114 protein-coding genes (2 of these 114 cut by a window edge) are annotated in these 115,343 nt (G+C 39.2%); 42 read left to right on the forward strand and 72 right to left on the reverse strand.

From position 1 onward, the window contains the following. Together AOB46_RS11720 and AOB46_RS11725 are read left to right on the forward strand one after the other, a co-directional pair. Nucleotides 1–969, forward strand: the 3' portion of a protein-coding gene (locus AOB46_RS11720) for a S9 family peptidase (protein WP_062699827.1). The gene continues 1,203 nt to the left of window position 1, outside the view; 969 of the gene's 2,172 nt are visible here — the last part of the coding sequence; its start codon lies off the left edge, out of view; its stop codon occupies nucleotides 967–969. Between the two features lie 119 nt (nucleotides 970–1,088). Continuing rightward, nucleotides 1,089–1,694: a DNA-3-methyladenine glycosylase gene (locus AOB46_RS11725; protein WP_062699829.1), complete on the forward strand. Its 606-nt coding sequence runs from the start codon at nucleotides 1,089–1,091 to the stop codon at nucleotides 1,692–1,694. A gap of 178 nt (nucleotides 1,695–1,872) precedes the next feature. Here the strand turns inward: AOB46_RS11725 and AOB46_RS11730 are convergent, their stop codons facing one another. Both AOB46_RS11730 and AOB46_RS11735 read right to left on the reverse strand, forming a co-directional pair. Continuing rightward, nucleotides 1,873–2,385, reverse strand: coding sequence for a TlpA family protein disulfide reductase (locus tag AOB46_RS11730; RefSeq protein ID WP_062699514.1), 513 nt, complete (start codon nucleotides 2,383–2,385; stop codon nucleotides 1,873–1,875). Further along, on the reverse strand, nucleotides 2,378–2,812 hold the full coding sequence (locus AOB46_RS11735; RefSeq protein WP_062699516.1) for a rhodanese-like domain-containing protein: 435 nt from the start codon (nucleotides 2,810–2,812) through the stop codon (nucleotides 2,378–2,380). Before AOB46_RS11735 ends, AOB46_RS11730 begins: the two co-directional genes overlap by 8 nt. 414 nt (nucleotides 2,813–3,226) lie before the next feature. On the opposite strand from AOB46_RS11735, the gene AOB46_RS11740 reads away from it, so the two are divergent. Both AOB46_RS11740 and AOB46_RS11745 read left to right on the forward strand, forming a co-directional pair. Continuing rightward, nucleotides 3,227–4,906: an FAD-binding dehydrogenase gene (locus AOB46_RS11740; protein WP_062699518.1), complete on the forward strand. Its 1,680-nt coding sequence runs from the start codon at nucleotides 3,227–3,229 to the stop codon at nucleotides 4,904–4,906. 9 nt (nucleotides 4,907–4,915) lie between these two features. Continuing rightward, nucleotides 4,916–5,719, forward strand: coding sequence for an SDR family oxidoreductase (locus AOB46_RS11745; RefSeq protein WP_062699520.1), 804 nt, complete (start codon nucleotides 4,916–4,918; stop codon nucleotides 5,717–5,719). 7 nt (nucleotides 5,720–5,726) lie between these two features. Here the strand turns inward: AOB46_RS11745 and AOB46_RS11750 are convergent, their stop codons facing one another. Both AOB46_RS11750 and AOB46_RS11755 read right to left on the reverse strand, forming a co-directional pair. Then, nucleotides 5,727–6,260, reverse strand: a complete 534-nt coding sequence (locus tag AOB46_RS11750; RefSeq protein ID WP_131724361.1) for a hypothetical protein — start codon at nucleotides 6,258–6,260, stop codon at nucleotides 5,727–5,729. 11 nt (nucleotides 6,261–6,271) lie between these two features. Then, a complete protein-coding gene (locus tag AOB46_RS11755) occupies nucleotides 6,272–7,261 on the reverse strand; it encodes an aldo/keto reductase (RefSeq protein WP_062699524.1) in 990 nt (329 codons plus the stop codon). Between the two features lie 213 nt (nucleotides 7,262–7,474). On the opposite strand from AOB46_RS11755, the gene AOB46_RS11760 reads away from it, so the two are divergent. Further along, complete coding sequence (locus AOB46_RS11760) at nucleotides 7,475–8,746, forward strand: NAD(P)/FAD-dependent oxidoreductase (RefSeq protein WP_062699831.1); 1,272 nt, start codon at nucleotides 7,475–7,477, stop codon at nucleotides 8,744–8,746. A gap of 38 nt (nucleotides 8,747–8,784) precedes the next feature. Then, the gene (locus AOB46_RS11765) at nucleotides 8,785–9,786 is read left to right on the forward strand and encodes an SDR family oxidoreductase (protein WP_062699526.1); all 1,002 of its coding nucleotides are present in this window, start codon (nucleotides 8,785–8,787) and stop codon (nucleotides 9,784–9,786) included. Between the two features lie 187 nt (nucleotides 9,787–9,973). Here AOB46_RS11765 and AOB46_RS11770 read toward each other — a convergent pair whose 3' ends face one another. From AOB46_RS11770 to AOB46_RS11790, 5 genes are all read right to left on the reverse strand, one after another. Beyond that, nucleotides 9,974–10,867 carry a hypothetical protein gene (locus AOB46_RS11770; RefSeq protein ID WP_062699528.1) on the reverse strand — a complete coding sequence of 298 codons (894 nt, stop codon included), beginning with the start codon at nucleotides 10,865–10,867 and terminating at the stop codon, nucleotides 9,974–9,976. A 12-nt stretch (nucleotides 10,868–10,879) separates the two neighbouring features. Continuing rightward, complete coding sequence (locus tag AOB46_RS11775; RefSeq protein ID WP_241489199.1) at nucleotides 10,880–11,710, reverse strand: hypothetical protein; 831 nt, start codon at nucleotides 11,708–11,710, stop codon at nucleotides 10,880–10,882. A gap of 11 nt (nucleotides 11,711–11,721) precedes the next feature. Continuing rightward, a complete protein-coding gene (locus AOB46_RS11780) occupies nucleotides 11,722–12,546 on the reverse strand; it encodes a hypothetical protein (protein ID WP_062699532.1) in 825 nt (274 codons plus the stop codon). Between the two features lie 126 nt (nucleotides 12,547–12,672). After that, nucleotides 12,673–12,996 carry a helix-turn-helix domain-containing protein gene (locus AOB46_RS11785; RefSeq protein ID WP_241489200.1) on the reverse strand — a complete coding sequence of 108 codons (324 nt, stop codon included), beginning with the start codon at nucleotides 12,994–12,996 and terminating at the stop codon, nucleotides 12,673–12,675. A gap of 17 nt (nucleotides 12,997–13,013) precedes the next feature. After that, on the reverse strand, nucleotides 13,014–13,448 hold the full coding sequence (locus AOB46_RS11790; protein WP_062699536.1) for a transposase: 435 nt from the start codon (nucleotides 13,446–13,448) through the stop codon (nucleotides 13,014–13,016). Nucleotides 13,449–13,973: 525 nt separating this feature from the next. On the opposite strand from AOB46_RS11790, the gene AOB46_RS11795 reads away from it, so the two are divergent. Together AOB46_RS11795 and AOB46_RS11800 are read left to right on the forward strand one after the other, a co-directional pair. Further along, nucleotides 13,974–15,593, forward strand: a complete 1,620-nt coding sequence (locus AOB46_RS11795) for a helix-turn-helix domain-containing protein (RefSeq protein WP_062699538.1) — start codon at nucleotides 13,974–13,976, stop codon at nucleotides 15,591–15,593. A 140-nt stretch (nucleotides 15,594–15,733) separates the two neighbouring features. Next, nucleotides 15,734–17,581 carry a chloride channel protein gene (locus AOB46_RS11800; protein ID WP_062699540.1) on the forward strand — a complete coding sequence of 616 codons (1,848 nt, stop codon included), beginning with the start codon at nucleotides 15,734–15,736 and terminating at the stop codon, nucleotides 17,579–17,581. Nucleotides 17,582–17,763: 182 nt separating this feature from the next. Here the strand turns inward: AOB46_RS11800 and AOB46_RS11805 are convergent, their stop codons facing one another. Next, nucleotides 17,764–19,572 carry a hypothetical protein gene (locus AOB46_RS11805; protein ID WP_062699542.1) on the reverse strand — a complete coding sequence of 603 codons (1,809 nt, stop codon included), beginning with the start codon at nucleotides 19,570–19,572 and terminating at the stop codon, nucleotides 17,764–17,766. 308 nt (nucleotides 19,573–19,880) lie between these two features. Here AOB46_RS11805 and AOB46_RS11810 point away from each other — a divergent pair, with 308 nt between their 5' ends. Next, a complete protein-coding gene (locus AOB46_RS11810; RefSeq protein WP_062699544.1) occupies nucleotides 19,881–20,405 on the forward strand; it encodes an OmpH family outer membrane protein in 525 nt (174 codons plus the stop codon). 106 nt (nucleotides 20,406–20,511) lie between these two features. Here AOB46_RS11810 and AOB46_RS11815 read toward each other — a convergent pair whose 3' ends face one another. From AOB46_RS11815 to AOB46_RS11830, 4 genes are all read right to left on the reverse strand, one after another. Then, nucleotides 20,512–21,663, reverse strand: a complete 1,152-nt coding sequence (locus tag AOB46_RS11815; protein ID WP_062699545.1) for an efflux RND transporter periplasmic adaptor subunit — start codon at nucleotides 21,661–21,663, stop codon at nucleotides 20,512–20,514. Nucleotides 21,664–21,670: 7 nt separating this feature from the next. Further along, nucleotides 21,671–26,008 carry a CusA/CzcA family heavy metal efflux RND transporter gene (locus AOB46_RS11820; protein WP_062699547.1) on the reverse strand — a complete coding sequence of 1,446 codons (4,338 nt, stop codon included), beginning with the start codon at nucleotides 26,006–26,008 and terminating at the stop codon, nucleotides 21,671–21,673. 257 nt (nucleotides 26,009–26,265) lie between these two features. After that, nucleotides 26,266–26,628: a hypothetical protein gene (locus tag AOB46_RS11825; RefSeq protein WP_062699549.1), complete on the reverse strand. Its 363-nt coding sequence runs from the start codon at nucleotides 26,626–26,628 to the stop codon at nucleotides 26,266–26,268. Nucleotides 26,629–26,895: 267 nt separating this feature from the next. Then, nucleotides 26,896–27,504, reverse strand: coding sequence for a hypothetical protein (locus AOB46_RS11830; protein WP_062699551.1), 609 nt, complete (start codon nucleotides 27,502–27,504; stop codon nucleotides 26,896–26,898). 651 nt (nucleotides 27,505–28,155) lie between these two features. Here AOB46_RS11830 and AOB46_RS11835 point away from each other — a divergent pair. Next, on the forward strand, nucleotides 28,156–28,500 hold the full coding sequence (locus AOB46_RS11835) for a mannan-binding lectin (protein ID WP_062699553.1): 345 nt from the start codon (nucleotides 28,156–28,158) through the stop codon (nucleotides 28,498–28,500). Nucleotides 28,501–28,561: 61 nt separating this feature from the next. Here the strand turns inward: AOB46_RS11835 and AOB46_RS11840 are convergent, their stop codons facing one another. Continuing rightward, nucleotides 28,562–29,344, reverse strand: a complete 783-nt coding sequence (locus AOB46_RS11840) for a helix-turn-helix domain-containing protein (RefSeq protein ID WP_062699555.1) — start codon at nucleotides 29,342–29,344, stop codon at nucleotides 28,562–28,564. Between the two features lie 72 nt (nucleotides 29,345–29,416). Between AOB46_RS11840 and AOB46_RS11845 the strand changes: the two genes are divergently transcribed. Then, nucleotides 29,417–30,619: a CynX/NimT family MFS transporter gene (locus AOB46_RS11845; RefSeq protein ID WP_062699557.1), complete on the forward strand. Its 1,203-nt coding sequence runs from the start codon at nucleotides 29,417–29,419 to the stop codon at nucleotides 30,617–30,619. Between the two features lie 1,234 nt (nucleotides 30,620–31,853). Beyond that, complete coding sequence (locus AOB46_RS23375) at nucleotides 31,854–32,168, forward strand: hypothetical protein (RefSeq protein ID WP_157845057.1); 315 nt, start codon at nucleotides 31,854–31,856, stop codon at nucleotides 32,166–32,168. Nucleotides 32,169–32,455: 287 nt separating this feature from the next. Here the strand turns inward: AOB46_RS23375 and AOB46_RS11860 are convergent, their stop codons facing one another. The 13 genes from AOB46_RS11860 to AOB46_RS11920 form a co-directional block, all read right to left on the reverse strand. Next, the gene (locus AOB46_RS11860) at nucleotides 32,456–33,343 is read right to left on the reverse strand and encodes an XAC2610-related protein (RefSeq protein ID WP_131724362.1); all 888 of its coding nucleotides are present in this window, start codon (nucleotides 33,341–33,343) and stop codon (nucleotides 32,456–32,458) included. A 24-nt stretch (nucleotides 33,344–33,367) separates the two neighbouring features. Beyond that, entirely contained in the window at nucleotides 33,368–34,162 is a 795-nt protein-coding gene (locus tag AOB46_RS11865; protein WP_062699564.1) for a DKNYY domain-containing protein, read from the reverse strand. Between the two features lie 70 nt (nucleotides 34,163–34,232). Continuing rightward, on the reverse strand, nucleotides 34,233–34,568 hold the full coding sequence (locus tag AOB46_RS11870; protein ID WP_062699566.1) for a hypothetical protein: 336 nt from the start codon (nucleotides 34,566–34,568) through the stop codon (nucleotides 34,233–34,235). Further along, nucleotides 34,565–34,909, reverse strand: a complete 345-nt coding sequence (locus tag AOB46_RS11875) for a hypothetical protein (RefSeq protein WP_062699568.1) — start codon at nucleotides 34,907–34,909, stop codon at nucleotides 34,565–34,567. The genes AOB46_RS11870 and AOB46_RS11875 overlap by 4 nt, the downstream gene beginning before the upstream one ends. A gap of 194 nt (nucleotides 34,910–35,103) precedes the next feature. Beyond that, complete coding sequence (locus AOB46_RS11880; protein ID WP_062699570.1) at nucleotides 35,104–35,667, reverse strand: hypothetical protein; 564 nt, start codon at nucleotides 35,665–35,667, stop codon at nucleotides 35,104–35,106. Between the two features lie 273 nt (nucleotides 35,668–35,940). After that, nucleotides 35,941–36,648: a hypothetical protein gene (locus AOB46_RS11885; protein WP_131724363.1), complete on the reverse strand. Its 708-nt coding sequence runs from the start codon at nucleotides 36,646–36,648 to the stop codon at nucleotides 35,941–35,943. A 308-nt stretch (nucleotides 36,649–36,956) separates the two neighbouring features. After that, a complete protein-coding gene (locus AOB46_RS11890) occupies nucleotides 36,957–38,873 on the reverse strand; it encodes a histidine kinase (protein ID WP_062699575.1) in 1,917 nt (638 codons plus the stop codon). After that, nucleotides 38,874–39,614, reverse strand: coding sequence for a LytR/AlgR family response regulator transcription factor (locus tag AOB46_RS11895; RefSeq protein WP_062699577.1), 741 nt, complete (start codon nucleotides 39,612–39,614; stop codon nucleotides 38,874–38,876). Between the two features lie 219 nt (nucleotides 39,615–39,833). Next, entirely contained in the window at nucleotides 39,834–41,117 is a 1,284-nt protein-coding gene (gene bioA / locus AOB46_RS11900; RefSeq protein WP_062699579.1) for an adenosylmethionine--8-amino-7-oxononanoate transaminase, read from the reverse strand. A gap of 193 nt (nucleotides 41,118–41,310) precedes the next feature. Then, nucleotides 41,311–42,303 (reverse strand): biotin synthase BioB, encoded by a 993-nt coding sequence (bioB, locus tag AOB46_RS11905; RefSeq protein WP_062699580.1) that lies wholly within the window; start codon nucleotides 42,301–42,303, stop codon nucleotides 41,311–41,313. Nucleotides 42,304–42,305: 2 nt separating this feature from the next. Beyond that, entirely contained in the window at nucleotides 42,306–42,917 is a 612-nt protein-coding gene (gene bioD, locus AOB46_RS11910) for a dethiobiotin synthase (RefSeq protein ID WP_062699582.1), read from the reverse strand. Between the two features lie 47 nt (nucleotides 42,918–42,964). After that, nucleotides 42,965–44,065, reverse strand: coding sequence for an aminotransferase class I/II-fold pyridoxal phosphate-dependent enzyme (locus AOB46_RS11915; protein WP_062699584.1), 1,101 nt, complete (start codon nucleotides 44,063–44,065; stop codon nucleotides 42,965–42,967). Beyond that, nucleotides 44,058–44,681, reverse strand: a complete 624-nt coding sequence (locus AOB46_RS11920) for a hypothetical protein (protein ID WP_062699586.1) — start codon at nucleotides 44,679–44,681, stop codon at nucleotides 44,058–44,060. The genes AOB46_RS11915 and AOB46_RS11920 overlap by 8 nt, the downstream gene beginning before the upstream one ends. A 65-nt stretch (nucleotides 44,682–44,746) precedes the next feature. Between AOB46_RS11920 and AOB46_RS11925 the strand changes: the two genes are divergently transcribed. Continuing rightward, entirely contained in the window at nucleotides 44,747–46,234 is a 1,488-nt protein-coding gene (locus AOB46_RS11925) for a PLP-dependent aminotransferase family protein (RefSeq protein ID WP_062699588.1), read from the forward strand. 282 nt (nucleotides 46,235–46,516) lie between these two features. On the opposite strand, the gene AOB46_RS11930 is transcribed toward AOB46_RS11925, so the two are convergent. The 4 genes from AOB46_RS11930 to AOB46_RS11945 form a co-directional block, all read right to left on the reverse strand. Further along, nucleotides 46,517–47,041, reverse strand: coding sequence for a GNAT family N-acetyltransferase (locus AOB46_RS11930; RefSeq protein ID WP_062699590.1), 525 nt, complete (start codon nucleotides 47,039–47,041; stop codon nucleotides 46,517–46,519). A 13-nt stretch (nucleotides 47,042–47,054) separates the two neighbouring features. After that, on the reverse strand, nucleotides 47,055–47,633 hold the full coding sequence (locus tag AOB46_RS11935) for a nucleosidase (protein ID WP_062699592.1): 579 nt from the start codon (nucleotides 47,631–47,633) through the stop codon (nucleotides 47,055–47,057). A 14-nt stretch (nucleotides 47,634–47,647) separates the two neighbouring features. Beyond that, nucleotides 47,648–48,346, reverse strand: coding sequence for a DsbA family protein (locus tag AOB46_RS11940; RefSeq protein ID WP_062699594.1), 699 nt, complete (start codon nucleotides 48,344–48,346; stop codon nucleotides 47,648–47,650). Between the two features lie 120 nt (nucleotides 48,347–48,466). Next, the gene (locus tag AOB46_RS11945; protein ID WP_062699832.1) at nucleotides 48,467–49,660 is read right to left on the reverse strand and encodes an MFS transporter; all 1,194 of its coding nucleotides are present in this window, start codon (nucleotides 49,658–49,660) and stop codon (nucleotides 48,467–48,469) included. Nucleotides 49,661–49,959: 299 nt separating this feature from the next. On the opposite strand from AOB46_RS11945, the gene AOB46_RS11950 reads away from it, so the two are divergent. After that, on the forward strand, nucleotides 49,960–50,691 hold the full coding sequence (locus tag AOB46_RS11950; RefSeq protein WP_062699596.1) for an MBL fold metallo-hydrolase: 732 nt from the start codon (nucleotides 49,960–49,962) through the stop codon (nucleotides 50,689–50,691). Nucleotides 50,692–50,704: 13 nt separating this feature from the next. Here AOB46_RS11950 and AOB46_RS11955 read toward each other — a convergent pair whose 3' ends face one another. Continuing rightward, the gene (locus tag AOB46_RS11955; protein ID WP_062699598.1) at nucleotides 50,705–50,998 is read right to left on the reverse strand and encodes a helix-turn-helix transcriptional regulator; all 294 of its coding nucleotides are present in this window, start codon (nucleotides 50,996–50,998) and stop codon (nucleotides 50,705–50,707) included. A gap of 667 nt (nucleotides 50,999–51,665) precedes the next feature. Between AOB46_RS11955 and AOB46_RS11960 the strand changes: the two genes are divergently transcribed. Continuing rightward, nucleotides 51,666–52,259: a Crp/Fnr family transcriptional regulator gene (locus AOB46_RS11960; RefSeq protein WP_062699600.1), complete on the forward strand. Its 594-nt coding sequence runs from the start codon at nucleotides 51,666–51,668 to the stop codon at nucleotides 52,257–52,259. A 51-nt stretch (nucleotides 52,260–52,310) separates the two neighbouring features. Here the strand turns inward: AOB46_RS11960 and AOB46_RS11965 are convergent, their stop codons facing one another. The 4 genes from AOB46_RS11965 to AOB46_RS11980 form a co-directional block, all read right to left on the reverse strand. Beyond that, nucleotides 52,311–54,470 (reverse strand): DEAD/DEAH box helicase, encoded by a 2,160-nt coding sequence (locus AOB46_RS11965; RefSeq protein ID WP_241489201.1) that lies wholly within the window; start codon nucleotides 54,468–54,470, stop codon nucleotides 52,311–52,313. After that, nucleotides 54,467–55,783 (reverse strand): ATP-binding protein, encoded by a 1,317-nt coding sequence (locus tag AOB46_RS11970; protein WP_062699602.1) that lies wholly within the window; start codon nucleotides 55,781–55,783, stop codon nucleotides 54,467–54,469. Before AOB46_RS11970 ends, AOB46_RS11965 begins: the two co-directional genes overlap by 4 nt. Then, nucleotides 55,776–57,230 (reverse strand): tellurite resistance TerB C-terminal domain-containing protein, encoded by a 1,455-nt coding sequence (locus AOB46_RS11975; protein ID WP_062699604.1) that lies wholly within the window; start codon nucleotides 57,228–57,230, stop codon nucleotides 55,776–55,778. Before AOB46_RS11975 ends, AOB46_RS11970 begins: the two co-directional genes overlap by 8 nt. A 245-nt stretch (nucleotides 57,231–57,475) precedes the next feature. Next, nucleotides 57,476–58,108 carry a chloramphenicol acetyltransferase gene (locus AOB46_RS11980; protein WP_062699605.1) on the reverse strand — a complete coding sequence of 211 codons (633 nt, stop codon included), beginning with the start codon at nucleotides 58,106–58,108 and terminating at the stop codon, nucleotides 57,476–57,478. A 339-nt stretch (nucleotides 58,109–58,447) separates the two neighbouring features. On the opposite strand from AOB46_RS11980, the gene AOB46_RS11985 reads away from it, so the two are divergent. Further along, nucleotides 58,448–58,903 (forward strand): PPC domain-containing DNA-binding protein, encoded by a 456-nt coding sequence (locus AOB46_RS11985; protein ID WP_062699836.1) that lies wholly within the window; start codon nucleotides 58,448–58,450, stop codon nucleotides 58,901–58,903. 70 nt (nucleotides 58,904–58,973) lie between these two features. Here AOB46_RS11985 and AOB46_RS11990 read toward each other — a convergent pair whose 3' ends face one another. The 3 genes from AOB46_RS11990 to AOB46_RS12000 form a co-directional block, all read right to left on the reverse strand. Then, a complete protein-coding gene (locus AOB46_RS11990; RefSeq protein WP_062699608.1) occupies nucleotides 58,974–59,795 on the reverse strand; it encodes a helix-turn-helix domain-containing protein in 822 nt (273 codons plus the stop codon). A gap of 269 nt (nucleotides 59,796–60,064) precedes the next feature. Beyond that, entirely contained in the window at nucleotides 60,065–60,460 is a 396-nt protein-coding gene (locus tag AOB46_RS11995) for a GlcG/HbpS family heme-binding protein (RefSeq protein WP_241489202.1), read from the reverse strand. 9 nt (nucleotides 60,461–60,469) lie between these two features. Beyond that, nucleotides 60,470–61,261 (reverse strand): SDR family oxidoreductase, encoded by a 792-nt coding sequence (locus AOB46_RS12000; RefSeq protein WP_062699610.1) that lies wholly within the window; start codon nucleotides 61,259–61,261, stop codon nucleotides 60,470–60,472. A 210-nt stretch (nucleotides 61,262–61,471) separates the two neighbouring features. On the opposite strand from AOB46_RS12000, the gene AOB46_RS12005 reads away from it, so the two are divergent. From AOB46_RS12005 to pdeM, 4 genes are all read left to right on the forward strand, one after another. Next, entirely contained in the window at nucleotides 61,472–62,494 is a 1,023-nt protein-coding gene (locus AOB46_RS12005; RefSeq protein WP_062699838.1) for a ligase-associated DNA damage response exonuclease, read from the forward strand. Continuing rightward, nucleotides 62,491–64,071 (forward strand): ATP-dependent DNA ligase, encoded by a 1,581-nt coding sequence (locus AOB46_RS12010; RefSeq protein WP_062699611.1) that lies wholly within the window; start codon nucleotides 62,491–62,493, stop codon nucleotides 64,069–64,071. The genes AOB46_RS12005 and AOB46_RS12010 overlap by 4 nt, the downstream gene beginning before the upstream one ends. 1 nt (nucleotide 64,072) lies before the next feature. Next, complete coding sequence (locus AOB46_RS12015; protein WP_117590574.1) at nucleotides 64,073–66,526, forward strand: ligase-associated DNA damage response DEXH box helicase; 2,454 nt, start codon at nucleotides 64,073–64,075, stop codon at nucleotides 66,524–66,526. A 109-nt stretch (nucleotides 66,527–66,635) separates the two neighbouring features. Next, nucleotides 66,636–67,280 carry a ligase-associated DNA damage response endonuclease PdeM gene (pdeM, locus tag AOB46_RS12020; protein ID WP_062699612.1) on the forward strand — a complete coding sequence of 215 codons (645 nt, stop codon included), beginning with the start codon at nucleotides 66,636–66,638 and terminating at the stop codon, nucleotides 67,278–67,280. 58 nt (nucleotides 67,281–67,338) lie between these two features. Here pdeM and AOB46_RS12025 read toward each other — a convergent pair whose 3' ends face one another. Further along, complete coding sequence (locus tag AOB46_RS12025) at nucleotides 67,339–68,556, reverse strand: MFS transporter (protein ID WP_062699613.1); 1,218 nt, start codon at nucleotides 68,554–68,556, stop codon at nucleotides 67,339–67,341. A 148-nt stretch (nucleotides 68,557–68,704) separates the two neighbouring features. Between AOB46_RS12025 and AOB46_RS12030 the strand changes: the two genes are divergently transcribed. The 4 genes from AOB46_RS12030 to AOB46_RS12045 all read left to right on the forward strand — a co-directional run bounded on the left by AOB46_RS12030 (nucleotide 68,705) and on the right by AOB46_RS12045 (nucleotide 70,894). Beyond that, nucleotides 68,705–69,295 (forward strand): TetR/AcrR family transcriptional regulator, encoded by a 591-nt coding sequence (locus AOB46_RS12030; protein ID WP_062699614.1) that lies wholly within the window; start codon nucleotides 68,705–68,707, stop codon nucleotides 69,293–69,295. A 69-nt stretch (nucleotides 69,296–69,364) separates the two neighbouring features. Further along, entirely contained in the window at nucleotides 69,365–69,823 is a 459-nt protein-coding gene (locus AOB46_RS12035) for a hypothetical protein (RefSeq protein ID WP_062699615.1), read from the forward strand. A 2-nt stretch (nucleotides 69,824–69,825) separates the two neighbouring features. Then, nucleotides 69,826–70,128, forward strand: a complete 303-nt coding sequence (locus AOB46_RS12040) for a DUF3817 domain-containing protein (RefSeq protein ID WP_062699617.1) — start codon at nucleotides 69,826–69,828, stop codon at nucleotides 70,126–70,128. A 259-nt stretch (nucleotides 70,129–70,387) separates the two neighbouring features. After that, nucleotides 70,388–70,894, forward strand: coding sequence for a pyridoxamine 5'-phosphate oxidase family protein (locus AOB46_RS12045; RefSeq protein WP_062699842.1), 507 nt, complete (start codon nucleotides 70,388–70,390; stop codon nucleotides 70,892–70,894). Nucleotides 70,895–70,984: 90 nt separating this feature from the next. Here the strand turns inward: AOB46_RS12045 and AOB46_RS12050 are convergent, their stop codons facing one another. The 3 genes from AOB46_RS12050 to AOB46_RS12060 all read right to left on the reverse strand — a co-directional run bounded on the left by AOB46_RS12050 (nucleotide 70,985) and on the right by AOB46_RS12060 (nucleotide 72,715). After that, a complete protein-coding gene (locus AOB46_RS12050) occupies nucleotides 70,985–71,218 on the reverse strand; it encodes a thioredoxin (RefSeq protein ID WP_062699618.1) in 234 nt (77 codons plus the stop codon). Nucleotides 71,219–71,227: 9 nt separating this feature from the next. After that, nucleotides 71,228–72,112 (reverse strand): dihydrodipicolinate synthase family protein, encoded by an 885-nt coding sequence (locus AOB46_RS12055; protein ID WP_062699619.1) that lies wholly within the window; start codon nucleotides 72,110–72,112, stop codon nucleotides 71,228–71,230. 147 nt (nucleotides 72,113–72,259) lie between these two features. Continuing rightward, nucleotides 72,260–72,715 carry a cupin domain-containing protein gene (locus AOB46_RS12060; RefSeq protein WP_062699620.1) on the reverse strand — a complete coding sequence of 152 codons (456 nt, stop codon included), beginning with the start codon at nucleotides 72,713–72,715 and terminating at the stop codon, nucleotides 72,260–72,262. Nucleotides 72,716–72,816: 101 nt separating this feature from the next. Between AOB46_RS12060 and AOB46_RS12065 the strand changes: the two genes are divergently transcribed. Beyond that, the gene (locus AOB46_RS12065) at nucleotides 72,817–74,259 is read left to right on the forward strand and encodes a PLP-dependent aminotransferase family protein (RefSeq protein WP_062699621.1); all 1,443 of its coding nucleotides are present in this window, start codon (nucleotides 72,817–72,819) and stop codon (nucleotides 74,257–74,259) included. Nucleotides 74,260–74,631: 372 nt separating this feature from the next. Here AOB46_RS12065 and AOB46_RS12070 read toward each other — a convergent pair whose 3' ends face one another. Then, complete coding sequence (locus AOB46_RS12070) at nucleotides 74,632–75,774, reverse strand: NAD(P)H:quinone oxidoreductase (RefSeq protein WP_062699622.1); 1,143 nt, start codon at nucleotides 75,772–75,774, stop codon at nucleotides 74,632–74,634. A gap of 65 nt (nucleotides 75,775–75,839) precedes the next feature. Between AOB46_RS12070 and AOB46_RS12075 the strand changes: the two genes are divergently transcribed. Then, nucleotides 75,840–76,643 carry an AraC family transcriptional regulator gene (locus AOB46_RS12075; RefSeq protein WP_062699623.1) on the forward strand — a complete coding sequence of 268 codons (804 nt, stop codon included), beginning with the start codon at nucleotides 75,840–75,842 and terminating at the stop codon, nucleotides 76,641–76,643. Between the two features lie 20 nt (nucleotides 76,644–76,663). Here AOB46_RS12075 and AOB46_RS12080 read toward each other — a convergent pair whose 3' ends face one another. The 15 genes from AOB46_RS12080 to AOB46_RS12145 all read right to left on the reverse strand — a co-directional run bounded on the left by AOB46_RS12080 (nucleotide 76,664) and on the right by AOB46_RS12145 (nucleotide 88,868). Further along, on the reverse strand, nucleotides 76,664–77,320 hold the full coding sequence (locus AOB46_RS12080) for a DUF6766 family protein (protein WP_062699624.1): 657 nt from the start codon (nucleotides 77,318–77,320) through the stop codon (nucleotides 76,664–76,666). A gap of 316 nt (nucleotides 77,321–77,636) precedes the next feature. Next, the gene (locus AOB46_RS12085) at nucleotides 77,637–79,166 is read right to left on the reverse strand and encodes an FAD-dependent oxidoreductase (RefSeq protein WP_062699844.1); all 1,530 of its coding nucleotides are present in this window, start codon (nucleotides 79,164–79,166) and stop codon (nucleotides 77,637–77,639) included. 24 nt (nucleotides 79,167–79,190) lie between these two features. Further along, nucleotides 79,191–79,349 carry a hypothetical protein gene (locus AOB46_RS23380; protein ID WP_157845058.1) on the reverse strand — a complete coding sequence of 53 codons (159 nt, stop codon included), beginning with the start codon at nucleotides 79,347–79,349 and terminating at the stop codon, nucleotides 79,191–79,193. A 30-nt stretch (nucleotides 79,350–79,379) separates the two neighbouring features. After that, nucleotides 79,380–80,126, reverse strand: coding sequence for an SDR family oxidoreductase (locus AOB46_RS12090; protein ID WP_241489203.1), 747 nt, complete (start codon nucleotides 80,124–80,126; stop codon nucleotides 79,380–79,382). Between the two features lie 6 nt (nucleotides 80,127–80,132). After that, on the reverse strand, nucleotides 80,133–80,930 hold the full coding sequence (locus AOB46_RS12095; RefSeq protein ID WP_062699627.1) for an SDR family NAD(P)-dependent oxidoreductase: 798 nt from the start codon (nucleotides 80,928–80,930) through the stop codon (nucleotides 80,133–80,135). Between the two features lie 6 nt (nucleotides 80,931–80,936). After that, the gene (locus AOB46_RS12100; RefSeq protein ID WP_062699628.1) at nucleotides 80,937–81,437 is read right to left on the reverse strand and encodes a CinA family protein; all 501 of its coding nucleotides are present in this window, start codon (nucleotides 81,435–81,437) and stop codon (nucleotides 80,937–80,939) included. 43 nt (nucleotides 81,438–81,480) lie between these two features. After that, complete coding sequence (locus AOB46_RS12105; RefSeq protein WP_062699629.1) at nucleotides 81,481–83,619, reverse strand: catalase; 2,139 nt, start codon at nucleotides 83,617–83,619, stop codon at nucleotides 81,481–81,483. Nucleotides 83,620–83,675: 56 nt separating this feature from the next. After that, nucleotides 83,676–84,062: a hypothetical protein gene (locus AOB46_RS12110; RefSeq protein ID WP_062699631.1), complete on the reverse strand. Its 387-nt coding sequence runs from the start codon at nucleotides 84,060–84,062 to the stop codon at nucleotides 83,676–83,678. Between the two features lie 13 nt (nucleotides 84,063–84,075). Then, the gene (locus tag AOB46_RS12115) at nucleotides 84,076–84,378 is read right to left on the reverse strand and encodes a hypothetical protein (RefSeq protein ID WP_062699633.1); all 303 of its coding nucleotides are present in this window, start codon (nucleotides 84,376–84,378) and stop codon (nucleotides 84,076–84,078) included. A 62-nt stretch (nucleotides 84,379–84,440) separates the two neighbouring features. Further along, the gene (locus AOB46_RS12120; RefSeq protein ID WP_082377082.1) at nucleotides 84,441–85,037 is read right to left on the reverse strand and encodes a ferritin-like domain-containing protein; all 597 of its coding nucleotides are present in this window, start codon (nucleotides 85,035–85,037) and stop codon (nucleotides 84,441–84,443) included. Between the two features lie 81 nt (nucleotides 85,038–85,118). After that, nucleotides 85,119–85,883, reverse strand: a complete 765-nt coding sequence (locus AOB46_RS12125; protein ID WP_062699636.1) for a KGG domain-containing protein — start codon at nucleotides 85,881–85,883, stop codon at nucleotides 85,119–85,121. Between the two features lie 215 nt (nucleotides 85,884–86,098). Next, the gene (locus AOB46_RS12130; protein WP_062699639.1) at nucleotides 86,099–86,713 is read right to left on the reverse strand and encodes a Crp/Fnr family transcriptional regulator; all 615 of its coding nucleotides are present in this window, start codon (nucleotides 86,711–86,713) and stop codon (nucleotides 86,099–86,101) included. Between the two features lie 61 nt (nucleotides 86,714–86,774). Beyond that, nucleotides 86,775–87,371 (reverse strand): Crp/Fnr family transcriptional regulator, encoded by a 597-nt coding sequence (locus AOB46_RS12135; RefSeq protein WP_062699642.1) that lies wholly within the window; start codon nucleotides 87,369–87,371, stop codon nucleotides 86,775–86,777. A gap of 310 nt (nucleotides 87,372–87,681) precedes the next feature. Next, nucleotides 87,682–87,900 carry a hypothetical protein gene (locus AOB46_RS12140; RefSeq protein WP_062699645.1) on the reverse strand — a complete coding sequence of 73 codons (219 nt, stop codon included), beginning with the start codon at nucleotides 87,898–87,900 and terminating at the stop codon, nucleotides 87,682–87,684. 86 nt (nucleotides 87,901–87,986) lie between these two features. Next, nucleotides 87,987–88,868, reverse strand: coding sequence for a DMT family transporter (locus AOB46_RS12145; RefSeq protein ID WP_185113866.1), 882 nt, complete (start codon nucleotides 88,866–88,868; stop codon nucleotides 87,987–87,989). Between the two features lie 94 nt (nucleotides 88,869–88,962). Between AOB46_RS12145 and AOB46_RS12150 the strand changes: the two genes are divergently transcribed. After that, nucleotides 88,963–90,375 (forward strand): PLP-dependent aminotransferase family protein, encoded by a 1,413-nt coding sequence (locus tag AOB46_RS12150; RefSeq protein WP_062699647.1) that lies wholly within the window; start codon nucleotides 88,963–88,965, stop codon nucleotides 90,373–90,375. Here AOB46_RS12150 and AOB46_RS12155 read toward each other — a convergent pair whose 3' ends face one another. Genes AOB46_RS12155 through AOB46_RS12170 form a run of 4 tightly spaced genes read right to left on the reverse strand, consistent with a single transcriptional unit; the run spans nucleotide 90,376 to nucleotide 92,334 of the window. Then, nucleotides 90,376–90,969 carry a Crp/Fnr family transcriptional regulator gene (locus tag AOB46_RS12155; protein WP_062699649.1) on the reverse strand — a complete coding sequence of 198 codons (594 nt, stop codon included), beginning with the start codon at nucleotides 90,967–90,969 and terminating at the stop codon, nucleotides 90,376–90,378. Continuing rightward, nucleotides 90,969–91,346, reverse strand: coding sequence for a bacillithiol system redox-active protein YtxJ (gene ytxJ, locus AOB46_RS12160; protein ID WP_062699659.1), 378 nt, complete (start codon nucleotides 91,344–91,346; stop codon nucleotides 90,969–90,971). The genes AOB46_RS12155 and ytxJ overlap by 1 nt, the downstream gene beginning before the upstream one ends. Continuing rightward, on the reverse strand, nucleotides 91,343–91,804 hold the full coding sequence (locus AOB46_RS12165) for a DUF1569 domain-containing protein (RefSeq protein WP_241489204.1): 462 nt from the start codon (nucleotides 91,802–91,804) through the stop codon (nucleotides 91,343–91,345). Before AOB46_RS12165 ends, ytxJ begins: the two co-directional genes overlap by 4 nt. Continuing rightward, nucleotides 91,798–92,334 (reverse strand): YfiT family bacillithiol transferase, encoded by a 537-nt coding sequence (locus AOB46_RS12170; protein WP_062699662.1) that lies wholly within the window; start codon nucleotides 92,332–92,334, stop codon nucleotides 91,798–91,800. Before AOB46_RS12170 ends, AOB46_RS12165 begins: the two co-directional genes overlap by 7 nt. A 97-nt stretch (nucleotides 92,335–92,431) precedes the next feature. Here AOB46_RS12170 and pncA point away from each other — a divergent pair, with 97 nt between their 5' ends. Next, the gene (gene pncA, locus AOB46_RS12175) at nucleotides 92,432–93,037 is read left to right on the forward strand and encodes a bifunctional nicotinamidase/pyrazinamidase (RefSeq protein ID WP_062699664.1); all 606 of its coding nucleotides are present in this window, start codon (nucleotides 92,432–92,434) and stop codon (nucleotides 93,035–93,037) included. A gap of 101 nt (nucleotides 93,038–93,138) precedes the next feature. On the opposite strand, the gene AOB46_RS12180 is transcribed toward pncA, so the two are convergent. After that, the gene (locus AOB46_RS12180; RefSeq protein WP_241489205.1) at nucleotides 93,139–94,320 is read right to left on the reverse strand and encodes a pseudouridine synthase; all 1,182 of its coding nucleotides are present in this window, start codon (nucleotides 94,318–94,320) and stop codon (nucleotides 93,139–93,141) included. A gap of 101 nt (nucleotides 94,321–94,421) precedes the next feature. On the opposite strand from AOB46_RS12180, the gene aroB reads away from it, so the two are divergent. From aroB to AOB46_RS12205, 6 genes are all read left to right on the forward strand, one after another. Next, nucleotides 94,422–95,468 (forward strand): 3-dehydroquinate synthase, encoded by a 1,047-nt coding sequence (gene aroB, locus AOB46_RS12185; protein WP_062699666.1) that lies wholly within the window; start codon nucleotides 94,422–94,424, stop codon nucleotides 95,466–95,468. 280 nt (nucleotides 95,469–95,748) lie between these two features. Beyond that, nucleotides 95,749–96,372, forward strand: coding sequence for a porin family protein (locus tag AOB46_RS12190; RefSeq protein ID WP_062699669.1), 624 nt, complete (start codon nucleotides 95,749–95,751; stop codon nucleotides 96,370–96,372). Nucleotides 96,373–96,744: 372 nt separating this feature from the next. Next, complete coding sequence (locus AOB46_RS12195; RefSeq protein ID WP_062699853.1) at nucleotides 96,745–97,428, forward strand: porin family protein; 684 nt, start codon at nucleotides 96,745–96,747, stop codon at nucleotides 97,426–97,428. Nucleotides 97,429–97,571: 143 nt separating this feature from the next. Then, nucleotides 97,572–98,510, forward strand: a complete 939-nt coding sequence (locus tag AOB46_RS23845; protein ID WP_241489206.1) for a DUF262 domain-containing protein — start codon at nucleotides 97,572–97,574, stop codon at nucleotides 98,508–98,510. Further along, nucleotides 98,446–99,282, forward strand: coding sequence for an HNH endonuclease family protein (locus tag AOB46_RS23850; protein WP_241489207.1), 837 nt, complete (start codon nucleotides 98,446–98,448; stop codon nucleotides 99,280–99,282). Before AOB46_RS23845 ends, AOB46_RS23850 begins: the two co-directional genes overlap by 65 nt. A gap of 347 nt (nucleotides 99,283–99,629) precedes the next feature. Then, nucleotides 99,630–100,331, forward strand: coding sequence for a porin family protein (locus AOB46_RS12205; protein WP_062699671.1), 702 nt, complete (start codon nucleotides 99,630–99,632; stop codon nucleotides 100,329–100,331). A gap of 87 nt (nucleotides 100,332–100,418) precedes the next feature. Here AOB46_RS12205 and purF read toward each other — a convergent pair whose 3' ends face one another. The 5 genes from purF to AOB46_RS12230 all read right to left on the reverse strand — a co-directional run bounded on the left by purF (nucleotide 100,419) and on the right by AOB46_RS12230 (nucleotide 105,687). Further along, complete coding sequence (gene purF, locus AOB46_RS12210; protein WP_062699673.1) at nucleotides 100,419–101,918, reverse strand: amidophosphoribosyltransferase; 1,500 nt, start codon at nucleotides 101,916–101,918, stop codon at nucleotides 100,419–100,421. Between the two features lie 78 nt (nucleotides 101,919–101,996). Then, a complete protein-coding gene (purC, locus tag AOB46_RS12215) occupies nucleotides 101,997–102,716 on the reverse strand; it encodes a phosphoribosylaminoimidazolesuccinocarboxamide synthase (protein WP_062699675.1) in 720 nt (239 codons plus the stop codon). A gap of 29 nt (nucleotides 102,717–102,745) precedes the next feature. Next, complete coding sequence (locus AOB46_RS24050) at nucleotides 102,746–102,952, reverse strand: DUF3307 domain-containing protein (RefSeq protein ID WP_062699677.1); 207 nt, start codon at nucleotides 102,950–102,952, stop codon at nucleotides 102,746–102,748. 2 nt (nucleotides 102,953–102,954) lie between these two features. Next, nucleotides 102,955–103,560: a SatD family protein gene (locus tag AOB46_RS12225; RefSeq protein ID WP_062699679.1), complete on the reverse strand. Its 606-nt coding sequence runs from the start codon at nucleotides 103,558–103,560 to the stop codon at nucleotides 102,955–102,957. 261 nt (nucleotides 103,561–103,821) lie between these two features. Continuing rightward, nucleotides 103,822–105,687, reverse strand: coding sequence for an endonuclease (locus AOB46_RS12230; protein WP_062699681.1), 1,866 nt, complete (start codon nucleotides 105,685–105,687; stop codon nucleotides 103,822–103,824). A 191-nt stretch (nucleotides 105,688–105,878) separates the two neighbouring features. Here AOB46_RS12230 and AOB46_RS12235 point away from each other — a divergent pair, with 191 nt between their 5' ends. The 8 genes from AOB46_RS12235 (at nucleotide 105,879) to AOB46_RS12270 (ending at nucleotide 113,807) form a co-directional block, all read left to right on the forward strand. Continuing rightward, nucleotides 105,879–107,018: an acyl-CoA dehydrogenase family protein gene (locus tag AOB46_RS12235; protein ID WP_062699683.1), complete on the forward strand. Its 1,140-nt coding sequence runs from the start codon at nucleotides 105,879–105,881 to the stop codon at nucleotides 107,016–107,018. 203 nt (nucleotides 107,019–107,221) lie between these two features. Beyond that, a complete protein-coding gene (locus tag AOB46_RS12240; protein WP_062699685.1) occupies nucleotides 107,222–110,152 on the forward strand; it encodes a zinc-dependent metalloprotease in 2,931 nt (976 codons plus the stop codon). A gap of 389 nt (nucleotides 110,153–110,541) precedes the next feature. After that, on the forward strand, nucleotides 110,542–111,246 hold the full coding sequence (locus AOB46_RS12245) for a glycohydrolase toxin TNT-related protein (protein ID WP_062699687.1): 705 nt from the start codon (nucleotides 110,542–110,544) through the stop codon (nucleotides 111,244–111,246). 11 nt (nucleotides 111,247–111,257) lie between these two features. After that, nucleotides 111,258–111,680 (forward strand): hypothetical protein, encoded by a 423-nt coding sequence (locus tag AOB46_RS12250; protein WP_062699690.1) that lies wholly within the window; start codon nucleotides 111,258–111,260, stop codon nucleotides 111,678–111,680. Between the two features lie 285 nt (nucleotides 111,681–111,965). Continuing rightward, nucleotides 111,966–112,433: a nucleoside triphosphate pyrophosphohydrolase family protein gene (locus AOB46_RS12255; protein WP_062699692.1), complete on the forward strand. Its 468-nt coding sequence runs from the start codon at nucleotides 111,966–111,968 to the stop codon at nucleotides 112,431–112,433. A gap of 1 nt (nucleotide 112,434) precedes the next feature. Beyond that, entirely contained in the window at nucleotides 112,435–113,001 is a 567-nt protein-coding gene (locus AOB46_RS12260; RefSeq protein WP_062699694.1) for a TlpA family protein disulfide reductase, read from the forward strand. A gap of 1 nt (nucleotide 113,002) precedes the next feature. Beyond that, nucleotides 113,003–113,608, forward strand: coding sequence for a DUF4230 domain-containing protein (locus tag AOB46_RS12265; protein WP_062699696.1), 606 nt, complete (start codon nucleotides 113,003–113,005; stop codon nucleotides 113,606–113,608). A gap of 13 nt (nucleotides 113,609–113,621) precedes the next feature. After that, entirely contained in the window at nucleotides 113,622–113,807 is a 186-nt protein-coding gene (locus tag AOB46_RS12270) for a hypothetical protein (RefSeq protein WP_062699698.1), read from the forward strand. A gap of 249 nt (nucleotides 113,808–114,056) precedes the next feature. On the opposite strand, the gene leuB is transcribed toward AOB46_RS12270, so the two are convergent. Both leuB and leuD read right to left on the reverse strand, forming a co-directional pair. Beyond that, complete coding sequence (leuB, locus tag AOB46_RS12275) at nucleotides 114,057–115,181, reverse strand: 3-isopropylmalate dehydrogenase (RefSeq protein WP_062699700.1); 1,125 nt, start codon at nucleotides 115,179–115,181, stop codon at nucleotides 114,057–114,059. Then, nucleotides 115,162–115,343, reverse strand: partial view of a 3-isopropylmalate dehydratase small subunit gene (gene leuD, locus AOB46_RS12280; protein ID WP_062699702.1) — the end only. 424 nt of this gene lie beyond the right edge of the window; only the last 182 of its 606 coding nucleotides appear in the window; its start codon lies beyond the right edge, outside the window; its stop codon occupies nucleotides 115,162–115,164. The genes leuB and leuD overlap by 20 nt, the downstream gene beginning before the upstream one ends.

Below are 115,343 nucleotides of genomic sequence, written 5' to 3' on the forward strand. Positions count from 1 at the left end.
AGAATAACCCCGGAAGCCTATTCAGGGTCAAATCAATATACAATATCACCTAACGGGAAAATTGCGATGTTTAATAACACCAGTGTCAATGCCCTTTCAGCAGGAGCTGTCGTATCATTACCGGATCATAAAGAACTTGTTGCTGCTAAAAGATCTGTAAAAGCAGACCCTGCCAGGCCTAAGGCCGAATTCTTCCGGATTACCACACAGGATGGGGTTACTATGGACGGATGGGTGGTAAAGCCTAAAAATTTTGATCCTAATAAAAAATATCCGATCGTTTTTACCGTCTACGGAGAGCCCGGATCACAAACTGTAACCGATAATTTCTATACCGGCTGGAATTATTTATACACCGGAGACATGGCTGAAGACGGCTATTTGTATGTATCTCTTGAAAACCGGGGTACTCCGGCTCCAAAAGGACGTGAATGGAGAAAATCTGTTTATCGTAAAATAGGACAGCTTAATATCCGAGATCAGGCAATGGGAGCTAAAGCTTTATTGGCAAAATGGCCGTATGCAGATCCTTCCAGAGTTGCCGTTTGGGGGTGGAGCGGCGGAGGCTCTTCCACATTGAACCTTTTGGGACAGTATCCCGATATTTATCAGACGGGAATTGCCATTGCTCCGGTAGCCAATCAGCTATTCTATGATAACATCTACCAGGAGCGGTATATGGGGCTTCCACAGGAGAACAGAGAAGATTTTGTTAATGGCTCACCTTTGGCATATGCTAAAAATCTTAAAGGAAACCTTTTACTGATTCATGGGACAGGAGATGATAATGTACATTACCAAAATACCGAAGTTTACATCAATGAACTGGTAAAATACAATAAACAGTTTCAGCTGATGTCTTACCCCAACCGTACGCATTCTATTGATGAGGGAGAAGGAACATCATTGCACCTGGCCACCCTTTTTACAAAATACCTGAAAGAGCATTGTCCTCCTGGAGGAAAATAGCAGATGAAAAATCCCACGTTAATATTGTGGGATTTTTTATGAAAACCTGTTTATTTAATCATGATGGAAAATTGTTTTTTATCTTTAATTTAGATCTGTACGCCCATAAAACCATTCATTTGAAACTACCACTCTCCTATTATACCAATCAGGATGTTATTTTTCTGGCTCAGAACCTTTTGGGAAAAGTTCTTTTTACAGAAATTAATGGTGAAATAACAGCCGGAATTATTGTAGAAACGGAAGCATATTCCGGAATTCAGGATAAAGCTTCCCATGCTTATGGCGGCAGAAGAACAGACCGGACTGAAACACTATACAGCCCCGGCGGGGTTTCCTATGTATACTTATGTTACGGAATTCATCATCTTTTTAATGTAGTAACCTCTGTGGAAAACGATCCCCACGCGGTTCTTATAAGGGCAGTTGAGCCGCTGATTGGTAAAGAAATTATGGAATCCAGACGGAAAATGCCAACCACTAAGGCGGCAATTTCTTCGGGGCCAGGATCAGCAGCTAAGGCTTTAGGCATTGATAAATCCTTTAATAAAAAAGATCTGGACGGAAATGAAATATGGATTGAAGATCAAGGTATTACATATAATCCTGATGAAATCGCAACAGGCCTCCGCATAGGAGTTGCCTATGCCCAGGAAGATGCACTCTTGCCCTGGCGTTTTTTTGTGAAGAATAATAAATATGTAAGCAAGCCCAACAAAGTATGAGCTTGAAAGAGTGGTTTTAACTATTTCTGAATTGCAGATGAAATTCACGACAATAGATAGCTTTAGCCTTAAAAGTTTCCAGAGCATTATTGAATTCTTCTTTTGAAGTTCGTCTGCACAGGAAATAAAAAAGAGCGATAAAATTATCACTCTTTTTACGTTAATACGGTTTTAGATCTTACTTCTGATTTAAATTCTGTTTTAGAAAATTTTCTAATTCTTTTCCATGAAGATTTTTTGCTATAATAGTTCCTTCACCATTAATAATCACGTTGAAGGGAAGCTCATCTACTTCATAGGATTTAGCCACGGGGCTCTTCCAGAACTTAAGATCACTTACCTGTATCCAATTGATATTGAAACGCTGAATTGCTTTTCCCCAACTCTCTTTATTCCTGTCCAGAGAAACCCCTACAATTTCAAATTTTTTATCTTTTACCTGATCAGAGAACTGCTCATACAAAACTTTCAGTTCCGGCTGCTCATCCATACAGGGAGCACACCAGGTAGCCCAGAAATCAATCAGAACAAGCCTGTTTTTCAGTGAGGAAAGTGAAAAAGAACTTCCGTCAGGTCTTGTCAGTGTAATTTCGGGTGCCTTCTTTCCCGTTTCAATAGTGTTCTGTGCAGAAATATATCCTGTACAAATCATTAAAAGCAGAATGCTGAAAAATGTTTTTATTCTAATCATTAGTCGGATAATCTTTATCTAACCAATCCGTTTTGATGTTTTTCGGAAGGTTGAGAAGTTTTGCATTTTTAAAGCCCATTTCCTGTAGAAGTTGAAATGCAGGGCGGATATTAGGACATTTTACGAAAGGACAGCATCCGCAGTAGATCACAACTTCTCTGCCCTTTGGAATTTTTTTTAGATAATTTTTTAATTTTTCAAGATTTTCCGGTTCATGGGTAGGGCCGATGTCTACAGAACCTTTGATAATAGCTTCCGGACCTACTGAAATAATTACCAGATCTTTAGTTTTGTGCTGGGTGATTCTCGAGGCTAATAATGCAGGATCCATCAGCTGGCTTTCATTCCACGGATCCTGTCTCTGCTGTGCCGAAACCTGGCTGAAAACCGAGGATACAAAGCACATCATGATCAACAAATATCTCATACTTTTTATTTTTAACAAAGATAAATGTTTTATTGAGTTTACCGGTAACTAAACATTTTTCTGATTTATTACCTTTTTTGGTAGTAATATGAATAACCTTAGCGGCACAGGGTTCTATGAGATATAAGATAAGCCTGCTAAACTAACCACAAAAGGAACAAAAGCTATTTGCACAGATATTAGATATACTAAAAGTTTTCAAAAGAATAAAAATCAAAGATTTTTAAAGGCTCATGTGAACTTCTATATGCAAAGTATTTAAACTTAAAAGTCACTAATGTGTTTAAAATAAAAACTTTTGTGACTTTTATGATTTAATAAAAAAGTTTAATTAGCTTTAATTATTTATATGTTGAAGCGCAAATATTTTATACATTTAAGTAAAGTATTATGAAACAGTAAATCCCTTTACGAATGGAAACAAGATTTCACCCCGATGCCATTATTATCGGATCCGGATTAGCAGGTCTCACAGCAGCGATGGAAATTGCCAATGCCGGGAAGAAAGTACTTTTAATAGATCAGGAAACTGAACAGAATATCGGCGGGCAGGCATTCTGGTCATTTGGAGGGCTGTTTCTGATCAATTCACCACAACAGCGAAGAATGGGGATCAAAGACTCTTATGAACTGGCTCTCCAGGATTGGAAAGGAACTGCCGGATTCGATCGTCAAGAGGATTACTGGCCCCGCAAATGGGCAGAAGCGTATCTTAAATTCGCTGCCCATGAAAAGTATGAATATATTTCCCGGCTCGGCATCAAACTGATGTTTATGGTGGGTTGGGCAGAACGTGGAGATGGTTCAGCTAATGGCCATGGAAATTCTGTGCCCCGTTTTCATGTCAGCTGGGGAACCGGAACAGGGGTTGTGAAGCCTTTTGTGGAAAAAGCATATGAAGCCCAAAGAAAAGGGCTGTTGCAGATGAAATTCAGGCACAGGGTTACTGAATTGATTATTGACAATGATAAACTAAAGGGGGTAAAAGGAGATATCCTTGAAGATGATGACCAGGTAAGAGGCGCAGAAACCAGCAGAAATGTGGTTTCCCAATTTGAATATTCTGCTCCTCATGTCATCATTGCAACAGGAGGCATTGGCGCCAATCATGAGCTGGTAAGAAAAAACTGGCCGGAAAGACTGGGTACAGCCCCGGAAAATATGGTATGCGGAGTTCCGGCTTATGTAGACGGAAAAATGATTGGTATTGCAGAAAATGCCGGAGCACATATTATCAACCGTGACAGGATGTGGCACTATACGGAAGGCCTCCGGAACTGGGATCCTATATGGCCTAAACACGGAATAAGAATACTGCCCGGACCATCTTCCCTATGGTTTGATGCGAAAGGAAACCGGCTTCCAGCTCCATTTCTTCCCGGATTTGATACGCTGGGAACCTTAAAGTACATACAGGACACAGGATTTTCCTATTCCTGGTTTATCCTGACTCAAAAGATTATTAAAAAAGAATTTGCCCTGTCCGGCTCTGAGCAGAATCCGGATATTACCAATAAAGATTATCCATTGTTTCTGAAAAGAATATTCGGAAAAAAAGCACCAGGACCTGTAGAAGCTTTTAAAGAACACGGAAAAGACTTTATTGTTTCAGACCATCTTGAGGATCTGGTAAAAAAAATGAACGAGCTGTCCGGAGATCATCTTCTGGATTATGAAAAAATAAAATCACAGATAGAAGCCCGGGACCGTGAGCTGGATAATAAATTTTCCAAAGACACTCAGGTTAATTATATACGCAGTACGCGGAATTATTTAGGAGATAAGCTGGGACGTGTGGCAGCGCCGCATAAGATACTTGATCCTAAAAATGGTCCACTGATTGCTGTCCGGCTGAATATACTTACCCGGAAAACACTGGGAGGAATCAAAACCAATCTGAACGCACAGGTTCTGAGGAAAGATGAAAGTGTATTAGAAGGGCTGTACGCTGTGGGTGAGGCTGCCGGATTTGGCGGCGGCGGAATGCATGGCTACCGTGCTTTGGAAGGAACCTTTCTCGGAGGATGTATTTTCTCCGGAATGAAGGCCGGAAAATACATTGCAGAACTTAAAACAGATAGTTCCAATACATAAAATAACGGAATGGGCACTTATTTTAATGATAAAGTAGTCTGGATTACAGGGGCATCTTCTGGGATCGGAGAAGCTTTAACCAGGGAACTGGCGGAGAAAAGCACAGCAAAAATCATTTTGTCATCCCGGCATGAAGCCCGGCTATATGCTGTTGCTGAAAAAGCAGGACTCCCTGCAGAACGTTTTGCAGTAGTGCCTCTGGACCTTGCCGATTACCGGAATATGAATGACAGAGCCACAGAAGCTATAGAAAAAATGGGAAGAATTGATATACTGATAAACAACGCAGGCTTATCACAACGTTCTCTTGCAATGGATACAGATATTGAAGTGGACAAACGGTTAATGGACATTAATTTCCTGGGTACAGCTGCCATCACTAAAGCCGTAGTTCCTTACATGATAAGAAACGGTGGCGGACAGATTGTTGTGGTGTCCAGTCTGATGGGAATTTTCGGGGCTCCGATGAGAAGCGGCTATGCTGCGGCAAAACATGCCCTCCATGGTTTTTTCGATTCTCTAAGAGCTGAACTGTATGAGAAAAAAATTCTGATTACCATTATTTGTCCCGGATTTGTGCAGACCAATATCTCCATGAATGCGGTAACAGGCGACGGGTCTGTGCAGGGAACGATGGATGATGCTACCATGAAAGGAATGGCTTCCGATGTATTTGCTAAAAAAATGCTGACTGCAATCCAACAAAAGAAGAATCAAAAATCTATAGGAGGACGGGAAGTGGCAGGTGCTTATCTGAAAAGGTTCTTCCCTGCCCTGCTGGCAAAAATAGTCAGGAAGGCGAAGGTAGTATAATATCAGATTATTTCAATTTATTTTCCTTATGAAATGTTTCAAGAGTTTTATAAAAATCATTTTCTGACTGATAGACTTTCTCATATAGCTTTTTTTTCTCGCGATAAAGGCCAAGAAGTCTGTTCTGTGCGGAATCTACTTCTGCTCCTTTTCCATTCCTGCTCAGTTTTTCCAATTCTATCTCCTGTCTTGAAAAAAGATAAAGATTCTTAATTGCTGTATAGTAATTAACAGAAGTCTGCTGGAGTTCTTTTCCCTGGGAAATACCTTCTGTAGTAGCTTTCTCAAGATTTCTGATTATTTTGTTAAACTCTGCTTCCTGCTGATCTACAACAGCCAGAGCACTGTCATATTCATGAGCAATCAGATAGTTTAGCTTTTTTGACTCTAAACCTTTCTCTCCTACAAGCATACTGAAACTCTGCTTTTCCTGTTTATCAATAATCCGCCTTAATTCAGCCGCTTTCTTATCACTGCACGATAGCAGTAATAAGAAAACAGCTATACCAGCCAGCCATTTTATTTGTTTTTTATAGATCATAAGTGTCATTTTTATTTTGGGATCGGGGCTTTTTCATAAATCAGGCCCTCAGATTTCAGTTCATTCCAGAATTCTGAAGGAATCACAGCATTCAGGCCTTCTTTATTATCTTTCACCTGTTCCGGTCGGCCGGCCCCGGGAATAATAGAGACAAACTCATCCGAAGCAAGTACAAAATGTAATGCTGCATGTACAATATCTGTATTATATTTTTTCGCAATTTCTGCTATCCTCGACCGTTTTTCTGCCATTCCTTTCGGGATAATATCCTTATAATTATAACGTTCTCTTCCTGCAATATATCCTGAATTGTATCCGGCTCCGGAAACCAGTTTAACACCTGCTTTTTTAACGGCAGGCAGCAACCGGTCCACAGCATCCTCATGTTCAAGAATTGAATATTGGGTAGCAGAGAGGCAGATGTCGGGATCTGCGGCTTCAATACAATCCAAAATCGGCTCAATCTTGTTTACGCCCATTCCCCATGCTTTGATTACGCCCTGATCCCTTAGCCCGGAAAGAACCTTAAAAGCGCCTTTTTTAGCCTGTTCCAGAAAATAGGGATACCGGTCTCCTACCTGATCCTCCGAAAGATCATGAACATATACAATATCAATATGTTGTAAGCCGGTCCTCTGCAGGCTGTCTTCAATAGACCTTTTAACAGCATCCCCGGTATAATCATGTCTGAAATCATAATTCAGCGGATTTTTCCACATAGTGGGTGGAACCTCAGATTCCGGAACTTCAGTAAAAAGCCGTCCTATTTTAGTAGAAAACACGAAATCATCCCTGTCTTTTTCTTTCAAAAAACTCCCGAATCTTCTTTCGCTTCTGGTAAGTCCATACCAGGGTGAAGTGTCGTAATACCGAATCCTCTGATCCCAGGCAGCTTTCAGTATTTCATAAGATTCTTGGTCCGTTATATTTTCAAAGGCTGTTCCTATTGCAACTCCACCAAGGCCTAAACGATGATCCTCTGTTAAAATGCTAGATTTCATATGTATATTTTATGTGATGTAATACATATTAAGCAAACATCGTGCAGACCTGGAAATTGTTCTGTTAAAGAAATGACAGAAAACGGAAGTAAAGCCCGGAAAATGGTAATCCTTTATCTGAAATGCAGCGTTATTTTATGTTAAATATTTGTTTTACAGCATCATTGGTCCTGTTCTTGAATGAAAACAGATACACCCAGTCAATATATTAATATGAAAAAGCACATTCTGATCGTAGGAGGAGGATTTGCCGGTATCAATCTTATCAAATCACTTAAAAACGACAGCCGGTTCAGAATCACTTTAGTCGACAAAAACAACTATCATTTCTTTCCGCCACTGATTTATCAGGTGGCCACTGCATTTATTGAAGCGTCGAATATCAGTTATCCGTTCCGTAAGCTTTTCTCCAATAATAAGAATGTCAGTTTTCATATGGGAGGCTTTCAGAAGGTTATTCCGGAAAGAAAAACCATTCAGACAGATACCGGAGAGCTTCATTATGATTACCTCGTATTGGCATTAGGTACAGAAACCAACTTCTTTGGAATGGAAAATGTCCGGAAATGTGCCCTGCCGATGAAAAATATAGAAGAAGCCCTTTATCTGAGAAATCATATCCTTCTTACTCTGGAAGAGGCCGCTCGAAACAAAGATATCACACAGGCAGAAAAACTTCAGAATATCGTAATTGCCGGTGGCGGGCCTACAGGCGTAGAGCTGGCAGGAATGCTTGCTGAAATGGGCCGGTATATTGCTCATAAAGAATATCCGGAGATTAAACTGATGCTTTCCAGTATTTATCTGATTGATGCATTACCTTCCCTGCTTTCACCAATGAGTAAAATGGCCCAGAAAACGGCTTATGAAAAGCTCGAAAAACTGGGCGTCAAAATACTGCTGAATATTTCTGTAAAAGATTATCAGAACTGTAAAGTAATTTTAAGTGACGGTAATTTCATTGAAACGGAAACGCTGATCTGGACTTCAGGGGTTATAGGTCGTGAAGTTCCGGGCCTTCCGGAAGAAAGCATCGGTAAAGGAAGAAGGATTCTGGTGGATGCCTATAATAAAGTAGAAAGAGCTGAAAACATCTATGCTGTAGGTGATATATGCCTTATGCTGTCAGAAGAGAAATATCCGAAAGGACATCCTCAGCTTGCTCAGGTTGCCATACAGCAGGGAAAAAATCTTGCGGCCAACTTCAGGCGTATTGAAGACGAGAAAGTACTGAACCCATTTACATACAACGACAAAGGGAGTATGGCTATCATTTCCAAGTTCAATGCAGTAGTAGATCTCCCGAAACTTTCTTTTAAGGGATTTACGGCATGGCTCACCTGGCTGTTCATCCATATTATTCCTCTTGTGGGATTCAGAAGTAAACTGCAGCTGGCACTGGACTGGTTCCGGTTGTTTATTACCAATAATCCCTCCATACGGCTCATCCTTCTTCCCAAACGGAATACGGAAAACGGAAAATGAAAAATTAGTAATACTCACCATCTAAAAAATATATTGTCATGAAAAGTAGCAGAAAACCTTATTTCTTTGGAAAAACAGTAGTAATAACAGGAGCTTCCAGTGGAATCGGAAAGGCTACAGCTGAAGCCTTTGCTGCTGAAGGTGCAGATCTTGTCCTTACTGCCCGTAATGAAGAAGCATTGAACGAAACGGCCGAAACCTGCAGACAGTCCGGGGTTGAAGTATTGGTTGTTCCGGCTGATATTTCAGTACCTGAAGAGGTATCCAGGCTCGCAGAAGAAGCTTTTAATTTTAACGGCCGTATTGACTGCTGGGTCAACAATGCCGGTGTACTGGCCTTCGGAAAGTTTGAAGAAATACCTGTGGAAGTAGCCGATCAGATTATAAAAACCAATCTTTTAGGTTATATGCATTCGGCACATGCGGTGCTGCCTGTCTTTAAAAAACAGAAAAAAGGAATCCTGATCAATAATATTTCCATTGGCGGATGGATGCCTGCTCCCTACGGAACAGCCTACACAGCTTCAAAATATGGCATACGGGGAATGACAGAAACCCTTCAGGGAGAAGTATCAGATTTTCCGGATATTCATATTTGCGCATTGTATCCCGGATTTCAAAAATCTTCAGGAATAGAGCATGCAGCCAATTATTCGGGGATAAAGCTTAGTACACCTCCCCCGTCTTTTGATCCGAGGAAACTTGCAGCTGCCATTGTTAAAACAGCCAAAAATCCTGTAGAAGCCGTATATCCGGACTGGTTCGGATCTGTTTTTAAAAACATATACGAAATGTTTCCGGAAGCCGTCCGGTATATTTCGTCTGCCGCTATGAGGCTGGTGATGAAAAAGGCCAATAAAGATGAAAACACATCAGGAAATGTACTGGAGGCCTCACATGGAAATATGGAAATCCATGGGAAAACCCTTCTTCCCGAGCCTTCCAGAACAATGAAAATGACCTTTGCAGGTATTGCAGGCATATTGGCTGCAGGTTTACTGTTGTATTCATTCAGAAGCATCAATAAAGCTGATTCATAAAATTACGAAGGTAAAATTTTCATGTGCCTCTGCTCTTTTGCATCCTGAAATCAATAGGATCAATAATAAAAACGTCGTTAAATAATAAAGTCAGAAGACACAAACTTTTTAACTCTTCACGACTCCCTCAAAAGAGGGCTGGGACTAAATATCCCAGCTATATAAAGACATTTGTGTTTCATCTGTATTATTGTTCTACAATGGTAAGAACATTATATCCGCCTGTATTAAGCAGAGACCGCTTATCAGGGTCCCATGCTACATTGATCCATACAAAAGGTCTGAGTTTATCTCCGGCGTTCAGATATACGCTTACAGTACATGCAGACCCTGCAATTACGGCATTTGGCGAACTTCCGGTATCCTGAGGATAACCATTATTGGTTTTTACTCTTTGTGTTACCGTATTGGAAGAGTCTCTTACCTCCCATATTGCTTCTGTCTGGTTTTGCCCGAAACTGGTATTGATCTGGCTTGGAGCGAGTGCAAAAGTAAAAGTGGCAAAATAGACCCCTGCTCTGGGGGCTGTAAATTCCCCTGTTACAGGATTAAAATTGGTTCTTGGCTGCCCGGAATCAGAATCCAGCTTCTCTGTCCATGAAGTAAGGTAGGCAGAAGACCTGCCGGGAATCCCGTCTGTATAGTTTCCGACAGGCCATAAGCCCGGTTCAAAAACGGTACAGTTGTTATCTGTTTTTTCTGCCATGACCACAATTCTGGGTTTACCATATGGAAGTATAGGAACCCATACAGCTCCGTCAGAATATTCTATGTATCCCTGGACACCGATAGCCGGACTGGGATTATACCGGATAGCTCCTGCTCCGGCCTCTGCGGCTGTCTGATCAGTCATTCCTACAGCCATAGCTCCGTTTGTTCCGCTTCTCAGGTCTATTGCGGTTTTTGGAAGAGCTGCTCCTGCCCCTATTTTTCCGGTTTTGTCAATGATAAACTTTTCAGTAGTATTTATTTCGAAAGCATTATCCTGAACGGGATTGGAGATGCCAATACCGATCTGCGCAGAAAGAATACCCGGAAAAATTCCAAGGCTTAAGAATATTATATTTTTATTCAGTTTCATGTGTTTAGATTTTTATAATTCATAAATACTAATGCTGTTATTGGTTCCACCGTTGCTTGTATCGATGTTTCTGGTCCCTCCGAAATTATGATAGACTTTAAACTGAATGGTATTTCCTGCAGACAAATTGAATATGGCGGTACAGTTTCCTCCTACAATATTATTCACTGTATTCACGTCCCATGCCGGATAAGAATTGACACTCCTGTAAATCTGGATGTTATTTACAGAAGTATTGCTTTCAATAATTGTCTCTATTCTTGAGTTCTGGGCAATATTGGCATCCGCAAGGCTGATATTGAATGAAACGATATAAAATCCTGCTCTGGGTGCAGTAAAAGTCCCTGAGCTACCATTAAAATTTGATTGTGTATCTGTAATAACAGACCATCCGTCTACAGTGGTAACCGCATTATTTCCAAAAGTCCGTGCGGTTCCTTTATTGGCCAGTACAAGTGCTTTAGGAGGAAGAGTCATCGGAAGGTTATGCCAGGCTGCTCCATCAGAATATTGGATGATATTTCCGGAGCTGTATCGTATGGCGCCAGCTTTGGCCTCTGCTGCAGTCTGAGAGCTTGTTCCCAATCCAATAATACCTTTCTGATCAGCAGAACGGATATCTACTTTAGCTTTCGGGTCTAAAACTCCAACTCCTACTCTTCCTTCAGAAGTTACTACAACATCATTTAATATCTGTGATGCAGAAGGCGGTATTCCTGTATTATCTTTAGCAGCATCAATATGAAAAGACTGTAACGGATCTTTTGTAAAGACACCGGTTTGTGCATGCAGAGAGAGAGAAAAAATAAAAAAGAGCATGCCGTACATATGGTTAGTGTTCATTTCAGTGTTTTTTAATGTTCTATAATGGTCAGATTGTTAAAGCCTGCATCAGGATGAAGAAGATCTGAATTTACCCTTAAAGCTCTGGCAGAAGTGGTAATATTCTGACGAAGCTGAGGCCGTACCGTCTGATTAGCCGCCAGATTTACAGTAATTGAAGCAGAACCTCCAATCTGGGCTTCTTCATTAGCCCGCGCAAATGTTTTAAAGGAACGTGCCAGGATAGATGTGCTGCCGGGGCTGAAGAACTGGCTGGTTACTTCAGAAGAATTAATTACCGGCCCTGAAACAAAATTATAAGTCATCAGGAAGGTGTATATTCCGGCTCTGGGTGCGGTAAAAATCCCTGTAGCCGGATCGAAGCTGTTGCTCAGATCTCTTATTTCATTCCAACCGGTAAGGTTTACATCCACATTATAGGCAACAGAAAATGCATTGGTCATTCTTGCGATAACCACAGCTTTAACGGGAAGAATAATGGCAGCTTCCCAGGTATTGCCATCAGAAACCTGGATCTTTGAAGCTGAAGGCTCATATCTCACAGCTCCTGCTCCGGCGGCATTGGCTGTCATAGATGTAGAGCCCAATCCGAAAGCATTTTGTGTTCCGGATGATCTCATATCCAGCTTTACAGCGGGGAGTTCCACTCCTGCACCAATAAAACCAGATTTTGTAATAATAAGATCATTGCTGATCTGCTGCTGGGTAACCGGAGTTCCGTTGTCTTTTGCCCCGTCTATATGCAGCGCTCCCAGAGGTTCTTTTGTATGGATTCCTATCTGCGCGGCGACAGGCATCGAGATCAGGAGAGCCATGGGCAGTAGATTTTTTTTCATTGTATATGATTTAAATTAAGATTGAAGGATTAGCGAGAGGATCACCGGATAAGATAAAACAGCTTTAAATGAATCATGTAAATTATTTAAATTCAATAAATTACAACAATAAACATGAAAACATCTTTACAGATATCTTTTTTTCCATTTGCTGATTGTATTTCTGCTCAGTTTGAAATGGCGGGAAATCTGGGTATTATTATAGCCGTTTTTTTTCTGAAAATCCAGGATGTGCAGAATAGAATATTCATCAAAAAAGCGATGTTTCTGGTTAAAGGAGAATGTCTTTTCATCTTCTTTGCCCGAAATAATACTGCTGCAGGTAATCACATCCATCATCGAAAGGTTTTCTTTGGATAGTATGCTTTTGATTTCCCCTTTTTTATCAGGATACCTCTCATTAACCATATCCGTGTAGATTTTTCTGTAGTCAGGCCTGTTTTTCATCATTTTTGGGTGTTTAAATTTTATTTTTCAGGGATATTATACTTATTCATCCATTTATAGAGCGTACTTTTCGGAATTCTGTACTCAGTAACAACAGCAGATTTTGTCATTTCTCCATTTCTGACCTTATCCAGAATAAACTCTATAATTTCTTTGGTATAAAGGTTTTTCCTGAAAGCAGGAAGTGAAGACGGTAATTTTTTTTTCTGAACATAGTCTACGGAAGATTGTGGAGCATATAAAATCAGATGTTGTGAATACAATCTGAAAAAATCATATTCCAGAAGCTTACACCATCGAAGCAGTAAATCTGTATTTAAAGCAGCAGACTGATACATTTGGATAATTTCATCTTCTGAAGCATTTAAAAACCGGGAAATCCGCTGTATTTCCATTCCGTTTTCTTCTACGCATTCCTTAATGAGCAGTCCGATGTTTAGTTTTTTTAAGTCCATATGTGTTTTTATATTTCGTGTCTTTAATAAAACCCGGAATAAACAGGAGAAAAGCAATGAGGCAAAATTCCGGATTGAGGGAAGTGGAAATTTCGGAGGTAACATTGCTTTTCATCATCCGTGTTTTAGAACTCAAGCCTGAAATTTTGTGTTTTTATTATGCCGAATCCTGATGCAACATTAGCTGTTTATGAAGAGAAAGGAAAATAAATGCTGTTGGAATTTCTGAATATATTACATGCTTCGGATGACTATATTTAATTGAAAAACCATAGGCTTGAATATCCGGAGAAATGTTTCCCGGCCGGTCTGTTTCTTCCGATTTAAAAGCAAACGGTGTAATAATTTATTTAAAAGGACGATTTGGGTAAAATATTTTATTTCCCATTGTATTTCAATATAAATAACTTATAAACAATTCGTTAACCTTACAATACTCCATTGTAAATTCGGAAAAACTAACACTATTTCTTCGGTATTATAGCTAATTTTATGCTTAATTTGTGAACACAAAAGCACAACTACATGAAAAAGTTAATAATTCTTTTCTTCTGTTTTATTTTCGGATTTTATCACACTCAAAAAAGCGGTATTACTCCGGAAAGCATTAGGAAAGATATTGCAGCCATTGAAAGTAACCGGAGAATCAATCATCATGAACGTCTCAATCTTTATTTAAAAATAAATCAGGCAGCAAAAGGTATTAATGATAAAGAGGCAATAATAAAAAGCGGCAAAAATATTATGATTTTATATCATACCATAGGAGATCAGGAAAAAGCGCTGCAATATACGCGTGAAGTTGAAGAATATGCAAAAAAAATCAATGATGATGAATCTATTGCTGCTGCTTATATTGAAAGAGGAGTTATTCTTTCTGCCTTAGGGCTTTCGGATGAAAATTATCGGGAATTGCAGAAAGCTTTAAACTATGTAAAAGCCTACAAAGATATCAACAGGAAACATTATCATTTATCTCTTATCTATCAGGGATTGGCCGCCGGGTATTACATGCCTAAAAAGGCTCATCAGGACACAATTCTGGCTTATCTGAAAAAAAGCCTGTATGAAGCCGGACAGATTGCAGACAGTAAGGAAAATGTCCGGCAGACTGAAGAAAAATACGATATGCTTTCTTACATCAATATGAATATCGGTATGTATTATACAGGGGTTTATAAGCCTCAGAGACTGGATCTTGCTGAACAGTACCTGAAACGTTCCCTGGATGTCATTAGTAGCAGGCAATTCACCAGAATCACGGTAAGTAAAATCACTGTTTTGAATGCACTCGGGCGGTTTTATTCTGAGCAAAACATGCACAGGATGGCATTGGTATACGCAAAAAAAGCAGTACAATTGGAAAAGCTACAGAAGGCTCCATCAGAAAGGATGCTGGCCTATGCTACCCTTACAAATTCATATGAAGGGCTTAAGGACAAAGACTCAACGCTCATGTTTATGAAGCTTTATACCAACCTGAGTGACAGTCTGAATCATATCAACGCCATGAATGCTGAGGCAACAATGAAAAAAATCAGTTCAAAGCAAAATAAAACTCATGAAAATGATGTATATAGGCTTATATTGGCTCTGGGACTGCTCATACTTGTTATTCTTACAGCAAGCTGGCTGTTCTGGAAGAAAAAACAGAAAACATTTTACGAAAAATATGATACGGTTATCCGGCAGCTGAAAGACATTAACAGCACAAATACTGAAGCAGAGAAGCAATCTGATACAGAAATTACTTTAGAAAAAAGCATCAACATTACAGACGGTACTGTTACCATGATTCTTTCCAAGCTGGAAAGGTTTGAAAAATCGCAAAAATTCATAAAAAAAGATCTGAGCCTTACTTCTCTTGCCAATGAGCTGAATACCAATACCAGGTATCTTTCTGAAATTATCAAACAGCATAAAGAGAAAAATTACAACAACTACATCAACAGTCTCCGTATTAATTATATCACGAATAAACTCTATGAAGATCCTATTTACAGAGAATATAAAATCAGTTATCTTGCGGAGGCCTGCGGTTTTTCTTCCAGGGAAGTTTTTGCAGTTATTTTTAAAAAAGAAACAGGGGTAAGCCCTTCCTATTTCATCAGCAATCTAAAAAAAGACCATTCTGAGCCCGGCTGAATTTTTCCTTATATAGTTTTAACAGAATTGTTTTTATTTGATTTACAGCAACTTACAGTTTTTATCCAAAATTCCGGTTAATTCATTTATAAAGATATGCTTACCTTTACATTACCTTTTGAGGTTAAAACTATTCTCAGGTGAAGATTCACAATAAAAAAAAATACCTAAGTTTTCTAAAATTTAAAAGAGATTTTCAGAATTATGGACTGGAAAAAGCCCGCAGCTATGAGCTTATTCTGCACTGGCTGAACAACAGGCTCAGCCGGAACCAGTTTCTTGTACTTTCCGGGATTCTTGTGGGCTGTACTGCCGGTCTTGCAGGGGTAATCCTGAAGACACTGGTGCATAACATTCATTATTTCATTACCCATAAGGTTCATTTTGAATATCAGATCTTATTTTATATTGTTTTTCCTTTTCTGGGAATTGTACTCACTACATTAATTGTACTCAGTTTGTTTAAAGGTCAGGACCGGAAAGGAATCGGAGCTATTCTGTATGAAATAGCCCAGAATTCAAGCATCGTGGCTTCGGTAAAAATGTATTCACAGGTGGTTCAGAGTGCTGTAACGGTAGGGCTTGGAGGTTCTGCGGGATTAGAAAGCCCCATCGCGGTAACAGGTGCTGCCATAGGCTCTAATTATGCCCAGACCTACAGACTTAGCTATAAAGAACGTACCCTTTTATTAGCTGCCGGAGCCACTGCAGGGATTGCCTCTGCATTTAATGCACCGATTGCCGGAATTATGTTTGCCTTTGAAATTCTTCTTACCGGAGTGGTTTTCACGGATTTTATTCCTTTGGTAGTTGCCGCGGTGTGCGGAAGTCTTTTATCCAGGATACTGTTGCAGGAAGATGTTCTTTTCAGGTTCTATACCCGGGAAGCTTTTAACTATAAAAATGTACCCTATTATCTTATTTTGGGTGTAGTAACAGGACTTTATGCCCGCTATTTTGTTGTTATTTCCCAAAAAGTAGAACATTTTATCAGGGGGCTTCAGCTTTCCAAAATGCGTAAGGCCATGTTTGGAGGGGCCGTGCTCTCCTTTCTCTGTGTTCTTTTTCCTCCGTTATTCGGGGAGGGATATGAAACTGTAAAAGCTTTTACGGGAGGTGAAATTCAGGCCGTGATCAGAAACAGTTTTTTCAGATATTTTGAAATCGGAGACTGGACCGTGATTATTTTTCTTGTTTTGGTGTGCCTTTTAAAGGCTTTTGCGACTTCTTTTACCATATTCAGCGGTGGAAACGGAGGTAATTTTGCCCCGTCCCTTTTTGCGGGGGGAACAGTCGGTTATTTATTTGCATTGATATGCCAGCATCTTGGTTTCACGGAAGTACCGGTAACGAATCTTGTTCTGGTGGGGATGGCGGGCGCTATGAGCGGAGTACTTTATGCTCCTCTTACCGCTATTTTCCTGATTGCTGAATCCAGCTTCGGATATGATCTCTTCATTCCGCTGATGATTGTTTCGGTGATGTCTTATCTGATTGCAAAATGGTTCTCTCCTATTTCCCCGGAACTGAAATCACTGGCCGATCAGGGGAAGATTTTCACCAACAAACATGATAAAAACCTACTTTTTTTACTAAGAACAGAAGATTTCATTGATAAATACCCTGAAACCATTCAGGAAACGGCTTCTGTTGCCGAGCTTTTTGAACAGGTGAAAAACGGCAATAAGAACATCTTTGCAGCTGTTGATCAGGAAGGAAAACTAAAAGGAATTCTTACCCTTGACGATATCCGCCCCTATCTTTTTAATTATGAGACAGACAACGCTCTGACAGTAGCCCAGATTATGAAAACTCCGCCTGCAGTACTGCACCGTGAGGATAAACCTCTGGAAATTCTTCAGATCTTTGATGATACCGGTATGTGGAATCTTCCGGTGGTGAATACAGATAACGGGTTTATCGGGTTTATTTCGAAATCATCTATCCTGATGAGCTACCGACAGCTTTTGAAAGAATATTCGGACTAATTGAAAAACAGATTTAACCTGTTATGCTGTTTTTAAGGTATTATAATTAAAGATTTTCAGAAGGTTTTCAATCTGTTAGCCGATTGAGCAGATCCGGCAGATTTAAAATATTTATAGTTATTATCAACGAAAAAACAGCTTTCTTCCGAAAGCTGTTTTTATCTATCAATTAAAAAGACCTGTTACTTTTCAGCCTGAGGAATCTCAATGGCTGTAAGTTCCAGTTTATGTTGCTGCAATTGCAGATTTATAGTTTCCAGTGTATTTTTAAAGAAAGATGATTTTTTAAAAAGATCACTGTAATATTCTACTCCTTCCAGCATATTCTTTTTGAATGCATTCCATTTTTTAGTCTGCGCATGGGTAATATTTACGGAAGAAGCTTCAATTTCTTTCTTCAGGTAATCAACATACATTTTAAGTTCGTTGATAAACATATTGGGACGTTGATTATCAGGAAGAATATTGTTATTTCCATAGATATGCTGTACCATCTCTGAGAGGGAAACCTCTTTATTAAAGAAAGCAAGATTGGGCCCGGGACATATTACGACCCCTTGTTTTTCCCCTTTGATCCGGATATTCTGTTCCATATAAGCCGAATTTACCAGACCTACACACAGGCATGCTTTATCTGTAATCTGTGCTTTTCTTTTGTTAAAATCTTCAGCAGATAATGTTTCCGCTTCAGCCTGCAATTCTTTTAATTTAATATCCTGATATTTTTTGGATGCAGTACAGATCCCTTCCGGTGAGAACTCTTTGCTTAATGCCAGAAGCTTTTTAGGACAAGAACTTCCGTATCTTCCGGCTGCTTCTTTCTGGTATTTTACAACTTCATTGGAAGTTCCCCGTACTGTATTGAACGGAACTCCAAGGGGTGAGATGTTGCTTGTGTAATAATCCTCTTCTTTAGCTTCCAAAAGCAGCTTTCTGGTTTCGGGATCTACAGAAGTGGCTTCCGGAACCAGCAGGAATGGTGAACCCCAGCCTACACTGTCCACATGGTAATTTTCAAGAAGAAAATCATGTTCTTCTGAGGTTCCTACCCCGCCCTGAACGGTAATCTTCATTTCTAAAGGCTGAGAAACAGTATACTTTCCTTTCTGTTCCAGTGCTGCAATCATCAGAGAATGGGCAGACTGAATCAGGTCATTCTTTTTCTGCTTAAATTCTTCCATAATTGGCCCGAGCAGAAGTCCTTCTGTTGCAAATGCGTGTCCGCCACAGTTCAGCCCCGACTCTATTCTGTATTCCGAAACCCAGAGCCCCTTTTTAGCCAGAAAATTTCCCTGAATCATAGCTGAACGGAAATCACTGACTTTAAGGATTATTTTCTTTTTTAACCCTCCGTTCTGATCAGGAAAAAAATCATTGAATTCTTCAAGGTAACTGTACAGACGGGGATTCATACCGGCAGAAAGGACTACTGAGGAAGACAGCTTACTGTTCGCAAAACCCCGCAATGAAGCATGGGCATCATTATAGACCACCGGAAGCTGTTCGCCTTTTTTATAATTATCCTTATCCACTTTTGTCATGATATTGACATCTATACTTCCCGGCATTAAATTGGTCTCAATAAAATTTCTGATCACACAGCCAAAATGGTCCTTCTGACTGATGAGATTCTGAAGTCCGGCTTTTAAATCTGAACTGTTGGGAAGAATGGATATGAAGTTTTTTAACGCCTCTTTATTTTTGCTGATCTCCTGTTTGAATGATTCAAATTTTTCATTCACAATATCATCTACCATATCCAGATAAGCCGTAATTCTTTTGGCTCTGTAATCTTCAGCATTGGTGGAAATTCCCAGATAATCGAGATTGAATTTTTTGTTATAAAATTCTTTCATTTTTTCCAGGATCTCATCATCAATAATAGAGATAACAGAAGAAATTCCATATTGTGCCACACGGATCGGGCTGTCTATCGTATAGGCAAGCCCCATTACCGGAATATGGAAATTGTGTAAAGGTTTTTTTGTCATATTTTTTAATAAAAGTTCTTCATTAATAATACACTAAAATCCTTTTTAAACTAATTCACTCCTTAAATATAATGCTTTAACATGAATTATGCACAGAATACTATTTTTAATATTGGAAACATGCGAAATATCATTTTTTATCAACGGATGAGAAAAACATTCCCTATTTCTCATTCAAAAATCCGGGAACTGAGAGATTTGTTGATTTTCAATTTAATGCATGGTTTTCTTTAGATATAACGGGAATAATAATTAATTAACTTCTATCGTTCTTTAGTTCAGAATTGAAATTTAACTCATTATATACCATGAAAAACTTTAAGACGATCTTCACATTTTTAGTATTCTTATTTTTTAGTTTCAGCAGCGCACAAAAAATAGGTTATGTAGATATTCAGTACATATTGGAGAAGATGCCTCAATATAAAGAAGCAGAAGCAAGATTAAATGCTCAGATTAAGACATGGGAGCTGGAACTTCAGCGTTTACAGTCTGAGTACGAAATGAAAAAATCTCACTTTGACAGTGAAAAGGTTTTATTGGTCGGTAATCAGCTGAAGATTAGAGAAAAAGAAATAGAAGAACTTGAGAAAAGTATTAAAACAACTACAAGTTTGAGATTCGGTTCTAACGGGGAAATTACTACACTCAGAAAAAACCTGATCGTTCCCTTTGAAGACCAGATCCATAACGCGATCACAATAGTTGCTGAAAAGAATGGACTGAGTACGGTTCACAATAAAGACAGTAATATCTTTTATCTTCAAAAAAGGTTCGACTATACAGAAAAAGTACTGGAGTTTCTTTTAAAAGGAACATCAGCAAAAAAATGATAGCATGAAATGAACCTCATAAAAGTATAAACAAAAAAAGCAAAAAAGACAGCCATAAACTGTTTCTCTTTTGCTTTATGAGTGTAAGAGAATAGATGAAATACCTTTACTCTGCCTTGTTTTTAAGCATCATCAGTAAGCTGTAAGCTCCTTTCTGTACAATTTTTTTATTTTTGAGATGTTCCGCTTTTAAGATTTCGGTAAACTGATCATCTGAAATTCCGGTTGCCACAGGAATCATTTTATACTGTGATTTGCCCAGATCTTCAAAAACATAGCTTTTATTCTCAAAAGATACCACAGCCTCATTGGGCAGACCTTCCGTATAACGGCTGCTGATAATCACTTCAGCATTGATATACATTCCTTTTACAAACTCGGAATTGACAGTCGATAATTTAGCGATAGCCGTAGCAGCCCCCCCGTTTTCAATAGCAGGTACAACACTTATGATCTTTGCACTGGATTTCAGTTCAGGATTCTGATTGCTGTATACCAGGATTTCCTGTCCCGTTTTAATGTCATTCACATCATTTTCAAATACTTTTAATTCCAGCAAGAGTCCTGCCGGATTAATCAGCTCAAATAAAGTATCGGAAGGATTAACATATTGTCCGTTATTAACCAGAATTTTGCTTACAAAACCACTGAAAGGGGCATACACATTAATTTTGCTTCTGATATTTCCCGAATTCAGTCCTTTTGCGCTGATTCCGATAATTCTGAGCTTTTCCTCCAGCCCTTTTAAAGTTGCATTAAGCGTGGAATAATCTGCCTGAGCGGACTGTAAGGTTTTATCGCTGCTGGCTTTGCTGGTATTAAGATCTTTCTGACGGTTTAAATTCAGCCTTGCAGATTCCAGCTGGGCTCTGGTTACCAGATAGTCCTGCTGAAGCTGTATAAACTGAGGGTCTTCCACTACAGCAAGCACCTGCCCTTTACTGAAATGGCTTCCGCTGATCACATTAATTGATTTGATATGTCCACCCATAATACTGGAAACTGAACTTATATGTGACGGGGCGATTTCTGCCTTTCCGTTCAGCCTTACCAGCTTTTCCATATTCCTGTTCTGGATGGAAGTGGTCGTTAATCCTACGGACTGAAGCTGTTTTTCCGAAAGATGAACTGTATTTTCACTGCTTTGAGCAAATTTTTTGTTTTCGTATACTGTTTTTTCTTCTTCCTTTTTTCCGGAGCATGAAGACAAAACCAGGGTTAAACAAAGGCTGTATATTGATATTTTTTTGAAATGCATTCCGCTGTTATTTTGAGATTAAGAAATTAAGTTCCGCTCCTGTCTGATTCAGTTTTTCAAGCTGATCGATGTAATCCGCTTTGATTTTAACGGCCTGGTTCACTAAAATTACCCAGTCCAGATAATCAATTTCCCCGACTTCCATCTGCTTCCTTGCAGCATTCAGAATCGTTTCGGATTTGGGAAGCTGCTTCTGTTCATAGTTTTCAATAATCTTTTCCAGATTCCTATAATGGCTGATCTGCTGTGAAAGTCTGTTTTTAAGTTCAATTTCTTTACGCTGGTACTGGTTTTCGGTAACGGCAATTTTAGCCTCAGCAGCTTTAGCCAGCCCACGCTGCCCTTTCGTAAACACCGGAATCCCCACTCCGAGCTGTACAGAATTAAAACGGCTGTTATTGATGTTTTTCATGCTTTGATTGGTATATCCAATCATAAGTTCGGGTAAAAGCCTGCTTTTTTCCAGCTGAACTTCAGCTTCTCCTGCTTTGATCTGCTGTTGAAGATATTGCAGTTCCGGATGCTGTTTTATCAGACCATCAGAAAGTTGGAGACTTACGTTCATCAGTGGTTTCTCTGCTACCGGCTGGTAAGGTGTTTCAGACTGAAGCAATAACTGAAGCTGGAGTTTGGCAATATTCAGATCGTTTTCAAGGGAATTCAGCTGTATTCCCGCCTGCTCTTTCTGTAAGGAAGCTGTTGATTCTTCCAGAATATTCGCTTCACCTTTCTTAAGCCTCAGGCTGGCTTTTTCTGAAAACTGATTGTACAGCCCGCTGATATATTCCAGAACTTTCTTCTTTTCCTGAAGGATTAAAATCCTGTAAAATACATCGGAAACCTCTTTGGTAAGCTGTGCTTTCGTAAGCTTCTGGCTGATCACAGCGGCAGTCCATTCTGCATTTAAAAGCTGTTTTCTTTTTGAATACACAGTGGGAAAACTGAATCTTTGGGATATGGTAAATGAGTTATCCGTTTCCTGTCCCTGAATCTGTCCTACTGCTCCGGAAAGTTCAAGCTGGGGAATATCAAGGTAACTGGCTTTCAGCTTTTCCTGATAATCGGAAATTAATTTTGAATTCTTTAAAGTTCCGTTCTGCTGATAAGCTTTTTCCAGAGTCTGCTCAAAGGTAATCGTTTCCTGGGCACTGATTCCTCCGAATGAAAGAAGCAAGGCCAATACAGACAGTTTTTTACCGTTTATTTTTTTTGAAAATTTCATTTTACTTTTATTAATGTGTTCAAACAAGACGTAAAGAATAGGCAGTACAAATAAGGTAAGCAGTGTTGCCAGCATAAGCCCCCCGATCACTACAGTTGCCAGAGGCCGTTGTACTTCTGCTCCTGCCCCGTTGCTTAATGCCATCGGAAGAAAACCCAGAGAAGCTACAAAAGCCGTCATCAGAACCGGACGAAGTCTGATTCTTGTTCCCATCAGTACAATTCTGCTGGTATTCTGTATTCCATTGCTTTTTAAACGGTTGAATTCTGATATTAAAACAATTCCGTTAAGTACGGCTACCCCGAAAAGCGCAATAAATCCAACTCCGGCACTGATGCTGAAAGGCATTCCTCTTAAAGCGAGAAAATAAACCCCGCCAATCGCCGATAATGGAATGGCAGTGTAAATTAAAAGACTGTGCTTTACTGAACCGAATGCAAAGAATAACAATAGGAAAATCATAACCAGGGAAATCGGAACGGCAATTCCAAGTCTTGCCTTGGCTTCATTCAGATTTTCAAAAGCACCGCCGTAAGAAATGGTATAGCCTGATGAAAGCTTAAGGTTTTTGCCGGCTTTCTGCTGAAGCTCTTCCACAATACTCTGAACATCTCTTCCGCGAACATTGAATCCTACAACAATTCTTCTTTTTGTATCTTCTCTCTGAATCTGGTTAGGGCTGTTCTTCAGCTCTACTCTGGCCAGCTGGGATAAAGGAATCTGTTCACCGGAAGCCGTAGGAACCAAAAGATTCTGAATGCTTGAAATATCCTTCTTGTGCTCGTTATCCATACGCACAACGATATCAAACTTTCTCTCTCCTTCATACAAAGCTCCGGCTGTCTGTCCGGCAAATGCCATATTGATTACCCTGTTTATTTCTGCCACAGAAATGTTGTAACGGGAAAGTTCTGCCCGGTTATAATCAATAACAACCTGCGGAGCCCCTACAACAGGCTCCAGATAAAGATCCTGAGCCCCTTTTACAGTATTGATAATGCTTCCCAGTTTTTTCGCATAAACGGCCAGGCTGTCCAGATCTTCACCATAAATTTTGCACACCACATCCTGACGTGCTCCGGTCATCAGCTCATTAAAGCGCATCTGAACCGGGAACTGGAATCCTGTGGTAAGTCCCGGAATATTCTGAAGAGATTTACTCATTTTTTCAGAAAGCTCAGGGAAAGACTTTGCAGAGGTCCATTCCTTTTTGGGTTTTAAAACAATAATCATATCTCCCGCGTCCATTGGCATCGGCTCTGTAGGAATCTCAGCACTTCCGATTTTGGTAACCACCTTCTCTATTTCCGGAAATTCTTTTAATAAAATTCCGGCAGCCTGTGTCGTTATTTTTTTAGTTTCACTGATATTACTGCCCTGAAGAATTCTCATTTCAACGGCAAAATCACCTTCTTCCAGTGAAGGAATAAATTCTCCGCCCATTCTGGAAAGGGTAACAACTGCCCCCACAAAAAGAAGCAACACCCCTGAAATGATGGATTTTTTATATTTAAGGGCTTTGATCAGGAGTTTCTGATGGCCCGCTTCTGTTTTAGCCATTATCCTGTCTGAAACAGAATCTTTTATTTTTTTCTTCCGGCTCAGTACAAGCGAGCTCATCATCGGAATATACGTTAATGAAAGCAGAAAGGCTCCGATAAGGGCAAATGCAACCGTTTGTGCCATAGGTTTGAACATCTTTCCTTCAATACCCTGTAAGGTAAAAATAGGAAGATATACAATCAGGATAATGATCTGTCCGAAAACAGCACTGTTAACCATTTTCGTAGCGGAGCCTGAAACCTGGGCATCCATTTCTTTTTTGCTGAGCATATTATCTTTTCCGAAATGCTTTTTATGAGCCAGCTGATGAAGAACAGCTTCCACAATGATGACGGCCCCGTCCACAATAAGTCCGAAGTCAAGAGCACCGAGACTCATCAGGTTGCCACCCACTCCGAAAATGTTCATCATAATGATGGCAAAAAGCATGGATAAAGGAATTACAGAGGCAACCAGCAATCCTGCCCTGAAATTTCCAAGGAACAGAACCAGAATGAAAACCACGATAAGAGCCCCTTCCATTAAATTCGTTTTCACGGTACTGATCGTATTGTTTACCATTTTGGCGCGGTCCAGGAAAGGTTCTATAACCACTCCTTCAGGAAGTGATTCCTGGATTTTTTCAAGTCTCTGCTTGATATTTCCGATCACTTCATTGGCATTTTCACCTTTCAGCATCAGGACAATCGCACCGGATACCTCTCCTGTATCGTTGTAAGTCATAGCACCATACCGGGTTGCAAATCCAATTTTTACAGAAGCTACATCTTTGATATGTACCGGAATTCCTCCTTTAGTATCTGCCACCTGAATGTTTCCGATGTCTTCCGTACTTCCCAGAAGTCCTTCACTACGGATGAAAAGTACGGTTTCTTTTTTCTCGATATAAGCGCCACCCGTATTCTGATTGTTCTTTTCCAGCGCTGCGAATACATCATTGATATTAATATTGAAGGCCTGCAGCTGATTGGGATTGATTGCAATTTCATACTGTTTCAGCTTTCCCCCGAAACTGCTGACATCTGCCACACCTTTCGTTCCCAAAAGCTGACGCCTGATTACCCAGTCCTGAATGGTTCTGAGTTCGGTTTCATCGTACACATTTTCGTAGCCTTTTTTTGCCCGTACAACATACTGAAAAATTTCACCAAGACCCGTTGAAATAGGTCCCAGTTCCGGTTTTCCAATTCCTGCCGGGATATTTTCCTGAACAAGCTGGAGACGTTCCTGAACCTGCTGGCGTGCCCAGTAGACATCTGTATCATCGTCAAAAACTATGGTTACCAGAGACAGTCCGAATCGTGAAAAACTTCGCAGTTCGGTAATGCCGCTGATGTTACTCGTAGCCTGTTCGATAGGAAATGTTACCAGCCTTTCAATATCTGCCGCTCCGTAAGACGGTGCTGTGGTAATAACCTGAACCTGGTTATTGGTAATATCAGGCTGCGCATCGATAGGGAGTTTTGTAGTTTCATAAACCCCTAAAAGAACCAGCCCAATGGTGAAAAGAGCAATGATGAGCTTATTCTTTACAGAAAACTCAATGATTTTATTTAACATGAAAAAATTATGGATTGATTATCCGGTGTGTTTTATAAAACTCTTTCCAGGCTTTTGTTTCAATTAAACTATACAGGATAAGAACTATCACTAACCTTTCGGAAAATTGAAGATTTTCTCCTTATATGAATAGGTTATTTCTTACACTCTTCAGTGTTTAAAGCATAAAAGAGCTGTTTACACAACGGATTAATTAATGGATAATAAGAATTGACTGCTTAAAAAGCTTAAGCATTAATTTTTAATATAAAATACCATTAAGACTGCCGTGGAGGCTGAAAAATTCTGGAAAGATAAAGGTTGGGAAAATCTTTTTCCTGATAGGATGTTTTTTTCCGGGAAACAATGATCTCCTTAGGTTTTTCGATCTGAAAGTTCAGTTCAGGAAGCTGAGCATGAATCATCAATACAACCGGAGGGTTGATAAATGGCAATTTCTGATCTGTATCCCAGTCGGAGTCTTTTTTATGATTGTCATAATGCTCCATGACAAACTCAGCGAAGTTCCCTTCATATTCCATAAGGTGCTCTACAAATACAGGTACTTTGAGTACTTCCGCCGCATTGGTGGTAGCAAGCACATACATCATTGAGCATACTATGGAAAGCCATTTTAACATTGTTCTGCAAATATAAGGCTTAAATTTTTCAGGAAAGAACGTCTTGTATTAATTTTTTGATAATTTCCTTTATTATTCAGTTTTTTTTTAACTGAATTAAGGTCTGACTAAGGAAACTAAAAGGATGAAAGATAAAAAAGGGAGCTGAAAGCTACTTTGAGCCTGTTATTAGAAGTCATTATAAAATCAAAGTCCTTAAAAATAAAACAGATCAACAGATCGCTATGCCGGCGCTTTGATCAGGTCAAAAAAAGGATAACCTAAATATCAGTCAAAATCCAGGAAGCCATCAGCAAGTTGTTTCCACTGAATTTTTGAAACTCCCATTATCCCTCCGGCAGCTACCATGAGATTGCGGATCACATCAATGAACTTCGCTTTAAAATTAGGGGTTTCATTTCTTCCGTATACTGCGGCTTTTAAATAGCCCGGAGTTCTGGAGATCATAAATGTAGAGGTAGCTCGAGCACTGTAAAAATGAGCAATGTGCCCCTTATTTCTTATTTGGGGATCTCTGGAGGGTCTGCAGGTCATCTGGATGCTTTCTGAGGTATTGTCCTGATAATAGCAGATTTCTGTTACTTCTACCCAGTCATAGCCTTTACTCTCCCTTTCTCCCGGACCAGGAATATCAATTCTCATATAATCTCCTTTCTGTGGATCGCGGTCAGCTTCTTTACCGGATGAATCATAGAGCTTAAAATCGGCAAAGCCTTCGCCGCAATAGCTTTTCCACCTGTTGATGGAGAAAAATCTTTTTTTCAGTATTTCAAACTTTAAAGGGAGAAGTGCTTCTTCATACTGCTTACGGCTTTCAGTGTCATGAAATCCACCTGAATGCTGCTCCGGAACTCCTTTAATCAATTTTGGTTTCATGTCTTTATGATTTGGCAGGATAAATTAATGAAAATAACGGATATCCTTTTTATGAGCAGAATCACAATTCCGGTTTTTACCTGGTTTACATAAAAGTCTACCAAAAAAGTATATTTAAGCTTTTTAACCCGAACTCAGATTATTTTATTAATTTTATTTCATTATCTCTATTTTTAAATGAAAGTTTAGCCAGGAGGAGCCAACGGCAGCTGCATAAACAGGTTCTATTCTCTCTACACCGATATTACAGATAAATAAATGATAACATAAATTACTTGTTAAATCACTATTTTTATCTGGAATGAATATTTTTTAAAATATTATACTAAAACAATGTTTTGCATAATGTAATTTTTGTTTATATTTGTGCATCGAAATAATTTTTTTTCATCATTTGTGTTTTTTTAAGGTCTCCCTTTTACGGGGACCTTTTTTGTTTGTGCAAACGTAATGATTTATTAAATATTTAAATGAAAATGTCGTTTTACAAGGCAGAAATAGCATTTTTCAGCATATTATTTTTTATTCTATTCTATAATTATCTCTTTTAAGTGAAAATACCCAAAGTATAATTTAGTGGTTTTTACGGTAGTATATCTCTCATTTAAGTGACAACTTTGTAATGTTAAATAACCCCAAAAACTTTACATCATGTCAAAATTCAAAATCAACATCGTTGCAGGTCCGCTTTGGAGCAACGACGAAGCACAAAAACTAGGAGGCCGTATTGCTGCAGCCCACTTAGGAAAATTTACCGGACAATGGAGCACTATTGTTGAGGGTGCGATGAGCGTTATCGAAGTTGAGTACGATACAGTTCCATCCGGCAGCACTGAATACAAGCTGAACGTTCTTGCAGGACCTATCTGGAGCAACGAGGATGCTAAAGAAGTATGTCCCGCAATATGTGCTTCTTACGGTGGAACCTGGACAGGCGCCTGGAGCACTGTGGTTGAAGGTAAAATGAGCGTTTGTGAATGCTTGTTTAAGTTCTAACAGAATTAATTATGATTATAAGACTCCGGAAAATTCCGGAGTCTTTTGTTTATAAAAGGTTTCATTTCATGTTTTTTATAAAATCAGAAGGCCGGAATTTCATAACAGACTGAAAGCTTCTCGTAAAAGACTGTACGCTTTTATACCCTGTTTCATAAGCAATTTCAGAGATGGTAAGGTTTCCTGAACTCAGCAGCTCCATGCTTTTGATGATACGGAGTACCTGCTGATACTTATTCAGGGTACTGCCGGTTTCTTTTTTAAAGATGCGTTCCAGGGTACGCAGAGAAAGCAGGGAAATCTCACTAAGGTCTTCTATTCTTATATCTTCCCGGTAATGGCTGTGAAGATAATTGATGGCCTTTGTAAGCCGCTTATCCTGCGGAAGGCCGATATGAAGTTTTATAGCATGTTCTACAAAATGAGGAAGCTCATTGAAAAGTGCTCTGAGAAAAATCTGTTCATTAGGATCGTATGCTTGGTTTTTTGACCATTTTTCAGCATACCTGATCATTCCTTTTAAAACCGGAGGAACAGAAAATACACTGATTTCCTGATCAAAAGATCTTCCAGCTTCAGCATTGGCAAACATAATCATCAGTTTGATTTTCTCGGAATGCGAATTGGTTTTGTGCATAGCACCGGGAGGAATCCATACTGCGTGATTCTGGGGAAGCAAATAAATTTTCCCTTCAATTGTAATATATTGAAACCCGCTTTCTACATAAACGAGTTGTCCTTTCTTGTGAGAATGAAGAATGTCATCATGTTTCCAGTCTTCTTCAAACCACACAAAATAGGATTTATCTAATTCATCAATGGCTATACTGTCATGAGGATTCATGTCGTTTCAGGTTAAAACTTTGGCAAAATTAAACAAAAATACTGAAGTAATTTTGCTGTAAATATTTTCGTCATGAAGAATGAAACAAGAAGAAACGCGTCTTATGTACTTCTGATTATTAATGTGCTTGTTGTGATTCTGGTTTCCAGCAATCTCAGGTCTCCTATCATTTCGGTGGCTCCGGTACTGAGTGATATAAGGGATGCTATGAAACTGGACAGCTTTCAGGTCAGCCTTCTCACTTCTATCCCGTTATTTATGTTTGCTACATGCTCGGTATTGGTGAGTCGCTTTTCGCATCAGTTCAGCATCAGCCGTTTTTTGATGTATTCACTGATTATTTTGAGTTTCGGGCTGTTTCTCCGCATTACAGGATCTGTCTGGATGTTATTTCTGGGTTCTGTATTTATCGGGCTGGGAATCTGCATCGGAAATGTGGTAACGCCGGGATACATTAAAAATAATTTCCCCAAGCAAATTGGCCTGATGACCGGTATTTTTGCTGTGGCAATGAATCTTACGGCTGCCCTGGCTTCAGGATTCAGTGTAAGGATTGGTGAATGGACGGGATTCGGATGGAGAGGCTCTCTGGGAATATGGCTGGTTATTGCCGGGCTTGGATTATTTGTTCTTGTGCTGGAACTGATTTTTAACAAAAAAAATGCAACTCAGGCAAAGGCATCATTAAGCCGTTCAGATTTTAATATGTTTAAATCTGCACAGGCCTGGAATATCAGTATATTCATGGGATTACAGTCATTGTTTTATTATTGTATGGTGGCATGGCTTCCGTCATTTCTTACTGATTACCATGTGCAGGGAGACAGTACGGGCTGGATACTTTTCGTGATCCAGATTACGATGATTCCTGTTACATTCGGCAGCCCGATTATTGCCAATAAGATGAAAGACCAAAGAATATTGATTGTATTGATCTGTGTTCTGATGCTGATCAGTACGTTTATGTTTGCATGGCTTCAATCTCAATGGATTTATGTGAATGCTGTAATTATAGGTATTTCTAATGGTTTATCCTTCAGTTTGTCTATCCTGTTTTTTTCAACAAGAACAAAAAGCAGTGCCAATGCGGTAAAAATATCCGGAATGGCTCAGTCTGTAGGCTATCTGATTGCTGCATTTGGGCCTCCGGTATTCGGAAAACTGCATGATTGGGATGTTTCGTGGAAAAGTTCTTTCTATTTTTTGAGTCTTGCGGTTGTCCTGATGTTTTATTTCGGAATGAAAGCAGCAAGGCATAAATACGTTGAAGATTAGAAATATTTTTCAATGCTGATATGGGAAGCCGGAAATTAATTCCAGAGGTTATTTAACATTAAATGTACCGGACTTTCAACACCTATAATTGAACATAGGATACTAAACAATTTCTTTCAGGCTGAGCAGATTTTTTTGGGATATTCGTCTTGATATGAAGACCTCTATCCTATTACATCATGCTAAATTCTTCCGCAGAGCAGCAGATAATACAACAGGGTGTCTGATCTGCGGAAAGAATACAAAATTATAGCATAAAGAATCCAAGACTCTCTATAAAAACATTTAAAATTAGCAGTATCATAGTTTGGCTTAAAATCGGGTAAACTTATTCTCCCGCAGACCGGCATATTACTGATGAAACCACAACCATATTCGCTTTTTTGCCAAGTCTGCGTGAAGAATAAAAAATATTAACATAAAAGATCTTTACTTCTTAATCTTTCTCCCACAGACGAGCAGATTACTGACAAACCACAACCATCAGTGCAATCTGCTAGGTCTGCGAGAGAAAAATCATATAAAAAAGGATTATAAGCATTATACAATACTTGTAATCTATGAAAAACTGTCTCATTATTTCAGATACAGTATTTTTCCTGTCATTTAATTAAAAGGAGCGTACAAGGAAGTAAAAGCAGCATATTACAATCAGCGCAATGCTGCTTTTTATGAACTTGTTAAAATTTAGAGTTTTCATGGTTATTAGTTTTTAACTCTACACTTCCTTTATATATATTTAGTCTACAGTATACTACCATAAACAGATTAACTGTAGTAAAAACAACACCGGCATTTCCCCCTTTGTACCGATGCTGTTTGTTTTTTCTGCCCTACCGTCAACAGTTATAAAAATAGAAGAAAAACAGCAGGAAAATTACGAACAGGTATCCCGTTGTAAAAAGGCAGAGCAGTTTTTGTGCTGTTTAAAACAAAAGTTGTCATGGTTACTTAATTCTTTAGGCTTGATTCTTTTCTTCTTTTTTATAAATGATAATTAACTCAGAGCAGCTTTTTACATGGCTGCTTCCTGAAAGTTTTCATGGTTATAGTTTTTATTTTTTCACTATGCTGCATCAGGGTTTCGGGAAGTAAAAAAGCGGCACGACGGTTACCTCAGGTTAACTGCTGCAAATGACAGTACCGCTCTTTTTATTGCTCTGTTTAAAACTAAAAGTTTTCATGGTTATTATTCTTTCAACTTCAAATGCCCTTTCTTCCTTTTATAAATTATATGCAGTATAATGATTATGGTCATTATCCCGATCAGCCAGAAGCCAATCCATTGAAAGAAGATCAGAGAAAATTCATCATCATCCCCAATACAGTCTATTGTATATCCCCAGATGGTTTTACCTTTTCCGTTTTCAGAAGTATTTCTGCATGCACATTATTCGGGAAGTATCAGCAGAAAATTAACTGCCAGCAACAAAATCCAGAACACAGTCAGAATATTCTGCAAAACTTTTATGGCCTTCACAGGGGCAATAGTATTTTTGTTTATATTCGTTTTATAGGTATTTCAAAGAACTTAATCATTGGCTTGTAAAACCATTCAAAACAGGTATTTCATAAAAAGGATACCGCGAAATAATTTCCGGTTCCTGATGAACTTCCCTTGTTTCTTATTTCAAAAGTAGATAATATTTTAATCCCTTCACTCTCTCATTTACAATCCGCTTGATGCCGTTTACAATTCGCAAAAAAAGGCCTGATATGAATGAATAAGCGGCCTTCAAAATTCCTTAAGAGGTGAATCTTATTATTTATGCTATCGTTTAAGGATAAGATATTTACTGAGAAGATTTCTGTTTTATTGTGATTAAAAAAGGCAAATTATCTGCACTCTTTCATTGGTTTTTCTACAAGCTTCTGCTTTTCTTCATTCCAACGGAAACAGTGCTGGGTAAGGGGAATTAAATTATCTTTAACCACTTTATACTCAACTGTTGTTACTACTGTTCCGGCACAGCATTGATTTCTTTCATACACCCTTCTCTTAACCGGATCAAACTCTAAAGAGATTCCACTGAAGCTGCTTTCGTAATACTGATGAGTTTTTCTGTCATACAGGAAGTAAATGCTGGATGTATTGGGACCTGCATAGCTGGATTCAAAAACAGAAAAATCATCAATTCCGTCGAAGTTATAATCTCCGATGCTGATATTATTCAATCCTAGCAGCTGGCAGTTAATATCAAGCTTCTGAAGCAGTTTATCTGTACGTTTTTCAAAAATCTTTACAGATGTAGCCATCGGATAATACTGGTCTTTTTCTTTTGAAACAACCACTTTGAAATATTGGTTGCCTGCGGAAACGGGCTGTAGCAATTCTCTGTTGCTCCACTGAATATTTTCACCGTTTTCAATGGCATATTTCTTTGTTAAATTAATTTTCAGCTCGCTTTTGGTCTTCCTATTTTTCCAGATTCCCGACAATGTATTCTGCCCTTCAGAAAAATAATCCAATGTAAGAATCGCTCTCGTCTGCTGCTTCCCCGTTCCTTCTTTCTCATAAAAAGTAAGTTTTCCATTATTAATTGTGCCATTATGCAACGGAATAGGTTCATCATAATCAGTATACGAATACAGGGCATCTGCTGTTTTGGCGGCTGCATAAATGACCATTTCAACGGGATAATTTCCTATAGACCCGGTATATACGGTTTGAGCACTGCTCTGGCTGAACGTAAACAATAAAGCTGAAAATAGTGTTCTTTTCATAACCTGAAACATCTTAGGTATCAATTATTTCAATTCTTTAATGGCTCTCTGTACATACATATCCTTCATACTTTCTTCAGAAATCCGGTCTCCCCACTGTAAATATCCATTGCTGTCTTTTGCGAAACAACCTGCTAGGGAATTTTTAGTTGTGAATGTTTTATAATCTACGTTGTCCAGTATTCCCTGCCGCGATTCATAAATATAGTTTTTATCTTTCGCATAACATTCACTTAATACTTCAAATGTAGCAGGGTCTGCCTCCGGAAAAACAAAAAAACTCCCTCCATAAGCCATACCGTAGTACCGGTAAACATGATTTTTGTCTTTGTAAAAGCAGGTATTCAGTTTTTGAAAAGTAGCTGTATCAACAATCTTCTTCAGGGATTCGCCATCATTAAATCCCATCCGGGTAATATAATGATCCGCCTGCTTCATTCCTTCCGGTCCTACCGCTATGATTTCCTTTATAGCCAGGTCTCCTTTCCTGCTGATCCACAATCCGTTCTCCTGAAGCTTCCAGCCCAGGGCCTGATTGGTACTGTCAATAGATTTTACAACGGCTTCAAAATGCTGTTTTTCAATTTCTTCGGGACATGTGACAGGTTTGAAACCTAAAAACATGGATAATCCGCCTATTTTTTTATATTCTTTTTTGTCAGAAACTCCTGTAGCTATTTGGTAAATTCCCGCTTTGTACCGGTATATATTTCCTTCATGACAATTGCCATTATATTGTAAAGGATAGAAATAAGTTCCTATACCCAACAGTGCAAAGGCCACCATAACAAAAATCAGTATTGATTTAAATATTTTCATATTTCATTATGTATTTCCGGGTTTGATAGCAGTAAACAGCTATCTGAAAAATTCCATCAGGTTATTTATGTTATAAAAGCAGCTGCCAGGTATCTTCTTTTTGCTCCCAATTATAATTCTCTGATCTTCCGTTTCCTGATTGTGTTGATATTTGTGTTTTCCGCTGGATAATTCTTTCTGCAACCGGATGCCTGTCCCCGCTTTCGGACATCAACAGGGTATCCTTTTTTTCACTGTTAAAATAATAAATCCCATAATTTTCTTCTTTGGAAGCTGCCCAGCAAAAAAAGCAGATCATTGCTCCCAACAGCAGAAGTATAGTGATAAGTATTGCTTTAGGTGAACGTTTAAAATAAGTAAGTCCGCCTATGATAATACAGATTAATATTGCCGTAATAAATATCATATCTTGTCCATTGTGGTGGTAAGGCATTTACAGAAACCGTCTCCATCGGACCACAGACAGCTTAAGTAAAGGATCGGAACAATAAATGCAAGAAGAAACGGAACATCTGTGAGCGCCACTCTGTAGTCTTTCTTTACCAGTCTGGTGATAAAATCTGTTATAAAACCGAAAAATAAAGCGCTTAATACAAAGATCAGCATCAAGGCAACTCCCATTCCTACATCGGTAGGATGTTCTTTTTCTCTGTTTGCTCTGAATGCCATTTCTGCCCAAAAATACAGTCCAATCAGAGGAATCGCAGTGATCAGCAGTCTTATCAGGAGATGGTTAATGGTTTTCATTGGTTTTTCAAATATAAGAATAGAAATGATTACATTTTGCAAAAAAGAGATAATTCCCGGAGACACAATAGAAACGAAGATCAGAGAAACAACGGAGTTTTTTTTTCGAAATAATGCTTGTTAATAGATTTGCAAGCTGTTTTTTCATCATCGTCTCTCTGATCGGTTATTATTTTTCCCTGAATAATACGTTTCTATATCTTTTTCCCGGAGGGTATTAAATTCTGCTGAAGAAAATATATTCCGGATTCTTTATAATTGTTTGTCTGGTTCATAATGACGGCCAGATCCTGTTCCAGCATCAATGCCTGCCTGTCGTTATTATTGATGATATAAAAATAATCTTTATCAAAAGTTTTTATTCTAAGCCGGTAGCTACCTCCCCGGCCGTATGTTTTTTTAAGATTATAACTGATAATACTGTTTCCTTTGATTCTTCTTACTTTTCCCAGCTTAAAAATATGCAGCGTATCTTTCTGAAAGATGAACGGAATATGATATTTATTCATCAATGTCTGGCTTTCGTTGTATTTTTTCAGTTTCTTAATATCATCATTATCCAATGATTTCAATACGGGAACATAGCTTTCTAAAAACCTGTTAAGCAGAAAAGCCAGTGGTATTATGGCTATAAACAAAAACCCCGTCATTGCTAATGTATATTTTACAGCATTTTCTATCCTTTCATTATATTTTGTTTTTCCTGACAGATCTTTTCCAAGATCATTCGTTTTTTTATAGGCTGTAACAAAAAACATAAAGGGTATTACAAAAACGGCCAAAACCAGCAAAAGAATCAAGATTCTTTTTCTTAAGCGAAGCTGTCTTATAAAATGGCTTATATATGTTGTATTCGTCATTTGTGCAGCACATTTTATACTCTTTTGCTTAGTCTGGCTGTTAGGTTCAAAGGTAAAAAGTATAAACCTTAAGTAAAGCATTCGTTTACAATTCGCCGGAAGTGGTTTACGATTCGCATTATTTTTCACATATATATGATTTAAAATAATATATCATGGAAATAAACTGAATTATGGCTGAAGTTTTTTTCGGGTAAAAATTAAACAAAAAGTGGCTAAAAGCAGAATTATCCCAATCATAACAGCGAATGCATACAAACCTGAACCCTGCAGATATACAGGCTTTGTAGAAATAAACAATTTACTTTCTGAAAGGTTGCCGGGATTATACATGACAATAAATTTCCCTTCAGCTATCTGCTGTTCTGTTCTTTGCAGGATTTTAGTTTTCAGTTTCTGAATCCTGTTTTTGCTTTCCCATACCGGGTAATATAATTTTTCTGCTTTCAGTTCCGTACGGGTGAAATTGTGCTGCCCGATTTTATAGGCATATGTAATATCTGAATAGGCATACCCGCTGGATTTCCTGGAGGGTTTGTCCCATCCTGACTGATAAAATATTACTTTAGCTTCTGCCGTATTCCAACGTAAATGGGTCCCCTGAAATTCTTTAAATCTCAAAAACGGAGAGACAGAAAAAAGAACCAGCAGGAAAACATAAATACATACAAGCAGCATTAAAAAATATTCTCCTTTCTTCTTCCAGCCTATCACTTGCGTTTTCCTCAATATAAAAACAAGAGATGAAATAATTAGCGCATAAATAAAATAATGGTAGCTGTTGACGATAAATATAAAGGTCAGAATCATTGCTGCCATGATAACAGCTCCCAGCGAAGTAAAGATTCGATCAACGATATGTTTAAAGCTCTTTTTCAATGATAATATGAAGCATTTAATGAGTTTATGATCCCACAACTGTAGTTTCAAATTTCTGAAATATGTATTATAAGGAATGAAAGCTTAATATTTTTCTCCTATTACGATAATACCCATGCCACATTAAAAACGGATACAAAAAAATAATTGGCTCCGGTTTCTGCATCCGGAGTGAAGAGCATAAACAACCATCAATACTTCTTTATCACCATTTTCGGAATTTTATAATTCCCGGGTAAAAATAAAAAAGTATTGATGATAGAACAGACCTATTTACAATCCATCCTGAATTATTTACAATCCGTAAATTAAGGATATACTACCGGTATTAATAGGGTTACCACGGTACCGCTGCCTGCATTTTTAGAAATATTCACACTTGCTTTTTTACCGAGCAGCTGCATTCTTTCCCTGCTGATTGTACCGGATAATGAACGGTGTGACGTTTCTGCCTGATGGGCCTGGCTTCGTCCGGTATCGGTAACGGTAACCTGTAAAACATCATCGTCCAGTTTAAAACATACCTCAATATTTCCGGTATGGGAATCCAGATTAATACCGTGAAGGATTGCATTTTCCACATAAGGCTGAATCAGCATCGGAGGGAGTAATGCAGCTCCTAAATCCTGTTCATCCGGCTGGATGATAGTATAGGTGAAAGCATTTTCATACCGCATCTGCTGCAGGCAAAGATAGTTTTCCAGTGTTTCAATCTCTTCATTCAAGGGAACCAGATTTTCCCTGCTCAGTTCAAGGCTGCTTCGGAGAAGACGGCTGAAGCGATTCAGGTATTTAATCGCGTTTTCCTTTTTATCCAATCTCACAAAGCTCTGTACTGCGGATAATGTATTGAAAATGAAATGAGGCTCCATCTGTGTACGGAGTAATTGCTGCTGAAGAAGCAGTTTTTCTTTTTCCTGTCTTGTACGGCGCTGACGGAAGCTGTAATATAAAAACAACAGCACAATTCCCAAAAGAACAGATCCTAAGACAGAGATAACAAGCCATAAGTGATTCTGTTCCAGTTCCAGCTGGTTAATTTTGATATTTTCATTCAGGGTACGGATAGAACGATCTTTAGCCTGAAGCTGATAAAGGGCATTCATTTCAGCAACAGCCTGGGTATTTTCCGTTTCGTATACCTCTTTCTGAAGTTTTGCAGCCTGTTTCATCTGTTCAATAGCTTCGTTGGGCTTTCCCTGTAATTGATACAGGCCGGCAAGACTGTTCAGGTATAAAACCTCATTGTAGTTATAGATCAGTTTGGGGTGACGTTTTTTCAGGGCTTCTGTTTTCTGAAGAAATTCCCGTGCTTTTTCCGCTTGTTTAAGTACAACATAGGTTGCAGCGATATCACTGTAATCAACAAAAAGGTTATTGATCTCAACCACAAGAGGCTTTTCATTGTAGTGGGTTTCGTCATTCTTTGCTTTCATAAGCTGATAATGAAGCAGGGAGTCCCGCTGATCCTGAGAATCAAAATATTTCATTTTGGCATCATACAGAAAGCTAATGTCGTAACGATCAGGATTCCGTGCATGAAGAGTTTCCAGCTTATGGAGATAAGGTTTTATACTATCTGCGGGCTTATTCAGGGTACTGAGGGTGAATATCATCTGTACGAGTACCCGTTGTTTATTAACATGGCCTTCAGGGAGAGAAACCGTCCAGGGCAGAGCTGCGCGGTTCATTTTTTCGGCAAGATTATACTGAAAAGCATTAAGGTTACTCTGTGCAGCTGAAAGCAATATGGCTGAACGGGCTTCATCTGATAAATGAACAGCGGTATCTGAAACAATAGCTGCCGCTTTATTATAATAATAGCCTGCTTCCCGTTGTTTAGCCTCCATACTCCGGATATTCCCTATCCCGTTATATATAAGTGTTTTATACTGAAGGTTTCCTGAGGTTGGTTCTATAAGCTCAAGAGCCTGCTCAACATAATAACGGGCAGAATCCTGACCGCGCATCCCATACAGGCGGGCCATCTGATATTTGACAATTGCAGATAGTGTTGTGTCTTTTGCCACCAGTGGATTTTTATCATATTTACGCCAGACAGCAACCATAGAATCTGCATTTTTAGGATTTACGGGTGCATTTTCTAATGTATTGATCTGCTTTAAGAGCGCATTCTCCTGCTTAACAGCATTCTGTTTTTTATTGCATCCTGAAACCAGCAAAGCTGCTGCTCCAAGGTAGATAATCCGAAATATATGTTTCATTTATTTATTCAAAAGCTGAGTTAATATGGCATTTTTACGTCGCAGGGAAATAGGAATTTCCTCTTTATTTTTAAGGACAATATATTCTGAACGGTTAAGTCCTGAAATATACTGGCGGTTGACCAGATAAGACTGGTGGGTACGCAGAAAATGCGGTGCGGGTAATAATTCCTCATAATATTTAAGAGGCTTTGAGATCAGCTCCTTAGTTCCATTATTCAGAAAGAAAAAAGTGTAAGGCCCATCCCCTTTACAGTAAACAATATCCTGAACTTTAATAATATGGGTACTGTGAACGGTATTAAGGGCGATACTTTCAGGAAGATCTGAAGCCTCCATAGACTGCTGGGTCAGCATGAGCTGCTGCATCCACTGTGGATTATTTTCACTTTTGCGGCGGTATCTTCCCAGGGACTCTCTCAGTTCAAATTGGTCAACAGGCTTCAGGAGATAATCCAGGGCTCCGTATTTAATAGCCTTGATAGCAAAATGATTATAGGCGGTAATAAATATGATGTTCTGAGGAATTGGATTGAGCAATTTCAGAAGATCAAAAGCCGTCCCGTCCCGGAGCTGGATATCCATCAGGATGACATCAGGCTGCTTTTCCTGAATCAGTTGTATGGCAGTTTGTACACTGTCACTCCAGCCAACCAGTTCCGTATCGGCTTCCTGATGAATCAGGAAACTGATTTCCTTACGTACTGCCGGTTCATCTTCTATGATCACAATGCTTATCATTTCTACGTTTTTTAGCACAGTAAAAATAATGATTGTAAACTAAGAAATCAGCCAGGATTTACAATTCGCTGTTAAATTTTTACAAAATGAAATAAAATCAAATTAAGAATGCTTGGAAATCATTATTTTAAAGTAAAATATTTCACATGATTTTTTTTGTGACGCTTATTTCCTGTACCTCATTTTCCTGTATTGTGAAAAAACCGGAGGAAAATTGGATCAGGCATCTTCCTTTAAAACTTCAAGAATTTTCTGATAAATAAAGTTCAGCTCATCTGAAGTAATGCAGTATGGAGGAACTAAATACATGCTATTTCCTAACGGACGCATAATAATCCCGCGCCGCAGGAATTTTTCATACAAAATTTTCCCTATTTCATTAAAATAAGAAGTATTCTCATTGGTTTTAAAATCAAAAGCGAGAATGGTTCCGGTCTGCCGTACATTTTCAACGTTTTGGTGCCTGGCAAGAACTGAGGCAAACCCTGAATGCTGTTCACCAATCCGGTTGATAGCTGCCTGTGTGTCTTCATTCAGAAGAAGCTCCATACTCGCCAATGCCGCGGTGCATGCTAAAGGATTAGCCGTAAAAGAATGCCCGTGAAACAAGGTTTTGTATTTATCATCAGACAAAAATGCATTGAAAATATCCTGTGAGCATGAAGTGATCCCCATTGGCATGGTTCCGCCTGTTAATCCCTTTGAAAAACACATTATATCCGGCATTTCTGACAAATGATCTGCAGCAAAAAGCTTTCCTGTTCTTCCGAAACCTGTAAATACTTCATCCTGTACCATTAAAATTCCTGATTCTCTGCAGCATTTCATCAGCTCACTAAGATCATCGGCAGTATACATCAGCATTCCGGCAGCTCCCTGTACCAAAGGTTCATAAATGAAACAGGCCGTTTCAGAAGCCATATTTCTGATCTGGATTTTAAGGTCCTCAAGGTTTTCACGGGCAGGAGTATCAATAAAAATAACGTCAAAAAGCATACTCCCGAATGGTTTTGTCCAGACACTCCTTCCACTCACAGACATCGCCCCGAAAGTATCGCCATGATACGCATTTTTGAATGCCAGGATTTTTGTTTTTTTCTGTCCTTTATTATAAGCATACTGAACACACATTTTAAGGGCCGCCTCCACTGCCGTAGAACCATTATCTGAATAAAAAATTTTTCCCTGATTATCAGGAAGCAACTGTAACAGATTTTCAGAAAGCCTGACTGCCGGCTCATGAGTGAAGCCTGCAAAAATAACCTGTTCCAACGTATTTAACTGCTGAAATACCCGTTCAGCAATAAAGGGATGAGCGTGGCCATGTAAAGTGACCCACCATGATGAAACAGCATCAATATATTTATTCCCTTCATCATCATAAAGGTAAACTCCTTTACCGCTCACAATGGGAATAGCTTCTCCGGCAGTTTTCATCTGTGTATACGGATGCCAGTTAACTGCCTGGTCCCTTTCCCTGAGATTTTGTATCAATGTATTCATGTGAAATGTATATTTTTAGTTTTTTAGGAGAAAGCAGCCGGTGTACTACAGAATAGCTCCGGCTGCTTTTTCCAACTCCGTATCCAGCACAGCTGCTTTATGTATGTTGCAGTAAAGCAGACAGTAATTTTACAACCAATGCCAGCAGAATTATAATCAGAAGCCAGAAATTCATAGCTTATATTTTTAATAATTAGCAGCAGGTTTCCGCTTTTTTGCTTGATTTCATAGGCTTGAGTCCCAGTGTTTCCAGCATCTGCATATCTTCCGATACACCGGGATTAGGAGTTACCAGAAGTGTTTCCCTTTCTCCGGTGAAAATAGAATTGGCACCAGCCATAAAGCACCAGGCCTGTTCGGTTTCAGTCATTTCAATTCTTCCGGCGCTTAATCTAACCATGGAAGAAGGCATTACAATTCTTGCGGTGGCAATCATTCTTACCATTTCCCAGGAATCCACTTTTTGATTATTTTCAAGAGGTGTTCCTTCCACCCTTGCCAATGCGTTGATAGGAACAGATTCCGGATGTTTAGGCATTGTAGCTAAAGTCAATAACATTGAGATCCGGTCTCCGTGAGTTTCTCCCAACCCGATAATTCCTCCTGAACACACGGTAATTCCTGCTTTTCTTACATTATTAATGGTATTGATCCTGTTATCAAAAGTTCTGGTAGAAATAATTTCTTCATAATACTGCTCTGAAGTATCGAGATTATGATTATAGGCATATAATCCCGCTTCCTGTAGGCGTATGGCCTGTTCTTCAGTAAGCATACCCAGTGTACAGCAAACTTCCATTCCGAGTTCATTCACTCCTTTTACCATATCAATAACCCTGTCAAAATCCCTGTTATTCCGTACTTCGCGCCATGCTGCGGCCATACAGAAACGGGAAGATCCGCTGTCTTTTGCTTTCTGGGCGTGGGCAATTACAGTTTCGGTTGGCAGCAGAGCCTGCACTTTGATATTGGTATGATAACGGGCTGCCTGTCCGCAGTAAGAACAGTCTTCCGGGCATCCTCCTGTTTTGATGGACAATAAAGTGGAAACCTGTACTTCCGAAGGATTATGCCATTCCCTGTGTACGGTTGCTGCTTTGTAAATAAGCTCCAACAGGGGAAGATGGTAGATGTCTTCTATTTCTTTTTTGGTCCAGTTATTTCTGATTTCAGTTTTTTTATCCATTATTATAAATTTGTTTTTGTTAATTGTTCTGCGATAGCTTTGATACTGTCTTTTGCTGGCCGATTCATTTCAGGAATTCTGATGATCTTTGTTTCTTTTTTAATGAACCCCGAAATAACCCGTTCTGTATCAGGCGGAAAAGTTCCGTTGAGAATCAGGTATTCCACTTTTATGTTTTTCTGTTGAAGGGCCATAAGAGAAAGTAAAGTGTGGTTAATACAACCCAAATAATTTCTGACCACCAGAGCAACAGGAATATCCAGCTTTTCAACCAGATCGATCATAAATTCTTCGTCTGAAAGGGGAACCATAAGGCCTCCCGCTCCTTCTACAATCAGTGGCCGATCAGTTTCCGGAAGCTTAAAATCTTCCACACGGATGTGTATATTTTCTTCCCGTGCAGACTGATGCGGAGAGGCAGGCAGTTGGAGACGATAAGTTTCCGGATGACATCTTGTATTGTCTGTCCAGTCTGCTACTTTATGACTGTCTGTATAATCAAGATCCCCGGATTGAACGGGTTTCCAGTAATCAGCTTTAAAATATTGGGTTAAAATGGCAGAGCATATTGTTTTTCCTACCTCTGTTCCGATTCCGGTGATGAATAGTTTCATATTAATCAGGTAAAGACAACTTCAGATCTTTAATCCGTTGATCTTTTTTAAATTAGTTTTTTAATAATTTCTGAAAGTGTTACAATTTCCTCTTCTGTATTGAAGCTGTGGAGGCATATCCTCAGTCTTTCTGCTCCCTCTTTTACGGCAGGGCTGTATACTGCATAGGTTAAAAATCCATTTTCTGACAAAGTACTCTGCATAATTTTTAATCGTTCGTTATCAGGAATTAATATCGCCTGAACAGGACTGCCGTCTGAAGATGGTGTTTGTAAAGCCTGCTTTCTGAAGAGTTGAATATTTTGGTGAAGCTTTTCTGATAATTCAGGGCTTTGTTTTAAAAACTCATATCCTGTTTTTATAGCAGTCCATTGAAAACCCTGGGATGCTGTGCTATAAATGAAGGGGGATGCGAAATTAATCAGATAAGATTTCACCATATCATTACATAATACTGCGGCACCATGTGCTCCTAAAGCTTTTCCGTAAGTGATCACTGCTGCAGAAACCTTTTCGTAAAGCTCATATTGCTGAACTAAACCATATCCAAATACTCCAAAGGCATGGGCTTCATCTATGATTAGTGAAGCATTGTATTTATCAGCCAATTCTGACATTTCCTTTAATGGAGCAAGATCTCCTTCCATTGAATACAGACTTTCTGCCGCGATGAAACAATGTCCGTTCTGTCTTTTAAGCAGGTGTTCCAGATGATTCAGATCATTATGTCTGAATTTCAGCTTCCGTGCATTAGACATTCTGCAGGCATCATGAACGGAACGATGTATTTGTTCATCAACAATAATGGTATCATGACGATCCGGAAGAGCAGAAAATAGGGCAAGATTGGCATTGTATCCTGAAGGAAACAGTAACGCGGCAGAATATTGATGTTCTTTCGCAATAAATTCCTCGGTTTGCGAGACAGCACAACTGTTTCCGCTAATCAGTCTGGAACCTGTGCTTCCTGAAAGGAGTTCCGGTTTTTCAATGACCTGCTTTACTAGTATGCTCTGAAGTTCTTTATTTCCGGCCAATCCGAGATAATCATTAGAATAAAAGTCAATGCCTTCTCTTCTCGGCTTTAAGCTCCTTACTATTCCTGCCTCCTTTCTTTTATTAAGATTTTCCTGAAGTCTGTTAAGCATAGTTCACCTTTGAAACTTCTTTATACACAGCCTTAATCCATTGATCATGAAGCTCTTTCTCTATCGTCAGGATGTGTTCCGCATGGATTTTCCAGTCACCGGAAAATTCATTCAGCTGGTTAATCATTTCTTCCAGATGGCCTTCCTCTTCCAGAATAATAGATTTGACCATAATTCTGGAGGCCTCTTTGGTAAGAACATTCTGGTAAACGGGATACAACTCATCAGCACGAACCTCTATGGCATAAGTCACAAAAAGGTAAGCAGCATACTTTAATTCTTCCGTAGTCAGCTGAAAGGCATTTTTAAGGTATCTGCAGGCTTTGATGTCCAAAGTGTGGAGGTATTGTCTTGTAGCAATTGCCGCGAGGAGTTCATGATCATCATAAGTCAGACAGTATTCCGGATCAATTTTTCCGATCTGCTTTTTCAGATAGTAAGCATGGCGGTGCTCTTCCGCAGCATGTTTCAGCTGGATCAGGCTGACAGAAACAGGATGTTCACATTTTGAGATCTTTCTGGCCCCTGCATTTTCCATAAAAGAAAGAGTATTCAGCCATTGTGCATGGGTTTTGCCATCCCGTACGATCTTTTCAAGCATACGATGAAATTCCATAGATTTTTATTTTGAGCCAAAAGTAGTATATTGCCGGACCATTAAAAGGTGCCAGTTTTAATATTATGAATAGTCCGGTTAAGATTCCTTATCAGAGCTTTATAGAAATTGACAGAAATTCAGAGACTGCAATTTATCTGCAGGTTGCCAATCAACTGATCAATGCCATACAGCGGGGGTTTCTTCCTTTCGGAACCAAGTTGCCGGGAACCAGGCTGTTCAGTGAAATTTTAGAGGTCCACCGCAATACAGCTGTAGCTGTTTATGACGAATTGTCCGCACAGGGATGGGTAGAGAGTCTTCCGAATAAAGGAACATTTATTATTGGGGAGAATCAAAAAAAACCAGTTAAAGTAAAGGATTTTGAAAAGAATAATCTTCAGAATTATCCTGAAGCCACAGGATTTTCGTTTAAGACCTCTAATATTCTGGATAATCCTTTTGAGCATTCAGATTGTGAATATATTTTTAATGATGGCGTTCCGGATATCAGGCTGACACAAATCGGCCGGCATTCAAGGTTTTACAGTTCCATTCTTAAACGGAAATCCAACCAGAAGATGCTGGGACATTATAATCATGACGGAAGTGAATTTTTCAAACAGCATTTATCGCACTACCTGAATCTTTCCCGCGGTCTTCCGATCTCCAAAAACAACCTGCTCATTACCAGAAGCACGGAAATGAGTATTTACATTGTTTCACAGATATTACTTTCTGAAGGAGATACGGTATTGGTTGGTGCGCTGAGCTACTTTTCCGTGAATATGATCTTTCAGAAATCGAAAGTCAATATCATATCCCTGCCCATAGATAATGAAGGAATTAAGGTTGAAAGTGTAAGGGAAGCCTGTAAAAAGCAGCGTATAAGAATGCTTTATCTTACCCCCCACCACCACTATCCTACTACCGTTGCTTTAAGTGCCCAAAGACGACTGGAGTTGCTGGAGCTGGCCAATGAATATGGTTTTATCATCTTGGAAGATGATTATGATTATGAGTTTCATTATGACAAGAGCCCGATTCTTCCGCTTGCCAGTGCTGATACCAACGGGATGGTGATTTATATCGGTTCTTTCGGGAAATCGCTGGCTCCGGGATTCAGAACCGGATTTATTGTGGCTCCGGAAAACCTGATGGCAGAAATGAGAAAATATCTCGGAATTATAGACCGGCAGGGTGATATTCTGATGGAAAGAGCTTTGGGAGAAATGATTGAAGAAGGAGAGATACACCGTTACCTGAAAAAATCTTTGAAAGTTTACCAGGAAAGAAGAGATTATTTTGCATTGCTGCTTAATGAACATCTGAATGGCCTCATCCGGTTTCAGAAGCCATCCGGAGGGCTTGCTTTCTGGATGGAATGGACTGTTCCCGTTAATCTGATGCTGCTGAGCCGGAACTGTGCCCAACAGAATCTTTTTATTCCTAAAACACTGCTTTATCAGAACAGAGATCTTACAGCTATGCGAATAGGCTTTGGAAATTTTAATGTTGAAGAAATGGAACGGAGTATTGCAATTCTTTCGAAGAATGTAACCGATTTGATTTAAATGATAATCTCACAGACGGTATAGATCTTTTGCTGAAATACGCAAGGCCGTAAGAATTATTTTATAACAGCTAAAAAACAGCCTCCCAAAAGCGGAAGGCTGTTTTTTTAGAATTAATTATGTTTTAAAAAATCATTAAATAAAACCAGCTGTTCAGATAGCGACCAGATCCAGTATTGCTCATCATGACCACTCAAAGACTCAATATAGAGATGCTGGATTTTCAGATCTGTAAGCTTTTTATGAAAATTCCTGTTCTATCAGCTCTTTTAAACCTGAAAATTATGGCTTGAGAGTTTTTCTCATCATGAGGTCGGTCTGTTCATCATCTCCCAGTCTGAAAGTATGGGTTCCGAATGTTTCAAACCCATTTTTCCTGTAAAAATCAAGAGCTCTCCGGTTTTCTTCCCAGACGCCTAACCACAAATATTCCTTCTGAAGATTTTCCGCCATTTCGATAGCTTTCTCATACAGGAGTTGTCCTATTTTTTTGCCGTGATGGCTTTTTTTAACATAAATACGTTCTATTTCCAGGGCATCATCATTCTGAAGCTCAGTTTGCGCTGATCCTGCATTCAGTTTCAGGTATCCTACAGGATCATCATCTTCCCAGGCAATGAAAAAATGAGAATCAGCATTATTCAGCTCTGATTTTATTTTTCCTGTACTGAAGCTCTCTTCCAGATATTGTTTCATCGCTTCTTCAGAATTGCTCTCCGAAAAGGTTTCCGAAAAAGTCTGTCTGCCAAGGGTCTGTATTGTTTCCAGATCCTCAGCAGTAGCCTTATTGATTATTATTGGAACCATTTTTTGTTTGAATTTAAAATAATATTCTTCTGAACGCTTCCGCTGCCAGATGTACCTGTACACTCCAGTCATCAGCCGCATCGCTTCCTGCATCATCCGAAATATACTTCAGACAGAGAAAAGGGATATTTTCTTTTTTTGCAATCAGGGCTAATGGATAAGCTTCCATATCTACGATATTATAATCTGTTTCAGAATGATTCATTTCAAAACTGTCACCGCTGCCGCAAATTCCTTCTTTAAGGCCGCTCATCTGCATTCCGTATTCCAGTACAGGCGGAATTCCGGACAGAGGAGTTTCGTACAGGCTGAAGCCAAGCCCTCTTACATCCATATCCCTCTGGATAAATTTTGTACAGCATACCACTTCACCTTTACTGAAACTCTGGCTTCCTGCCGAACCAAGATTAACAATCAGCTTAGGCTTACGCAGATGAACTTCACGGGTAAGTTCTATAGCAGCATTTACCTTTCCTATCCCGGTTATTAATTTATTTTTCCCTTCAAAAGCCTTTCCTGCTTCTGAATCCAGAGCGAAGACAAAGAGTGTCTCTGATACCGGAACATGAAATGTATCGTTAATTTTTATCATTGAATTTCAAAATATTAAATACTACAGCCATCTGAATCACATGAAGCACCTCCACCTGAAAGATCTTTGAAAGGGCTTACCGTTTCTTTATAAGTCTGCTGAAGAGCCTCTTCAAAAACCTGTGGCGGCTGCGCCCCGGATACAGCATATTTCCCGTTCAGGACAAAGAAAGGAACACTGGAAATACCGTTATTTCTTGCTTCCATAATATCCTGATTTACCTCATAATCATATTCATCAGAAGTTAAAGCCGGTTTTGCCTCCAGCTGATTAATGCCTAAATCTTCAGCCAGAGCAATTAAGGTATCTGCATCTCCTACATTTTTACCGTCAATAAAATGGGCTTTGAAAAGAGCTTCTTCCATTTCAGACGATACTCCGTGTTTTTTAGCCAGATGAAGAAGCCGGTGTGCCATAAAGGTATTGGTGATCAGAGCTTTTTCAAAATTAAAATTAATTCCAGCACCTTTTCCTGCTTCTGCAACATGACTGATCATTTGAGAAGCCTGTGCTTCAGGAAATCCTTTTTTCTCTTTAAAATATTGAATGGTATTTTGGGTAGTTGCAGGATCAAGGGCAGGATCAAGCTGAAAGCTCTTCCACTCTACTTCCACTTCATCTTTAAACGGCAGTTTTTCCAGTGCCTGTTCAAAGTTGTGTTTTCCGATATAACAGAACGGACACATAACGTCCGACCATATTTCTATTTTCATTTTTTATTTTTTTATTCCTGATGAAATTTATATTTTCAAATTTAGCCTATCCTGTCAATGTAACAAAATTTATTACAATAATATTATCGACAGCTTTAACAGATGCCCTCTATTGACAGCTTACCTTTCTGAGGTATTCACCCTGTTACAGAAAAGAACGTGTGCAATGATGGCCAGCAGGCCAAAAGAAGCACCTACAAAGCATACCCCATTCCATTCTGCGTACTGCCAGGCAACAGACGCAAGCCAGGTTCCCAATGATCCTCCGATGAAGTAGGATACCATATATACTGTATTCAATCTGTTCACTGCATTGGATTTTATCAGGAAATAGTTGGTCTGATTCATAATGTGGCTCGACTGTACGCCCAGATCTACAAGGATAACACCCACAATCAGGCCCCAGTAGGTTTCTCCGGCAAAATAAGTGAAGCCCCAGCTTCCCAATACAATCAGAAGAGAATATAAAATAATACGGTTAATATCCAGATATTTCTGAAGCTTCCCTACTTTAGCCGCTGCCAAAGCTCCTACAGCTCCGGCAAGTCCGAAACTCCCCACAACAGAAGATCCTGCATTGAATGGAGGCTTTTCCATATGGAAAACCAATGTGGTAAATAAAGCGCACATCGATCCGAATGCCATTGCACCTCTGAAGGAAGCCAGCTGTAGAATCGGCTGCGTTTTAGCCAGATGGGCAACAGAGTCCATAAGTTCTTTATAAGTTCCTTTGAAATTAGGATGCAGTTCCGGAAGCATTTTATAAACGGCAATCCAGACCAGAATCATAAGTCCTGCAGCAATTCCGAACATGGCTCTCCAACCCCAGATTTCCCCAACAATTCCACCTATAAAACGGGAAAGAAGAATTCCCAGAAGCAGTCCGGACATTACCGTTCCGATATTAGATGATTTTTCCTGATCTGATGACAGTTCTGCTGCAATGGGAACAAACAGCTGCGGAATCACGGAAGTAGCACCTATGAGAAGACTGGCTGCGTAAAGCATCCAAAGTTCATTGGCAAAAGTCATCCACAGCAGGGATCCGAATACCAGAAACAAATCAAATAAAATTAATTTTTTACGATAAAATTTATCTCCAAGCGGGACAATCAGGAGCAATCCCAGCGCATATCCAATCTGTGTAAGAACCGAGATCCTGCCTGCTGCACTTTCTGAGACGTTCAGATCATCTGAAATAAGGGCCAGAAGTGGCTGGTTATAATAATTATTGGCAACTACAAGCCCTGAAATAACAGCCATCAGCCAGATCACAGTACGGGAAATACCGTTTGATGAATTTACCTGCATCATAGATTTAAATTTACATCCAATTGAATTATAGATCATGCTGAATAAACAGTTCAGAACTGTTTATGCCAACAGGAAATACCACTTCTTTTTGACACGCAAAGATAATCAATAAAAAAGAGACTGCCCTCGCAGCCATTGCAGAATACCTGTAGGATTGCACTCCATTTTTAACGGAAAAGGGCTTTTGCCTCAGTTCGGGATAAGAATATCTGGATTCAGGTTAGAATGATTGTTTTTAACAATGAACTGTATTGAGAAAAAAGCTTTCAGATTCTGAAAATATTAGGGAAATTTGCATCATGAGAATTATTCCGCTTAAAGAAGGCAATTTTTCGGCCAGCAGAACGAAAGACTTCACCCTTTTAACTGCTGAAAATTCTGATACCGTTAAAGGGATCAGAATGTCCGTACAGCCTTTTCTGATCATTACAGATCATGATTACATCCTTCTTGATGCCGGTATCGGATGGAAAAACCAAAACGGAAGAACTGTTGTTTCCGAAATTCTGGAAAAAGAAAATATAAAACCTGAACAGATTACCAAACTGCTGTTATCCCATCTTCATAAAGACCATATTGATGGCAGTATACGCTATACAACAAATGGTTTTGAGCCGGTTTTTCCCAATGCGGAAATTTATATCCAGAAGCGTGAACTGGATTATGCCATAGAAAACAAGGATAATCCTTCTTTTGATTTTGATATACTGGAAAAATTAATTTCACTGCCGGGCATCGTCTGGATGAATGAAGATAAAGGCCAGATTACGGATGAAATTTCCTTTGAAGTGGTGGGAGGGCATACGCCTTTTATGCAGGTATTCTGGATCAGGGAAAATAATGAAACGGTATTTTACGGTGCTGACGATCTTCCACAGGAGTCTTATCTGAAGTACCATCTTGCTTACAAAACGGATTTTGATGGCAGAAAAGCGATGGAATTAAGACTGAAATGGCAGAAAGAAGCAGTTGAAAAGCGTTGGAAAATACTGCTTTATCATGATCTGGATAAAGCAGTCATTCAAATGTAACCTCAGACAAGGTCTAAAGGTCGTTAAACCATTGGTAGATGTCGACCTCGGAGCGAATATTAAGCTTTTTCCGGAGTCTGTTTTTCCTGTTCTGAATGGCTTTTGGTGTCACAAAAGTATACGTTGCGATTTCCTTAGTGGTAAAGTTGAGCTTTAGATAGATACAAAAAGTCAGTTCAGAATTTTTGAGATTGGGCTGTATGGCTCCGATTTTACTAAAGAAATCCGGATATACCAATCTGAACTTGTTCAGAAGGCGTGGGGAATTTTCTTTGGCCAGCGCTACAATTTCATCCTGTACTAACATTTTTTGACTCAATTCTAAATCGGGTTCAGGTTTTTTGTTTTTCATAATCGTTTTCTCATCTCTACTTATTTTCTGCCGTCATGTGGTATGGCAGTACAATGCTTCGTTTCACTTAACTCCAACAACTGTTTTTTTCAGCTTTTTATTGAAGTATTTTATTAATGGTTTTAAAATTTCATATGTCAAAGAATATCATGCGGATCATATCCGGGTTTCAGAGTTGTTTTTCAATTTCCTGGAAAAAAAGTCCTTCCGGATATTTTAAAACAAAAACAAAGAAATAAAAAATGATTAGATTTTTCCGGAATTGAAATACCACATACATACCACGTAGTTCCTTTAGACCATATAATTACTTTATTTTGAAGTAAGTTTTTAAAATCAGGCTGCAAGTTTTGTCAGCAGGGACAAATGTAAAGATTTAAAACACTTATTTTTTATGATTACAATCAATATACTGTAGATTATTTGCCATGAACGGCAGGCCTTTCGTTACCCGAAAAAATAAAACTGCTGTTATGTGGTACGGGAATGGTACCCCATTTCCCGGAAACCAATTTAAATTGCATTTTCTTTACGTCTGTAAAATTTTATGATATAGTGGTGTTTACTCAGATGATGAAATAAATTATTAAACAAACTGTTTAAATATTAAATATATCACCATATGATCACTGAAGAATTATTAATTACACACGGAGCAACAGTTAAAGATTATCATGCAGGAGATATTATTTTCCATGAGGGAGATCCTCCTCTGTATTACTACCAGATCGGAAGTGGAAAGGTTAAGCTGAATAATTATTCGGAGGACGGCAAAGAATTTATTCAGAATATATTTTCGGACGGCCACAGCATTGGTGAATCCCTTCTTTTTGTAGACAGGCCTTATCCAATGAATGCCGTTGCTATGGAAGAATGCCGTATTCTGAAACTGTCTAAAACCGGTTTTCTGAATATTCTGAAACAAAATCCTGAAATTTCCCTGAATGTCTATCAATGTCTGGCAGAAAGGATGTACTACAAATACATTATGCTGTATAACCTTTCATTCCAGAATCCCGCCATCAAACTGAAACACCTGATGGATTATCTTAAAACACATTATGAAGATAAAACTCCCTATTCATTTCAGATACCTCTTACGCGGCAGCAGCTCGCCTCACTTACCGGACTTCGTGTTGAGACGGTCATTAGAGCCATAAAAAATATGGAAAAAGACAAAGAAGTAAAAATTGAAAAGGGGAAAATATTTTACTGATTAATCATAGTAAAAACAGCCGGATCTGTTAAACAGGTCCGGCTGGTATTTTTAAGTATGAAACGTTTTATTCTCGATGAGATTCAGCTTGTCAAGAAACTTAAAACAGCCGTCAAAATCAAAATACCGTTCCTTTACTATCATTGTCTGGTATTTTACAGGAAGATAGGGTCCCCATTTGGAAAAGCTCAGAACATCAGGCAAAGTTTCCAGCAGTTCGGCAAGAAAAGGCTCAAAATCTACAGTCCGTAAAGCCGGATCTTTCAGCAGTAACATAAATTCTGTTTTTTTTTGCATCTCAATATCAAACATAGTCCCACCATCATCAAGAATATTCTCAATACCCATTTTATCAAGAATAAAGCTCAGTGTTCTGTTAATTTTTGATCCGGCAAATGAGTAAAATTCAACATTTTCCTTCTCTGGACCGGATAAAAGAGGTCTTTCTGTTTTTGGATCTGTGATATTAAAATCTTTAAACTCTTTACGCATTTGTCTGATTATTTCTTTTCCGGCATCATCCATAAAGACGTAACCATCCTCAGAAATAAGAATCTCAAGCATTTTTTCCCTGATTCTGGTGGCCGTATCCGCAGAACCTCCTGAAAATTTAGGTTTTTTGCCATCTTTTGCAGGAATAACCTCTATTTTTTTAGATTTAAAATCAATGTCTTTTATTTTCCAGATCCTGGCGGAAAGATAAATATTTTCATCAGCCCGAATCTGTGGCGAAAGCGGCAGCTCCCCGATCTTGATTCCCTGGCTGGAAACCTTGAAATAAACCGGAGTGTGAAACAGTGTATAAAAATCTCTTGCATTCACCACTTTCTCTCCTTCCACTCCGATAATATATTCCCGGCCCAGTTTTTCAAGAAAATCAATGGAAGTAAGGTGATCTATGATTTCTGCAACTTCTTCCGGCCTGATATTTCTGAAAGCCGAATTTGCAGCCAGCTCTTCCAGAATTTTAGAAAGGACAATTCCGGAACTTCCTTTAACCATGGAAAGAATCTGGTGAACAAGCACATCATAAGGTCTCTGATGAATATTTACCGGCTCTATATACTGTTCTGTAAAGAGAATCCAGCAGGCCAAAGACTGAAGATGGCTCCATTTTTCCGTAGCATATAAAAGCAGGTTACTGGATTTCCCTTCCCTTCTCCCGCTTCTCCCTACTCTCTGGATGAGAGACGCAATACTGTGAGTAGCATCAATCTGGGCTACTTCGTCTACATTTCCTATATCTATCCCCAGCTCCAGTGTAGAGGTGCATGAAATACAGAAGTTTTCCGTTTTGCTTTTCTTGGCAAAAAACTCAACATATTCCCGTACTTCTTTATCTACTGATGAATGATGGGCAAAATAATTGGGATGACCTCCTACTTTTTCTGAGATCTTTTTCAGCTTTACAGCCACTTCTTCCACCCTTCCCCTCGCATTGGGAAAAACCAGCACTTTACGGTCACGGGTTCTGATATAAAGATCTTTCAGCAGCTCAATAGGCAGCTCTTCCACCACTCCCTGAAAATATTTAAAAACAGCATTAATAGGCTTAGGGTTAGTATCCTTGATAACTGTTGTCTTTTCCGGATCACCTAAAAATTCTTTCAGTTCAATATACTGATTATCACCATTAACTGTTGCAGAGAGACCTACAATCTTAAACGTACTTTTATTAACCCTCTGCAGGCGCTGCAGCAAAGACTGAAGATGAATTCCACGGTCAGAGCCCAGAAAAGAATGAATTTCATCAATAACTACATATTCCAGGGTTGAAAATAAATACTGCACATTATAAGGTTTGTTGACAAACATCGCCTCTATGGATTCAGGGGTGATCAGTACAATTCCGCCCGGATCTTTAATCAGTCGGTCTTTGGCTCCTTTTGAAGCCTCACCATGCCATTTTGTAACAGGAACATCCAGATATTCACACAGCTTTTCCACTCTCATAAACTGATCATTAATCAGGGCGATCAATGGTGAAATATAGAGAACTTTTACGCCCTGTTCCTTAAAATTCACTTTTGAAAGGATAGGCAGAAAAGCCGCCTCAGTTTTACCTGAAGCAGTTCTGGAAATAAGAATATAATTACGGTCCGTTGAGATAATTTTTTGAATCGCTGCCTCCTGAATAGGTCTTAAACTCTCCCATTTCTGATCTCTTATATATTTTCTGATCGGCCCAGAGAGCATATCGAAAGCTATCATATCTCTTCAATACTGTCTAAGAGAACCAGATCATTCGGTCTTTCATCGGAAATTTCAATTTCACCGAACAGTCTTTTTTTATCTGCCCCCGGATTCTGCCTGATGATATTCAGGATATTCAGGAAATCACGGATTACTTCTCGCGGGGTAAGAAATTCCGAGGCCCCTGGTTTATTGAACATTTCTTCCATGAAAGCAGAAATATCGTCATCACTGATATTCAATTCAGTTTTATAGTTGAAATCAAAGATCAATTTTAATTTTTTCAGCAGCACAAATATTTCATTGTGGTCTAAAGGAGTTAATTTAATGACAGGCTGGGCAAAGTCTCTGATCTCAAGCGTTTCGAATTTATTGGTTTCCAGCCTCGTTTTTAAGGCCTGATAACTGAAAAGTCCCCGTCTTTCATTTTCCAGAAAATCTTTTGTTCCGGCAAAATTAATAAACAGGTTGGAAACTTTCCCCTGGAAACAGTCATTATAAATTGATAATATTTTTTCATAATTTTTTTCGCGGGCTGCTGCTGTAGAAATTTTATACAGATTCACCGCTTCATCCAGGTTGATCATAAAACCGCTGTATCCCATGCTGACAAAGAACTTACAGAAATTTTTAAGCATGTCATAGTAATTGGAATCATTGATGATTTCCCTAACCCCAAGCTCCTGCCTTGCCTCGGTTTTTGTAGAATATTCACCTTTCAGCCATTTAAGAGCATTCCTGCGCAGCTGATCATCACCAGAAATATAACCTTCGTAATATTTTATGATTACCGAACCAAAATCAAAGCCACCGACCTCAGTAATTTCGTTGACTGTTTTCATGATAGCGCTTCTGATCAGATCTGTATATTCGGAATTCCGTATATCAGCAAGTGAAATCCTGTTTTCTTCTGCGGTTTTAGTAATTACCTGCTCAATCCATTTTTCAAGCAGAGTCTGTAATGCTCCACCTTCCGGTTTGGTCTGAATGGCAATGTTATCCATGATGGCAGAATAGAGGATTACACTCTTCCCGTCATTGGAATAGATCCTGTTGTCCGGGGTAAAATCTGCATTAGCCACTACAAATTTCTGTTTCAGGGCAACCGTATTCAGCAAATGCAGCATAAAAGATTTTCCGCTTCCGAAGTCTCCGATCCAGAATTTGGCTATGCTGTGGCCATTTTTCACATCATTCAGAGAATCAATAAAAGCATTGATCTCTTCGGATCTTCCTACGGTTATATGCTGTACCCCGATCTTCGGTACCACACCGCTTACCAGGGAGTTAATTATGGATGTTGCCTCTTTGGGTTTAATATTTTCAATCATGGTTTAAAATTTTTTTATAATAATCTGTATTCATCGTAAAGTAATCATCTTCTTCCTCAATAAGAATATCATCCAGGGTTTCATAGCAGAGATCGTTGATAGAATCAATTACAGCTCCCATGAAAAGGTTTTTAGAACGTAAGAACGTGCTCATTTCACTTTGGAGAATATTGAAGCTCTGCTTTTCAAAAAGAGTAAGGATTTCCTGGTGGATATCCATTAAATTCAGTTCTCCACGGTATTTCATAACCTGAGGTTCTGTATCTGTCTGAGCAATATTAATCGTTAGTTCTTCATCGCCGGCAGGAGCCTCAGCCTTTCCGGACTCCGGTTCATCACTAAGGTATTCTTCCAGTAGGGCAACTGTTCCGGAATGTTGTCTTTTGACATCCTCAACAGCATCAGGATCAATAATAATTTTCTTCCGTTTCGGCAGATAAAGCTGATTAACCTTTTCAATAGCCTCCTTAAGATTCCGGTCTCTGATAAATGTGCTTAATATCCTTTCAAAATCATGAATCTGTTCCGTGGTGGAAAAAAGGCTTTTCTGAATGCTTTTTGCAAGCTGCTTTCTATCCAGCTTCGGAGAATTAAGATCTTTATCCAGATAATGAATATATAGCCTTAACGCGCAGTTTTTATCATATCTGGCCACGAATTTTGAGGCTTCAAAAAAGATCATATCCACTGAGGGATTTTTAACATTCACATCTGCCAGTCTGAAAACCTCTCTTTCAAAAGCTGCCGGGTTAGAATAATCGCCCTTAATCTCTTCAAATTTTGTCTTCCAGCGGTTGGTATTATTCTCATTAAGGATAATATTGGTTTTATAATCCGCATCCAGAACCTGATGCTGGTTTTCCGACAGAAAAATCTCCAGCTTTGACACAATTTTCCTGTTATACTGGTGCCGGATATCCGGATTGGCATAAGGGAAGTCAGTGTTGATCTTCCTTTTGATTCCGTAAGCCTCGCGAACATTATTCTCACATAGCTTTAAGATGTGATTCAGGATCTCTCCCTGTACAGAATCATAAGTATACTGGTAATTCAGGCTTTCTTTTCTGTAATTATACTGAAGACATACAATGATTTCCGACAGTTCTTCAATGACCGAAGCATACGCCCTGTTAACAGGAATACAGTTATTCTGCAGAAATTCAAAAGCCCTTAAAAACTGTTTCAGGATCTGTATTTTGCAGTATTCAATATCATTGAAAACATTGGCCGTAAACCATAGCTTATCCATTACAGCCGCCTGTTCAGCTGTCAGATTAAGCTTTCTGGAGTATTTTCTGCCTGTTTTCCAGCTTTCAGGGTTAGATGAAGGTTCATCTGAAATCAGATTGTTTTCAGGAACAGCTGTTCCGTAATGGATAGGAACATCAGTGTTTCCGGAAACATCAATGATGGATTCGTCATGGGATATAAAAGGATCGTTCTGCATGATTTCGTCAGTGTTTTGAGGGGTCTGTTGTATATTAGTTTATGTTGAATGAATCAACCTTCTAATATAGCAATATTATAGATTCAAAACTAGGTGAAATAGAGAAAAACAGATTACGGTTTCCCGTAAATGATAAAATCCAATACTCAATTTACTTCGTAAAAGCATGTTTAAAAACAGAGAAACATTGATGCTGAAAAGTTTCCCGAAAGACTTTATCACGCCAAAGCTAATTAGCTATTCACTCATTCACAGTTATTCAGCTGCTTCTGAAATTCCTCAAGATATTTCGCAATATGAATTCCGTCTGCCAGCCCGTGATGAGCTTCTACAGAGACAGGAAGGTATTTTCTTCCCTCCCGGATACTGAATTTTCCGAAAGTAATTTTCGGAACAGATTCTGTACGGTCAAGAGTTGTGGGATGGAGCAAGGCACTAAAAGAGTTCCACGGAATGGTTGTATGTCGGATAAGATCCTTACCCAGCTCACCATTATTAAGCCTGATCCCTGATGTTTGCTGTACCGCAGCAATTTCTTCCTGCATTGCCGTATTGAAAGTCTTAAAATCCTCCGAAAAATGCATAAATGCAAAGCCAAAAGTACCATCTGCCCGGCCAATAGTTGTTCCTGCATGAATGGTATCATATAAAACCACATCTCCGTCAACAATTCTCAATTTTAGTTCATCAACAGCATTTACCGCCATCATTGATTTATGAAGATAAGACGCAAAAAAAGAATATCTATTTTCCTTGGCATGGCTATAGGCATCAGTACAATCAACTTCAGTTGTAAAACCAAAATACGGGCTTGCCATTTTTGAGAAAAATTCAAAATGCTCTCTGCGGTTCCAGCTTTCTATATCGATGATCTTCATTGAATGATTTTTTGCAAATTTCGTCAAGTTTTGGGATTTTTAAAACTTGCAGGAAATGAAATTAACTTTAAAGCCTCTAAAGTGTTTAAAATAAAAACGGTATGTCTTGCGGCTTTACTCACTCAAAATCAGTCGTATCAAAATAGCCTTTGCATTAAATTTATTTTTTAAAACAATCCCAACACTACAAAAAATCTGCGCAATCTGACGGCAGATAAGCCTGTTTAAAAAAATTTAATAACTTATTTCAAACAGATATGAGTATTGAAGCACAATTATTGCATTATTTTGCCTGTCAGACTGTTCAAAATTCATAAGAGCATCTTAAAGTTCATGGTTATGGAAGTACAAAATTATAAAGGAAAATATTGGTCTGCCAGAAAGGCTGACGGGATCTATATTGTAAGCGTAGAAAACAGAAGCAGTATTCTGGAAGCTCTCACTGATTTTATTACCGCTCAGAATATTCAGGCCGGAGAAGTTACCGGTATAGGAGCTGTGGATGAGGCAACATTACGTTTTTTCAGACCTACCGAAAAAAAATATGTTGACAGGACGTTCAAAGAACAGATGGAAATCACCAATATATCAGGAAATGTATCAGAAATAGAAGGAAAACCCAGCCTTCATCTTCATATCACATTGGGAAGAGAAGATTATACCGCACTGGCAGGACATCTTCTGGATGCCAGAATCTCAGGTGCCGGAGAATTCATATTTTATCCGTTAAATACAAGAATCATAAAAATAAAGAATGAAGACGTGGGAATTAATTTCTATGATTTTGAAAGATAATTTTTCACCTGTTGGAAATGAAGACAGCCTCCTTCTGCTCTGAATCATTAAAATACCAGGAAGTTCATCATTATGAAATTTTTACCGGGTGAATTTCAGAAGTCGTTACCCCGAACTTTTGTTTAAAAGCATAATAGAAATGGGAAAGGTTTTCAAAACCCAGATCAAGATAAATATCAGAAGGTTTTTTATTCCGGTGACGGATCAGATAATAGGCCTCTTCCAGCCTTTTTTCACGGAGCCATTGTTTCGGAGGCATACCAAATACCTTACTGAAATCACGTTTGAATCCTGAAAGGCTCCGTCCGGTAAGTCTGGACATTGTTTCTACAGGTACATTGAACATGAAATTTTTGTTCATGAATTCCTTCAGATCAATTTTATGAGGTTCTGAAAAATCAAAAAGCAGGTTTCTGAAATCCGGATTACTCTGAAGGATCAGTTCTATCGCTTCTTTCACCTTTAAAGCCGCCAGTCTGGGACTTGCTGTTTTTGTCTTGTCAATATAAGGAAGAAGAGACATAAAATACCCGCTGAAAAAATGATCCGGCTCGAAAAAGAGTTTGCGGGTATCCGGGAACTTTTCTTCTGCCATAATTCTGTTCTCCGCTGAATACTGCCTGAGTGTTTCCTGATCAAGGGTAATAGACAGGAACTGGTATTTTTGTTCCTTAGAGGGGTATTTAACCGTCCTGATCAGCTGATTTTTTTTAACCAGAACTACGGTATTTTCCCTGATAACAGTTTTACCCTTATCATGAAAAGCATGCGTCTCCCCGGAAAGCTGAAACCCAAGGAAATGATCGGGAATAAATTCCTCATGCCCTCTATATGTTTCAAAGGCACAAGAATAAACCAGTCTGTCAAATACAATTTCGGAAGTTCTTTCCATAATACAAATATCTGAAATTAATAGATTGGAGAGACTTAAAATAATCTGAATCCGGGTTAAAGAAGTGTAAACTTAAGGATGGAAGATGGAGCTGGAAGTTACTTTTTATTATAGATATTGAAGCGCACTATAAAATCAAATTACCATAAAAGATCAATATTTATTATTCACGACCTTCATAATTCCCCTCTTCAGGCTTCAAGCCCTGCATCAATCGGAAATCCTTATTCAGAACTTAGATTAAAAAGCTCTCCAATCATTTCAAATTATCAGGCTATAATTGCGGCACCAGCCTCAGCAATCCCTTTATCCTGTTCCGGGGTACCGCCTGAAACTCCTATTGCTCCTATCACTTTACTGTCTGCATCTTTGATGATGATTCCTCCGGCAAGTGTTAAAAGCCCGTCATTGGTATTCAGCATCCCGTAACCATGCATTCCAGCTCCTGAGATGATATCTCCCATAACATCGCTGTCAGCCCCGAATAAAATGGCTGTTTTTGCTTTTTTAACGGCAAAATCTATGACACCGCACACACTGTCCAGTCTGGCAAACGCCATTAAGTATCCTCCGGAATCCACTACAGCAATGCTCACCGGGATACCTGTAGATCCTGCTTTTTCCACAGCGGCACTCAGGACTTTTTGCGCTAAATTATGATTCATACTCATCTGTTAGCTTTTTGCTGCCCAGGCATCTGCCTGAAGCTGTTTAACAAAATCTTCAGTTTCCTTAGGATGTACATTCCTGAAATTGCTGTTGTCATCCAAGGCTACATTCACAATGACTTCCGCCATAGATTGCGGATCCAATTGATGAGCCAGAGATCCCGCAGCTCCGTCAAAAGCAGACTCAGGAGTAAAGTTCACTTTCGGATCATACCAGCGGAAAATAGAATCCACTCCCCTGTCGTTAAACCCGGTTCCGAATACTCCGGGATTGCAGGTTGCAATTTTGATATTGAAAGGAGCCAATTCTGTTTTCAATCCTTCAGCAATAGATTCCAGAGCATGTTTGGAAGCACAATAGGCTGCCACATAAGGAACAGTCCACAAACCACCCATTGAAGAGGTAAAGACAATCTTTCCGGCTTTTTTATTTTCAACAAACTTTCTGATAAATCCCTGAGCCAGCTCGAGTGCACCAAAGACATTAATTTCAAACATAGAACGGATCAGATCAACAGGCTGTTCAGCAATAGGACCACCTTCCATAATTCCGGCATTGCTGATCAGAATATCAATGTCATATTTTTTTAAAATATAAGCAATATCTCTCGGATTGGTTACGTCCAGCTTATCCGCAGTCATTGCAATTCCCTGTTCTTCAGATTCACGGATCAGGTCGCTCATCTGAGGATAGGTTTGTGCAGTGGCAATAACTTTGTGTCCTTTTTGGGCAAGATCAAAAGCGGCAATTTTTCCGAAACCGCTTGCTGCACCTGTAATTAAAATAGTTTTGCTCATTGTTGTTTTTTTATTGAGTTACAGATACAAAGATCAGGCTTACAGGATACACTTATATTGGTGGAAAGTTCAATGTTCTGTTGTTGAAAAGTCCATTTTCCCAAAAAACAGAAGACATACTGTACTATTATTTCCCATACTGAAAGAATATCCGGGATTTGTCTTAATTTGGTGAGATTTTTGAATGTAAAATATAAACCAATCACCCCATTGAAACTAATCACATTCACTAAAAAAGGAATCTACTGTCCGCAAGGAAAGTTTTATATTGATCCCTGGAGGCCTGTAGATATGGCCATTATCACGCACGGACACGCTGATCATGCCCGATGGGGAATGAAAAAATACCTGTGCCATCATTTTACCAAACCTGTTCTTTACCAGAGAATCGGACCGGATATTGACTGTCAGGGTGTAGAATACGGAGAGCCAGTACATATCAATGGCGTAAAGGTATCCCTCCATCCGGCAGGCCATATCATCGGGTCGGCTCAGATAAGGCTGGAATATAAAGGATTTGTAACAGTTGTTTCAGGGGATTATAAAGTACAGGATGACGGTTTGAGCACCCCATTCGAGTTGGTACGCTGCAACGAATTTGTTACAGAAAGCACTTTCGGCCTGCCCATTTATAACTGGATGGAAGTGGATGACCTTAATAAAAAGCTTCAAAGCTGGGTACTGAAAAATCAGGAAAACTCAAAAACCTCTGTATTCATAGGATACTCTTTAGGAAAGGCACAGCGCATTATGAAAGCCGTTGAAGGCCTTGGAAAAGCATATGTGCACTATTCTATCGGAAAACTGAATGAGGCATTTGAAGCATCGGGCATTCATCTTCCTGAGTATCAGATTGCAGACTTCAGGGAAAATGTTAAGGAGCTACAGCATGAGATTGTGATTGTTCCGCCCGCTTTGCTGGACAGCAATATCATCAGAAAAATACCGGATGCAGCCACTGCCATTTGTTCAGGATGGATGCAGGTACGGGGTGCCAGAAGATGGCGCAGTGCGGATGCCGGATTTGCCATAAGCGACCATGCAGACTGGAAAGGGCTTTTGCAGGCCGTAAAAGCAACGGAAGCGGAAAAAGTACATGTAACGCACGGACAGACCGAAATTTTCTCAAAATACCTGAACGAAATCGGGATTAAGGCTGATGTGATAGAAACTCTCTTCGGTGAAGATGAAGAGGAAGCTGAAAAAGAAATTATTGAAAATCCGGAATCATGAAACACTTTGCAGATCTGATTAATGCATTGGAAACGACCAATAAGACTAATGCTAAAATTGAAGCAATCATGGATTATCTGGAACGCGCCCCGGATGAGGATAAAGTATGGTTTATTGCTCTGTTTACCGGAAAAAGGCCAAAACGGAATGTCAATACCAATTTTATGAAAGAATGGGCACTGGAAATTACACAGCTGCCATTCTGGCTCTTTCAGGAATCTTATTCTTCTGTGGGCGATCTGGGGGAAACACTTTCCCTGATTCTGCCTCCACCTGAACAGAAAATTGAACAGTCCCTATCTGAATGGATGACAGAAATCCTTCATTTAAAGGATAAAACAGAAGCAGAGAAAAAAGAATTTGTACTGCGATCCTGGAACGGACTGGATTATACAGAAAGGTTAATTTTTAACAAATTGCTGGGTGGAAGCTTTCGTATAGGAGTCTCAGACAAAACGCTGATCAATGCCCTCACGAAATTTTCAGGACAGGAAACCAGTACCCTCACTCACAGTCTGACAGGGAAATGGCAACCCGGTGAAATATCATTCCGGGAACTCATTTCCGCAGAAAAAGTTAATCCTGATAATTCAAAACCTTATCCTTTCTGCCTGGCTTATCCACTTGAAAAAGAGCTAAATGATCTCGGAAATTCCGAAGACTGGCAAATTGAATATAAATGGGACGGAATTCGCGGACAGATCATCAGAAGGAATGAAGAAGTCTTTATATGGTCGCGGGGTGAAGAGCTGGTGACTGAGCAGTTTCCTGAAATCAGGGATGCTGTAAAAGCCATGAAAGGAAGCTTCGTTTTAGATGGAGAAATACTTGCAGTAAAGGATGATAACATATTAAATTTTAACGAGTTACAAAAGAGATTAAACAGGAAAACTTTAACTAAAAAAATGTTGACTGATATTCCGATTGAAGTTTTTGTGTATGATCTTTTAGAGCTTGAAGGAACTGATCTCCGCGAAAAACCTATGAACGCCAGAAGAGCTATGCTGGAAGAGTTATTACTGAATGAACAGCCCGAAAAAATCAGAATTTCACAGACCATAGCATTCAAACACTGGAATGAACTGGACAGGATCCGTGAAGAATCCAGGGAGATCAACAGCGAAGGGCTGATGCTGAAACAAAAAAACTCACCTTATCATGCCGGAAGAAAAAAAGGCGACTGGTGGAAATGGAAAGTAAGTCCGCTGACCATTGATGCAGTGCTCATTTATGCCCAGAAAGGAAGCGGCAGACGGAGCGCTTATTATACCGACTATACTTTTGCAGTAAAAAACGGAGATTCTTTAGTGACCATCGCGAAAGCGTATTCCGGGCTTACGGATAAAGAGATTATGGAGGTGAGTAAATTTGTCAATAAAAATGCCATTGAAAAATTCGGGCCTGTGCGGACGGTAAAAGCTGAGCTGGTATTTGAAATTGCTTTTGAAGGCATAGGATTCAGCAGCAGGCATAAAAGCGGGGTTGCCCTTAGGTTTCCCCGGATTGTACGATGGCGGAAAGATAAAACCGTGGATGAAATTGATGACCTTGAAGAAATAAAAAAACTGATCCAGTAATTTGAATACATTTGAAAATACCAACGGCTATAAAGTCATCCGGCAGTGGATGGCCGGGAAAGGTATTGCTCCTTTTAAATTTCAGACAGATACCTGGCGCAAATTCGGAAACGGCTACAGCGGAATGGTAGTAGCACCTACAGGATTCGGAAAGACATTTTCGGTATTCCTGGCATTGGTTTCAGATTTTATGAACCATCCTGAAAAGTATAAAAAAGGACTGAAAATGATCTGGATTACTCCGCTCCGCTCCCTCTCAAAAGATATTGCCAAAGCCATGGAAGAAGCCATGAATGAGATTGGACTGGACTGGACCGTCGGAGTAAGAAATGGTGATACCGATCCCAAAGTAAGACAGCAGCAGATAAGAAATATGCCTGAAATTCTCGTCGTTACTCCGGAAAGCCTTCACCTGCTTTTAGGACAGAAAAATCACAGCCGGTTTTTTCAGGATCTGAAGTGTACCGCAGTAGATGAATGGCATGAACTGCTGGGTTCCAAACGCGGAGTGATGACAGAGCTGGCCATTTCCCAATTAAGAAAATATGCACCCGGTATGAAAATCTGGGGAATTACCGCAACCATAGGAAATCTGGATGAAGCTATGGAAGTTCTGATTCCTTACGACATCAAAAAAACCAAAATCACCGCCAAAGAGCATAAAAAAATCGAAATACTGGCTGTTTTTCCTGACGAAGTGGAGGTTCTCCCATGGGCAGGACATCTGGGCGCAAAACTGGCGGATAAAATTGTTCCGGTTATCCTTGGATCAACCTCTGCCATTGTTTTTACCAATACACGAAGCCAGAGTGAAATGTGGTATCAGCTGTTGCTGAATGCCTATCCGGATTTTGCAGGCCAGATCGCTATCCACCACAGCTCTATTGATGCCCATCTCCGGATCTGGATTGAAGAGAATTTAAGCAACGGAAAACTGAAGGCCGTAGTCTCTACTTCCTCTCTGGATCTCGGGGTAGATTTTAAGCCTGTGGATACTGTTATCCAGATTGGCTCAGCCAAAGGGGTTGCCCGGTTTCTGCAGCGTGCCGGACGAAGCGGCCACTCCCCTTTTGAAACGTCAACAATCTACTGCGTCCCTACTCACTCCCTGGAATTGATTGAAGTTTCTGCATTAAAAGAAGCGGTAAAACAGAAAGTAACGGAACCCCGAGAGCCTCAGGTATTATGCTTTGACGTGCTGGTGCAGTTCCTGATGACCTTAGCTGTAGGAGACGGCTTCTATCCAGAAGCAACCTACGAAAGGATCAGAAAAGTATATGCTTTCCGGGAAATCACGGATGAAGAATGGAAAAGCTGCCTTGATTTCCTCACCATCGGAGGAAGTGTCTTAAAAAGCTATGAAGAATTCCATAAAATTGTCATTATGGAAGACGAACTGCATAAAGTGACATCAAGGAAGATTGCAATGCTCCATCGTATGAATATGGGGGTTATCGTAAGCGATGCCATGCTGAAAGTAAAATTCATTTCAGGCGGTTATATTGGTATGGTAGAGGAATATTTTATTTCAAAACTAAAAAAAGAAGAAAAGTTTATCCTGGCAGGGCGTACCCTTGAAGTGGTCATGATAAAAGACATGACGGTCTATGTAAGGGCAGCCAAAGGAAAGGCATTTGCACCTAGCTATCTGGGTGGAAGGCTTCCTTTAAGCTCTGATCTGGGACATTTTTTAAGAGAAAAGCTATCTCATGCCCTGAACCCCAAAACTTCTGAAAAAGAGCTGAAGTTTCTGCATCCGCTTCTGGTACGGCAGGAAAAGAACTCCCATATTCCCAAAGAAGATGAATTTCTGGTGGAAATGATTAAAAACAGAGAAGGCTATCACCTGTTTATGTATCCTTTTGAAGGACGTCTTGTGCATGAAGTAATGGCAGCCCTTATGGCTTACCGCATTTCAAAGCTGGCCCCGATCTCTTTTTCCATGGCGATGAATGATTACGGCTTTGAACTGTTCAGTGACAAGGAAATCCCTTTGAATGAAGAAAACCTTCATGCTGTCTTAACCCGGGAAAACCTGATGAATGATGTGATTGCCAGTATTAATTCGGCGGAAATGGCCAGAAGAAAATTCAGGGATATTGCAGTGATCTCCGGAATGGTGATCCAGAATTATGCAGGAAAACAGCGTTCCAATAAATCATTGCAAAGTTCTGCCGGACTGATTTTTAAAGTCCTTGAAGATCATGATCCCAATCATTTTCTGGTAAGGCAGGCTTATACGGAGGTTTTCAATATACAGCTTCAGGAACAGCGATTGGTGGAAGCTTTCAAAAGAATAGAAAAATCAAAAATTATTTTAAAATATTCCAATACCTTTACCCCGCTCAGCTTCCCGATCAAAGTAGACAGCCTTAGGCAGACCTTATCCAGTGAAAGCCTCGATGCCAGGATCAGGAAAATGGTAGAACAGGCCGGAAAAAATATTTTGTTGTGAATAAGTCAATAGCTAATTAATTTTGCTATCAATTTTTATTATTTGAAAATCATTGACGATTGACTCATGAAGTAAAATCCACCATTGACATTTTTAATCATTTACAGTCTTGAATATTGCAGTAAAAAATATCAGCATCAACACCGAAGTCTTCACATTAACCAATCAGCGTGCAGCGTTCTGGAAAAGAGAAAAAGCATTAATCCTGTCTGACCTTCATATCGGGAAAACGGCTCATTTCCGGAAAAATGGTATTGCGCTGGCCAATCATATCATGAAAAGCGATCTGGAAAGGCTGTCTGTTCTCATAGAATATTTTAACCCTGAAAAATTTATTGTTGTGGGCGATCTGCTCCATGCCGGAGATAATTCTGATGTGGATGAGTTCTGCCGATGGAGAAACCGGTATCCCGGTCTTTTATTTTATCTTATTGAAGGAAACCATGACCGGATTACAGAATCTCTGGAACGAAAATTATGCCTGAATTTCAGGGCTGAATTTCTACAGATTGATGACTTCGTTTTCATTCATGATTTTGATAAAACACGATCGGAATTCCAGATCACCGGTCATATTCATCCGGGAGTTGTTTTGAATTCTTCTGTAAAAAGCTTCAGACTTCCCTGTTTTGTACAAACTTCCGGACAGCTTCTCCTGCCTGCGTTCAGTGAATTTACCGGACTGGATACCCAAAATATCCCGAAAGGCGGAAAGTTTTTTGTGTTTACAGATTCTGAAATTCATGAAATTTAAGATCTGTCCTATCCGCTGGAGAAAATAATAAATGATCTTCCTGGCTCCATCTTTCCCTCTATTGTTTTTTACTCAGGCGGATGCTGTACCATGTGATCAGAACTGTCACCAAAAGAAATAGTGCTCCAATCCAGGGTGTACTGTCTAACCCTAAAGAAGAGGTTACAATAAGTCCACCCGTATAAGATCCTATGGCAATCCCGATATTGAATGCCGCAATATTGATTCCTGATGCCACATCTTCAGTGCCTGAAACTTCTTTTTCTGCAATTTGTACTACCAGAAGCTGCAATCCCGGTACGGTAGCAAATGAAAGGCCTCCTAAAAGAAACAGTGTGATAATGCTTAATACCGGACTGGCTGCTGTGAAATAAAATGCCAGTAATACCAGTCCCTGTGCGGCAAACATCCATAAAAGAGCCTTTAACGGATTTTTATTGGCTGCTTTTCCTCCGAAAAGATTTCCCATTGCAATTGCAATTCCATAGACCAGAAGAATAAAAGTTACGGTAGATTCCTTAAATCCTGTGATCTGCTGCAAAATTGGGGATAAATACGTAAACACAACAAATGTACCTCCATATCCCATAGCAGTCATTAAAAATGCAAAGATCAGACGTCTGTTTGTGAATACTTTGGGAAGGCTTTTCAAAGAAGCAGTCTGCTCGCTTTTAAGGTTGTTCGGAACCAGCAGCATACTCGCGGCCAATCCTATGATTCCCAGAATGGAAACGCCTATAAAAGTGGCTCTCCATCCAAAATGCTGTCCGATAAAAGTTCCTAGCGGAACTCCCGTAACAATCGCCAGCGTGAGCCCTGAAAACATAATTGAAATGGCTGTTGCCCTTTTTTCTTCCGCAACCAGTGACGCGGCAATTGTAGAACCTATAGAGAAGTAAACACCGTGAGCAAATCCCGTCAGAATCCGGGCCAGTACCAGCGTAAAAAATCCAGGAGCTACTGAAGCAAGACCGTTTCCGATCACAAATAGCAGCATAATTGAAATCAGCAGCATCTTACGCGGGACTCTCCCGGTTAAAGCTGTAAGTATAGGAGCTCCAATGGCAACCCCTATTGCGTAAAGGCTTACCAAAAGCCCTGCCGAAGGAATGCTGATCTCCAGATCTGATGCCACCGCAGGAAGAAGCCCTACGATTACAAATTCTGTGGTTCCTATTCCGAATGCACTTATTGTGAGTGCCCATAATGCAGCAGGAAGACCTCTGCTTTTCGTGCCTTCCTGTGTCTGAATCTGTATTTCTTTCTGATTATTCATCGTATTCAGATTTTTGTTGTTTTAATCCAACAAAGTTCCGATGAAAAAATATATTATAAAAATTATTTAAATTCTAGTATATTATCAGAATAATAATAGCAAAGGTTTTAAAAATTCCGTTTCTTTGCATTAAAGACAGTGTGTCCCCATGAAAAAATCAGAAGCAACCCGTTTAAATATTCTTCAGAAAGCCTTTGAACTTATTTATGTAAAAGGTTATCAGACCACAAGTATCGATGAAATTATTGCCACCACTAAAGTAACAAAGGGAGCCTTCTATTATCATTTTAAAACGAAAGATGAAATGGGGCTGGCGATCATTAATGAGCTTCTGATCAATAATTTCAAAAGCATTTTTATTGATCCTCTGCAAAATTATGATCAGCCTTTAGAAGGTATTTATAATCTGCTGCATAATGTTTTAATGGAAAATGATCTTTTAAAAGTTGCGTACGGTTGCCCGGCTTCCAATTTCACACAGGAAATGGCTCCGTGGCATACAGATTTTACCAAAGCTCTGAATAAGCTTTCTGCACAATGGGAAGATGCAATTATTTCGTGTATTGAAAACGGCAAGAAAAACAATTCTTTAAAAGCTCATATCAATGCAAAAGAAATTGCTGTTTTTGTGATGTCAGGCTATTGGGGAGTACGGAATTTAGGAAAACTGGAGAACTCAAAATCCGTATATCTTATTTATTTAAAAGGACTTAAATCTTACTTCAATGCTTTGAGATAATTTTTTTATTGAAAAACATACTAACTAGTATGTTTTTATTTTATCTTTGAAGTGTTCTAAAAATTACTCATGTACCAGACGCTTACATTCCTTCATTCCCTGTTCCGGTGGATCGTTTTATTAAGCCTTATTTACAGCATATGGATGGCCTTCAGAGGATATTTCTATCAAAAAAAGTTCAGAAAAACAGATGATTCTGTACGGCACTGGACGGCAACCATTGCTCATATTCAGCTGGTTTTGGGAATTATTCTCTATTCAAAAAGTCCAGTAATAAAATATTTCTGGAAAAATTTCAGTGAAGCTAAAGCCTCTCCGGATCTGCTTTTCTTCGGATTGATTCATATATCACTTATGCTTACTTCAGTTGTTCTGATCACCATAGGTTCTGCTCTGACTAAAAGGAAAGAAACAGACCGGGAAAAATTCAGAACAATGCTTATCTGGTACTTTATTGCTTTAGCTCTTATTTTTATAGCCATTCCCTGGCCTTTCTCTTCTCTTGCCAACAGACCTTATTTTAGATAGTTATGATGAATTTATTCAAAACAAAAGCCGGCCGGCTCAGGATTCTGGCCATTATGGAAGGAATTTCCCTGCTCATTCTGGTATTTATTGCAGTCCCCTTGAAATATGGGATGGAAAACCCGGGACTTGTAAAACTGATGGGTCCGGTTCATGGAACATTATTTCTCCTTTTCCTGTTCAATACACTAAGTGTAGGCGTTGAACAGCAATGGAAATTTAAAGAAACTACCTGGAAAGTAATCCTGGCTTGCTTTATTCCGTTCGGGACATTTTATATTGACCGTAAAATTTTAAGCAGACTATGAAAAATATCTTCATCATCTGCGGACAGTGTAAAAGCTGAACATATTCTAAAGGAAAGAGGTTTTAAATAGGTCTATAATGGCGGGGCATGGAGTGATCTTCAGAAAACGATTTCAGGTCAATAATATCCAAACTCCGGATATTCCTGCCTTAATAATTCTGTTTGGTCGGGTATTTGAATATTTAATAATGAATATTACTGAGATTCATTTTCAGAGAACTATTCATTTCTATCAATACCAACCTCTAAAATATAATAATATGTCAACACAGAATTTAACCCACCTCGAAGCCATTAAAAAGATCAAGGAACTGTCGGAAAAGGCAAGAATATGCATGTTCTGTACAGAATTGGAAACCGTACCGGTCAATTCAAGGCCTATGACCCTTCAGGAAACGGATGACAGCGGAAATCTCTGGTTTATCAGCAGTTCCGTAAGCAACAAGAATTTCGAAATAAAAGAAGACCGGAGGGTACAGCTTTTTTTCATGAACAACAGCGATTCCCAATATCTTTCCGTATACGGAGAAGCTTCTGTTTATAAAGATAAAGCAACGATTGAGGAAAAATGGTCTCCTATGGCAAAAGCCTGGTTTGACGGGAAAGACGATCCGGATGTAAGCATTATTCGTGTAGAACCTAAAGAAACATATTACTGGGATACCAAAGCCGGAAAGCTGGTCAGTCTCTTCAGTTTTGTGGCTTCTGCCATTACCGGCATTAAAACGAATAATTCAGACGGTGTTGAAGGCAATGCCACTGTATAAAAGAAAAACAGCCCAAGAGAACTCAGGCTGTTTTTTGTAAAAGATCAGAAAATTCCCGGTGCCCACGTTTTTCAGGAGCACCGGGAATTTTTATTTTTTAACATCTTCCAGAGATGCTCCGAAGTTGATATGAAGAACGTTTCCATTAGGTGTTACCAAAGCGGGAACAGACTGTATTCCTGCTTTCTCAGCCTCTTCAATTTTACCTCTGTCATTCCCCAGGTGAATGATTTCTACATTTTCTGCACCGATAAGATTAACAATATCGTGCTCTGCACTTACGCAAACCGGGCATCCGGCATGATAAAAAACTGATTTTTTCATAAGATTAGGTTAATTAACAAGAGTTTTAATAATATTTTTAAGTTCTTCCGTTTCTCCAGGAGATAAGGGCTTTAACGGATTTCTCAGATTTCCGCCTTCTTCTCCCAGAATATTCAGGCCGGCTTTCACCGCTCTAGGGAGACCTTTACTGACAATAAATTTCAGCAGATCGAACTGCCTGTAGAAAACCTCCCGGGCTTTTTCCATATTACCCTCTTCCACCGCTTTATATAAATCCACATTCAACTCGGGGATTAGATTCGGTGCTGCGGTACACCAGCCCCTTGCTCCGGCAGTGAATGCAGCCAGGGCCAGCGGATTGGATCCGTTATAAAAAGCAACATCCTCTCCCAGCTCCTTTCTCAGGTAATGCATTCTCTGAATATCTCCTGAACTTTCCTTAATCATAGTTACATTAGGAATCTCCAACAGCCTTTTAAGAAGTGCCGGCGACATATCCACTCCGCTTGTAGCCGGATTATTATAGGCCATAATAGGAATAGAGATCTGGCTGGCTACTGTATCATAATGGGCGACAATTTCATCATCAGTAAGCTTCCAGTAGCTCATTGGAATAATCATTACCGCATCAGCACCTGCCTTTTCGGCAAATTTTGCGTGATGAACTGTTTTATCTGTGGTAAGATTGGATACTCCTACAAGGGTAGGAACACGGCCTTTGGTCTGCTCTATTGTTGCTTCTGTTACCGCTTCTTTTTCCTCGTCAGACAGATAGGGCATTACTCCGGTACTTCCCAGTGGTGCTATTCCGTGACTTCCCGAAAGGATTAATCTCTCAGTCAGTTTTTTAAAGAGAGGAATATCTACTTTTTCATTTTCGTCAAAAGGGGTAATAGGATAAGCAATTACCCCTTTAAATGGGACATTTTTCATTGTTTATTGATGTTAAAAGTTAAATGGTTTTCCATTAAGAAAGTTTAAGCTGTTAAGTGGGTTATGGCAGGGTTTTCTTTAAAAATTAAAATCAGAATGGCTTTCTTAACTAAGCTTAAACTTTCAGTATTTCTTAATGGTTTGTGACTAAAGGTCTCTGCCTTCTTCTTCTCTTAAGGCAACTCCCAGATTTTGTAGATGCGGTGCATTTTCACAGGCGATATATTTTGCGGGTTCAGTATCGCTCATATTCTGATGCTTATGCCATGCCCATGAAGGAATATAAACGGCATCTCCTGCTTCCCAGTGTACTCTTTCATCTTCCACTTCTGTCCAGCCCTTTCCTTCAATTACATATAATACCGTTTCATAGGTATGTCTGTGCCGGTTGGTCTGCTGGCCGGGAAGAAGACCTCCGATGGTCATGCTTACATTTTTGCTGGGAAGATCCACAAAGAAAACGGGATGCTTTCTTTCCGTTGAAAACTGGTTGTGCTCTCCGGCATTTTCTACATTTTTATGAATCAGATGGCTTGGTTTTAAATACTTAGGTCTTGCAAAAGTTTCGTGAAAGTCTTTTGAACTGAATTGTTTCTTGTCCATGATTGTAAAAATTTAAATGTTCTTTGCTTTATTGCATGACAAAATTATTTTATATTTGGACTGTTTAACTGATACAGTTTTCACATAAACAGATAGTCCAGATGTTAAGACCTTGGAAATTAGAATTTGAAGTCGATAAAAAGTTAGATAAAGCCGTCTATTTACAGATTGCTGATACAATTATTGCAGATATTCGTTCGGGGCGATTAAAAGCCGGAGATGCCCTGCCGGGAAGCAGGAACCTTGCCCAGTTGCTGAAGGTTAACAGAAACACAGTGGTAGAGGCATATCAGGTGCTTATTAATGAAGAATGGGTGATTCCGAAGGAGAGAAAAGGAATCTTCGTTTCAGATATACTTCCGGCTCCCCAGCAGAGACCACTTCTAAAAGAATCAGAACATGAAGAAAAATTAAAGCAGGCCAATACAATGCTGATTAATTTTGATGACGGGCACCCCGACAGCAAAATTGCCCCGGTAACAGAACTTGCCAGAGCTTACAGGCAGATTTTCAGCAGAAAAGCAAAATGGCAGATGATGGGCTACAGCAATGAACACGGAGATCCTGAATTCCGCAAAAGTATTGCCCAGATGCTCAACCATCAGAGAGGAATGCATATCAATAAGAATGAAATCTCTATCACTAGAGGCAGCCAGATGGCTATGTTTCTGACTGCTCAGGCCCTTTTACAATCAGGAGATCAGATCATCATAGAAAATCCGGGTTATCAGCCTGCCTGGAAAGCTTTTGAATATGCCGGAGCAGAGCTGCTTCCTGTAGCGGTGGATCATGAAGGAATAAGAATTAAGGATGTTGAAATTCTTTTGGCCACACATAAAAACATAAAAGCGATTTATATTACCCCTCACAGGCAATATCCCACCACTGTTACCTTAAGCCTGGCAAGAAGACTTCAGCTTATCGCATTATCCAACCAATACGGATTTACTATTATTGAAGATGATTATGATAATGAGTTCCATTTTGGATACCGTCCTATCCTCCCTGTTTCCGGTTTTCCGGACCTTAATCATTACGTATATATCGGAACATTAAGTAAGGTAGTGGCACCCGCATTAAGGATTGGATATCTGGTGTCTAAAGATCAGAATCTGCTTAAAAAAATTGGAAATCTCAGAAAAATCATTGATGTTCAGGGCGATGTGATTATGGAACAGGCCGTACTACAGCTGATTAAAGAAGGAGCCGTAAAAAAACATATCAAAAAAGCAACAATCCATTACAGAAATAAGAGAGATTTTGTTGCTGGTCTTCTGGAAAAATTTATAAAAAATTCTGCCAATTTTACAATCCCGGATGGAGGTCTTGCTTTCTGGATCGTACCTAAAGCAAAACCAGACTGGAATACCATAACCGGGTTGCTTATTGAAAGGAACATCAGTATCATCCATCCTGAACAATATAGTTTTGACCAGACAATCAACGGCTTCAGACTCAGCTACGGTTCTCTTTCTGAAGAACAGCTTGAACAGAGTATAAAAATAATTGGTGAAATATTGGCTCAGGAAAGATCTGCGGGCTAAAAACATCCATAACCATCTGCGAAAATCTGTGGAATCTGTCGGAAATTATTTTACCACAAAAGGTTTTTACGTTTAAGATTCTTTTAAGAGACTAGCTTTGTCGAGAAGAACACTTAAGTTTAAAAATCAAAGATTTTTATGGATTCCGCGGGGAGAAATTTTATCGGAGATAAAATCATTGCGCCTTTTTTATACAGTCTGTAATATAATCCTTGCGACTTGCGTATTCCAACAAAAAACCTGCAAAATCTGCCGGATCTGCGAGAATTTTAAACCATAAAATCTGTGAACTTGTGTGTAATAGAAAACTGCAAATCCATGAGATTAAAGTTCTCACAAATTTGCAGATAAGTTTTAAAATATCAACAGGGGTTATTCCACTTCAAAAACAGCCTGTATTTCTACCGAAGAATTGACAGGAATAGAAGAAGCTCCCAGCGTAGCTCTTGCATGTTTTCCTTTTTCTCCGAATACTTCTACGGTAAGATCGGAAGCGGCATTCATAAGATCGGCATGTCTGGTATAATCGTCTTTGGTATTGAAAATCCCGGTCAGCTGTACACATTGTTTTACCTTATTCAGATCTCCGCCAACAGCTTCTTTCAGAACTGCAATTACGTTCAGCATGGTAGCTTTTGTGGCTTCTTTTACCTGTTCTTCATTCACTTCAACTCCTAATTTTCCGGGATAAAGGATTTTTCCTTCTTTTAAGGCTACCTGATTGATGAATACCAGGTTTCCGGAACGTACGAAAGGCTTATAATTCCCGGCCGGCTTAGGAATTTGGGGTAATACAATATTTTTCTGCTTCATTGTCAAGTTGACATCTTCTGATGTAGATTTTACTGTTGTAATCAGCTTTTTAGCAAAAGTACCTTTCAGGGCAAGGGCCGTTTTAGCAAAATTCCTTCCCTGCAGCTCAGCCAGAATACGTTCGTCTTTTGTGGGTCTTTCCACATCTTTCAGAGAAGCCATGCTGGTAACCCCCAATACACTGTTTCCCTGCGGTATGGTTTTATTCATATTCTCATATCCTCTGATTCCGTTGGAAACCAAAACCATCCCATGAACAGCAAGACTGTTCCAGAATGCCTGTAATGCCAGTTCTTTTCCGGCTCCACTCCCGGCTGACATAAATACAGAAGCTGGCATTCCTTCAAGGGCATGATTGGTCCATAAAGGAACAGTTTTAGATAAAAACTCGCTCATTCCTGTACTTATATTTCCGAAATAGACAGGTGATCCGAAAACAATTCCGTCATAGGAAGGCAGCTCATCCACTGAAGCAACCGGAATATTTTTCAATTTTGGGTTCGGAGATTCTTTAACCTGCTTAATGACTGCCGAAGCGCTGCCGTTACTCTCAATACCTGCTGCTATTTCTTTTGCCAGTTCATACGTTCCTCCGTTATCGGAGTGAATAAGGACCAATATTCCGGCTTTTTGATTTTGTGCCATAATGGTGGTGGTTTTTAGTAATAGAATGAATACAAAAAGCGTACTTAATTTTTTCATTTTGAGTAATATATTGATGATACAAAATTAGCATTGTCGTTTTTATTAAATTTGCCAAAAAATATATGCAGAACGACAAAATCAAATGCGGTTTAACGGAACATTCCCAAAGCAGTTTTGTAGACAGCATTGAAAAGGAAGCGTATGTCTGGTGTGAGAAAGGCTGGAAGCATGATGATTATGACCATACCCATACGCGGGCACAGCTTACATTTGTAGAAGAAGGGTATCAATATTTTCATATTGATCAGAAGATTTATCTGGTACCCCAGCATCATGTCATCTGGATTCCGTCAGAAAAGGCTCACCGAATCTCTTCAGAAGCCCAAACGGTAAATTTAATGGTCTTTTTATTTAAATCTGTTTTTAAAGAAGACTTTTATAAGAATGTTCATGTTTTTACAGTTCCTCCGGTTTTAAAGGAAATGCTTTTATACGCTTCTAAATGGAATCAGCTGCTGGCTGAAGATGAAGAGCAGGATTTGTTTTTTAAAGCCATTTTAAAAAGCCTTCCCAATTTCTGCAAAGAAAGCTCTTATCTTGAAATTCCTGTTCCTGCGGATATAAGACTGATTCCGGTATGTGAACATATTAATTTAAATTTCAGATACCGCCTCGATACCGATTTTCTTGCTGAAAAAGCCCAGATGTCTGTTCGTTCCCTCCAGAGAAATTTTAAAAAGGAAACAGGAATTACGCTTCAGAAGTACCTCCAGCTGGTTCGTATTTTAAAAAGTATCGAACTGCTGGACACTGGACAATATACTTTAAGCCAGATTGCCTATAAAACAGGATACCAAAGCCTGTCTGCTTTTACAGCCTCTTATCAGGCGATTATGAAATCCAAGCCAAAGCTCCGTAAAAATTAAATTTACTAAAGACTATTCAATCAGGGAGTTTCATCGTGAGCCATATCCACAGGTTTGGATTCGGGAGAGCCTTTTTCTCTGAGCCATATAGAGAGTATGACAATGGAAGCTACAGCCAGAAATTCGCTTTGCCAGTTCTGAAAAGATTCAAACCAGAACCTGGACTCCGAAATATACTGCAAAGCTGAAACTTCAGCCTCATTTTTAGAGATTTGTTCTTCGTTGTAATCTTTAAGACTTCCGTAGAAATGCATCCCGAAACTTGCCAGAAATAAAACAGCAAAAGCTATTGAAAGGGAATGTTTGTAAATTGTGAGCCATAGACCTCCTTTTTTAACCGGCCATGGAGCTTTGGAATGCTTCTGGGGTTCACGGTCCACTTCTTCTTTTTTTTCAAGGGATTTGGATTCGCTGGAGCCTTTCTGCCTTAAAGAAACAGTGAGCAGAATATAAAGCATCATCTGAAGAAATTCGCTTTCCCAGTTTTCAAAGGTAGCCTGTATAAAATGCCCGCTGTGAATGTATTCGCCAATAGACAGCATGGAGCGGCCATGTTCGGCAAGTTCTTTATTTTCGGTCTTCCAACCCGTGAAAAACTGTCCTATAAGACAGAAAATCATGAGAAGCAGTAAAACAATGCTTAAGCTGTTGCGGTAAAAAAAACTTTTAGCAGCCATGATTTAATTTTAGAGTTAAAAAAACTGAGTTAAGAGCCAGTTCAAAATTCATTAGGAATAATTGTAAATATCTAATAAATAACAAGATTCAATAAATTCTGATTGAATTTTGTTTACTAAAGCGGCTTCCACGAATCAACGAAATCAATTCTAACCTTTGGCTACTTTAAAATCAGCAGTTTAAAAATGAAAGCTTTGAGTCAGAAAAATACCTCATCAGCACACTCTTTTTTTATCAATAAATACTCAGGGAATGTATTTTAAATAAAGGCTTGAATATGATATAAAAAATCAAATTAAGAAATTTAGACAGGCTCTAAGATTTCAGATCCCAGGTCTGGATAACATGGCGAAGGTTCTTTACGGAAGGACCTGTAAGAAGTTTTCCGTTCACTCCAAACCGGGATCCGTGACAGGGGCAATCCCAGCTGAACTCGGCACTGTTCCACCGGACTTCACACAATGCATGAGGACAGGTACTTTTTACAATGTGCATCCGGCCGCCGGGTTCTTTGTAAACAGCATAGGATTCTCCTTCAAATTTCACGGTTTTTGCTTCTCCTTCTTTGATCTCGGTCATAGAATTTATCTTTTCCATGAAGAGCTTATCTTTGACAAAATCAAAAACAACATCTGCATTTTCTTTTATAAAACCGGTAAATCCCGCCACTGGTTTTATCCGGGAAGGGCTGAAAAGTTTTTCATACCTGCTGGTTCCGAAGACGATTAGATCATGCAGAATCTGTGAAGACAATGTTCCGAATATCATTCCGTTTCCCCTGAATCCGGTAGCGGTAAAAACCCGTCCTCCGCTTCCCGGAAGTTTTCCGATGTAAGGAAGCCCGTCAACCGGCTCGTAATACTGGCTGGACCAGCTGTACATAGCGGTTTCCACATTAAAATATTTACGGACGTAGTTTTCAAGTCTGGAAAAGCATTCTCCTGTATTTCCGTTATGGCCCGTTTTATGATCTTCTCCACCCGCAATCAGCAGATTTTCACCATTAATTTCCTGAATCCTGTAATAATGATAGGGTTCACAGAGATCATATCCCAGCTGCCAGGGATATTGGGTATCTCTCAGTGTGAAGGCAATAACATAACTCCGGTAAGGTGCATTGGTGAAGTGGAGAATGTTAACACCCGGAGGAATGTGGGTAGCATAAACTGCATGAGCAACTCTCACCTCTCCTTTTGAAGTGGTTAAGACCACTATGTCATCCTGTTCTGCATGTTTTTCACAAAGGCAGTTCTCCATAATGATACCTCCTGCCCTGATAAAAGCTTCACATAATCCTCTGATATATTTTACAGGATGAAAATGTCCCTGATCGGGAATCAGAACTGCTTCCCGAAAAGGAACCGGAAATGGAATTTCATTCACGTACTGCATTTCGTGACCTACAAGGGCTGCTCCTTCCACAATTTTTCTCAACTGATTTTCCTGTTGCTCATCCAGGGCAAAAAGATAAGCGGGTTTTCTGGTGAAATCACAGTTAATGCCGTTTTCTATTATATTATCCTCAATGATACGGATGGCTTCCTGACCGGCTTCACCCAATAGTTCTGCATAATCAATTCCAAAATTGTCTATCACCTGGGCAAATGTAGTATCAAAAAAGTCGTTAAGATGAGCTGTGGTTCCTCCGGTAGTACCGAAAGCGATATTGGCTGCTTCCAGAATAATGCACTTTTTTCCGGATTTCTGGAGTTTCAGGGCAGTAGAGACACCGGTTATTCCTCCGCCGACTATTGCCGCATCAAAAACCTCATCCGGAATGGCATCTGCGGAAAATTTCCTGATCTCTTCCTGCCATATACTTTTTCTTGTTCCGTCTCTGTACATGGCCTGAATATTTATGGTTAACAATTATTTAATCTGCAACGTATCGCTTTTCGGTATACCGGTTTTTGCAGCGGTATTTTCCGTTGTTTTTTTATTCTTGGGCTCATCTTCTTCTATGTCACATTTACACGATGTAAGCGCGAATGCGCTTATTATTCCTAAAACTAATGCTGTTGTTTTCATAATTCTTATTCTTTAAAGTTGTTTGATTTTTTATCCGTTAACAATCAGGCCTCCGTTGGGATGGAGAACCTGTCCTGTAATCTGTGCAGCTCCGCTTCCGGCCAGGAACAGGAAGCTTTCTGCCACTTCTTCAGGGGTTGCATTTCTTTCAAAAGGCGGTTTATCGGGATCCTCTTTCTTCTCCCCGAATGTTTCTTTGGTAAGCGGCGTCGCTACAGGCCCCGGTGCTACAGCATTGACACGAATCCCTTTAGGCTTTGCCTGCAATGCCAGAGAACGGGTAAAGGAAACAATCGCCCCTTTGGTTGCTGAATAATCCAGAAGTTCTGCATGCCCCTGATAGGCTGCTGCCGACGTTGTATTGATGACAGAGCTTCCCTCTTTCAGGTAAGGAAATACAACCTTAGTCAGCAGGATCATTCCTACAATATTGGAATCGAAGGTTTTTCTGATATTCTTTTCTTCCAGATCCTTAATATTTTCAGCCGGGAACTGTACCCCTGCATTATTGATAAGAATATCTATACCCCCCAATTCAGAAACGACATGTTCTACTGTTTTTTCACAAAACTCATAATCGTTGATGTCTCCCCGGAAAGTAATGCATTTCCGGCCTGTTCTTTCAATTTCTTTTTTTGTTTTCTGAGCATCTTTATCGTCGGTATGATAAATAATAGCAATATCAGCGCCCTCTCGGGCAAAGATTAAGGCAACAGCTTTTCCTATTCCGCTGTCTGCGCCGGTAATAAGTACTGATTTGTTTCTTAATTCATCCATATCCATTTATTTTTCAGGTACAGGTTTCTGCATTTCTGCCATTCTGTGAGCAGCCATACTATCTGTTGCGATATTGGCCATTGCTACGGAAAGTTTATTTTTAATTCCGGAAATCACCTTGTCTTCACCGTTCATCAGGGCATTGTACCCGTCTATAGCCACTTCTTCTGGGGACGCAAGGCTGTCTTTATCCTCCAGAATCTTACTTCTGTTCATATCTGCTTTGTTGAAAAAATCGGTATCGGTAGGGCCGGGAAGCAATGCCGTTACAGTAATTCCCGTATCTTTCAGCTCTTCACGAATGGCTTCAGACCAGGACAATACAAACGCTTTTGTACCGTGATAAACCGAATGCCAGGGACCGGGAGCCTTACTCGCCACGGAGGCAAGATTCAGGATTTTCCCCGATCCTTTGGACAAGCGGTCCTTAATAAACAACTTGGTTAATATGATGACTGAAATAATATTTAGATTAACAATGTCTATTTCTCTGTGAATATCAGTATCCTGAAACTTCCCATATACGCCCTGTCCTGCATCGTTCACCAGAATCTCAGGACTGATGGCATTTAATTTCAATTCAGAATACAAAGAGTAGGCTTCATCCTGAAGAAACAGATTTTTCGAAATACTGATGACATTAACGCCATAATCTTTAAATTCAACGGCCTTACGCTGGAGTTCCTCATGATTTCTGGCAACAATCACAAGATCATAACCGTTTTTGGCAAACTGTTTTGCCAGTTCATATCCTATTCCGCTTGTAGCTCCTGTAATAAGGGCATATTGGTGTTTGCGTTCCATATTTTATTATTTTAAAATTAAAAACTGATTCATCTCACTTTTAAAACATCCCAGGATGAATTCTGTATAATACAGCTGTGCGTTCAGGGCCTGGGTTTTGGGGTGGAGCTCCAGTTTTTTGGAGAGAACGATCTCTCCTTTGTAGGAAAAAGAAAAATAAGCGTAAATTTTATAGGATGAATTTCTGATGGGTGTGCAGTATCCTGTTGTAGCGATGGACCAGTCGGAATCAAACAGCTTTGCTACATTAAGCGCCATGGTTTCCGCTATATGTTCTGATACACAGTCGCACTCCTCAGCTTCGGCACGGTCTACATTCAGAAGCTTTACTTTCTCCGGGAGGGTATACGCTGTGATTCCTCCTTTATAGAACAGTGAAGCATTCGGCATCTGCGAAAAAGAGAGCTGCAGACATCCTGAAGTAACACTCTCAGCTATTGATACGGTCTCATCTGCCGTCATCAGTGACTGGCTTATATATTCCAGAAGGTTTTTTTGAAATTCCATGACATTCTATTTAGTAAGTTAGTGTGGTGTGAAAGGACAGTCTTTATATCTGTGAATTCCGTTCTGTTTCCAGATCCCAGACCCTGTGTTCAGCAATTGCTTTTATAAACATATCCGGAGAATTTTCATTCTGCCAGATGATGCCTCTGTCTTCATGTTTTTTTGCAGATACATTACTGTTACTGTAAAGAGATTCTGTTCCTTCTCCAAAGCAGATTGCTTTACAATGTTTGTACGCTTCGTTGATAAAATTCAGAACAATATTTCTGTTTTCAGGAGTCATCAGCTCTTTTGCTGACTCTTCTCCTGCGCTGATGTAAAGGGCATCAAAACATACACTGGCCGTACTGGTAAGGGAGTGCTTAGGAGTAAGGGATGACCCGTCATTGATTTTTACCGGTGCAAGGCTCGGAGCAATAATTTCTACTTTTGCCCCTTCTGACTCCAGCTTTGTTTTAAGATTATTCACGGCTCTTCCATCTGCACCATTAGCCATAATAAAGCCTATTTTTCTGGTTCTGACCGTGTTTTTTACCGTATTTTTCATGCTGAGCGCTTCTGAGATCCTGGTTTTAGGCTCTCTCTCCTCACTCTGCAGCTCTATCATATTACCGTCTGCCGGAACACTCTGATTGGGCCAGTCTAATTTTTTAACTTCAACGCCAAGTTTTTCAGCGACCCTCCACGCAAGAGTCATATCAATAAAAGCAAGCTGTCCTACTACCCTTTCCCTGACTGCCGGCAGGGTAACTTTTGACAGCTCAAAAATAAGCGCCTTCTGAAGATGTGCTTTTTCAGGAACTGACTGGCTATTGTAGAAAAGTTTCGCCTGCGAATAATGATCTACAAAGCTGGAGCTTCTTTCTCTTATTTTTGCTCCTGAAACTCTTTCCTCCTGGGAAGTAAAGCCTCCTTCAGACATCATTGCCTGAAAAGGGCATCCTCCGCCTATGGAATTAGGATCATAACTGGTCTTTCCTTTTACGATCTGCTGTCTCATATGGCCGTCTCTCTGATTATTGTGTACGGTATTAACAGATCTGTTGATCGGGATTTCATGGAAATTAGGCGATCCCAGCCTTGAGAGCTGCGTGTCTGTATAAGAAAATAGTCTTCCCTGCAGCAGCGGGTCATTGGTAAAATCGATGCCGGGAATAATATGCCCCGGATGGAAAGCCACCTGCTCTGTTTCTGCAAAGAAATTATCAGGATTTCTGTTCAGGGTTAAAGTTCCGACAATTTCTACGGGAACCTCTTCTTCGGGAATTATTTTGGTAGGGTCTAAAAGGTCAAAATCAAAATTGTGTTCGTTTTCTTCAGGAACCAGCTGTACACCGAAATCCCATTCTGCAAAATCTCCGTTTTCTATGGCTTCCCAAAGATCTCTTTTATGAAAATCCGGGTCTACTCCTGAGATTCTCTGAGCTTCGTCCCAGGCTACAGAATGAACGCCTAACTTAGGTTTAAAATGAAATTTAACGAAGTGTACTTTGCCTTCTTCATTAATGAATTTGAATGAATGCACCCCAAACCCTTCCATCATTCTCAGGCTTCTCGGAATCGCCCGGTCGCTCATCAGCCACATGATCATATGCATGCTTTCGGGCATCAGTGAAATAAAATCCCAGAAGGTATCATGCGCTGATGCAGCCTGCGGGATTTCATTATCGGGTTCTGGCTTTACAGCGTGAACAAGATCCGGAAATTTAATGGCATCCTGAATAAAAAAGACCGGCATATTATTCGCTACCAGATCATAATTTCCTTCTTCGGTATAAAATTTTACGGCAAAACCTCTTACATCCCTTGCAAGATCGGTGCTTCCTTTACTTCCTGCCACTGTGGAAAATCTTACAAAAACAGGAGTTTCTTTTCCTAATTCTGTTAAAAACTTGGCTTTAGTATATTCTGCGAGGCTTTTGGTAAGCTTAAAAACGCCGTGAGCACCGGACCCCCGTGCGTGTACTACTCTTTCAGGGATTCTTTCATGGTCAAAATGGGTAATTTTTTCTCTGAGGATAAAGTCTTCCAATAAAGAAGGCCCTCTTTCTCCTGCTTTTAAGGAGTCCTGATTATTATTAATTTTCAGTCCTTGGTTGGTGGTCAGTTTTTCATTATCATTGGAAGTACTGTGAGTATCCAGCTGGTCTAACTTTTTATTGTGCGGTGTGTCGTTTTTCATATCATTTATTTTTAGTGTGGTTGGTATTAAAAAGTCAAACAAAATGATTCACAGGATTATTCGGAGGCATGCCTGTCCTGTTCCAGGGTATTTAGAAGCTTCTTAAGATATTCTTCTTCTTTCACTACTTTATAATAAGCTGTTTTGGCGTACAACGTAAAAGAAGGATTCTCAACCTGTATCTCAGTATCCATATCTTTAACGTTGATGGAGCTTTCACTATGATATTCCCGGATATGAAGGATATATTCTTCAATATAGGTATCAATTACCTTTTTCAGGATTTCACACTTTGCGTTGATTTTGATCTTTTCGAGCGATTTGATCAGAAACGCGGTAACTCCATAAGAATTGATAACACTGGGGAATAAAGATTCATTCTCTATCACATTATTTTTATCATTCAGCGCGGAATGCCTCAAAGTGTCATTTTCAAATATCATATCCGTAAGGTTATTAGTTATCCGTAATTTTTAAATATTTCTCAAAATAATGGAGGTCTTCTTTATCTTTAATTGAAAGGTAAAACATCACCTGTTCAGGTTCCTTCAGGCCAATGCTGCTTAACCCGTCAAAATGGGCGATCAATGCCTGAATGTTTTCAATCTGTATGTCTTTTAGGATCACAAATAATAAAAAAACATTGTCTTTTATTTCTTTTGCATAGATGGCTGCTCCGTCTTCAAACCAATCTCCTTTGTTCTGAATTTTCACAAAATCTTTGTGTTTCAGGGTCTTTACTATTTTCTGACAATCCATATATTGAGTATTCCGGTTAAAAATAAGCCACATAGACTAAGCGCTATATGGCTTATGGTGTATTAATCTTCCTGTTCAGCATCAAAATTGATAGAAGTTTCAGCTATTTCGGTAAGCTGATAATCGGTATCTTCTTCTTCCTGAAGTGTTTTTTCGAGGAGGTCTGCGGCTTTATCATGTCCCATGGTAATGGCAAGCTGTGCCAGTCCTCCATACGTAGCAATTTCATAATGCTCTACTTTCTGGGCGGCAATAATAAGCGCTGCATCTCTTGTCATAGAGCCTTCTTCTGTGGATTTGATGACTTCCTCCCCTTCTTTGATGATTCCTTTGATCGCTTCACATTCTTTTTTTTCAGGTTCTTCGTCTATGAGCTTAAAGACTTTTTCCAGCCTGCTTACATGCTTTTTGGTCTGCAGCTGATGGTCTTCAAAGGCCTCTTTAAGTTCTTCTGTGGTAGCTGCTTCCTGCATTTTTTCCAAGGCATCAATAATTGCATTTTCTGCGAAGTAGATGTCTTTAAGGGCGCTTACAAAGAATTTGTGAAGTGGTGAGGTTTTCATATCATCCTTTTCAACGGATGCATTTCCTACCGTCATTGTTTTTTTTGCTGTAGCAGCCGATGTTGCGGTACTGCTTTCTGATGTTTTATTAGCCATGATGTGAAGTGGTGTTTAGGGATTTTTATTTGAAAAGACTGCCCCTTTATACGGGATAAAAAGGCAGTCATGGAAAAAGAATTATGAATTACGTCTGCCTCCGAACCCGGATCTTCCTGAAGATCTTCCGCCTCCGTGAGAAGCCTGTCCGCCCATTCTTGCAATTCTGGTACGTTCAGTTTTACTCATTGCTGCGAAACCCCTTCTTGACGAACCTGATCCTGAACTGGAGCCACGACCTGAACCGCCGTTATTTCCACCTGATCTGGAGTTTGAACTTCCTCCTCTTCCTGATCCTGATCCCGAATTGGAACCTGATCCTGAGGATCTTCTTCCGCCTCCATGAGAGGCCTGCCCGCCCATTCTTGCGATTCTGGTACGTTCAGCTTTGCTCATGGATGCGAAACCTCTTCTTGAAGTTCCGTCGCCTGAACCTGATGACGATCTGCCTCTTCCGCCTGATCTGGATCCGGAACCGGAACGGCTTCGTGATCCGCCTCTACCGGAAGTAAATCTTCCCTGGCTGTCACGCTGCTGGTTTCCGCCTCTTGAACCCCTTCTGCCGCGGCCTCTGTCATCGTTACCATCTTCATCGTCGTCATAATCATTATCATAGTCTTCATCATCGTAGTCTTCGTCATCATCATAATCATCATCGTAATCTTCGCCGTCATCGTCATAATCTTCATCAAAATAATCTTCATATTCTGAAAAATCATCGTCATAATCTTCATCTTGCGATGCATCATTATAACCGTGATCATACCCTAGCTGGTAGATTTCCTCAAGGTTGCTGTTGGATGAATTACCTCTTGAACTGCGATTTCTTGAATTTCTGGTGTTCATAACTGAATTTTTTTTATTAATATTTAGTGATATATTGCAGCCCGTGACTAGTATTAGACGGCAATCGTTTTGTGTCTGATAATTTACACTGAATAAGCCTTAGCTTTTTTGTAACCTCTGATAAATGAGGCCTTTAGAATTGTACTGAAAATTGATATTCCAAATGTACGACTGAATAACTCACTTTTTTATGACCTTGGTCATATTGGTCAATATTAATATAAAATTTTTCTGTTTTCTATTTTAATTTCCCCTTCCTTCTCCATCTTTTTCAGGGATCTTATAACAGTTTCTACCCGCATTCCCACAAGATTGGCAATCTGCTGGCGGGTAAGTTCTACCGGAAAACAATGCTGGCAGTCACCATCATGATAGCTTTTAAGATAGTCTAAAAGCCCTTTTAACCGGTTAACAGGGTTTTGAGACGCCATAGCCTGCATCATCACGACTTTAAAATATAATCTTTGTGAAAGACAGGCATTCATGGAAAGAGAAACGTCAGGATGTTTTGTGATCATCTCCAGAAAACCGGCTTTAGGTACCCGGATAATTTCTGAAGGCTCAAGGCATACCGCATTCATGGGATATGTTTTTTCAAGAAAAAGCAGGGAATCTCCAAAGCTCTGGTTTTTTCCAAGGATGTTATGAATAAATTCTTTTCCTTCTTCATCAAAAGTATTAAGCTTTATTTTTCCCTGAGCTATCTGAAAGTAATATTGTGCATGATCCCCTTCTTTAAAAACCGTTTCCTTGGCTTTATATATTTTGTTTTCTCCTCCAAATGAACGTAGCATATTTTCATCAATATTCATGCAGCTTATTGTTTTCATAGTTTTCTTTCTAAAATATTAAAATCGTAAAATATATTAAGGTTTGTCTGACAAACTCATGCTAATAAAGTATTTTTCGATCTTTGATTCTGAGCATTTTATCTCTTTCCATATGTTTAATGGTTCTTATGGCAGTTTCTACACAAAGGCCGGTAAGGCTGGCCATCTGCTGCCTCGTGAAAGGAATAAGAAAGGAATAAGGACTCCCGTCTTCCTGAAAACTTTTAAAATAATCCATCAGACCTTTTAACCTTACCGCAGGATTCTGCGAAGACAGATTCTGCATCATGATGAATTTGTAATACAGCCGCTGGGAAAGAAAACTGCTGATATCCAGATATAATTTAGGAAATTTATCCAGCAATTTCAGAAATGCGGATTTATGAAGCTTTAATACGGTACATTCCGTAAGAGCTTCAGCATTCATAGGATAAGGTTTGCCGATAAGAAGAATAGATTCTCCACAGCTTTCTCCGTCTGAAAGTATATTGTGTATAAATTCCTTACCTTCTTCATTATAGTTGTTGAGCTTTACCTCTCCTTTAATGATCTGGTAATAGTAATTCGGGCTGTCTCCCTCACAGAACAGAAGTTCCGAGGGTTTGTAATGCTTTGTTTCTGCTCCCGCTGAATGCAAAATTTCTTCATTAATAACCATAGTAGTTCTTTTTAGATGTTCACTTGTTTCTTATCCTCTTAGTAATGCATTGGGAAGTTGGGTTAGGTTATGAATGCAAATATCAAACCTTAATGATTATTTATAAAGTTAAATTAAGTTAAAATACCTATAACAATCTCAACGTTTTGGATTTATTATTGAATAATTATGAATAATAATAAAACAATTATTATTTTTATTAAAACAATAACAATATACCCCTTGCGGATAAAATGAAGGGATAAAATGCAAAGGGTAAGAACCCGCCTTCAAGAAAACGGGTTCCTATCAATCTATGAGGGCAAAAAAACTACTTTCCTTTTGTCTTTACAGTATCCATACGGTTTGTGGAAGCACTGTCTGCTCTTCCCACTGTGTCGGAGGGCATTGGCGTGGGTGCTGTAACAACAGTATCGGATGGTATGGTATCTGTGATTACACTGTCTGAAGTGGTGGTATTAACTTTAGTTTCTTTCCTGCAGCTCAGGACGATTAATCCTAAAAACATTAATGAGATGGCGAATTTCATAATATTAAATTTTGTGTTGTGTCTGTCAAAAGTAGTTTATTATGAATCGTTTTCTTATGATTTAAGTCATAATCATTTATTTTTACTTATTTCGCAAACCGTTTGGTCCCCGCGACGCAAAGAATAACTCCTACAGTAATTCCCAGCATTCCCATGCTTACCGGTTCATGAAGGAAATAAGCAGCCAAAGCCAGTCCGAAAAACGGCTGTAATAACTGAAGCTGGCCTACTGTGGTAATTCCACCCTGGGCAAGTCCTTTATACCAGAAGATAAATCCAATGAACATACTGAACAGGGAAATATAAGCAAGCCCGAACCATCCGCGGAAGCTTACCGTTTCTATATGTTCAGGAAAGTAAATAAAAAATAACGGAATCATCACAGGCAGCGCCAGTACCAATGCCCATGAGATCACCTGCCATCCGCCTAACGTTTTTGAAAGCCTGGCTCCTTCTGCATATCCGAGACCGCATAAAATAACAGCCAGAAGCATCAGAATATCACCGACAGGCGACGCAGAAATTCCCTGAGAAACGGCATAACCTATCACTAAAAGACTTCCTATCACAGAAAACAGCCAGAATACGGGATGAGGCCTCTCTCCTCCGCGAAGCACTCCAAATATCGCTGTGGCCATAGGGAGCATCCCCAGAAATACAATGGAATGCGCAGAGCTGACATACTGAAGAGCTAAAGCGGAAAGCAAAGGAAAGCCAATCACACAGCCCAATGAGACCAGCAATAAAGGAAAAATCTGCTTTTTATCCGGACGTTTTTCTCTATAGATCAGCAGTACAGAAAGTGCCAGAATTCCTGCAATGCCTGCACGGGCTATTGTTGCAAATATCGGACTCATTTCCATAACAGCCAGTTTGGTAGCAGGCATAGACCCGCTGAACAGCAAAACTCCTATAAAGCCATTGATCCAACCGTTAATGCTTTCATTTTTTGATATCATATTGCTCATGATTGTATTCTTTATTTAACAATTCAAAATTAAACAGTCAAAATAAATAAACACAGTATCAGTTTTGTATATTTGTATGAACACAGTTACATCAATGAGCAAAGAATTTTTATACACGGAAATTGCAGACAGAATAGCTGCACAGATCAGGAAAGGGGTATTGAAGACGGGTGACAAACTGCCATCCGTACGAATGTTATGCAAAGAACATCAGGTAAGCATGAACACAGCCAAACGTGTTTTTCTGGAACTGGAATCGCAGTCTCTGGTAGAATCAAAACCACAGTCAGGATATTTTGTAAGCCAACTGATGTCCATAAAACTTCCCCTTCCCGAAGTAAGCCGTCCTTCTTTAATCGCCAATAATGACGAGCCTGATGAGCTTATCAGCAGGGTCTATGAAAATATGGGCAGAAAAGGGATTACTTTCTTTTCCATAGGAATTCCTTCGGGAGACCTTTTACCTCAGGCCAAACTTAAAAAAGAAATTATTAATGCCACCCGTGAATTAAAAGACGGCGGAACTGAATATGAAGAGCTTCAGGGGAACTTAAAGCTGCGCAGAATGATTGCCATACGCTCCCTTCAATGGGGTGGAAGTTTTAATGAAAATGATCTGGTTACCACCAACGGAGGAATGAATGCCCTATCATTCTGCCTGATGGCTTTGGGGAAACCAGGAGATACAATTGCTATTGAAAGCCCCTGCTATCCCGGTATTCTTCAGCTGGCCAACGGTCTCGGCTTAAAGGTCCTTGAGCTTCCTACCCATCCTACAACCGGAATTGAAATTGAAGCGCTGAAAAAAGTGATCCCACAAATCAATCTGTGCCTGCTGATCCCCAATTTCAATTCTCCGTTGGGCAGCTGTATGCCGGACGAAAATAAGAAAGAGATTGTTAAGCTCCTGTCAGAAAATGGCATCCCTCTGATTGAAGACGATGTATATGGTGACCTGTATTTTGGTGCCAGCCGTCCGAAATGCTGTAAATCTTTTGACAGGGACGGAAATGTTCTGTACTGCAGCTCTATTTCAAAAACACTGGCTCCGGGATATCGTGTAGGATGGATTGCTCCCGGCAGGTATAAAGACAAAATTCTAAAGCTAAAACTTCTGCATTCTACCTCATCTATTTCCATTGTGAACGAAGCTGTGGCTAATTTCCTTAAATCCGGCCGGTATGAAAAACACCTTCAGCAGATGCGGAAATCCCTTCAGAATAACTATCAGAACTACGTTCAGACCATTGCAGAATCTTTCCCCGAAGGAACAAAAACAAGCCGTCCGCAGGGAGGACTTTCCCTGTGGGTAGAATTTGATAAAAAAATCCGTACTACCGAATTGTATGATTTAGCGATCAAACAGAACATAAGTATTGCTCCCGGAAGAATGTTTACTCTTCAGGACCAGTTTCAGAACTGCATGCGCCTGTGTATCGGGCTTCCCTGGTCTGATGAAACCCGTTTACAATTGCAGCAGGTAGGCAGTCTTGCCAAAAAGATCTGATTATTTATCCGGGACGAAATTTTTTCTTGCCAGCTCTTTTCTTACACGGCTCAGACTTTCAGGCGTGATTCCCAGGTAAGAAGCAATCATCCACTGCGGAACCCTCAACAGCAGATCAGGGTACATTTTAATGAATTTCATATACCTTTCTTCTGCTGTTTCGCCCAGAAGGGAATTGATTCTGTTCTGAAGGCTCCGGATATGTTTCTGAAGCAGAAAATCACTCCTTTCAATACTGTTTGGAAACTGTTCAACAAGTTTATTAAAGAAATCAGGATGCAGAAACAGAACTTCCGAATCCTCAACAGCTTCTATATAATAAATAGATTTTTCGTTAAAATAGAGACTGCTCCGGTCAGAAATCAGCCAGCTTTCAGGAGCAAACTGTATAATGTGTTCTTTTCCGTTTTTATCAATGGAATACATTTTTATAAGCCCTTTTTCAACAAAGAATATATGCCGGCAGATCTCACCATATTGTAAAAGAAACTGGTTTTTGGGAATTTTCTTTACTTCGTAGTGCAGGCTGCACGTGTTCACTTTTTCAATGGGAACATTTAATACTTTAGCTAGATAATTATTAATATTCTTCATTATGCAATCTGGCTTATAGAGATATCTTCATGTGAAGCTGTATTTACTACTTTTCCGTTTTCTATTACGATAAGCTGCGGGCTTTCATGCCTGATGCCGAAATCTTCAGATATTTTATTAGAGATGGATCTGTACGTCAGCAAATCTAAGTAATATAAATCCAGTTCATAATCCAAATTATCTATATCTCTTTCAAAATTTTTCAATACTGTTTTACTTATAAAACAACGTGTTGAATGTTTAAAAATAGCAACTCTATGATGATAGGAATTCTCTATGGCTTTCGCAAGATCTTCTTCAGTTTCTATTTTCTTCCAGAAGGATTTACGTTCAGGGTTGTTTTCTTTTCCTCCGAATATTTTATCAAAAAAACTCATACATTAAATTGTTTAAGGTGGTGATTCAGATGCTTATATTCTAAAAATCCCCAGTCTTTTTCAGTCATTTTACCGAATAACCTGTGCCCTTCCGGAAGATCTCCGTTTACAGAAACTTCCCGAAACTTCTTTAGTGTATTCAGCAGATTGGTTTTGGATTCATCAAAATCACATTCAAAATTAATGATTAGTTTTTGAAAAGTCGGCATATTTTGGGGAATTCCATTATTAAAAATCCACATTTCCCATTTCGTTATGACTCCTATTGCTTCAAAAAACGGATGAATGGCAGGAAGTTCAATTTTTCTTAAAGGTACCTGAAGAACAAGATCGCAGTGCCTAAGCATCTGGCATACATTCATCTTTCCCCATTTTGCAGGGGAATTTTCTGTTAGAAGGGAAATTCTTTCTATGATTTCCTTAAAATGAGCAGGATTATGAAGACTTTTCTTTACCAACCTTTTTCCTTCTTCAGATTTTCAATATGAGCATAATGATGGTTGCAATGCCATACATAAAAAGCAAGATAATGCCTGAGGTTATAATCTTTGTTCTGTTCCGGATGATGAAAAGTTCTTTCAAATTGTTTATTGGTAAGGGTATTCAACAGAACGGTCCAGCGCTGATGGGTTCCTTTAATCATTCTCATGGCGGGTTTTACCGGCATGTGTACGCTGTCCTTAAGCTCTGCCCATTTGGCTTCATCATAGGGCTTGATGACAGGGTTTTCTTCTGTAAGAGCCAGCTTGAAACGGATAAAGCTGTTGATATGGCTGTCGGCAATATGGTTAACCAGCTGTCTTACCGTCCATCCTCCTTCCCTGTAAGGAGTATCTAACTGATCATCTGTAAAGTTTTCAATTAAATCTTTTAATTTTCTGGGAAAGTTTTTAATGACTCTGATATGTTCATCCAGCCTGGTATCACAGATGTTCTCCGGCTGCTGGAACGGACCGATGGGAAATTTCTTTTGCTCTAAACTGCTCATTATATTTATTTTTTAAATTTATATTGCCGATTTGTCCGATAATTCCGTTTTGGACAGTTTTTTGAGTAAATTTATCAAAAATTCGAGAAATCTAAATATGAAAAAAGCGTTAATAATCGTAGATGTACAGAATGATTTCTGTGAAGGGGGTTCACTTGCTGTTCCGGGAGCTAATGAAATCATTCCTTATATCAACCTTTTAATGGAGGAAAATGAATATGACCAGATAGTTCTTACCCAGGACTGGCATCCTGCCAATCATAAAAGTTTTGCCAGCAACAACGGCAGAAAAGTAGGAGAAAGCATCATCCTGAATTCAATTCCGCAGTTTATGTGGCCCGATCACTGTGTTCAGGGGACTTTTGGAGCAGAATTCCACAAAGATCTCAACAGAGATAAAGTAACCCATATTATCCAGAAAGGAAAAAATATTGAAATAGACAGCTACAGCGGCTTTCAGGATAACAACCACTTCATGAAAACCGGTCTTGATGATTTTCTGAAATACCATGATATTCAGCTGGTGGAAATTGTAGGTTTAGCCTTGGATTATTGTGTAAAATACACCTGTCTCGATGCTGTGGCGGCCGGTTATGTTACATGCCTTCACTTCAACGGAACCAGAGCCGTTAATGTAAAACCTGATAATGGCAAAGATGCGATCTACGAGATGATTCAGAAGGGGGTTACCGTGTTGGGATAAATGATAGGTAATGAGTACTATTCTGAACTGTTATTAAAAATAAGAAAGACCGTAGAAAAAATCTGCGGTCTTTTTATCTGGTACACCTTAATATATAGCTATTAAAGCATTTTAAGGTTGTTTACTTCCTGTTCTGTAAGGATTCTCCAGTGTCCTCTCTTGATATTCTTCTTCGTCATTCCGGCAAACATTACTCTGTCTAAAGCTTCTACTTCATACCCAAGCCTTTGGAAAATTCTTCTGATAACCCTGTTCCATCCGATATGGATCTCGATTCCTATTTCATTTTTCGGTTTCCCTTCAATGAATGAAATCTGATCTACTACCGCTACTCCTTCATCAAGACGAATTCCCTCTGCAATCAGTTTCATATCTTCATGCGTGAGTTTCTTATCTAATGTTACGTGATAGATCTTTTTGGCATCAAAAGACGGGTGGGTAAGCTTCTTCGTCATATGTCCGTCATTGGTTAAAAGAATAACTCCCGTTGTGGAACGGTCAAGCCTTCCTACCGGGAACAGACGGTATGGCGATGCATTGGCAACAAGATCCATTACGGTTTTTCTTGCTTTATCATCTTTTGTTGTAGAAATATATCCTTTAGGTTTGTTCAGAAGCACATATACGGGTTTTTCAGGAGTAATACTCTGCCCGTCGAAAACCACTTTATCTGTTTTCTGAACCTGGTATCCCATTTCCGTTACTACTTTTCCGTTTACCTCCACAAGCCCCTGCGTAATCAGTTCATCAGCCTCTCTTCTGCTGCAGATTCCTGAATTGGCAATATACTTATTAAGACGAATGGTATCTTTATGTACGTCTTTTTCAATTTTGCTTAACCTTCTTTTCTGTACGAAAGATTTGGCTCTGTCATCATTCCTGTCCTCTCCGCTAGACGGTCTTCTGCCGTATTTCAGACTGCCTCTTTCATACTTGTCTCTTGTATCAAAATTCTTTCCGCCTCTTTTTGGGGATGATTTACCGAAAGATCTTTTCTCACGGCCTTCGCTGGCATTGGTGATATAAGGCTTACGTTCAGATTTCGAACCGTGATCTTCGTCTCTGCCGTCAAAACCGCCTTCACTTCTGAAAGGGGTTTTATTGAACTTGGAATTAGTGCCTTTATGCTCAAAATTTCTTTCACCTGCCTTAGGAAAAGGTTTTTTAAAAGATTTTGATCCTGAAGAATTTCCAGATCTGGAAGCACGAGAATCATCAGAACTTTTTCTTGTTGAAATTCTTGGTCTCTTTGGTCTGTCTGAATTATTATTATCTCTGCTCATTCTAAAAATTTCTGCAAAGATAGTAATTTAGTTACGAGTTAAAAATTAAGAATCATAACTTTGCAATATAGTTTTAATTTAATTTTATAGAAAAGCGGCTCATGATAACACTATTAGATCATAATTTTTCCCAGCTCAACGATTTCCTGCACGAAAAAACATTCAGTAAGATTTTTATTCTTGCAGATGAAAATACACATGAGTACTGCCTACCGGTATTGTTAGGAAATATGGAGACAGATCTTGGATTTGAAATCCTGGAAATTGAAGCGGGTGAGGAAATGAAAAACATTCAGACGGCCAACCAGCTTTGGGAGATCCTGACAGAAATGCAGGCTGACCGAAAAGCGCTGGTAATTAACCTTGGCGGCGGAGTAATCACCGATATGGGCGGGTTTGTTGCTTCTACTTATAAAAGAGGTATTCAGTTTATTAATATCCCCACTACCCTTTTATCCATGTGTGATGCTTCCATTGGCGGGAAAACCGGTATAGATCTGATGCACTATAAAAATATGGTGGGGACGTTTGCATTTCCGGAACAGATCTTTGTTTATCCCCAATTTTTACAAACCCTTCCTTTTAAAGAACTGAGAAGCGGATTTGCCGAAATGCTGAAGCACGGATTAATTGCTGATAAAATGCATTGGGAGCAGCTTATCCAGATCCACAAACTGGATATAGAGGCTTTGGTTCCGCATATCCAGACATCTATGGATATTAAACAGGAGGTAGTGGAAAAAGATTTTCATGAGAAAAATATCAGAAAAACACTGAACTTCGGCCATACTATTGGTCATGCTGTTGAAAGCCTGTGCCTGAATCAGGGTAATCCTATCCTTCACGGAGAAGCAGTAGCTATGGGAATGATCTCCGAGGCACATCTCTCCTATCTCGAAGGTCTAATCTCTGAAGAAGATGCACAAGCCATTATTGAGAATATCCAGCGCTATTATCCTTATATGGATATCAGTGACTTCACCGATGAAGATATTACGGAGCTTTTGCTTAATGACAAGAAGAATTCGGATAGTAAAATCAACTTTTCCCTGCTTACCGGAATCGGCTCATGTACTTACGACCACCAGTGCAGCCAGAAAAATATTTTAAAATCACTGCATTTTTATAGAAATCTGAATAATGCTTAACTCTTTTTAGAATGATCATTGTTCTTTTTATTCATTTTATTGCAGAATATTAATTTAGATCATTTCTAAACAATTGTTTAAATAAACACACAACAAACTTTAAATCAACAACATAAAATAAAAACTGTTTGCATTACAAGCAGTTTTTTTAATGACTTTCATCATGAAAAATATTTTTGGCAAGCAATTTGAAAGATACTCTGCGTCAAACGGAGTAGTAAACGGTTGACAGTAGTAAAATTTAAAATTAGAAATAGTAAAATACTAAAAAATTAAAGTTATGAAAAAGTTAATTTTAGGATTAGCAGTAACTGCAGGATCATTAGCACTCGCTCAGACCACTTCATCTTCTAACCCGGTTACATTTGGGGTAAAAGGAGGTATGAACGTTTCTTCACTTTCAAAGACTGAAGGTTTAGATGACCAAAAATCTAAAATCGGATTCAATGCAGGTGCATTTGCTAATATCCCAATCGCGAGCTCATTCAGCATCCAGCCTGAGGTATTATACTCGCAATATGGTGAAAAGTCTGATTACAGAGTAGGTAACACAAAATTCTCTAACTCTACTAAATTAGACTATATTACAGTACCTGTAATGTTCCAGTATAACGCACTTCCAAACCTTTATTTAGAAGCGGGTCCGGAATTCGGATTTATGGTAAGCGCTAAAAACAAATTCAAAAACGAATCTACAGGACAGTCTTCTACAACAGACAACTATAAAGATAACTTAAGTACTTTTAACTTGGGGATCGGTATTGGTGCTGGATACTATTTTACACAAAACTTAGGTCTTACAGCAAGATATATCGCTGGGGTAACTGATGTTGTAAAAAATAACTCCGGAGACGCTATTAGAAACAATGTATTCCAAGTAGGTTTAGCTTATAAATTCAAATAATAAGCTTAACATTCATACAAATAACAAATTTTTATATTCAATAGAAAGACCGGACTGTTTTTAGTCCGGCTTTTTTGTGATTATCATTCATGTTTATAAGACTTTAGTATCTTAATTAATTTATCCCTGATTTTTTCACAAGCTCCTACTTTGGCAAGAAGTTTGCCTATAAAAGATCAGCTGTGAAATGTAATGAATGCGGGAATTTCACAGATACATTTTCACTTTTAACAAATTTTGATTTCAATAGAAAAGGTCAGGTTTATAGTATTTAAATCTGACCTTTTCATTTCTACATGACTTTTATCAGTTCCTCTATTTTGGTAAGACATTTGCTGCAAAATGGTAAACAAGTATTCAAAATTAAAAATCATGAAAAAACTATTTTTAGGACTAGCTCTTGTGGGAAGCCTTTTCACTTACGCTCAGGAAAAAGGAAAATCAACATCTCCTGTTACTTTTGGCGTTAAAGCCGGACTTAGCGCCGCTACTTTAACTAAAGCTGACAACTATGACAATGACCAGAAGCTGAAAGCGGGAGTCTATGCAGGGGTATTCGCTAATATTCCTATTGCTGAAAAATTCAGTATCCAGCCTGAACTTCTTTTCAGCCAGCTAGGTTCAAAAACTGAAGACAGCTATACTTATTATTCAGACAATTACAGATTCAAGCAGGAATATGACTATAAATTAAACTTAAATTATATAACAATGCCTGTAATGGTACAGTATAACATCCTTCCTCAGCTTTATGTAGAAGCAGGTCCGGAATTCGGATTATTATTAGGTGGAAAATCAAAAGGAGACAGAACATTAACCGAAACTACGGGTAATACCACCACAACAAAAACAGAAAAGTTCTCCAATAAAATCCCTACAGAACTTTATAATAAGTTCAATTTCGGAATCGGAATTGGTGCAGGGTATTATTTCACTGATAATTTTGGAGTTACAGCCAGATTTACAGCTGGAGTTACTGATATATTCAAAGAAAATTCAGGAGACGCTATCAGAAACAATGCATTCCAGGTAGGAGTAGTTTATAAATTCAAATAAGATTATCTATATTTTCAAAAAAATGCCGGGTTTCTGAGAAGCCCGGCATTTTTAATTCACAACATTTAGCAACGATCATTCATTACGGGAATCCGTAAGGAAGCCTGCCTTAAGCGTCTTAGATTTGAATATAAAATAAAACGATGGACGCAGGAAAAAGAACAATTAACGACATTTTTAACGGGAACAGGGTTCTGGAAGTTCCCTTTTTTCAAAGAGCCTATGTTTGGGGAGAAGAGCAATGGGAAAGACTTTTAGAAGACATGGAAAATATAAGCTTTGCGAATAAGCCTTATTTTCTAGGTTCCGTCATATTAAAGCAGCAGCCCACAGCAACAGGGAGCAGAGTCGGAGATAAAAGAACTCTCATTGACGGACAACAGCGTCTCACAACCTTATCCATATTTTTCAAAGTACTTTCGTTATATACGGGTGATGATTATGAGTACAACAGAATGTTTAAGCTGAGAGATCTAATTGCCATACAGCATAATCACAATGATATTGATGCTTATGAGCAAGTAATGAATCTGAAAGAATTGAAAGACCTGAAGGGAACGGATAATATCACAAAAGCATATCTCTATTTTAAAGAGAATATGAATGCGGACAAACTGGATATTAACAATATTCTCTCGAAAATTTTATTTGTGGGTATTGATCTGGATGAAAATGAAGATGAACAACAGATTTTTGACACCATCAATTCACTGGGCGTTAAACTGACCACTGCTGAACTGCTGAAAAATTATTTTTTTAACAGAGATGAAATTTCAGCCTATCATACTTACTGGAAAAATATTTTTGAAAAGGATGATGAAGCCAAGAACTATTGGGATAAAGAAATTACAACCGGAAGGTCAAAAAGAACATTCATTGACCTGTTTTTCTTTTCTTATCTTCAGATTAAAATTCAGGACAAAACGCTTAATGTAAAAACTGAAGACAAAATAGAATTTTCAAAAGTTGAGCATTTGTTTGAATCCTATAAAAGCTTTATCAAAAATTATCTGAACAATGACAAAAAAAACTATACTTGCCGAAATAAAAGACTATGCATTAATCTTTCAGGAAAACTTTGATTTCGATATTATAGAAAATGAACTTACCAACGAATCCGGAATAGAAAGAATTAATGCAATTATTTTTGGACTGGATACTTCTACCCTGATTCCTTATGTACTCTACATTCTTAAAAATGTTACAAAAGATAACGAAAGGAATGAATTATTTGATTTCCTTGAAACTTTCATTATGCGAAGAATGGCTGTTCATGCTACCACCAAGAATTATAATCAGCTTTTTACAGACAGACTGATCAATCATGAAATCCTATCTAAAAAACAGTTTCTGGAATTTCTGGAAGGTCAGGCTGATAAAGTTAACTTCCTGCCTTCAGATAAAGAGCTTAAAGACGGTTTCAGAAATTCTTACCTCATCAACAAGCAATCTGCAGGAATTTTATATTTCATCGAATCTAAAATACGTAACAGAAGTTTACAGTCTACACAGCTTCTGGGAATCAGCAAATACAGCCTGGAACATCTTATGCCTAAAAAATGGGAAAATCATTGGGGTAAACTAACCAGCCAGGAAGATAAAATGAAGCGCAACAGAAAGTTGCTGACTTTAGGAAATCTGACCATCATTACACAAAATCTAAACTCAGCCATCCGGGATGCTAACTGGAATGTTAAAAGAAAAGGAAAAGGAGATAAACAGGGGTTAAATACATATTCAGCCGGACTTGAAACCATAAGCCGGTATCTGATTCTGGATCAGTGGAATGAACAGACTATTGAAGAAAGAGCACAATTTCTGTATGAAAAAGCAAAGAAAATATGGTCTATCTGATAAAAACTATAATCTGTTTCAGATGTGACACTGTATATAAATTAATTAAAATCCTGTTGTTAGGAATCAATGCCGGAAAAGTTCCGGCATTTTTATTGGCAGAATTTCTTCATTAAAATAAACCAAGCGAATGCTTTTGAAAGCAGAAAATTCTTCAAAAAAAACTGGTTACGGCCATCAATATTTTATAAAAACGAAAGAAAAAATCACAAAAACCCACATCCAAAATCACCGCCAAAGGCCTACAGATAAGGATTTTCAAAGTTTGGCAAGGCTTTTGCAAATTACATGAAGTCTGATTGAAAAATCAGATAAGAAGTAAAGTAGTAAAATAAAAAAATAAAATTATGAAGAAGTTATTTCTAGGGCTGGCAGCCGCTGCTGGCACTCTGACTTTTGCGCAGGAAACAAAAACTGTAACTCAGGAACCCATCAAAAAGGAAACACAACCCATCAGATTCGGGATCAAGGCAGGAGGAAACTCAGCTCAGTTCAGCCAGCAAAGCTTTGGTTTGAACAGCCAGAAACTAGGCTTTCATGCAGGAGCATTTGTTAATATTCCCATTTCAAAGCAATTCAGCTTCCAGCCAGAGGTTTTGTATAACCAGATGGGGGCAAGGGATGTAGCTTATTCTACAGAAGAAACGGCAGGAGCCACTACGGTAAAAACCAAAGGACAGGATAAATTAACGATGAATTATATTTCCGTTCCGCTAATGGTTCAGATGAGGCCTACTGATAAGTTCTATGTAGAAGCTGGGCCGGAATTCAGCTATTTTATCAACGGTAAGAACAAAGGTGAAGCTACTGTAGCCAGTACTACAGGAGGAATTACCACCACTCAGACACAGTCTCATTCTGAAGACCTTAATAAGGATAATATCAACAGATTCAATTTCGGTTTAGGACTAGGTTTAGGATATGATATTACTTCCAATATCGGAATTAATGCAAGATACGTAAACAGTCTTACCAAGATTGATAAAAGTGTACCCGCTGCTGAAAATAACAACAGAGTTTTCCAGTTAGGACTAAACTACAAATTCTAAAAGAAAGAAAACCAATTTTTTAACCCAATAGCAAAGGCCTGATTTAACATGTTAAATCAGGCCTTTCATTCTATTTAAAGTAAATTATTAATTAAATAATTCTACCTCCTCTCCTTTTCCTACCGGATATTCTTCCGTAAAGCATCCGAAGCAGTGATTGGAAGATCCTAAGATCTCTTTCAGATTCTCTGTGCTTAAAAATTCTAAAGAATCTACTCCAAGATAGTCTCTGAGCTCTTCTGTAGACATGTTGGCAGAAATCAGATCATCTTTGGACGGTGTATCAATTCCGAGATAGCAAGGTGCAATAATTGGTGGAGAAACACTTCGGAAGTGAATTTCTTTTACCCCTGCATCTTTCAGGATTTTCACCAGTCTTTTGGAAGTTGTTCCCCTTACGATGGAATCATCAATAATAACTACTCTTTTATCCTTAATTTCAGAGATAATCGGGTTTAGCTTAAGATTGACAACTCTTTCTCTCATCTCCTGTGTAGGAACGATAAAGCTTCTTCCGATATACCTGTTTTTAATCAGTACGGGACGGAATGGTATTCCTGAAGCTTTTGAGAAGCCAATTGCTGCAGGAACTCCCGAATCAGGAACTCCTATCACCACATCTGCTTCTACCGGAGCCTGCTCCCAGATCTTCTCACCGGATTTTTCCCTGATCTCATATACATTGATGTTTTCTAATGAAGAGTCAGGTCTTGCAAAATAAATATACTCAAATGAGCATATTCTCTGTTTTCCTTTCTTTTCATCCACCATGTAAGAGTGCAGCTTTCCGGGTTCATTTTCATTGGTGTAAATAATCTCTCCCGGCAGAATATCACGCACATACTGAGCTCCTACAGCATCCAAAGCTACTGATTCGGAAGCTACCACATAAGATTTCTCATCAATGGCACCCAGAACCAAAGGTCTGATTCCGTTGAAATCCCTGAAGGCAAAGAATTTATTTCTCGTCATTCCCACTACGGAATAAGCACCCTCAATCTTTTCCATTGTAGCTTTAATGGCTCCCCGAAGGCCTAAATCAAGGTTCTTCTGAATAAGCCTCAGAATAACTTCAGAATCTGATGTTGCTCTGAAAACCACTCCTTCAGCTTCCAGCTCAGCTTTCAGTTCTTTTGCATTGGTAAGATTCCCGTTATGCGCAATGGAAAGAATAATCTGGTCATATTCGTTTTTCGCAAAGAACGGCTGGAAATTATATTTCTTTTTATCCCCTGCTGTGGTGTATCTCGTATGCCCGATTGCTGAATTCCCCATAAAGGTTTCCGGCTCCTGGATTTCTTTATAAACATCCAAAACCAGCCCTTCATCTTTCATATTGGTGATCTTTCCGTTTTTCAGAACGGAAATACCACACGCTTCCTGCCCCCTGTGCTGAAGGGCAAAAAGACCGAACTGAGACAAAGAGAACGTATCCAGATCATTGTCAGAATACATTCCGAAAATACCGCACTCCTCGTTCGGAGCATCCAGCCTTTCCTCTTCCTGTGTTCTGAAAAGATTGCGCCCGTAGGTCTGGTCTTTAAACTGTTTTAAATATTCATTTTTATGAATGTCTAAACTTTTCATTTCTATTTTTTCTAATTTAGAAGTTAACCGTTAGATACTGAAAATCAGCACAGGTTAACTTCAATGATCATTTTTAAACTACTTTCCCAGTAGGTTTTTCAGTCTGTTATAGATCTCTACATACGCTTCAGTAACTTCTCCAAGATCTCTTCTGAATCTGTCTTTATCCAGTTTCTTCATCGTATCTTTATCCCAAAGTCTGCACGTATCCGGAGAAATTTCATCAGCAAGGATGATCTCGCCGTCAGAAGTCTTCCCTAATTCTATTTTGAAATCCACGAGAATGATGTTCATTTTATCAAAAAGATCGATCAGGATTTCGTTGATATCAGAAGTCAGCTCATACATTTCATCAAGCTCTTCGTAAGTAGCTGCTCCTAAGAAAACAGCATGGTGGTCATTAATAAGCGGATCTCCCAATTCGTCTTTTTTATAGCAGATATCGAAGATGGTTACCGGAGATTTAATGCCTTCTTCAACTCCTAGTCTCTGAGCCATGCTTCCGGCAGAATAATTTCTTACAACCATTTCCAGGGGAATGATGGATACTTTTCTTACCAGCTGTTCTCTTTCGTTTAATTGTTTAATGAAATGAGTTTTAATCCCTTTTTCATTTAAGTATTCAAAAATCAGAGTGGTGATGGCATTGTTCATTTCGCCTTTAAGGTCCACCTGTCCTCTCTTTTGAGCATTAAATGCGGTAGCATCATCCTTAAAACGAACTACTACTTCCTCAGGATTATCGGTTGCAAATACCTGTTTTGCCTTACCTTCGTACAACATTTCTTTCTTTTCCATTTCTAAAAATTCTTATTAGTTAGATTTATTTAAATTATTTTATTAAAATTCCTGTCAATCATTCCGAAACTCAATAATAGACCGATCACATACGCTCCGTTTTGCCTGAAATCAGAGCATACGGATATAAGCCGGAACTTTTTCAGCTTACGGTACTCCTTATCAGCAACCCATGAATTTGGCTGAAGAATAAAATCTCCGGATAAATGTGCCAATATGAGTTGAGTAAAGATCATGCTTACAGTTCCGAGATTTTCTTTCTAAAATATTGATTGGTTTCTACGATCAGCTCGTAGTTGGCGCGTTTCAGCCTCTGGCTTACTGAGGACTGTGATATAGCAAATTTTTTGGCAAGATCTTCCTGCGTAATGTCCTGATTCATGATCATTTCATGAATGATCTCGGCAGTTGCAACGGTCCAGTTATCAAAATCTTTGGTAGACCATTTCAGAAGAATATTAAGATCCCTGTCTACAGATTCGTTGGAGGTTTTTATGGCCACCGTGTGTCCATCGCTTTTCAGATCCTTCAGAAGCCTGCCGGAATGTACGTAGGCAGTACCATTAGATTCAGTAATCTTATCAGACGAAAAACTTTCCTCTCCAATGCCTATGGCAAGTCTTATATCCAGATTTTCCTGGCTTTTTATCAGTGATTTAATGGCTAGAAAATGCCAGAAAGCATCATCAATGCTGCATTTGAATTGAAATTCGTCTCCTCTGTAGATTTCCCATACAAGCGGTGAACTTCCCCAGGTTTCCAGAAGATTCTTAAGTCTGGTTAACCAGGCTTCCGTGTCCGCGTGCTGTGAATTTATAATATCTCCGGTAATAACCGCTATCATAATGCAAATATAAGCATAATTACTTATAAATAAAAAATATAAGCAGAAACACTTATAGATAATAATTATTAGTGATTCTGCTTATATCAATTATGCAGTAAATAAGAGGCTTACCAAGAATGTAAAACCGTTTTTTTATTTTCAAGGAGCTGTTTCCTGCTATCCGCTCATACTCCTCGTACCAGAGCTTTCCCGCTTCATACTGCGGGGTAACCGCTGCTATCAGGGCTATTTAAATCCCTGTCTTTCAACCTTATCCTGTTATTTTTTTATAAACTGATAGGCCCTATCGTCAAGTTTCAGGAAATAAGAACCTGAAGAAAGATTCTGAACTGCAATATTCTTCTTATTTCTGAACGGATCCTTTTCCGTGTAAATTACTTTCCCGGAAAAATCAATAATCTGAGCCGTTTTTACTTTTTCTGTTTCTCCGGCTACAAATAAACTTTCAGAAACAGGATTCGGATAAATCTTAAATTCCTTGTTATCAGCGATTAAATCTGTAACAGACAAGGTTCCGCCAAGATTCTGGCAGTAATTCATCGGATGAACATCCCATTCATTGATGTTAAATGTAGTAACCGGCTGGCTTACTGTATTCTTTCTATATAAAGACCGGTCTTGTAATGTTGATGTATTATCCTGCCCTACCACTCCTATAGCATCAACACTGGAAGATTTATACCTTAATTCTATGTAATTTTTACCGTTGAAAGTCATCTGCGGAGCTGCTGTTACAAATTGTGCCTGATTAATATCATAGCAAGAAAAAACAGCCGCCGGATTTAAAATTACAAATGTTTCATTATTCTGAACAATACCTTCCAGTTCATAAGGAGCTGGAAAATAGTAATTCGAGCCGCTTGGCAGCTGGATAGAAATGCGGTAATTATTTAAATTGACAGGATGGCCTGTTCTGTTGGTAATTTCAAGAGCTTTATTATTCCCTGTTCCTTCCAGATATTTGGAAATATACAGATCTTTTGCATATACATCCGTAGCCAGAGTTGTTACCTGCAATGTATTGCTGTCAGCAGATGACAGATAACCATTATCATATGCTTTTACTGTAAAATTGTAGGTTGTAGAGGGGGTCAGGTGATCTATACTTATTGAATTACCTTTTGTTGTAGCAACCAATGTCCCGTTCTGGTAAACCCTATACCCGATTACATCTGCATCTGCACCGGGAGACCAGCTCAATGTAGTAAAATAAGCACCGGTTTGAACTGCTGCAAGATTAGACGGAGCCTGTGGGGCTACTGTGTCAGGAGCCTGCCCCCATATGGCTGTGACCCAGGAAGGATTATCTATAAAAGGATTTCTGTTCTTCTGAATAGCATACACCGCATTATTACGGTCTCTCTCCCTGTCCGAAACAGGATCCGCAGCGTGCCATTGTAATAACATCGCAATATAAGCAGGTTCAAAAGCCCTTTCTTCCGTACCATCCAGCGGATTGGTGTCCGAAGCAGGATTAGTGCTGTTATTAAAATTGAATGTTCCTAATTTTCCTTCATACCTTACAGCAAAATAAAGCAGGCTTCTTGCAATATCCCCCCTGAATTCAGGAATCGGCTCATATACCCTGCCGGCATACGCCCAGTTAGGAATGCCACTATTGCCTATTTTTGACGAATTGGTAAAAGTATAATGAACCGTAGAATTAATTATCCCATATGGGAAATTACTTCTCAGCTGGTTGATTTTGGCATCGGTAGGAACTACATAAAACAGATCCGAATACATTGGATAATTACTGTAAAACGTACTCTGAGGCATCATGTGCTCCCTGTTCCATCCTTCGCCTTCACCTCCGGAACTCCCGATCATCTGAATGCTTGTATACTCATAAGCATCCGGTCCTGAAGGGATTTCAGAATAAATATCCAGCAGTAGCGTTGTATTGGAAGCATCGTGATCATAATACTTGTCAAGATCAGTCTGGTTATAGTAATTCTGAAGATCACCATAATGCCAGTTAATATTCTTCGCTGCAATAATATCGTGCAGCTTTGTCTTCAGGGCATAGCCTGTAAGTCCGGCTGTTCCGTCGTAATATCCTGCCGGTGCCTGGGCAGACAGAAATGACGATATTAAGATAACAGGAAATAGCAGTTTTTTCATACCTTAAAAATTGGGAGGCTAAAGTAGTAAATTAAAACACTTAAAGTTCGGAAAATTTTATTAAAAAAACATTAATTATTAAAATATAAAAAATTGAAAACGACTATTTTGCAAACAAACTATTATGGAGAAAATAATTTTTTTTAGCTTTCGTTCAATTTATTTATCTTTGGGAACTAACTATTATCTATATGAATACAGAGACTATTGACAACATCAAAATGATAGCTGAAACAGCAAGAGAATTCGCTGAGAAAAACATCAGACCGAATATTATGGAGTGGGACGAGAGCCAGACGTTTCCAAAAGATCTTTTTCACCAACTGGGAGAAATGGGTTTTATGGGAATTGTAGTTCCTGAGCAGTATGGAGGTTCCGGTCTTGGCTATCATGAATATGTTGCGATCCTGGATGAGATCTCTCAGGTAGACCCTTCTATTGGTCTTTCTGTAGCTGCACACAATTCACTTTGCACCAACCATATATATGAGTTCGGAAATGAAGAGCAGAGAAACAAATGGCTTCCTCAGCTGGCTTCCGGAAAAGTAATCGGTGCATGGGGACTTACAGAACACAATACAGGTTCAGATTCCGGAGGGATGTCTACCACAGCCGTGAAAGATGGTGATGAATGGATCATCAACGGGGCTAAGAACTTTATTACCCACGCTATTTCCGGCGATATTGCCGTAGTAATGACCAGAACCGGTGAAAAAGGCGCGAAAAATAACTCCACAGCTTTCGTATTAGAAAAAGGAATGCCGGGATTCACTTCCGGAAAAAAGGAAAATAAATTAGGAATGCGTGCCTCTGAAACCGCAGAGCTTATTTTCGATAACGTACGCGTACCGGATTCCCACCGTCTTGGAGAAGTAGGTGAAGGATTCAAGCAGGCAATGAAAATTCTTGACGGAGGAAGAATCTCCATCGCTGCTTTAAGCTTAGGAACAGCAAGAGGAGCATACAAAGCAGCTTTAAAATATGCCAAAGAAAGACACCAGTTCGGAAAATCAATTTCTGAATTCCAGGCGATTAACTTTATGCTTGCTGATATGGCAACAGAAATTGATGCTGCAGAACTTCTTATTCAGAGAGCTTCAACTCTTAAAAATGCAAAACAAAAAATGACTAAGGAAGGGGCAATGGCTAAGCTATATGCTTCTGAGGCGTGTGTAAGAATTTCCAACAATGCTGTTCAGATCTTCGGGGGTTACGGATATACTAAAGACTTCCCTGCTGAGAAATTCTACAGAGACTCAAAACTGTGCACCATCGGTGAGGGTACTTCAGAAATTCAGAGATTGGTAATCGGAAGAGATATTACCAAATAATTAGAAATATTTCATCAATAAATGAATAGCATACGTATTTTGCGTATGCTATTTTCTTTTTCAGAGATAATATATTTTCAATTACATTCAATGTATTGCATAATATTTTAAACGAATTATCTAAAATTTTCTTAAATAAATTTGTTTTTCGTAATATAAATTTTATTAGCTTTGATATTCCACAATCAAAACAAATAATTAATATGAAAAAACAATTCTCCATGATTGGGATGCTTCTTATTACAGGTATCTCATTCGCGCAGACAGACCGTCTATGGACTGAAGGTTCTAAAAAAGTTTCTTCAGAGGTTTTTGAAAACAAAACCAATATCAGCAACCCTAAGGTTTACAGCCTGGACATCAACGGACTGAAAAACGTACTGGCCAAAGCACCTAAAAGGCTTGCTCCGGGAGAAAAATCAGAAATCATTATTTCGTTTCCTAATTCTGAAGGAAAAATGGAAAACTTCAAAGTAAGAGAGCATTCCAATTTTGATCCTCAGCTTGCGGCAAAATATCCGGATATCAAATCTTATGTTGGAGAAGGTTTAAGTGACCCGAACTCTACCGTTTACTTCAGCGTTTCTCCGCTAGGTCTGTCTTCCATGGAAATTTACGGCGACAGGTCCGCTGTTTTTATTGAACCCTATACAAAAGATCTTTCTACGTATGTGGTTTACAAAAAGTCTGATAAAAAAGACGATCTAAGCAAATTTGAATGTACGGTAATTGATGTTGCACAGAAAGGTGTTTCCAATGCAGGTCTTGCTGCAAGACCTAATGCAGATGATGCCAAATTAAGAACATTCAGACTTGCACTATCCTGCACAGGAGAATATACCACCTATTTCGGCGGAACCAAAGCTAATGCACTAGCCGCCATGAACACAACCATGACCCGCGTAAACGGCGTTTTCGAAAAAGACTTCGCTGCAAGAATGGTTCTTATTGCCAATAATGACGCTGTTATTTACACCAACGCTTCTACAGACCCTTACTCTGCAGCTTCAGGAATGAGTAGCTGGAATTCCCAGCTTCAAAGTACCCTGACCTCGGTAATTGGTGAAGCAAATTATGACATCGGACACCTGTTCGGGGCTTCCGGAGGCGGCGGGAATGCAGGATGTATCGGCTGTATCTGTACCAACGGATCAAAAGGAAGCGGCTACACTTCTCCGGCAGACGGCATTCCTTCCGGTGATAATTTTGATATTGATTATGTAGCCCATGAAATGGGGCACCAGTTTGGAGGAAATCACACGTTCTCTCATGGAAATGAAGGAACAGGTGTCAATATGGAACCAGGTTCCGGATCAACCATTATGGGATACGCAGGAATTACAGCACAGGATGTACAGCCACACTCAGATGCATTTTTCCATGCAGTGAGTATTCAGCAGATTACCAATAATATTAAAGCTAAAACCTGTCCGGTAAGCACCTCTACAGGAAACTCCATTCCTACAGCAAACGCCGGCCTTGATTATACGATTCCAAAAGGCACACCTTTCATGCTGACCGGAACAGGAACAGATGCGAACGGGGACTCACTCACTTACATCTGGGAACAGATGGATAATGCTTCGTCTTCGCAAACCGGGGCCAGCTCTGCCGCAAGTGCCACAAAAGCTTCAGGACCTACTTTCAGATCATGGGCTCCAACCGTTTCTCCTGTAAGATATTTTCCAAGAATGGCTTCTATCCTTACCGGAGCAACAACTACTGCAGGATCCGAAATTACAGTAGAGGCCTTATCTAATGTAGCCAGAACACTGAATTTCAGATTTACGGTTCGGGATAACAGAGCCGGAGGTGCCGGAAACAATTCAGACGATGCGGTAATTACCGTTAACGGAACAGCAGGTCCTTTCAGCATCACCTCACAAAATTCAGCCACAACCTACGCAGGCGGAAGTTCTCAAACTGTAACATGGAACGTAGCCGGAACTACAGCCAATGGAGTAAACGCAGCTAATGTGGATATTCTTTGGTCTACAGACAACGGTAATACATGGACTACTCTTCTGTCCGGAACACCAAACGACGGATCTCAGGCGGTAACCATTCCGAATTCATCTACAACAACCGGAAGATTGATGGTAAAAGGGTCAAACCATATTTTCTTTGACGTCAACAATGCCAATATTACTGTAAATGCAGGCTCAGGCGGAACAGACACTGTTGCCCCTACTGCTCCTACCCTTGCAGCTTCCGGAACAACAGCCACAAGTACCAATCTTTCATGGAGCGGAGCTACTGATAACGTAGCCGTAACAGGATATGATGTGTATATGAACGGTTCTGTGATTGGAAATACAGCCTCTACAACTTATACTGTAACAGGCTTAAGCCCTGCAACCACTTACAATTTCAGTATAAAAGCTAAAGATGCCGCCGGAAATACATCTCCTTCCAGCAATACCGTAAGTGTAACAACACTTTCAGGAGGTACGGTAACCTACTGCTCTTCATCAGCCAGCAATACCGCAGATGAAAGAATTGGAAATGTAAAATTCGGAACTATCAATAATACCTCAACAGGAACTGCAGGCTATGAAAACTTCACATCTGTTTCTACCAATGTTACCAGAGAAAGCTCTTACACCATTTCTATAACTCCTGTATGGACTTCAACCAAATATAGTGAAGCTTATGCAGTGTATATAGACTATAACGGAGATGGTGATTTTACCGACAGCGGAGAATTAGCATGGTCTAAAGCAGGCTCTACCACAACTCCGGTAACGGGAAGCATTACTATTCCTGCAACCGCAGCCATTGGTTCTACAAGAATGAGAGTAATGATGAAATACAGCTCTATTCCAACGTCATCATGTGAAGCCTATACTTATGGACAGGTAGAAGATTATACGCTTAATATTGTTTCTTCAGGAAGAGGAGACCTTTCTGATACAAAAAATCTGATCACCGATATTAAACTGTATCCAAATCCTGTAAAAGATATCATGCATATTTCAAATACTTCTTCCGAGGATTACAAAATATTTGATATGGGTGGAAAACTCATCAATTCAGGAAAGCTGGACAGAGGAAGCGTGAATGTAAGCAGTCTTATCAAAGGAGCTTATATGATCCAGATTGGAGAAATCTCTAAAAGATTCATCAAGAATTAATAACCATTTTTTATACTACGATGTGAAAGGCCGTTCAATTATTGAGCGGTCTTTTTATTGTACAATCAATGTATTCAAATAATATATATTAAAAGCTATATTATTAACACAATTAATACATCAATCGTAATTTATATGAATAAAATTCACAATAATGTATTTTTTTGATTTAAATTTACAACTCAAATGCCTATTCATTGTACTGTTTACCCAAAGGTATTTAAGGGAATACTGAAGCTGATCTCTATGGTTACTGTTTCCTGAAAATTAACTGCGGTCATCTGAAGTACACTTTAAACGGTTAAAAATATCATAAAACCTGCCGGTTCTGTAGACATTCTTCTCTCTTAAATACTTAATTAAATCATTACATAATTTAAATTATTTATATGAAACATTTATTTAAGTACATTTTATTTTTCTCAATGGCCTTTTTCTCAATGGCCTGCAGCTCAGACAGAGAAGATGAAAACACAGGAAACGTTACGCATGTATTCTATAAAAATGCGGATGAACTTGCAGCCACGTATGATCCGGTCGGAGCAGTAGGATCCGAAGCCAGAAATTACGTTTTTGATCTTTACAAGCAGGGCAGATGGACTGAAATGGAATACTTTTTCACGGGTAATAACCTGAATGGAGGATGGCCTCCGGCCAATGGAGGTTATAATATTGTAGATGATGTTCCTATCCTGGCTGGACAAAAATTTGACCGGTACAGCGGAGCCATCGGAAACTATGACGGAACCGGAATCCCCACTCTGGGAGGAAGTTTCACAAGTCCGATCATTAACGGATATACCTACACCTTCACCCAAAGAGCCCTGAACCAGCCGGAAAACAAATATGATTTTTATTATGAAATAGATGTTCTGAATTCATTACCTTTCCAGTCTCAGACGGCAGATATTATTCCGTGGTTTAATCAGGCTGGAAATGGCAGACAGACCATGTGGAAAATCCCGATTGATCCTGCTACGGGCTACCAGAAGACATGGAATAAACTGGCAGCAGAAGGATATGTAAAAATTACCATCAAGAAAAGTCCAAGCGGAAAATATAACAATCTGGCAGGTACGGTTATTCAGCAATAAAAAACATTTAAATGTATTCAATATCAACAAAAATAAGCATCAGCAAAAAAGCCCTCATTGAAAAGAGCACTTTCACCAATGATGAAACCAGCCCTTCGGTTATGGCAAAATTCATCTGCTGTGACTGCAGTCATGAAAACACAGTTGAAATCATTCCCTATCAATCCGGATTTCCTGTTTTCCAGCTGTATCATGAAGATAAAATACTATCTAAAAACGCATTGCTGCAAAATGGAATGGCTGCTGCAACCCCGCAAGAGATGCTTCATTTCGGAGAACTGACCGTAGGAAATTTACCCACTTTATATTTCGGAACCAGCTGTAAAACCTGTCCTGCAAAGTATATCGGCATATTTAGCTATGGAGAAAAACAGCCCGGACTAACTGTATTACAGATTTCAGGCATATGGAAATATGAGGAAATAAGGCATTGATATTGAATGCTATTGACAAACAATCAAAAATAAAATCCACCGTTCTATGCTGTGGATTTTTTATTGCTGGCAGATGAGCAGATTGAACAGGTTTTATTGATATTAAAACAACTGTCTATTTGTAAGAAAGTTATAGGCCCCTGAATTCTTCACAAACTATTTTTAAGACTTAAGCTCTCATCAAATTATTAAAACACAGCTCACTGCTTATTGACGGCACGATTATCACAGTAGAATTTCCCCATTTACAAATCGTTTTCTATCTTTGCGTAAATAAAAAATTTCATGGATAAAATTGACAGCCTGAACCAAGTAGCAGAATTCCATACTACTTTCAAAGCCCCTATTTTAGATACTCCGCAAATTCCTTCACCTGAAAGATGCAATCTTAGAGTAGAACTTTTACAGGAAGAACTTAATGAGCTGAAGCAGGCTATTGCCGATAATAATATTGTAGAAATTGCTGATGCTCTGTGTGATCTTCAGTATGTTTTAAGCGGTGCGGTACTTGAATTCGGACTTGGCAGTAAATTTGTAGAGCTATTCAACGAAGTTCAGCGTTCCAATATGTCGAAGGCTTGTGATAATGAAGAACAGGCACAGGAAACCGTTGAGTTTTATAAAGCAAAGGAAGTAGAGTCTTTTTATGAAAAGTCTGGAGAAAAGTTCAATGTTTACAGAAAGGCGGATCATAAAGTATTAAAAAACAAATACTACTCCCCTGCAGATCTGAAAACAATTATCGAAAAATAATATGAAGAAATTTATTACAAAGATTGTTGCCGTTTCAAGTATCGCCCTGGCAGCCCAGCAGTTCAGCGCTCAAAAAGTGGTGGTAAACCGTGAAGTAGAGACTCAGAATGACGGTAAAATGCTTTTGGGAAATCAGCTGAAAGATCAGTTTTTAAAAGCTCCGTATGCAGACTGGTATGTAAAGGAACATGATGAATATGCTCTTGACCAGAAAGCGATCAGCGAGCTGAAAAAGGCAAAATTAAACACTTATTCCCTTGTTGTTTTCATGGGAACATGGTGTGAAGACAGCCACAGAGATTTTCCAAGACTGATGAGAATTCTGGAAGAGCTGAAATACCCGGACAATAAAATGACCATTATTGCCGTAAACAGGAAAAAGGAGTCTCCCGACGGGGAAGAAGTCCGTTATAACATTCAGAAGGTTCCTACCATTATTGTAGAAAAATACGGAAAAGAAATCGGAAGAATTATTGAAATGCCTACAACCGGTTATATTGAAAGAGATCTGGTTGAAATCCTGAAAAAAGATGACGGTTCTGTAATTAAAGAAATTTTTGGCAAATAAGTTGAGAAATTATAAGGTAATCATATCGTTTGCAGCAGGAGTTCTTGCTATGCTGATTCTGTTCTTCGGTCTTAAATCATGTCTGAATCTCGGTGGAAAAACGGAACAGTCAGATTATTATATCCTGACTAATCAGATCTCCAAGATGAATAAAATGGTAGTGATGGAACAGAACACTTCCAGTATGCAGAAAACCAAAATGGGTTATGAAGTGTTTGGGAAGGAAGTTTCAAGCAACAGCATCATTACGTATACAAAAACCAATGCTCAGGTTTCCTATGATCTGAACAAAATGAAGATAGAAGTGGATTCTATCAACAAAAAGCTGATCATTACCGAACTTCCTGATGCCGATATAAGAATTACCCCAAACGTTGAAATTCAGTCTCTGGATGATTCTTTCTTCAACAGAATTTCTGAAAAAGATATTAAGAACGTAACCCAGAAAGCCAAGGAAACTGCTATAAAATCTATTGATCAGAACCAGCTGCGAACTGAAGGACGTAAACAATTAATGGAAAATCTGAATAATATTTTCGTTTTGGCAAAAGCTTTGAATTATACTATAGAAGATAAAACCGGCAAACTCGGTATTTTAGGACTCTAAAAATATAGAAGCTATGAATTCAGAAGGTAATCACAAAAAGAAAGAATCTGCAAATTCAGCAGAAACGAAAAAGCAGAATCAGGATTTTCAGAATATTCCTGCATCATCAGAAAAGACGAATCCGCCAGATATAAATAAGGAAGATGTTCAGAAGTCTTCCAAAAATAAATCGGGAAAAACGGATAACACGGAAAAATAAAAATTAAAGGTTCTGTCTCAATGGCAGAGCCTTTTTAATTTTATAGCCAATCATCTTATTTTTATCTTCAGGGATACAGCAGACCCTACAGATCTTTATACCTGTAAAATCTATGGAAAAACTCCTATGTTTCATATGTCCGCGAATTCACTGATAAAATTCTGACATTTATGCCTAAAAGAAAATCAAAAGGTTCCGCCTGAGCAGAACCTTTCTTTCTAATCTATTATTAAATATGGACTGTGGTGTCTATACAATTGTTGATTTTCCGATTTTGATGTTTTCAAAATTATAATAGGATTTTTCAGAATACCGGATATAATCAGCAATAAAACGTCCCACTTCCTGTGTGGAATAATGCTGTTCGGCATTGAGATCTACTGTAACATATTTGTTTTCTATGGCATGTTCTACAGCCCTTTTTAACTTGTCAGCTGCATCGTGAAGTTCAAGATGATCAAGCATCATGGCTGTACTCAGAATAGAAGCTACAGGGTTGGCAATACCTTTGCCTTTTGCCTGGGGATAGGAACCGTGTATAGGCTCAAAAAGCGCATTCTCTTCACCAATGGAGGCAGACGGAAGAAGCCCGATGGACCCGCCGATTACACTTGCCTCATCTGAAATAATATCTCCAAACATATTCTCTGTAAGGATCACATCAAACTGTCCGGGATTAAGGATCATCTGCATGGCCGCATTGTCTACAAACAGATAATCCAGCTTAACATCCGGATACTGAGAAGTAGTTTCCTGGCAAATCTTTCTCCAGAGTCTTGAGGTATCCAGAACGTTGGCCTTGTCAATAAGCGTAAGTTTTTTATTCCTCTTTTCCGCTTCTTTAAAAGCCATATGAACAATCGGAATAATATCTTCACGGCTATACCTGCAGACATCATAGGCATAAGCACCTTCCGGATCGGTAAATTTTTCTCCGAAATAGATTCCGCTCACCAGCTCTCTGAAAATCTGAATATCTGTCCCCTCAATAATTTCTCTTTTCAAAGGACTTTTTTCAATCAAGGAGGAATATGTTTTCAGGGGTCTTATATTGGCAAAAAGACCTAATTCCTTACGGAGCTTCAGCAGCCCCTGCTCCGGTCTCACCTTCGCATCAGGATCATTATCAAAAACCGGATCCCCTATGGCTCCGAATAATACAGCGTCCGAATTTTTACAAATCTGCAAAGTTTCTTCCGGTAAAGGATCTCCCGTTTTAAAAATAGCTTCTGCCCCAATCAGTCCGTATTCTGCGTGGAATTCACATTGGAAAACTTCACTTATGGCATCCAGTACTTTGATGCTTTCCCCAATCACTTCAGGGCCGATTCCGTCACCGGGAAGCACCGCTATTTTAAACTGTCTTTTGCTCATACTTTTGTGTTTTTAGTTCAAATTGTTCTATCGCCTGTTTTTTGCTGATTAAAAAATCAATATCGTCATAGCCGTTAAGAAGGCATATTTTTTTATAAGGATCGAGTTCAAAGGTCTCAGTTTTCCCTTGGCAACTGATGGTTTGCTGTTCCACATCCACTG

The sequence above is a fragment of the Chryseobacterium indologenes genome, assembly GCF_001295265.1.
Taxonomy (GTDB): domain Bacteria; phylum Bacteroidota; class Bacteroidia; order Flavobacteriales; family Weeksellaceae; genus Chryseobacterium; species Chryseobacterium indologenes_A.

Excerpts from the sequence above, each read along its gene's own strand:
- AOB46_RS12045 (WP_062699842.1), top strand. The coding sequence starts at position 70,388 with ATGTCAACACAGAATTTAACCCACCTCGAAGCCATTAAAAAGATCAAG.
- AOB46_RS11865 (WP_062699564.1), bottom strand. The coding sequence starts at position 34,162 with ATGAAAATATTTAAATCAATACTGATTTTTGTTATGGTGGCCTTTGCA.
- AOB46_RS11950 (WP_062699596.1), top strand. The coding sequence starts at position 49,960 with ATGAGAATTATTCCGCTTAAAGAAGGCAATTTTTCGGCCAGCAGAACG.
- AOB46_RS12090 (WP_241489203.1), bottom strand. The coding sequence starts at position 80,126 with ATGGATGAATTAAGAAACAAATCAGTACTTATTACCGGCGCAGACAGC.
- AOB46_RS12255 (WP_062699692.1), top strand. The coding sequence starts at position 111,966 with ATGGATAAAATTGACAGCCTGAACCAAGTAGCAGAATTCCATACTACT.
- AOB46_RS11935 (WP_062699592.1), bottom strand. The coding sequence starts at position 47,633 with ATGATAAAAATTAACGATACATTTCATGTTCCGGTATCAGAGACACTC.
- AOB46_RS11930 (WP_062699590.1), bottom strand. The coding sequence starts at position 47,041 with ATGGTTCCAATAATAATCAATAAGGCTACTGCTGAGGATCTGGAAACA.
- AOB46_RS11735 (WP_062699516.1), bottom strand. The coding sequence starts at position 2,812 with ATGAGATATTTGTTGATCATGATGTGCTTTGTATCCTCGGTTTTCAGC.
- AOB46_RS11740 (WP_062699518.1), top strand. The coding sequence starts at position 3,227 with ATGGAAACAAGATTTCACCCCGATGCCATTATTATCGGATCCGGATTA.
- AOB46_RS12030 (WP_062699614.1), top strand. The coding sequence starts at position 68,705 with ATGAAAAAATCAGAAGCAACCCGTTTAAATATTCTTCAGAAAGCCTTT.
- AOB46_RS23845 (WP_241489206.1), top strand. The coding sequence starts at position 97,572 with ATGGACGCAGGAAAAAGAACAATTAACGACATTTTTAACGGGAACAGG.
- AOB46_RS11945 (WP_062699832.1), bottom strand. The coding sequence starts at position 49,660 with ATGATGCAGGTAAATTCATCAAACGGTATTTCCCGTACTGTGATCTGG.
- AOB46_RS12025 (WP_062699613.1), bottom strand. The coding sequence starts at position 68,556 with ATGAATAATCAGAAAGAAATACAGATTCAGACACAGGAAGGCACGAAA.
- AOB46_RS12060 (WP_062699620.1), bottom strand. The coding sequence starts at position 72,715 with ATGGACAAGAAACAATTCAGTTCAAAAGACTTTCACGAAACTTTTGCA.
- AOB46_RS12065 (WP_062699621.1), top strand. The coding sequence starts at position 72,817 with ATGTTAAGACCTTGGAAATTAGAATTTGAAGTCGATAAAAAGTTAGAT.
- AOB46_RS12070 (WP_062699622.1), bottom strand. The coding sequence starts at position 75,774 with ATGAAAAAATTAAGTACGCTTTTTGTATTCATTCTATTACTAAAAACC.
- AOB46_RS12250 (WP_062699690.1), top strand. The coding sequence starts at position 111,258 with ATGTATTCAATATCAACAAAAATAAGCATCAGCAAAAAAGCCCTCATT.
- AOB46_RS12190 (WP_062699669.1), top strand. The coding sequence starts at position 95,749 with ATGAAAAAGTTAATTTTAGGATTAGCAGTAACTGCAGGATCATTAGCA.
- AOB46_RS12080 (WP_062699624.1), bottom strand. The coding sequence starts at position 77,320 with ATGGCTGCTAAAAGTTTTTTTTACCGCAACAGCTTAAGCATTGTTTTA.
- AOB46_RS12055 (WP_062699619.1), bottom strand. The coding sequence starts at position 72,112 with ATGAAAAATGTCCCATTTAAAGGGGTAATTGCTTATCCTATTACCCCT.
- AOB46_RS12120 (WP_082377082.1), bottom strand. The coding sequence starts at position 85,037 with ATGGCTAATAAAACATCAGAAAGCAGTACCGCAACATCGGCTGCTACA.
- ytxJ (WP_062699659.1), bottom strand. The coding sequence starts at position 91,346 with ATGAGTTTTTTTGATAAAATATTCGGAGGAAAAGAAAACAACCCTGAA.
- AOB46_RS11755 (WP_062699524.1), bottom strand. The coding sequence starts at position 7,261 with ATGAAATCTAGCATTTTAACAGAGGATCATCGTTTAGGCCTTGGTGGA.
- AOB46_RS12100 (WP_062699628.1), bottom strand. The coding sequence starts at position 81,437 with ATGGAATTTCAAAAAAACCTTCTGGAATATATAAGCCAGTCACTGATG.
- AOB46_RS12245 (WP_062699687.1), top strand. The coding sequence starts at position 110,542 with ATGAAACATTTATTTAAGTACATTTTATTTTTCTCAATGGCCTTTTTC.
- AOB46_RS11840 (WP_062699555.1), bottom strand. The coding sequence starts at position 29,344 with ATGAATCCTCATGACAGTATAGCCATTGATGAATTAGATAAATCCTAT.
- AOB46_RS11825 (WP_062699549.1), bottom strand. The coding sequence starts at position 26,628 with ATGTTAAAATGGCTTTCCATAGTATGCTCAATGATGTATGTGCTTGCT.
- AOB46_RS12195 (WP_062699853.1), top strand. The coding sequence starts at position 96,745 with ATGAAAAAACTATTTTTAGGACTAGCTCTTGTGGGAAGCCTTTTCACT.
- AOB46_RS12010 (WP_062699611.1), top strand. The coding sequence starts at position 62,491 with ATGAAACACTTTGCAGATCTGATTAATGCATTGGAAACGACCAATAAG.
- AOB46_RS11790 (WP_062699536.1), bottom strand. The coding sequence starts at position 13,448 with ATGGACTTAAAAAAACTAAACATCGGACTGCTCATTAAGGAATGCGTA.
- AOB46_RS12140 (WP_062699645.1), bottom strand. The coding sequence starts at position 87,900 with ATGAAATTCGCCATCTCATTAATGTTTTTAGGATTAATCGTCCTGAGC.
- AOB46_RS12150 (WP_062699647.1), top strand. The coding sequence starts at position 88,963 with ATGAGCAAAGAATTTTTATACACGGAAATTGCAGACAGAATAGCTGCA.
- AOB46_RS11805 (WP_062699542.1), bottom strand. The coding sequence starts at position 19,572 with ATGACAAAAAAACCTTTACACAATTTCCATATTCCGGTAATGGGGCTT.
- purF (WP_062699673.1), bottom strand. The coding sequence starts at position 101,918 with ATGAAAAGTTTAGACATTCATAAAAATGAATATTTAAAACAGTTTAAA.
- AOB46_RS12235 (WP_062699683.1), top strand. The coding sequence starts at position 105,879 with ATGAATACAGAGACTATTGACAACATCAAAATGATAGCTGAAACAGCA.
- AOB46_RS11890 (WP_062699575.1), bottom strand. The coding sequence starts at position 38,873 with ATGAAACATATATTTCGGATTATCTACCTTGGAGCAGCAGCTTTGCTG.
- AOB46_RS12095 (WP_062699627.1), bottom strand. The coding sequence starts at position 80,930 with ATGGAACGCAAACACCAATATGCCCTTATTACAGGAGCTACAAGCGGA.
- AOB46_RS11785 (WP_241489200.1), bottom strand. The coding sequence starts at position 12,996 with ATGATGAAAAACAGGCCTGACTACAGAAAAATCTACACGGATATGGTT.
- AOB46_RS11920 (WP_062699586.1), bottom strand. The coding sequence starts at position 44,681 with ATGGAATTTCATCGTATGCTTGAAAAGATCGTACGGGATGGCAAAACC.
- AOB46_RS23850 (WP_241489207.1), top strand. The coding sequence starts at position 98,446 with ATGACAAAAAAAACTATACTTGCCGAAATAAAAGACTATGCATTAATC.
- AOB46_RS12110 (WP_062699631.1), bottom strand. The coding sequence starts at position 84,062 with ATGATATTTGAAAATGACACTTTGAGGCATTCCGCGCTGAATGATAAA.
- AOB46_RS11775 (WP_241489199.1), bottom strand. The coding sequence starts at position 11,710 with ATGAACACTAACCATATGTACGGCATGCTCTTTTTTATTTTTTCTCTC.
- AOB46_RS12075 (WP_062699623.1), top strand. The coding sequence starts at position 75,840 with ATGCAGAACGACAAAATCAAATGCGGTTTAACGGAACATTCCCAAAGC.
- AOB46_RS12135 (WP_062699642.1), bottom strand. The coding sequence starts at position 87,371 with ATGGTTATTAATGAAGAAATTTTGCATTCAGCGGGAGCAGAAACAAAG.
- AOB46_RS11970 (WP_062699602.1), bottom strand. The coding sequence starts at position 55,783 with ATGATTGAAAATATTAAACCCAAAGAGGCAACATCCATAATTAACTCC.
- aroB (WP_062699666.1), top strand. The coding sequence starts at position 94,422 with ATGATAACACTATTAGATCATAATTTTTCCCAGCTCAACGATTTCCTG.
- bioA (WP_062699579.1), bottom strand. The coding sequence starts at position 41,117 with ATGAATACATTGATACAAAATCTCAGGGAAAGGGACCAGGCAGTTAAC.
- AOB46_RS12050 (WP_062699618.1), bottom strand. The coding sequence starts at position 71,218 with ATGAAAAAATCAGTTTTTTATCATGCCGGATGCCCGGTTTGCGTAAGT.
- AOB46_RS12085 (WP_062699844.1), bottom strand. The coding sequence starts at position 79,166 with ATGTACAGAGACGGAACAAGAAAAAGTATATGGCAGGAAGAGATCAGG.
- AOB46_RS11835 (WP_062699553.1), top strand. The coding sequence starts at position 28,156 with ATGTCAAAATTCAAAATCAACATCGTTGCAGGTCCGCTTTGGAGCAAC.
- AOB46_RS11815 (WP_062699545.1), bottom strand. The coding sequence starts at position 21,663 with ATGCATTTCAAAAAAATATCAATATACAGCCTTTGTTTAACCCTGGTT.
- AOB46_RS11810 (WP_062699544.1), top strand. The coding sequence starts at position 19,881 with ATGAAAAACTTTAAGACGATCTTCACATTTTTAGTATTCTTATTTTTT.
- AOB46_RS24050 (WP_062699677.1), bottom strand. The coding sequence starts at position 102,952 with ATGATCTTTACTCAACTCATATTGGCACATTTATCCGGAGATTTTATT.
- pncA (WP_062699664.1), top strand. The coding sequence starts at position 92,432 with ATGAAAAAAGCGTTAATAATCGTAGATGTACAGAATGATTTCTGTGAA.
- AOB46_RS11915 (WP_062699584.1), bottom strand. The coding sequence starts at position 44,065 with ATGCTTAACAGACTTCAGGAAAATCTTAATAAAAGAAAGGAGGCAGGA.
- AOB46_RS11975 (WP_062699604.1), bottom strand. The coding sequence starts at position 57,230 with ATGCAGAACGATCCTTTTATATCCCATGACGAATCCATCATTGATGTT.
- AOB46_RS11960 (WP_062699600.1), top strand. The coding sequence starts at position 51,666 with ATGATCACTGAAGAATTATTAATTACACACGGAGCAACAGTTAAAGAT.
- AOB46_RS23375 (WP_157845057.1), top strand. The coding sequence starts at position 31,854 with ATGCAGTATAATGATTATGGTCATTATCCCGATCAGCCAGAAGCCAAT.
- AOB46_RS11780 (WP_062699532.1), bottom strand. The coding sequence starts at position 12,546 with ATGAAAAAAAATCTACTGCCCATGGCTCTCCTGATCTCGATGCCTGTC.
- AOB46_RS11940 (WP_062699594.1), bottom strand. The coding sequence starts at position 48,346 with ATGAAAATAGAAATATGGTCGGACGTTATGTGTCCGTTCTGTTATATC.
- AOB46_RS12145 (WP_185113866.1), bottom strand. The coding sequence starts at position 88,868 with ATGAGCAATATGATATCAAAAAATGAAAGCATTAACGGTTGGATCAAT.
- purC (WP_062699675.1), bottom strand. The coding sequence starts at position 102,716 with ATGGAAAAGAAAGAAATGTTGTACGAAGGTAAGGCAAAACAGGTATTT.
- AOB46_RS11845 (WP_062699557.1), top strand. The coding sequence starts at position 29,417 with ATGAAGAATGAAACAAGAAGAAACGCGTCTTATGTACTTCTGATTATT.
- AOB46_RS11820 (WP_062699547.1), bottom strand. The coding sequence starts at position 26,008 with ATGTTAAATAAAATCATTGAGTTTTCTGTAAAGAATAAGCTCATCATT.
- AOB46_RS12225 (WP_062699679.1), bottom strand. The coding sequence starts at position 103,560 with ATGATAGCGGTTATTACCGGAGATATTATAAATTCACAGCACGCGGAC.
- AOB46_RS11880 (WP_062699570.1), bottom strand. The coding sequence starts at position 35,667 with ATGTTTTTTGTTACAGCCTATAAAAAAACGAATGATCTTGGAAAAGAT.
- AOB46_RS12270 (WP_062699698.1), top strand. The coding sequence starts at position 113,622 with ATGAATTCAGAAGGTAATCACAAAAAGAAAGAATCTGCAAATTCAGCA.
- AOB46_RS12040 (WP_062699617.1), top strand. The coding sequence starts at position 69,826 with ATGATGAATTTATTCAAAACAAAAGCCGGCCGGCTCAGGATTCTGGCC.
- AOB46_RS12035 (WP_062699615.1), top strand. The coding sequence starts at position 69,365 with ATGTACCAGACGCTTACATTCCTTCATTCCCTGTTCCGGTGGATCGTT.
- AOB46_RS12240 (WP_062699685.1), top strand. The coding sequence starts at position 107,222 with ATGAAAAAACAATTCTCCATGATTGGGATGCTTCTTATTACAGGTATC.
- AOB46_RS11860 (WP_131724362.1), bottom strand. The coding sequence starts at position 33,343 with ATGAAAAGAACACTATTTTCAGCTTTATTGTTTACGTTCAGCCAGAGC.
- AOB46_RS12115 (WP_062699633.1), bottom strand. The coding sequence starts at position 84,378 with ATGGATTGTCAGAAAATAGTAAAGACCCTGAAACACAAAGATTTTGTG.
- AOB46_RS11745 (WP_062699520.1), top strand. The coding sequence starts at position 4,916 with ATGGGCACTTATTTTAATGATAAAGTAGTCTGGATTACAGGGGCATCT.
- AOB46_RS12205 (WP_062699671.1), top strand. The coding sequence starts at position 99,630 with ATGAAGAAGTTATTTCTAGGGCTGGCAGCCGCTGCTGGCACTCTGACT.
- AOB46_RS12105 (WP_062699629.1), bottom strand. The coding sequence starts at position 83,619 with ATGAAAAACGACACACCGCACAATAAAAAGTTAGACCAGCTGGATACT.
- AOB46_RS11770 (WP_062699528.1), bottom strand. The coding sequence starts at position 10,867 with ATGAAACTGAATAAAAATATAATATTCTTAAGCCTTGGAATTTTTCCG.
- AOB46_RS23380 (WP_157845058.1), bottom strand. The coding sequence starts at position 79,349 with ATGAAAACAACAGCATTAGTTTTAGGAATAATAAGCGCATTCGCGCTT.
- AOB46_RS11760 (WP_062699831.1), top strand. The coding sequence starts at position 7,475 with ATGAAAAAGCACATTCTGATCGTAGGAGGAGGATTTGCCGGTATCAAT.
- AOB46_RS11925 (WP_062699588.1), top strand. The coding sequence starts at position 44,747 with ATGAATAGTCCGGTTAAGATTCCTTATCAGAGCTTTATAGAAATTGAC.
- AOB46_RS11830 (WP_062699551.1), bottom strand. The coding sequence starts at position 27,504 with ATGAAACCAAAATTGATTAAAGGAGTTCCGGAGCAGCATTCAGGTGGA.
- AOB46_RS11965 (WP_241489201.1), bottom strand. The coding sequence starts at position 54,470 with ATGATAGCTTTCGATATGCTCTCTGGGCCGATCAGAAAATATATAAGA.
- AOB46_RS11895 (WP_062699577.1), bottom strand. The coding sequence starts at position 39,614 with ATGATAAGCATTGTGATCATAGAAGATGAACCGGCAGTACGTAAGGAA.
- AOB46_RS11985 (WP_062699836.1), top strand. The coding sequence starts at position 58,448 with ATGGAAGTACAAAATTATAAAGGAAAATATTGGTCTGCCAGAAAGGCT.
- leuB (WP_062699700.1), bottom strand. The coding sequence starts at position 115,181 with ATGAGCAAAAGACAGTTTAAAATAGCGGTGCTTCCCGGTGACGGAATC.
- AOB46_RS11765 (WP_062699526.1), top strand. The coding sequence starts at position 8,785 with ATGAAAAGTAGCAGAAAACCTTATTTCTTTGGAAAAACAGTAGTAATA.
- AOB46_RS12130 (WP_062699639.1), bottom strand. The coding sequence starts at position 86,713 with ATGAAAACAATAAGCTGCATGAATATTGATGAAAATATGCTACGTTCA.
- AOB46_RS12170 (WP_062699662.1), bottom strand. The coding sequence starts at position 92,334 with ATGAGCAGTTTAGAGCAAAAGAAATTTCCCATCGGTCCGTTCCAGCAG.
- AOB46_RS12230 (WP_062699681.1), bottom strand. The coding sequence starts at position 105,687 with ATGAAAAAACTGCTATTTCCTGTTATCTTAATATCGTCATTTCTGTCT.
- AOB46_RS12180 (WP_241489205.1), bottom strand. The coding sequence starts at position 94,320 with ATGAGCAGAGATAATAATAATTCAGACAGACCAAAGAGACCAAGAATT.
- AOB46_RS12260 (WP_062699694.1), top strand. The coding sequence starts at position 112,435 with ATGAAGAAATTTATTACAAAGATTGTTGCCGTTTCAAGTATCGCCCTG.
- AOB46_RS11955 (WP_062699598.1), bottom strand. The coding sequence starts at position 50,998 with ATGTTAGTACAGGATGAAATTGTAGCGCTGGCCAAAGAAAATTCCCCA.
- AOB46_RS11730 (WP_062699514.1), bottom strand. The coding sequence starts at position 2,385 with ATGATTAGAATAAAAACATTTTTCAGCATTCTGCTTTTAATGATTTGT.
- AOB46_RS11875 (WP_062699568.1), bottom strand. The coding sequence starts at position 34,909 with ATGAAAACCATTAACCATCTCCTGATAAGACTGCTGATCACTGCGATT.
- AOB46_RS12155 (WP_062699649.1), bottom strand. The coding sequence starts at position 90,969 with ATGAAGAATATTAATAATTATCTAGCTAAAGTATTAAATGTTCCCATT.
- AOB46_RS11990 (WP_062699608.1), bottom strand. The coding sequence starts at position 59,795 with ATGGAAAGAACTTCCGAAATTGTATTTGACAGACTGGTTTATTCTTGT.
- bioD (WP_062699582.1), bottom strand. The coding sequence starts at position 42,917 with ATGAAACTATTCATCACCGGAATCGGAACAGAGGTAGGAAAAACAATA.
- AOB46_RS11795 (WP_062699538.1), top strand. The coding sequence starts at position 13,974 with ATGAAAAAGTTAATAATTCTTTTCTTCTGTTTTATTTTCGGATTTTAT.
- AOB46_RS11995 (WP_241489202.1), bottom strand. The coding sequence starts at position 60,460 with ATGAATCATAATTTAGCGCAAAAAGTCCTGAGTGCCGCTGTGGAAAAA.
- AOB46_RS11750 (WP_131724361.1), bottom strand. The coding sequence starts at position 6,260 with ATGATCTATAAAAAACAAATAAAATGGCTGGCTGGTATAGCTGTTTTC.
- AOB46_RS12000 (WP_062699610.1), bottom strand. The coding sequence starts at position 61,261 with ATGAGCAAAACTATTTTAATTACAGGTGCAGCAAGCGGTTTCGGAAAA.
- AOB46_RS11870 (WP_062699566.1), bottom strand. The coding sequence starts at position 34,568 with ATGATATTTATTACGGCAATATTAATCTGTATTATCATAGGCGGACTT.
- AOB46_RS12125 (WP_062699636.1), bottom strand. The coding sequence starts at position 85,883 with ATGAACACCAGAAATTCAAGAAATCGCAGTTCAAGAGGTAATTCATCC.
- bioB (WP_062699580.1), bottom strand. The coding sequence starts at position 42,303 with ATGGATAAAAAAACTGAAATCAGAAATAACTGGACCAAAAAAGAAATA.
- AOB46_RS11980 (WP_062699605.1), bottom strand. The coding sequence starts at position 58,108 with ATGAAGATCATCGATATAGAAAGCTGGAACCGCAGAGAGCATTTTGAA.